Annotated in this window: 108 protein-coding genes, 2 tRNA genes and 4 other annotated features (2 of these 114 cut by a window edge); of the genes, 95 read left to right on the forward strand and 15 right to left on the reverse strand. The window is 40.3% G+C overall.

Going from position 1 to position 115,343, the window contains the following annotated elements; translation table 11 throughout:
• From ystJ to O2S85_RS07295, 6 genes are all read left to right on the forward strand, one after another.
• Positions 1-969: the 3' portion of an NADP-dependent malic enzyme gene (ystJ, locus tag O2S85_RS07270; RefSeq protein ID WP_269412003.1), read on the forward strand. Its footprint begins 267 nt before the window's first position; only the last 969 of its 1,236 coding nucleotides appear in the window; its start codon lies beyond the left edge, outside the window; it ends in the stop codon at positions 967-969.
• Between the two features lie 174 nt (positions 970-1,143).
• Complete coding sequence (gene accD / locus O2S85_RS07275; protein ID WP_269412004.1) at positions 1,144-2,004, forward strand: acetyl-CoA carboxylase, carboxyltransferase subunit beta; 861 nt, start codon at positions 1,144-1,146, stop codon at positions 2,002-2,004.
• On the forward strand, positions 2,001-2,963 hold the full coding sequence (gene accA / locus O2S85_RS07280; protein ID WP_269412005.1) for an acetyl-CoA carboxylase carboxyl transferase subunit alpha: 963 nt from the start codon (positions 2,001-2,003) through the stop codon (positions 2,961-2,963). Before accD ends, accA begins: the two co-directional genes overlap by 4 nt.
• A gap of 101 nt (positions 2,964-3,064) precedes the next feature.
• Positions 3,065-4,024, forward strand: a complete 960-nt coding sequence (pfkA, locus tag O2S85_RS07285; RefSeq protein ID WP_269412006.1) for a 6-phosphofructokinase — start codon at positions 3,065-3,067, stop codon at positions 4,022-4,024.
• A 44-nt stretch (positions 4,025-4,068) separates the two neighbouring features.
• The gene (gene pyk / locus O2S85_RS07290) at positions 4,069-5,829 is read left to right on the forward strand and encodes a pyruvate kinase (protein ID WP_269412007.1); all 1,761 of its coding nucleotides are present in this window, start codon (positions 4,069-4,071) and stop codon (positions 5,827-5,829) included.
• Positions 5,830-5,911: 82 nt separating this feature from the next.
• Entirely contained in the window at positions 5,912-6,301 is a 390-nt protein-coding gene (locus O2S85_RS07295; RefSeq protein WP_269412008.1) for an FxsA family protein, read from the forward strand.
• Here the strand turns inward: O2S85_RS07295 and ytvI are convergent, their stop codons facing one another.
• Positions 6,302-7,408, reverse strand: coding sequence for a sporulation integral membrane protein YtvI (ytvI, locus tag O2S85_RS07300; RefSeq protein ID WP_269412009.1), 1,107 nt, complete (start codon positions 7,406-7,408; stop codon positions 6,302-6,304).
• Between the two features lie 312 nt (positions 7,409-7,720).
• Between ytvI and citZ the strand changes: the two genes are divergently transcribed.
• From citZ to O2S85_RS07385, 17 genes are all read left to right on the forward strand, one after another.
• Positions 7,721-8,836, forward strand: coding sequence for a citrate synthase (gene citZ, locus O2S85_RS07305; RefSeq protein WP_269412010.1), 1,116 nt, complete (start codon positions 7,721-7,723; stop codon positions 8,834-8,836).
• Positions 8,837-8,956: 120 nt separating this feature from the next.
• The gene (gene icd, locus O2S85_RS07310; RefSeq protein WP_269412011.1) at positions 8,957-10,228 is read left to right on the forward strand and encodes an NADP-dependent isocitrate dehydrogenase; all 1,272 of its coding nucleotides are present in this window, start codon (positions 8,957-8,959) and stop codon (positions 10,226-10,228) included.
• Positions 10,229-10,578: 350 nt separating this feature from the next.
• Positions 10,579-11,517, forward strand: a complete 939-nt coding sequence (gene mdh, locus O2S85_RS07315) for a malate dehydrogenase (protein ID WP_269412012.1) — start codon at positions 10,579-10,581, stop codon at positions 11,515-11,517.
• 160 nt (positions 11,518-11,677) lie between these two features.
• Positions 11,678-14,317, forward strand: a complete 2,640-nt coding sequence (polA, locus tag O2S85_RS07320) for a DNA polymerase I (protein ID WP_269412013.1) — start codon at positions 11,678-11,680, stop codon at positions 14,315-14,317.
• Positions 14,318-14,343: 26 nt separating this feature from the next.
• Complete coding sequence (gene mutM, locus O2S85_RS07325) at positions 14,344-15,171, forward strand: DNA-formamidopyrimidine glycosylase (RefSeq protein ID WP_269412014.1); 828 nt, start codon at positions 14,344-14,346, stop codon at positions 15,169-15,171.
• A gap of 25 nt (positions 15,172-15,196) precedes the next feature.
• Entirely contained in the window at positions 15,197-15,796 is a 600-nt protein-coding gene (gene coaE, locus O2S85_RS07330; RefSeq protein ID WP_269412015.1) for a dephospho-CoA kinase, read from the forward strand.
• A 124-nt stretch (positions 15,797-15,920) separates the two neighbouring features.
• On the forward strand, positions 15,921-16,952 hold the full coding sequence (locus O2S85_RS07335) for a glyceraldehyde-3-phosphate dehydrogenase (protein ID WP_269412016.1): 1,032 nt from the start codon (positions 15,921-15,923) through the stop codon (positions 16,950-16,952).
• Between the two features lie 164 nt (positions 16,953-17,116).
• The gene (locus O2S85_RS07340) at positions 17,117-17,497 is read left to right on the forward strand and encodes a cytosolic protein (protein ID WP_269412017.1); all 381 of its coding nucleotides are present in this window, start codon (positions 17,117-17,119) and stop codon (positions 17,495-17,497) included.
• Positions 17,498-17,534: 37 nt separating this feature from the next.
• Positions 17,535-17,996: a transcriptional regulator NrdR gene (gene nrdR, locus O2S85_RS07345; protein WP_269412018.1), complete on the forward strand. Its 462-nt coding sequence runs from the start codon at positions 17,535-17,537 to the stop codon at positions 17,994-17,996.
• A 56-nt stretch (positions 17,997-18,052) separates the two neighbouring features.
• Positions 18,053-19,402 (forward strand): replication initiation and membrane attachment family protein, encoded by a 1,350-nt coding sequence (locus O2S85_RS07350; protein WP_269412019.1) that lies wholly within the window; start codon positions 18,053-18,055, stop codon positions 19,400-19,402.
• 5 nt (positions 19,403-19,407) lie between these two features.
• Positions 19,408-20,340, forward strand: coding sequence for a primosomal protein DnaI (gene dnaI / locus O2S85_RS07355; protein WP_269412020.1), 933 nt, complete (start codon positions 19,408-19,410; stop codon positions 20,338-20,340).
• A 139-nt stretch (positions 20,341-20,479) separates the two neighbouring features.
• Complete coding sequence (ytxC, locus tag O2S85_RS07360) at positions 20,480-21,328, forward strand: putative sporulation protein YtxC (protein ID WP_269412021.1); 849 nt, start codon at positions 20,480-20,482, stop codon at positions 21,326-21,328.
• Between the two features lie 60 nt (positions 21,329-21,388).
• Positions 21,389-21,607, forward strand: a binding site (T-box leader).
• A 74-nt stretch (positions 21,608-21,681) separates the two neighbouring features.
• Positions 21,682-23,616, forward strand: a complete 1,935-nt coding sequence (gene thrS / locus O2S85_RS07365) for a threonine--tRNA ligase (protein WP_269412022.1) — start codon at positions 21,682-21,684, stop codon at positions 23,614-23,616.
• 100 nt (positions 23,617-23,716) lie between these two features.
• Positions 23,717-23,846, forward strand: a sequence feature (ribosomal protein L20 leader region).
• A 96-nt stretch (positions 23,847-23,942) separates the two neighbouring features.
• A complete protein-coding gene (gene infC / locus O2S85_RS07370; RefSeq protein ID WP_269412509.1) occupies positions 23,943-24,449 on the forward strand; it encodes a translation initiation factor IF-3 in 507 nt (168 codons plus the stop codon).
• A gap of 18 nt (positions 24,450-24,467) precedes the next feature.
• A complete protein-coding gene (rpmI, locus tag O2S85_RS07375; RefSeq protein WP_269412023.1) occupies positions 24,468-24,665 on the forward strand; it encodes a 50S ribosomal protein L35 in 198 nt (65 codons plus the stop codon).
• A 56-nt stretch (positions 24,666-24,721) separates the two neighbouring features.
• Positions 24,722-25,078, forward strand: coding sequence for a 50S ribosomal protein L20 (gene rplT / locus O2S85_RS07380; protein WP_269412024.1), 357 nt, complete (start codon positions 24,722-24,724; stop codon positions 25,076-25,078).
• A gap of 209 nt (positions 25,079-25,287) precedes the next feature.
• Positions 25,288-25,860, forward strand: a complete 573-nt coding sequence (locus O2S85_RS07385) for a TVP38/TMEM64 family protein (RefSeq protein WP_269412025.1) — start codon at positions 25,288-25,290, stop codon at positions 25,858-25,860.
• Between the two features lie 31 nt (positions 25,861-25,891).
• Here O2S85_RS07385 and O2S85_RS07390 read toward each other — a convergent pair whose 3' ends face one another.
• Entirely contained in the window at positions 25,892-26,284 is a 393-nt protein-coding gene (locus tag O2S85_RS07390; protein WP_269412510.1) for a sigma-w pathway protein ysdB, read from the reverse strand.
• A 170-nt stretch (positions 26,285-26,454) separates the two neighbouring features.
• Between O2S85_RS07390 and O2S85_RS07395 the strand changes: the two genes are divergently transcribed.
• Both O2S85_RS07395 and O2S85_RS07400 read left to right on the forward strand, forming a co-directional pair.
• Positions 26,455-26,940 (forward strand): dUTP diphosphatase, encoded by a 486-nt coding sequence (locus O2S85_RS07395; protein WP_269412026.1) that lies wholly within the window; start codon positions 26,455-26,457, stop codon positions 26,938-26,940.
• A 68-nt stretch (positions 26,941-27,008) separates the two neighbouring features.
• The gene (locus tag O2S85_RS07400; RefSeq protein ID WP_269412027.1) at positions 27,009-28,094 is read left to right on the forward strand and encodes a M42 family metallopeptidase; all 1,086 of its coding nucleotides are present in this window, start codon (positions 27,009-27,011) and stop codon (positions 28,092-28,094) included.
• A gap of 240 nt (positions 28,095-28,334) precedes the next feature.
• Here the strand turns inward: O2S85_RS07400 and O2S85_RS07405 are convergent, their stop codons facing one another.
• From O2S85_RS07405 to sspI, 5 genes are all read right to left on the reverse strand, one after another.
• On the reverse strand, positions 28,335-29,006 hold the full coding sequence (locus O2S85_RS07405; RefSeq protein WP_269412028.1) for an ABC transporter ATP-binding protein: 672 nt from the start codon (positions 29,004-29,006) through the stop codon (positions 28,335-28,337).
• Positions 28,993-30,120 carry an ABC transporter permease gene (locus O2S85_RS07410; RefSeq protein WP_269412029.1) on the reverse strand — a complete coding sequence of 376 codons (1,128 nt, stop codon included), beginning with the start codon at positions 30,118-30,120 and terminating at the stop codon, positions 28,993-28,995. The genes O2S85_RS07405 and O2S85_RS07410 overlap by 14 nt, the downstream gene beginning before the upstream one ends.
• Entirely contained in the window at positions 30,117-31,340 is a 1,224-nt protein-coding gene (locus tag O2S85_RS07415) for an ABC transporter permease (protein ID WP_269412030.1), read from the reverse strand. Before O2S85_RS07415 ends, O2S85_RS07410 begins: the two co-directional genes overlap by 4 nt.
• Positions 31,341-31,593: 253 nt before the next feature.
• A complete protein-coding gene (locus tag O2S85_RS07420; RefSeq protein ID WP_269412031.1) occupies positions 31,594-33,204 on the reverse strand; it encodes a flagellar basal body-associated FliL family protein in 1,611 nt (536 codons plus the stop codon).
• A gap of 452 nt (positions 33,205-33,656) precedes the next feature.
• Positions 33,657-33,884 carry a small acid-soluble spore protein SspI gene (gene sspI, locus O2S85_RS07425; RefSeq protein ID WP_269412032.1) on the reverse strand — a complete coding sequence of 76 codons (228 nt, stop codon included), beginning with the start codon at positions 33,882-33,884 and terminating at the stop codon, positions 33,657-33,659.
• A 94-nt stretch (positions 33,885-33,978) separates the two neighbouring features.
• On the opposite strand from sspI, the gene O2S85_RS07430 reads away from it, so the two are divergent.
• From O2S85_RS07430 to uvrC, 14 genes are all read left to right on the forward strand, one after another.
• Positions 33,979-34,716, forward strand: a complete 738-nt coding sequence (locus O2S85_RS07430; RefSeq protein WP_269412033.1) for a TrmH family RNA methyltransferase — start codon at positions 33,979-33,981, stop codon at positions 34,714-34,716.
• Between the two features lie 393 nt (positions 34,717-35,109).
• On the forward strand, positions 35,110-36,144 hold the full coding sequence (pheS, locus tag O2S85_RS07435; RefSeq protein ID WP_269412034.1) for a phenylalanine--tRNA ligase subunit alpha: 1,035 nt from the start codon (positions 35,110-35,112) through the stop codon (positions 36,142-36,144).
• A gap of 13 nt (positions 36,145-36,157) precedes the next feature.
• Positions 36,158-38,596, forward strand: a complete 2,439-nt coding sequence (gene pheT, locus O2S85_RS07440) for a phenylalanine--tRNA ligase subunit beta (protein WP_269412035.1) — start codon at positions 36,158-36,160, stop codon at positions 38,594-38,596.
• A gap of 172 nt (positions 38,597-38,768) precedes the next feature.
• Complete coding sequence (gene zapA / locus O2S85_RS07445; RefSeq protein ID WP_269412036.1) at positions 38,769-39,032, forward strand: cell division protein ZapA; 264 nt, start codon at positions 38,769-38,771, stop codon at positions 39,030-39,032.
• Positions 39,033-39,034: 2 nt separating this feature from the next.
• Positions 39,035-39,604, forward strand: a complete 570-nt coding sequence (locus O2S85_RS07450) for a CvpA family protein (RefSeq protein WP_269412037.1) — start codon at positions 39,035-39,037, stop codon at positions 39,602-39,604.
• A gap of 173 nt (positions 39,605-39,777) precedes the next feature.
• Entirely contained in the window at positions 39,778-41,496 is a 1,719-nt protein-coding gene (gene polX / locus O2S85_RS07455) for a DNA polymerase/3'-5' exonuclease PolX (protein ID WP_269412038.1), read from the forward strand.
• Positions 41,497-41,572: 76 nt separating this feature from the next.
• Positions 41,573-43,921 carry an endonuclease MutS2 gene (locus O2S85_RS07460; protein ID WP_269412039.1) on the forward strand — a complete coding sequence of 783 codons (2,349 nt, stop codon included), beginning with the start codon at positions 41,573-41,575 and terminating at the stop codon, positions 43,919-43,921.
• Positions 43,922-44,233: 312 nt separating this feature from the next.
• Positions 44,234-45,928 carry a long-chain-fatty-acid--CoA ligase gene (locus O2S85_RS07465; RefSeq protein WP_269412040.1) on the forward strand — a complete coding sequence of 565 codons (1,695 nt, stop codon included), beginning with the start codon at positions 44,234-44,236 and terminating at the stop codon, positions 45,926-45,928.
• Between the two features lie 122 nt (positions 45,929-46,050).
• Positions 46,051-46,635: a fatty acid metabolism transcriptional regulator FadR gene (gene fadR / locus O2S85_RS07470; RefSeq protein WP_269412041.1), complete on the forward strand. Its 585-nt coding sequence runs from the start codon at positions 46,051-46,053 to the stop codon at positions 46,633-46,635.
• 76 nt (positions 46,636-46,711) lie between these two features.
• Positions 46,712-47,485: an enoyl-CoA hydratase gene (locus O2S85_RS07475; RefSeq protein WP_269412042.1), complete on the forward strand. Its 774-nt coding sequence runs from the start codon at positions 46,712-46,714 to the stop codon at positions 47,483-47,485.
• A gap of 17 nt (positions 47,486-47,502) precedes the next feature.
• Entirely contained in the window at positions 47,503-48,276 is a 774-nt protein-coding gene (locus tag O2S85_RS07480) for an electron transfer flavoprotein subunit beta/FixA family protein (protein WP_269412043.1), read from the forward strand.
• Positions 48,277-48,306: 30 nt separating this feature from the next.
• On the forward strand, positions 48,307-49,287 hold the full coding sequence (locus O2S85_RS07485; RefSeq protein WP_269412044.1) for an electron transfer flavoprotein subunit alpha/FixB family protein: 981 nt from the start codon (positions 48,307-48,309) through the stop codon (positions 49,285-49,287).
• A gap of 255 nt (positions 49,288-49,542) precedes the next feature.
• Positions 49,543-49,857, forward strand: coding sequence for a thioredoxin (gene trxA, locus O2S85_RS07490; protein ID WP_269412045.1), 315 nt, complete (start codon positions 49,543-49,545; stop codon positions 49,855-49,857).
• A gap of 136 nt (positions 49,858-49,993) precedes the next feature.
• Positions 49,994-51,778, forward strand: a complete 1,785-nt coding sequence (uvrC, locus tag O2S85_RS07495; protein ID WP_269412511.1) for an excinuclease ABC subunit UvrC — start codon at positions 49,994-49,996, stop codon at positions 51,776-51,778.
• A gap of 80 nt (positions 51,779-51,858) precedes the next feature.
• Here the strand turns inward: uvrC and O2S85_RS07500 are convergent, their stop codons facing one another.
• Complete coding sequence (locus O2S85_RS07500; RefSeq protein ID WP_269412046.1) at positions 51,859-52,299, reverse strand: DUF2507 domain-containing protein; 441 nt, start codon at positions 52,297-52,299, stop codon at positions 51,859-51,861.
• 514 nt (positions 52,300-52,813) lie between these two features.
• Between O2S85_RS07500 and O2S85_RS07505 the strand changes: the two genes are divergently transcribed.
• Genes O2S85_RS07505 through sdhB form a run of 3 tightly spaced genes read left to right on the forward strand, consistent with a single transcriptional unit; the run spans position 52,814 to position 55,997 of the window.
• Positions 52,814-53,434 (forward strand): succinate dehydrogenase cytochrome b558 subunit, encoded by a 621-nt coding sequence (locus O2S85_RS07505; RefSeq protein ID WP_269412512.1) that lies wholly within the window; start codon positions 52,814-52,816, stop codon positions 53,432-53,434.
• Between the two features lie 33 nt (positions 53,435-53,467).
• Entirely contained in the window at positions 53,468-55,219 is a 1,752-nt protein-coding gene (sdhA, locus tag O2S85_RS07510) for a succinate dehydrogenase flavoprotein subunit (RefSeq protein WP_269412047.1), read from the forward strand.
• 16 nt (positions 55,220-55,235) lie between these two features.
• Entirely contained in the window at positions 55,236-55,997 is a 762-nt protein-coding gene (gene sdhB, locus O2S85_RS07515) for a succinate dehydrogenase iron-sulfur subunit (protein WP_269412048.1), read from the forward strand.
• Between the two features lie 247 nt (positions 55,998-56,244).
• On the opposite strand, the gene O2S85_RS07520 is transcribed toward sdhB, so the two are convergent.
• Positions 56,245-56,469, reverse strand: a complete 225-nt coding sequence (locus O2S85_RS07520) for a helix-turn-helix domain-containing protein (RefSeq protein ID WP_269412049.1) — start codon at positions 56,467-56,469, stop codon at positions 56,245-56,247.
• Between the two features lie 626 nt (positions 56,470-57,095).
• Here O2S85_RS07520 and racE point away from each other — a divergent pair.
• From racE to yihA, 12 genes are all read left to right on the forward strand, one after another.
• The gene (gene racE, locus O2S85_RS07525; RefSeq protein WP_269412513.1) at positions 57,096-57,908 is read left to right on the forward strand and encodes a glutamate racemase; all 813 of its coding nucleotides are present in this window, start codon (positions 57,096-57,098) and stop codon (positions 57,906-57,908) included.
• A gap of 98 nt (positions 57,909-58,006) precedes the next feature.
• Entirely contained in the window at positions 58,007-59,104 is a 1,098-nt protein-coding gene (locus tag O2S85_RS07530; RefSeq protein WP_269412050.1) for a GerMN domain-containing protein, read from the forward strand.
• A gap of 204 nt (positions 59,105-59,308) precedes the next feature.
• Positions 59,309-60,055, forward strand: coding sequence for a ribonuclease PH (rph, locus tag O2S85_RS07535; RefSeq protein ID WP_269412051.1), 747 nt, complete (start codon positions 59,309-59,311; stop codon positions 60,053-60,055).
• 23 nt (positions 60,056-60,078) lie between these two features.
• Positions 60,079-60,687 (forward strand): XTP/dITP diphosphatase, encoded by a 609-nt coding sequence (locus tag O2S85_RS07540; protein ID WP_269412052.1) that lies wholly within the window; start codon positions 60,079-60,081, stop codon positions 60,685-60,687.
• 70 nt (positions 60,688-60,757) lie between these two features.
• Positions 60,758-61,273, forward strand: a complete 516-nt coding sequence (locus O2S85_RS07545) for a metallophosphoesterase (protein ID WP_269412053.1) — start codon at positions 60,758-60,760, stop codon at positions 61,271-61,273.
• Positions 61,274-61,511: 238 nt separating this feature from the next.
• Positions 61,512-61,585, forward strand: a tRNA-Gly gene (locus O2S85_RS07550).
• A gap of 18 nt (positions 61,586-61,603) precedes the next feature.
• Positions 61,604-61,677: transfer RNA gene (locus tag O2S85_RS07555), tRNA-Arg, on the forward strand.
• Positions 61,678-61,827: 150 nt separating this feature from the next.
• Positions 61,828-62,805, forward strand: coding sequence for a tetratricopeptide repeat protein (locus O2S85_RS07560; protein ID WP_269412054.1), 978 nt, complete (start codon positions 61,828-61,830; stop codon positions 62,803-62,805).
• A 140-nt stretch (positions 62,806-62,945) separates the two neighbouring features.
• Entirely contained in the window at positions 62,946-64,238 is a 1,293-nt protein-coding gene (gene tig, locus O2S85_RS07565; RefSeq protein WP_269412055.1) for a trigger factor, read from the forward strand.
• Positions 64,239-64,617: 379 nt separating this feature from the next.
• Positions 64,618-65,895 carry an ATP-dependent protease ATP-binding subunit ClpX gene (gene clpX / locus O2S85_RS07570; RefSeq protein WP_269412056.1) on the forward strand — a complete coding sequence of 426 codons (1,278 nt, stop codon included), beginning with the start codon at positions 64,618-64,620 and terminating at the stop codon, positions 65,893-65,895.
• 413 nt (positions 65,896-66,308) lie between these two features.
• Entirely contained in the window at positions 66,309-68,645 is a 2,337-nt protein-coding gene (gene lon, locus O2S85_RS07575) for an endopeptidase La (protein WP_269412514.1), read from the forward strand.
• Positions 68,626-69,207, forward strand: a complete 582-nt coding sequence (gene yihA, locus O2S85_RS07580; RefSeq protein ID WP_269412057.1) for a ribosome biogenesis GTP-binding protein YihA/YsxC — start codon at positions 68,626-68,628, stop codon at positions 69,205-69,207. Before lon ends, yihA begins: the two co-directional genes overlap by 20 nt.
• Positions 69,208-69,234: 27 nt before the next feature.
• On the opposite strand, the gene O2S85_RS07585 is transcribed toward yihA, so the two are convergent.
• Positions 69,235-69,723, reverse strand: a complete 489-nt coding sequence (locus tag O2S85_RS07585; protein WP_269412058.1) for a LiaI-LiaF-like domain-containing protein — start codon at positions 69,721-69,723, stop codon at positions 69,235-69,237.
• Between the two features lie 241 nt (positions 69,724-69,964).
• On the opposite strand from O2S85_RS07585, the gene hemA reads away from it, so the two are divergent.
• The 8 genes from hemA (at position 69,965) to O2S85_RS07625 (ending at position 79,165) form a co-directional block, all read left to right on the forward strand.
• Positions 69,965-71,329: a glutamyl-tRNA reductase gene (gene hemA / locus O2S85_RS07590; RefSeq protein ID WP_269412059.1), complete on the forward strand. Its 1,365-nt coding sequence runs from the start codon at positions 69,965-69,967 to the stop codon at positions 71,327-71,329.
• 18 nt (positions 71,330-71,347) lie between these two features.
• Positions 71,348-72,169: a cytochrome C assembly family protein gene (locus tag O2S85_RS07595; RefSeq protein WP_269412060.1), complete on the forward strand. Its 822-nt coding sequence runs from the start codon at positions 71,348-71,350 to the stop codon at positions 72,167-72,169.
• 15 nt (positions 72,170-72,184) lie between these two features.
• A complete protein-coding gene (gene hemC, locus O2S85_RS07600; RefSeq protein WP_269412061.1) occupies positions 72,185-73,114 on the forward strand; it encodes a hydroxymethylbilane synthase in 930 nt (309 codons plus the stop codon).
• Positions 73,114-73,902 (forward strand): uroporphyrinogen-III synthase, encoded by a 789-nt coding sequence (locus O2S85_RS07605; protein ID WP_269412062.1) that lies wholly within the window; start codon positions 73,114-73,116, stop codon positions 73,900-73,902. The genes hemC and O2S85_RS07605 overlap by 1 nt, the downstream gene beginning before the upstream one ends.
• Positions 73,903-74,108: 206 nt before the next feature.
• Positions 74,109-75,089: a porphobilinogen synthase gene (gene hemB, locus O2S85_RS07610; RefSeq protein ID WP_269412063.1), complete on the forward strand. Its 981-nt coding sequence runs from the start codon at positions 74,109-74,111 to the stop codon at positions 75,087-75,089.
• A 79-nt stretch (positions 75,090-75,168) separates the two neighbouring features.
• Positions 75,169-76,458: a glutamate-1-semialdehyde 2,1-aminomutase gene (gene hemL / locus O2S85_RS07615; RefSeq protein ID WP_269412064.1), complete on the forward strand. Its 1,290-nt coding sequence runs from the start codon at positions 75,169-75,171 to the stop codon at positions 76,456-76,458.
• Between the two features lie 161 nt (positions 76,459-76,619).
• Positions 76,620-78,074 carry a LysM peptidoglycan-binding domain-containing protein gene (locus O2S85_RS07620; RefSeq protein WP_269412065.1) on the forward strand — a complete coding sequence of 485 codons (1,455 nt, stop codon included), beginning with the start codon at positions 76,620-76,622 and terminating at the stop codon, positions 78,072-78,074.
• Between the two features lie 86 nt (positions 78,075-78,160).
• On the forward strand, positions 78,161-79,165 hold the full coding sequence (locus O2S85_RS07625; RefSeq protein WP_269412066.1) for a phosphotransferase: 1,005 nt from the start codon (positions 78,161-78,163) through the stop codon (positions 79,163-79,165).
• Here O2S85_RS07625 and O2S85_RS07630 read toward each other — a convergent pair.
• Entirely contained in the window at positions 79,162-79,350 is a 189-nt protein-coding gene (locus tag O2S85_RS07630) for a YszA family small membrane protein (protein WP_269412067.1), read from the reverse strand. The genes O2S85_RS07625 and O2S85_RS07630 overlap by 4 nt on opposite strands.
• A 175-nt stretch (positions 79,351-79,525) precedes the next feature.
• Positions 79,526-79,761 (forward strand) — a binding site (T-box leader).
• A gap of 44 nt (positions 79,762-79,805) precedes the next feature.
• Between O2S85_RS07630 and O2S85_RS07635 the strand changes: the two genes are divergently transcribed.
• Complete coding sequence (locus O2S85_RS07635; RefSeq protein ID WP_269412068.1) at positions 79,806-82,457, forward strand: valine--tRNA ligase; 2,652 nt, start codon at positions 79,806-79,808, stop codon at positions 82,455-82,457.
• A gap of 41 nt (positions 82,458-82,498) precedes the next feature.
• On the opposite strand, the gene O2S85_RS07640 is transcribed toward O2S85_RS07635, so the two are convergent.
• Positions 82,499-83,359, reverse strand: a complete 861-nt coding sequence (locus O2S85_RS07640; protein ID WP_269412069.1) for an ATP-grasp domain-containing protein — start codon at positions 83,357-83,359, stop codon at positions 82,499-82,501.
• Positions 83,360-83,377: 18 nt separating this feature from the next.
• A complete protein-coding gene (locus O2S85_RS07645; RefSeq protein WP_369419967.1) occupies positions 83,378-84,268 on the reverse strand; it encodes an ATP-grasp domain-containing protein in 891 nt (296 codons plus the stop codon).
• A gap of 100 nt (positions 84,269-84,368) precedes the next feature.
• Between O2S85_RS07645 and O2S85_RS07650 the strand changes: the two genes are divergently transcribed.
• From O2S85_RS07650 to yajC, 27 genes are all read left to right on the forward strand, one after another.
• Positions 84,369-85,649: a bifunctional folylpolyglutamate synthase/dihydrofolate synthase gene (locus O2S85_RS07650; protein WP_269412070.1), complete on the forward strand. Its 1,281-nt coding sequence runs from the start codon at positions 84,369-84,371 to the stop codon at positions 85,647-85,649.
• A gap of 166 nt (positions 85,650-85,815) precedes the next feature.
• On the forward strand, positions 85,816-86,736 hold the full coding sequence (locus tag O2S85_RS07655) for an SPOR domain-containing protein (RefSeq protein WP_269412071.1): 921 nt from the start codon (positions 85,816-85,818) through the stop codon (positions 86,734-86,736).
• A 202-nt stretch (positions 86,737-86,938) separates the two neighbouring features.
• Positions 86,939-87,634 (forward strand): RadC family protein, encoded by a 696-nt coding sequence (radC, locus tag O2S85_RS07660; protein ID WP_269412072.1) that lies wholly within the window; start codon positions 86,939-86,941, stop codon positions 87,632-87,634.
• A gap of 448 nt (positions 87,635-88,082) precedes the next feature.
• Entirely contained in the window at positions 88,083-89,123 is a 1,041-nt protein-coding gene (locus O2S85_RS07665; RefSeq protein WP_269412073.1) for a rod shape-determining protein, read from the forward strand.
• A 12-nt stretch (positions 89,124-89,135) separates the two neighbouring features.
• Positions 89,136-90,017, forward strand: coding sequence for a rod shape-determining protein MreC (gene mreC, locus O2S85_RS07670; protein ID WP_269412074.1), 882 nt, complete (start codon positions 89,136-89,138; stop codon positions 90,015-90,017).
• Positions 90,017-90,544 carry a rod shape-determining protein MreD gene (gene mreD, locus O2S85_RS07675; RefSeq protein ID WP_269412075.1) on the forward strand — a complete coding sequence of 176 codons (528 nt, stop codon included), beginning with the start codon at positions 90,017-90,019 and terminating at the stop codon, positions 90,542-90,544. The genes mreC and mreD overlap by 1 nt, the downstream gene beginning before the upstream one ends.
• Positions 90,545-90,574: 30 nt before the next feature.
• Positions 90,575-91,279 carry a septum site-determining protein MinC gene (gene minC, locus O2S85_RS07680; RefSeq protein ID WP_269412076.1) on the forward strand — a complete coding sequence of 235 codons (705 nt, stop codon included), beginning with the start codon at positions 90,575-90,577 and terminating at the stop codon, positions 91,277-91,279.
• Positions 91,272-92,069 carry a septum site-determining protein MinD gene (gene minD / locus O2S85_RS07685; protein WP_269412077.1) on the forward strand — a complete coding sequence of 266 codons (798 nt, stop codon included), beginning with the start codon at positions 91,272-91,274 and terminating at the stop codon, positions 92,067-92,069. Before minC ends, minD begins: the two co-directional genes overlap by 8 nt.
• Before the next feature lie 375 nt (positions 92,070-92,444).
• A complete protein-coding gene (locus tag O2S85_RS07690) occupies positions 92,445-93,236 on the forward strand; it encodes a M23 family metallopeptidase (RefSeq protein WP_269412078.1) in 792 nt (263 codons plus the stop codon).
• Positions 93,223-94,086 carry a M50 family metallopeptidase gene (locus tag O2S85_RS07695; RefSeq protein ID WP_269412079.1) on the forward strand — a complete coding sequence of 288 codons (864 nt, stop codon included), beginning with the start codon at positions 93,223-93,225 and terminating at the stop codon, positions 94,084-94,086. Before O2S85_RS07690 ends, O2S85_RS07695 begins: the two co-directional genes overlap by 14 nt.
• A gap of 108 nt (positions 94,087-94,194) precedes the next feature.
• Positions 94,195-94,297 (forward strand) — a sequence feature (ribosomal protein L21 leader region).
• An 11-nt stretch (positions 94,298-94,308) separates the two neighbouring features.
• On the forward strand, positions 94,309-94,617 hold the full coding sequence (gene rplU, locus O2S85_RS07700) for a 50S ribosomal protein L21 (protein WP_269412080.1): 309 nt from the start codon (positions 94,309-94,311) through the stop codon (positions 94,615-94,617).
• A 9-nt stretch (positions 94,618-94,626) separates the two neighbouring features.
• Complete coding sequence (locus O2S85_RS07705) at positions 94,627-94,956, forward strand: ribosomal-processing cysteine protease Prp (RefSeq protein ID WP_269412081.1); 330 nt, start codon at positions 94,627-94,629, stop codon at positions 94,954-94,956.
• Positions 94,957-94,970: 14 nt separating this feature from the next.
• On the forward strand, positions 94,971-95,261 hold the full coding sequence (gene rpmA / locus O2S85_RS07710; RefSeq protein ID WP_269412082.1) for a 50S ribosomal protein L27: 291 nt from the start codon (positions 94,971-94,973) through the stop codon (positions 95,259-95,261).
• 353 nt (positions 95,262-95,614) lie between these two features.
• A complete protein-coding gene (locus O2S85_RS07715; protein ID WP_269412083.1) occupies positions 95,615-96,136 on the forward strand; it encodes a Spo0B domain-containing protein in 522 nt (173 codons plus the stop codon).
• A 10-nt stretch (positions 96,137-96,146) separates the two neighbouring features.
• Positions 96,147-97,430, forward strand: a complete 1,284-nt coding sequence (obgE, locus tag O2S85_RS07720; protein WP_269412084.1) for a GTPase ObgE — start codon at positions 96,147-96,149, stop codon at positions 97,428-97,430.
• A 39-nt stretch (positions 97,431-97,469) separates the two neighbouring features.
• Entirely contained in the window at positions 97,470-98,324 is an 855-nt protein-coding gene (gene pheA, locus O2S85_RS07725) for a prephenate dehydratase (protein WP_269412085.1), read from the forward strand.
• A gap of 149 nt (positions 98,325-98,473) precedes the next feature.
• The gene (gene safA / locus O2S85_RS07730) at positions 98,474-99,505 is read left to right on the forward strand and encodes a SafA/ExsA family spore coat assembly protein (RefSeq protein ID WP_269412086.1); all 1,032 of its coding nucleotides are present in this window, start codon (positions 98,474-98,476) and stop codon (positions 99,503-99,505) included.
• Positions 99,498-100,457 (forward strand): phosphotransferase, encoded by a 960-nt coding sequence (locus O2S85_RS07735; protein WP_269412087.1) that lies wholly within the window; start codon positions 99,498-99,500, stop codon positions 100,455-100,457. Before safA ends, O2S85_RS07735 begins: the two co-directional genes overlap by 8 nt.
• Positions 100,458-100,520: 63 nt before the next feature.
• Entirely contained in the window at positions 100,521-101,270 is a 750-nt protein-coding gene (gene nadE / locus O2S85_RS07740) for an NAD(+) synthase (protein WP_269412088.1), read from the forward strand.
• A 64-nt stretch (positions 101,271-101,334) separates the two neighbouring features.
• Positions 101,335-101,877, forward strand: a complete 543-nt coding sequence (locus O2S85_RS07745; protein ID WP_269412089.1) for a YhcN/YlaJ family sporulation lipoprotein — start codon at positions 101,335-101,337, stop codon at positions 101,875-101,877.
• Positions 101,878-102,115: 238 nt separating this feature from the next.
• Positions 102,116-102,847, forward strand: coding sequence for a YebC/PmpR family DNA-binding transcriptional regulator (locus tag O2S85_RS07750; RefSeq protein WP_269412090.1), 732 nt, complete (start codon positions 102,116-102,118; stop codon positions 102,845-102,847).
• A 142-nt stretch (positions 102,848-102,989) separates the two neighbouring features.
• Positions 102,990-103,607, forward strand: a complete 618-nt coding sequence (gene ruvA / locus O2S85_RS07755) for a Holliday junction branch migration protein RuvA (RefSeq protein WP_269412091.1) — start codon at positions 102,990-102,992, stop codon at positions 103,605-103,607.
• A gap of 12 nt (positions 103,608-103,619) precedes the next feature.
• Entirely contained in the window at positions 103,620-104,624 is a 1,005-nt protein-coding gene (ruvB, locus tag O2S85_RS07760) for a Holliday junction branch migration DNA helicase RuvB (protein ID WP_269412092.1), read from the forward strand.
• A gap of 2 nt (positions 104,625-104,626) precedes the next feature.
• Positions 104,627-104,818, forward strand: coding sequence for a DUF2905 domain-containing protein (locus tag O2S85_RS07765; RefSeq protein WP_269412093.1), 192 nt, complete (start codon positions 104,627-104,629; stop codon positions 104,816-104,818).
• 23 nt (positions 104,819-104,841) lie between these two features.
• Complete coding sequence (gene queA / locus O2S85_RS07770) at positions 104,842-105,867, forward strand: tRNA preQ1(34) S-adenosylmethionine ribosyltransferase-isomerase QueA (protein ID WP_269412094.1); 1,026 nt, start codon at positions 104,842-104,844, stop codon at positions 105,865-105,867.
• 23 nt (positions 105,868-105,890) lie between these two features.
• Positions 105,891-107,030 (forward strand): tRNA guanosine(34) transglycosylase Tgt, encoded by a 1,140-nt coding sequence (gene tgt, locus O2S85_RS07775; RefSeq protein WP_269412095.1) that lies wholly within the window; start codon positions 105,891-105,893, stop codon positions 107,028-107,030.
• 18 nt (positions 107,031-107,048) lie between these two features.
• A complete protein-coding gene (yajC, locus tag O2S85_RS07780; protein ID WP_269412096.1) occupies positions 107,049-107,309 on the forward strand; it encodes a preprotein translocase subunit YajC in 261 nt (86 codons plus the stop codon).
• A 135-nt stretch (positions 107,310-107,444) separates the two neighbouring features.
• Here yajC and O2S85_RS07785 read toward each other — a convergent pair whose 3' ends face one another.
• Entirely contained in the window at positions 107,445-107,825 is a 381-nt protein-coding gene (locus O2S85_RS07785) for a TIGR04086 family membrane protein (RefSeq protein ID WP_269412097.1), read from the reverse strand.
• A gap of 129 nt (positions 107,826-107,954) precedes the next feature.
• Positions 107,955-109,499 carry a stage V sporulation protein B gene (gene spoVB / locus O2S85_RS07790; RefSeq protein WP_269412098.1) on the reverse strand — a complete coding sequence of 515 codons (1,545 nt, stop codon included), beginning with the start codon at positions 109,497-109,499 and terminating at the stop codon, positions 107,955-107,957.
• Positions 109,500-109,704: 205 nt separating this feature from the next.
• Here spoVB and O2S85_RS07795 point away from each other — a divergent pair, with 205 nt between their 5' ends.
• The 5 genes from O2S85_RS07795 to O2S85_RS07815 form a co-directional block, all read left to right on the forward strand.
• Positions 109,705-110,004, forward strand: a complete 300-nt coding sequence (locus O2S85_RS07795; RefSeq protein ID WP_269412099.1) for a post-transcriptional regulator — start codon at positions 109,705-109,707, stop codon at positions 110,002-110,004.
• A 55-nt stretch (positions 110,005-110,059) separates the two neighbouring features.
• A complete protein-coding gene (secDF, locus tag O2S85_RS07800) occupies positions 110,060-112,333 on the forward strand; it encodes a protein translocase subunit SecDF (protein WP_269412100.1) in 2,274 nt (757 codons plus the stop codon).
• Between the two features lie 97 nt (positions 112,334-112,430).
• On the forward strand, positions 112,431-112,781 hold the full coding sequence (locus O2S85_RS07805; protein ID WP_269412101.1) for a LapA family protein: 351 nt from the start codon (positions 112,431-112,433) through the stop codon (positions 112,779-112,781).
• A 73-nt stretch (positions 112,782-112,854) separates the two neighbouring features.
• Positions 112,855-115,182: a single-stranded-DNA-specific exonuclease RecJ gene (gene recJ / locus O2S85_RS07810; protein ID WP_269412102.1), complete on the forward strand. Its 2,328-nt coding sequence runs from the start codon at positions 112,855-112,857 to the stop codon at positions 115,180-115,182.
• Positions 115,172-115,343: the beginning of an adenine phosphoribosyltransferase gene (locus O2S85_RS07815; RefSeq protein WP_269412103.1), read on the forward strand. The gene runs 341 nt beyond the window's last position; the window shows 172 of its 513 coding nt (coding positions 1-172); its start codon is at positions 115,172-115,174; the stop codon falls past the right edge of the window. Before recJ ends, O2S85_RS07815 begins: the two co-directional genes overlap by 11 nt.

The following is a 115,343-nucleotide window of genomic DNA, read 5'->3' on the forward strand; positions in this document are numbered from 1 at the left end:
GAAGGTAAATCTGTGCTTTTTAAAACGTTTGCAGGGGTTGATTCATTCCCTGTCTGCTTGAATTCGGACAACATCGATGATATTGTTCAAGCTGTAAAAATGATGGAACCAACATTTGGTGGAGTAAATCTTGAGGATATTGCCGCTCCAAATTGCTTTATTATTGAAGAAAAACTAAAAAAAGAAACCAGTATTCCAATTTTTCACGATGATCAGCATGGTACAGCAATTGTAACGGTTGCCGGACTGATCAATGCGCTGAAATTGGTCGGAAAGTCATTTTCGGAAATACGGGTAGTCGCAAATGGTGCGGGAGCTGCGGGCATTGCAATTATAAAACTGCTGCATCATTTTGGTGTTCGTGAAATGATTATGTGTGATTCCAGCGGTGCCATTTATGAAGGCAGACCAAACGGAATGAACGAGGTTAAGGAACAAGTGGCCAAAATGACAAATAAGGATAAGAAGGAAGGAAACCTGGAAGACGTCCTTGAAGGTGCTGATGTGTTTATTGGTGTATCTGTTGCTGGACTATTAACCAAAGAAATGGTTCAAAAGATGAATGACGATCCAATTATTTTCGCAATGGCCAATCCTAACCCGGAAATTATGCCAGAGGATGCAAAAGAAGCCGGCGCTAAAGTAATTGGAACCGGACGATCTGATTACCCAAACCAGGTAAACAATGTCTTGGCGTTCCCGGGGATTTTCCGTGGTGCACTGGATGTACGGGCTACGCGGATCAATGAAAAAATGAAAGTTGCCGCCGCAGAAGCAATTGCGTCTTTGATTACAGAAGAGGAATTAAACACAGATTATGTAATTCCAGCACCATTTGATAGCCGTGTTGCACCAGCAGTTGCATCAAGTGTTGCGAAGGCAGCAATGGAATCTGGTGTTGCCAGAATTCAAGTGAACCCGGACGATGTGGAAGAAAAAACGAAAAAATTGACCGAAATAGATCATTGATGGTAAACGAGAAATTTCCCCATGCCATAAGCAGGCATTGTAATCATCAAGGTTTTATACCAAATTATTCCTGTTCATACAAAGGAAGTAACGCATTGATCAACCAACACATGATTCGTAAAATGCCTGCCTGGTATGTGGGAAAATTGCTGCCCCGGTAAAGGAGGAATAACCTTGCTTAAAGATTTTTTTGGCAAGCGAAAGAAGTATGCATCCATCCCAGGTGAAGAAGGGAAAATCGATGTACCTGAAGGTTTGATGAAAAAATGTGATGGATGTCATAAAATCTATTATCGTAAAGAAATGAAAAAAAATAATTATGTTTGCCCAAATTGTGGGTATCACCATCCCTTAAGCGCCTGGGAACGGATTGATAGTTTGTTTGATCAGGATACATTTGAGGAATGGGATAAACAGTTGATCTCAAGTAATCCGCTGGCATTTCCCAGCTATGAACAAAAACTGGAAAAAGACCGTAATAAGACGGGGCTTAATGAAGGTGTTGTAACCGGAAAAGGGTTGATAAATGGGCAAGCCACCGCTTTTGCAGTGATGGATTCGCGCTTTCGCATGGGAAGTTTAGGGTCTGTTATGGGAGAGAAGATTTCCAGGGCAATCGAAAATGCCAAAATGGAATCCATACCGTTTATCATTTTTACCGCTTCAGGTGGTGCCAGGATGCAGGAAGGTGTATTGAGCCTGATGCAAATGGCAAAAACATCTACGGCTATCAAACGGTTTAGCGACGCTGGAGGATTGATGATCTCCGTGATGACACATCCCACAACAGGCGGTGTTTCAGCGAGTTTTGCCTCTTTGGGTGATTATAACTTCGCCGAGCCTGGTGCGTTAATTGGTTTTGCTGGTCGGCGGATTATCGAACAGACGATCCGTGAGAAACTTCCCGCGGATTTTCAAACAGCAGAATTTTTGCTAAAGCATGGTCAATTGGATGAGGTAATTCATCGTCATGATTTGAAAAACATAATTTCGACATTATTGGCAATGCATCAGAAGGGAGGCGTGAACAAGTGAAACAAGTGTTGGAGTTTGAAAAGCCGATTGTAAACTTAAAGGAGAAAATTGCTGAACTAAAAAATTTCACGAAAGATAGTGAGATTGATTTATCTGAGGAAATCCAAACATTAGAACAGCGGTTGGCAACGTTGGAAGAAGATATTTACGCTAACTTGAAACCTTGGGATCGCGTACAAATGGCTCGTCATCAGGAACGTCCGACAACACTTGATTACGTTTTTGAGTTATTCACCGATTTTATTGAATTTCACGGTGACCGTTATTACGCTGATGATGCAGCAATAGTAGCCGGTATCGCCTACTATCGGGACAAACCAGTAACTATTATTGGTCACCAGCGTGGAAAAGATACAAAAGAAAACATCCGTCGAAACTTTGGCATGCCACATCCTGAAGGCTATCGAAAAGCATTAAGACATATGAAACAAGCTGAGAAATTTGACCGGCCGATTGTTTGTTTTATTGATACAAAAGGTGCTTACCCAGGTAAAGCTGCAGAAGAGCGCGGACAAAGTGAAGCAATTGCCAGAAACTTGATGGAAATGGCCGGTTTAACGGTTCCGATTGTTTGTATCGTTATTGGTGAGGGTGGAAGTGGTGGTGCCCTGGGAATAGGTGTTGGTGATCACATTCATATGCTGGAAAACTCGACGTATTCCGTTATATCCCCTGAAGGAGCCGCAGCATTGTTATGGAAAGATTCCAATCTTGCACAACGAGCGGCGGAAACAATGAAAATTACGTCTTATGATTTAAAGGAACTTGGGGTGATTGATGAGATTATTCCAGAACCCAGAGGCGGCGCACACCGTGACATTCAACAGCAGGCTGCAAACATTGATCACGTTTTACAACAATCGTTGACCGATTTGGCAAATTTGCCTGTTGATGAATTATTGGAAGAAAGATGGAAAAAATACGAACAAATTGGTGACTATACGGAGATTGAAAGTTGATATCCATCTTGGTTGATTGAAGTCAATCTCAAGGTCGCTTACGAAAACGATGTCGTACATATTTGTTTTGATATATTATTTGTACATCATGAGGTGGAAGCATGAAAAAAATAGGAGTTTTGACAAGCGGTGGGGATGCCCCCGGTATGAATGCTGCTATACGAGCGGTAGTAAGAAAAGCTATTTACCACGAAATCGATGTCTATGGCATAATGAACGGTTATCAGGGACTTATTAACGGAAATATAGAAAAAATGGAAATTGGCTCCGTTGGTGATATTATTCATCGCGGTGGTACTGTATTGCGTTCTGCCAGATGTGACGAATTTAAAACAGATGAAGGTCAGGAAAAGGGGATTGCCCAACTGAAAAAATTCGGTATCGAAGGGTTAATTGTCATTGGTGGTGATGGCAGTTTTCATGGTGCGCAAAGCTTGACAGATAAAGGTTATCCTTGTATCGGTATCCCGGGCACAATTGATAATGATATTGCTGGAACTGATTTTACAATTGGCTTTGATACTGCACTTAATACAATTATTGAGGCTATCGATAAAATACGTGATACCGCAACTTCACATGAACGTACGTATGTGATTGAAGTGATGGGCAGGAATGCCGGTGATTTGGCACTGTGGGCAGGACTTGCAGACGGTGCGGAAAGCATTCTTATCCCGGAGAAGTCTGATAGCTTCGAGGAAGTAGTAAATCGCCTGAAACGCGGACATGAGCGAGGGAAAAAACATAGTATTATCGTTTTGGCCGAGGGTGTGGGCAGCGGCTTTTCTTTTGGTGAACGAATTGAGAAAGCAACCAATCTCGAAACAAGGGTTACTGTATTGGGACATATTCAACGTGGTGGTTCACCAACCGCACAAGATCGGGTGCTGGCCAGCCGTCTTGGGGCACAGGCAGTGGACATACTGTTAGCCGGTAAGGTTGGTCGCATGGTTGGTATCGAGAATAACAAGCTAGTCGATCACGATTTGTATGATGTGATGTCACATGAGCATCATATTAATTCCGATATGTATAAGCTATCAAAGGAACTATCGATTTGAGTTTGCCTAATAAGCGCAACAATAGTGAAAGGAATGTGTATTAAATGAGAAAGACAAAAATAGTATGTACAATCGGACCTGCATCCGAATCGGTTGAAACATTGGAACAGCTGATTCAATCCGGGATGAATGTTGCCCGTTTGAATTTCTCGCATGGGGATTTTGCCGAACATGGCAACCGGATTAACAATATCAGACAAGCTGCTGAAAAGACCGGGAAAACAGTAGGAATTTTACTCGATACCAAAGGGCCGGAAATCAGAACAGGTGATTTTGAGAATGGTGAGGCTGAATTAACCACTGGTAGTACCGTGTATGTCTCGATGAATGAAATGGTTGGTACGGCTGAACGTTTCTCGATTACGTATCCCGGACTGATCAATGATGTTCATGAGGGATCCAAAATCCTGCTTGATGACGGCTTAATTGAACTGGAAGTAATGGAAATTGATAAAGCGCGTAACGAGTTAAAAACCAAAGCACTAAACACGGGCATCGTTAAAAATAAAAAGGGAGTTAATGTTCCCAATGTGAAAGTGAATTTGCCCGGCATTACAGAAAAAGACGCTAATGATATTGAATTCGGCATCCAACAAGGTATCGATTTTATTGCTGCATCTTTTGTTCGCCGGCCTTCCGATGTCTTTGAAATCAAAGAACTACTGGAAAAAAATAATGCAACACATATCCAGGTTATTCCAAAGATAGAAAATCAGGAAGGCGTCGATAATATTGATGAAATTCTTGAAGTTTGCGACGGAATTATGGTTGCCCGCGGAGATTTAGGCGTAGAGATCCCCGCCGAAGATGTTCCGCTTGTGCAAAAAAGATTAATCCACAAATGTAATACTGCAGGTAAACCAGTTATTACCGCAACACAAATGCTTGATTCAATGCAGCGTAACCCACGGCCAACAAGAGCTGAATCCTCTGATGTCGCTAATGCCATATTTGATGGAACTGATGCGATTATGTTATCGGGAGAAACAGCCGCCGGACAATATCCAGTGGAATCTGTGGCAACCATGAATAACATTGCTATAAAAACCGAAACGGCGTTGGATCATAAACAGATTTTAACCAATCGATCAAGAGCTGTTGATATGACGATTACTGATGCAATTAGTCAATCGGTTACCCATACGGCCATGAATTTATCGGTTAGTGCGATCATTACGTCAACAGAAAGTGGTCATACAGCACGAATGATTTCGAAATATCGTCCAAAAGCACCGATCATTGCGGTCACTGTCTCGGAATTAGTAAAGCGACAACTCTCACTTGTTTGGGGCGTTCATGCTATGATGGGTGAACACGCAACCTCAACAGATGAAATGCTTGATATCGCTATTGATCGTGCGCTAAACAGCAATTTATTGCAACGTGGAAGCAGGGTGATCATCACGGCGGGCGTACCAGTTGGTGAATCGGGTACAACGAATTTAATAAAAGTCCATGTCATTGGGGATGTAATTGCCAAAGGGCAGGGGATTGGCCGACGGAGTGCTTATGGTAAAGTAGTTGTGGCGAAAAATGCTGAAGAAGCAATTGCCAGAACACAGCAACAGGATATTGTTGTCACATATGGTACGGATCGTGATATGATGCCAGCGATCGAAAAAGCCGGCGGTATTGTAACGGAAGAAGGCGGATTAACATCACATGCGGCAGTGGTTGGTCTTAGTCTGGGCATTCCTGTAATTGTTGGGGTTAAAAATGTGATGGATATATTAACCGATGGAGAAGATATAACAATTGATTCATCCAAAGGAGATATATACAAAGGCCATGCCAATGTGTTGTGATCTGATATATTTGGAAGGAAAAAAGAAGGGATAGTCCCTTCTTTTTTCACTAAATATAGAGCTGAAGAGAGGGTGAATATTTTTGCGCTGGATATTACTTGCATTTTTAATCATCCCTGCCCTGGAAATAGGTGTGTTTGTCTGGGCTGGTGGAATTATTGGCCCTTGGTGGGTCGTTTTTCTTATTTTGTTAACAGGAGCTCTCGGTATCACGCTTGCCAAATACCAGGGCATGGAAGCCTGGCGCAAGGCCCTATTACAGATAAGCAATGGCTTTAAGCCGACGAACGAAATTATGGACGGGATCTGCATCGTTATTGGAGCAGTACTGTTATTTACCCCTGGTTTTATTACTGATACTGTCGGATTTTTGTTAGTTATACCTTGGACGAGAATTCCGTTTAGAAGCTGGATTTATCGAATTATAAAAAATAGAATGGGCAAAGGAACGATCATTTTCCGTAAATGGTAATTAGCCTTTAATAAAAATCCATAACTGTTTGACAACTCCCGCCTGTTGTAATGCACTAAATAAGACCACCAGAATAGGAGCAATGATAATACCGATAAGCCCCCACAGCTGAACACAAAGAAAAACTGCAATTAATAGTGGTAACGGATGTACCCCTATGGATGATGATAACAACTTCGGCTCGAGTATTTGACGACCGACAATGATAACCATATAAAGAATGGACAAACCAATTGTCATCGAATAGTCGGCTGTAAAGAACAGGTAAATGATCCATGGAATAAAAATGATGCCCGTCCCCACATAAGGCAGTAGATCCACAGCCGAGGCAATTAGGGCAATTGTCAGGGCATGATTTATATGAAGGATCATGAGACCAATGAACATAATTATACCTGTTATTGTAATGAGGATTATTTGTGCTTTCAGAAAGCCCGATAATGCTTTTTTTAAATGATTTCCAACATTTCGTGTAGAATCACTGGCTGAAGCAGGGACCCTTTTATGAAACATGTCGCTTAAAACTGGCCAGTCCTTCGTTATAAAAAAACTTGCCAGGATAATGAAAATGACAACCGCAAACGAACCAGGCAACCATTGTAAGGCAAGAGGTATCTTTAGCAGAACCTGTTTAAGGGCAAGAGTTCCTGTGGATGCTAAATGGTTTATCATCTCCTCAATATGCTGCTGAATTAGCTTTTGCTGTTCCGGGTCAAGTGTATGCAATAAAGATGCCAGCTTATGATAAATAGGAAGAATGTGGTTCTCCAGAAAGATTTCCATGTAGGACATAAACATACTGAAATGTGCTGGAACCACATCAGCCAAATAAACAGTTCCTTGAATTAATTCAGAAACAATCAAAATGATACCGCAGACAATCATTGTAAACAATAGTATTAATGCAACAAGTGTTGCCAGGGCTCGGGGAAACTTTAACCTCTTTTCCAGTAATCGAACGAAAGGATTTATGAGCAATGAAAGAATCACTGCCAGGATCAATGGGTATATGTAAACTAGGGTGTATTGCAAAATCAGGTATATCATAAGTCCAATAACAAATACTAGAATAAACCTTAATATGGGATATAACTGTAGCTTGTACACAAATTCACCTCATTAAACGGATAAATATGTCTGTACTTATTTATTTATGAAATCCAAGGGAAAAATAGACCCCGCTGACAAGGAAATTCGTAAATTAGTAAATGGCTATTTCCTCGTAGATTGATGTAATATGGACAATTTGTGAAAAATATTGTTGATTTTAATCGCTTTCGATTCACTTTACTTTAAGAATCCATTATAATTGTTCATGGGAATGACAAACTTATATGATTTTAACGGAATGTTGAGTAAACAGATATTCCATAGATTTAGTTGTCATAAGCAACAAATTAGAAAAGGAGAGGGTTTGTTATGACTAAAACAAAAGGGCTTGAAGGGGTTGTAGCAACTCAATCGTCAATTAGTTCAATTATTGATGATCAACTTACATATGTTGGTTACCGAATTGATGATCTTGCAGAAAATTCAAGTTTTGAAGAAGTCGTATATTTATTATGGAATTTAAAACTTCCAACAAAGCAAGAATTGGATGACTTTAAAGCGGATCTGGCGGACAACATGGAATTGCCGGATGGTGTTATTGACCATTTGCATTCCTATGATTTATCTACTGTGCATCCGATGGCAGCATTACGGACGGCCGTATCACTTTTAGGATTGTATGATGATGAAGCAGATGTAATGGATGAGGCAGCCAACAAACGCAAAGCAATGCGGCTACAGGCAAAAATAGCAACAGTTGTTACCGCATTTGCCAGAATCCGTAAAGGTAAAGAGCCGGTTAAACCAAAGAAAAATTTAAGCTTTGCAGCAAATTTCCTATACATGCTCAATGGTGAGGAAGCAAATGATATCGAAGTAGAAGCAATCAATAAAGCACTCGTTTTACATGCTGACCATGAATTGAATGCATCAACCTTTACTGCACGGGTTTGTGTGGCTACACTGTCTGATATTTATTCCGGTGTAACGGCGGCAATCAGTGCACTAAAAGGACCGCTTCACGGCGGGGCAAATGAGCGCGTAATGGCAATGCTTGAAGAAATTGGCGAAGAAGACAATGCTATTCCGTATATTAAACAAAAAATAGCCAATAAGGAAAAAATCATGGGTATGGGTCACCGTGTTTATCGTAATGGGGATCCTCGTGCGAAACATTTAAAGCACATGTCAAAAGAATTAACAAAGATTACTGGTCAATCAAAATGGTATAACATGTCTGTGAAAATCGAGGATTATATCAAAGAAGAAAAAGGATTGCCAGCAAACGTGGATTTCTATTCCGCATCGGTTTATCATAGCCTTGGAATCGACAATGATCTATTTACACCTATTTTTGCGACAAGCCGTGTTTCCGGATGGTTGGCCCACATTTTGGAACAATACGATAACAACCGTCTCATCCGTCCGCGTGCGGAATATGTGGGACCACAGACACAGGAATATGTGGCCATTGAAAATCGCTAAACATTTAATCAGTCAGAAGAGATCCTGACCTGATTAGGCGGCGATTTCTCCTGACTATTACAACACACCATAAATATGCTAAAATAGAAACTGTATGACAAGATAGAGGAGGACTATACGATGGCACAAGGAGAAAAAATCAGAGTAGAAAATGGGAAAATGAATGTTCCCGATTGTCCAATCATTCCATTTATCGAAGGAGATGGAACCGGGCCAGATATCTGGGCTGCTGCCAAAAGGGTTATTGAAGCAGCCGTTGACAAGGCATACAATGGCAGCAAATCTATCGAATGGAAAGAAGTATATGCCGGACAAAAATCATATGACAAGTTCGGTGAATGGTTGCCAGATGAAACCCTTAAAACGATTGATGAATATAAAATTGCCATTAAGGGCCCGCTCACAACGCCTATCGGTGGCGGTATTCGTTCGTTAAACGTGGCATTACGCCAACAGCTTGACCTGTTTACCTGTTTACGTCCCGTTCGCTATTTTGATGGTGTACCATCACCTGTTAAGCGTCCGGAAGATGTAGATATGGTGATATTCCGGGAAAACACAGAGGATATTTATGCCGGTATTGAATGGCAAAAAGGTACACCTGAAGTGAAAAAAGTAATTGATTTCTTGCAAAAAGAAATGGATGTACATAATATCCGCTTCCCGGAAACTTCAGGTATCGGTGTAAAACCTGTATCTGAAGAAGGCACCAAACGTCTTGTGCGGGCAAGTATTCAGTATGCACTAAACGAAGGACGCAAGAGCGTAACGCTTGTTCATAAAGGAAATATTATGAAGTTTACTGAAGGCGCGTTTAAAGCATGGGGATATGAAGTTGCCGAACAGGAATTTGGCGACAAGGTATTTACATGGGCAGAGTATGATCGAATTGTTGAAAAAGATGGTAAAGATGCAGCGAATAAAGCTCAGGATGAAGCAGTGGCTGCGGGTAAAATCATTGTCAAAGATGCCATTGCCGACATCTTCTTGCAACAAATTCTGACCCGTCCGAACGAATTTGATGTAGTTGCAACTATGAACCTAAACGGTGACTATGTTTCCGACGCCCTTGCAGCACAAGTTGGCGGAATTGGTATTGCACCAGGTGCAAACATTAACTATGATACAGGACATGCGATTTTTGAAGCAACTCATGGTACGGCACCAAAATATGCCGGACTTGATAAGGTTAATCCATCTTCAGTTATTCTTTCCGGCAGCTTAATGCTTGAACATCTGGAATGGAGAGAAGCGGCGGATTTAATCGCCAAAGCAATGGATAAAACCATCGCTTCCAAGGTCGTAACTTATGACTTTGCCCGCCTGATGGATGGCGCAACCGAAGTCAAATGCTCTGAATTTGCGGATGAACTAATTAAAAATATGGATTAAAATCCAAAGACGGAGATGCCCGGTTGCAGTTTAATCGGGTAATCCGTTGTTTGCTTCTAAATGGGCTACTTTTTAAAAAGATTGTTGCTTTTGAAAGAAGAACTTCTTTGGAAAACTCTGAGCGGCTCAAATACACGTAGACTCCTGCGGGACAAGTGGCCAGAGTGAGACTCCGCAGCGAGGTACTTAAGGAAGGCCGACTAAAAACGGCCTTTGCGGCCAACGTCGGCATACCCCTTGCCGGGGCAAGGAGGCTCACGGATCACCCGTGGAAAGCGAAGTGTATTTGGGCCGCGGTCTAAATTACAATATTCTATACGGAAAGTGCTACGTATAGGGAGGGGATACCTATGGCTATTAAACGTAACAAAATATCTATAATTGGTTCCGGTTTCACTGGTGCAACAACTGCATTAATGCTTGCCCAAAAAGAACTTGGTGATGTTGTGCTAGTTGATATTCCCAATATGGAAGATCCTACGAAGGGAAAAGCGCTTGACATGTTTGAGGCCAGTCCCGTTCAAGGATTTGATGCAAAAATCACTGGTACATCAAACTATGAAGATACCAAAGATTCTGATCTCGTTATTATTACTGCAGGTGTAGCGCGGAAACCTGGCATGAGCCGCGATGACCTGGTAAACACAAACGCAAAAATTATGAAAACTGTTTCAAAAGATGTAGCAAAATATTCACCAGATTGTTTGATTGTTGTCTTATCCAATCCGGTAGATGCAATGACTTATACCGCATTTAAAGAAACAGGCTTCCCAAAAGAACGTGTTATTGGGCAATCCGGAGTGCTGGATACGGCACGTTTTCGTTCCTTTGTCGCTGAAGAATTGAATCTGTCGGTTAAAGATATTACTGGTTTCGTCCTCGGTGGGCATGGTGATAACATGGTACCGTTAATCCGTTATTCCTATGCAGGTGGAATCCCATTAGAAAAATTAATTTCCAAAGATCGATTGGATGAAATTGTCGCACGCACCCGTACAGGCGGCGGCGAAATTGTTAACTTGTTGGGAAACGGCAGTGCCTATTATGCACCAGCTGCATCATTAACCGTAATGGCAGAAGCAATTCTCAAGAATCAACGCCGCGTCATTCCGGCAATTGCCTATCTTGAAGGGGAATATGGTTACACAGATATTTATTTTGGTGTACCAACGATCCTTGGGGCAAATGGAATTGAAAAAGTCATTGAACTGGATTTAACCGACGAAGAAAAAGCTGCGCTCGATAAATCGGCTGATTCAGTTAAAAATGTACTGGAAATTGTAAGGTAATACGAAAACAGAAGATAAAAACTTGTGGGCTGCCTTAAAATTTAGGTAGCCTTTTTGCATTAAAAAGCTATGTTAAACTGGTATAATAAAGTATAACTATAAGATGATACAAGATTAACCTATTTAATAGAGGCAGTAATCTGAATAAGGAGGTCTTTTGGTGGCAAACAAACTGGTTTTAATCGATGGAAACAGTATTATTTATCGGGCTTTTTTTGCCTTGCCACTGCTCAATAATGACAAGGGTGTATACACGAATGCAGTTTACGGTTTTACAACCATGCTATTAAAAATCTTGGATGAAGAAAAACCTACCCATATTCTTGTCGCATTTGATGCGGGCAAAACAACTTTCCGGCATGAAACGTATAAGGAGTATAAAGGTGGAAGACAAAAGACGCCACCGGAGTTGTCTGAACAGTTCCCGGTTTTAAAGGAATTGCTTGATGCGTTTCAAATTCCCCATTATCAGCTTGATCAATATGAGGCTGACGATATTATTGGGACATTATCAAAAAAAGGAAATGAAAAAGACTGGGAAGTAACGGTTATCTCCGGCGATAAAGACCTGTTACAGCTTGTTTCTGACCATATAACAGTGAATTTAACCAGAAAAGGAATTAGTGAGGTTGAATCCTATACCCCAAAATTTATGATGGAAAAAATGGAAATCAAGCCAGAACAAATAATTGATTTAAAAGCGTTGATGGGGGATAGCTCGGATAATATTCCAGGAGTTCCTGGTGTTGGGCAAAAAACTGCGACAAAATTAATCAAGCAATATCAGACGCTTGATGGTGTTTATGCTCATATGGATGAGATCAGCGGAAAAAAGCTGAAGGAAAATTTATCGAACCATAAAGTTGAGGCCTTTATGAGTAAAGACCTGGTAACGATTAATCGTGATTCACCAATTGAAGTAACGGTTGATGATATTACGTACCATGGTTATGAACAGGGTAAGGTAACCGCGATGTTTAAAGATCTTGGTTTTCAATCATTATTAAATAGAGTTTCCGGTGAATCAGGGGATGAAGAAGAAAAAGAAACATTAACGCCAATTGATTATACCATTGTTGATAAAATAAAAACCGAAATGTTTACAGGAGCAGAAGCAATGGTTGTCGAAATGCTTGGCGATAACTATCATCAGGAACCAATCGAGGGGATTGGAATTGTTAACGAACAACAAGCATATTTTGTCCCAGCCAAAGTGGCAATCGAATCAAAAGCCTTTAAAGAATGGGCGGAGGACCAATCAAAGAAAAAGTATGTATTCGATGCCAAGAAAACATTGGTTGCCTTGTTAAACCAAGGGATACACATGAAAGGTATTACATTCGATATGTTGCTGGCTTCTTATTTGTTAAACCCGGGGGAGAATCATCACGACATTCCCACGATTGGTCATCGAATGGGGCATACAACGAAGGTATTGTTTGATGAAGAAGTTTATGGCAAGGGAGCCAAGTTGAAACTTCCGGAAAGAGATGTACTTGCCGACCATGTTGTCCGAAAAACCAATCTATTGTTTCAAATGAAGGAAGATATGGAGGCGGAACTCAAAAATAACGAACAATTTTCCTTGCTACAAGAACTTGAGATGCCACTTGCACTGATTCTTGGACAAATGGAGCATACAGGGGTACGGGTGGACATTAAACGGCTGAAAGATATGGGAACTGAATTAAAACAGCGGTTGGATCAGATTGAACAGGAAGTCTATGAATTGGCGGGAGAAAAATTTAATTTAAACTCACCAAAACAACTGGGACCAATTTTGTTTGAAAAACTGGGACTGCCGGTCATCAAAAAAACAAAAACCGGTTATTCTACTGCTGCAGATGTCCTTGAGCAACTGCAGAACGAGCACGAAATCATCCCCAAACTTCTATTGTACCGACAGTTAGGGAAATTACAATCAACATACGTAGAAGGTTTGCTAAAGGTTATCGATAGGCATACCCATAAAATTCATACCAGATATAATCAGGCCTTAACCCAAACAGGACGGTTAAGTTCCGTCGATCCCAACTTGCAGAATATCCCAATCCGGTTGGAAGAAGGCAGAAAAATTCGCCAGGCATTTGTTCCCGCAAATAAAGGTTGGATTATGTTTGCTGCTGATTATTCACAAATTGAATTGCGGGTACTTGCCCATATTGCCAAAGATGACAAACTGATTGATGCTTTTAAGAACAATACGGATATCCATACACAGACAGCGATGGAAGTGTTCCATGTTGGCAGAGATGCGGTTACCGCAAACATGCGGCGTCATGCCAAGGCGGTCAATTTTGGTATTGTTTATGGAATTAGTGATTATGGTCTTTCCCAAAGTTTAGGAATCACCAGGAAAGAAGCAAAACAGTTTATTGATCGTTATTTCACAAGCTATCCAAACGTTAAAAACTATATGGAAGAAATTGTTCAGGAAGCAAAGCATAAAGGGTACGTCACCACGTTAATGAAACGCAGGCGATATTTACCTGACATTACAAGCAGAAATTTTAATAAACGAAGCTTTGCCGAACGAACGGCAATGAACACACCAATTCAGGGAAGCGCGGCAGATATCATTAAAAAGGCAATGATCGATCTGCACGAAAAGTTGCTTGATGAGGGTCTGAAAGCGCGTATGCTTCTGCAGGTTCATGACGAACTTATTCTTGAAGCACCAAAAGATGAAGTAGATAAACTAAAAGAAATTGTTCCGGATGTGATGGAACACACGGTTGAATTAGATGTACCGCTAAAAGTTGATTATGAATACGGAGAAAGCTGGTTTGATGCGAAGTAAGTTATAATTAAGGGAGAAAAAGAAATATGCCAGAATTACCAGAGGTCGAAACAGTAAAAAACACTTTAAAACGTTTGGTATTGGAAAAGACGATTGATCATGTTCGTGTTTTTTGGCCAAACATCATTAAATATCCTGATGATGTGGAAGCATTTAAACATATGGTTGAGGGACAAACGATTCATGATATTAAACGAAAAGGAAAATTTCTTTTATTTCAGCTTGATGACGTTGTTCTTGTATCCCATTTACGAATGGAAGGTAAGTATAGCGTTCACCCGGAAACGGATCCGGTAAAAAAACATACACATATCATCTTCACTTTTATGGACGGGGAAGAATTACGATACAATGATGTTCGTAAATTTGGCACCATGCATGTTTTTAAAAAAGGAACGGAATTTGCCCAAAAACCACTGAATCATTTAGGTCCTGATCCATTTGACGAGAAGTTTACAACAGCGTACTTATATGAGAAATTGAAAAAAACGGAGCGTGCGATTAAAGCTGTCTTGCTTGATCAAACCGTTGTTGCTGGTTTAGGCAATATCTATGTTGATGAAACACTGTTCAGAGCAGGAATTCATCCACTAAAAAAGGCCAGTAAATTAACCAAAAAAGAAACGAAATCCGTCCAACAAGCAGCTATAACAACATTAGAACAGGCAGTGGCTCAAGGTGGAACAACTATCCGTTCCTATCTTAATGGCCAGGGAGAAATGGGAATGTTTCAGCAGGAGCTGTTTGTCTATGGTCAGGAAGATCAGGCTTGCAAAAAATGTGGGAAACCGATTATAAAAATGAAAATTGGCGGAAGGGGCACTCACCTGTGTGTCTCTTGCCAAAAAAAATAGCGGCTTAAGAGAGGAGGGATGTCCTATGGCCTTGACAATTGGTCTCACTGGAAGTATAGCCAGTGGTAAAAGTACTGTGTCACTTATGTTTGATGATTACAATATCCCCGTTATCGATGCAGATAAATTGTCCCGCGAAGTCGTTGAACCGGGGGAAAAGGCGTATGCGCAAATCATTGAAACATTTGGCACGGATGTGTTACGAGATGATAAAACAATCGATCGAAAACATTTGGGTGCCATCGTTTTTGCAGATGAAACCAAACGTAAACAGTTAAATGATATAGTCCATCCAGCGGTCCGGAAAAAAATGCTGGACATGAGGGATTCTTTAATTGACGCGGGTGCATCGTGTGTTGTGTTGGATATTCCGTTATTATTTGAAGGAAATCTGGCCCATTTTGTAGACAAAACATTAGTAGTATTTGTTGACGAATCAGTTCAGTTGGAGCGCTTGATGAATCGGGATCATTATACTGAAGAAGAGGCATGTCAACGGATTCAGTCGCAAATTCCTGTGAAAGAAAAAGCTGCTATGGCAGACGCCGTGATTAATAATAATGGAACAAAATATCAATCTTATGAACAGCTGGAAAGAATTTTGCGAGCGTGGAATGTCTTTTAAAAAGTCCGTATCCTTAGATTCGGGCTTTTTTATTTTAAAATTAATATCACATTTGGCTTGTAATGTGTTATACTAATTATAACATTAACTTGATGAGTATAACACATTAGGAGGACTATGAAGAATGAGTAAAACCCGAATTGCGATTAATGGATTTGGTCGCATTGGACGAATGGTATTTCGCCAGGCGATGAAGGATGAACAATTACATGTGGTAGCGGTCAATGCAAATTATCCTCCAGAAACACTTGCCCATTTGATTAAGTATGATAGCGTTCATGGTATTTTTGACAAAGAGGTGAAGCCGCTGGCGGATGGACTTGAGGTAGACGGAAAGAAAGTATTGCTGGTCAATGCACGGGACCCGGAGAAACTTCCCTGGGATGAATTAATGATTGATATTGTTATCGAGGCCACGGGGAAATTTAATTCAAGGGTTGGGGCAGGGTTGCATCTAAGAGCTGGTGCAAAAAAAGTAGTCTTAACGGCACCAGGTAAGCAAGTTGATCGGACAATTGTGATGGGGGTTAATCATGAAATGTATGATCCTGATCATGATCATATTGTGTCTAATGCTTCCTGTACAACAAATTGTCTTGCACCTGTTGTAAAAGTGCTGGATGAACAATTTGGAATTAAAAATGGGCTAATGACAACCGTCCACGCGTTTACGAATGATCAGCATAATACTGATAATCCCCATAAAGATTTGCGAAGGGCCAGGGGGTGTACCCAGTCAATTATTCCAACATCAACGGGTGCGGCAAAGGCATTGGGGGAAGTATTACCGCATTTAAGTGGCAAACTTCATGGAATGGCGTTACGGGTACCAACACCTGATGTCTCACTTGTTGATCTGGTAGTTGATGTCTACCAGCCGGTTACAGCTGAGGAAGTAAACCGTAAATTCATGGAAGCCGCAGACCATGAATTGACAGGTATTATTCACTATAGTTGTGAACCGCTTGTTTCTGTTGATTATACAACAACGGATTATTCTGCAATTATTGATGGATTATCAACAATGGTAATGGAAGATAATAAAATCAAGGTATTGGCCTGGTATGATAATGAATGGGGCTATTCACACCGGGTAATCGATTTGACTAAATATGTCGGACAGTATATGCATCAGAAACAAATGAAAATTTCATAACTATTTGGGAGATAACCAACAGTGGGCAGATCATGGTAAAGAGTCTTGATCTGCCCACTTTAATTTTAAATGGACCGAGATAGTGAAAATCTAAAAAACATGTTAAAATAAAGGAAATAAAGCATAGAGAAACGCATGATTAATTTTTCCAGGTGGGGAGTACAGTGTCTGTTAAACATGTAATAGCGAAATATTTTAGCAAGCATGCGGAAACTAGTGAGGATCACTGGGATAGCGGATTACAAACACATTATTATAAAACAACCAAAGATAAAGGATTACAAGCTTTAGAAACGTTTTTTAATCAGTCAGATATCTATCAGGTAAATTCAATTTCCGAGCAACATGGAGAAATAAGTGTCAATGTGATAAAAGGACGGAAAGCATTTATCATAGCAACAATTATTATGGTAAGGCCCTATCGAACGGCGATTGATTTTACAGTAACTACAGAATCAATCCTGCCATCTGATTTTGCCTATAGTTCAAAGTTAATCCGGCGATTGTATCATGAGTTTGATAAAATATTTACATTGATTGATTAACCGGAATTACTTAACCTAAATGAACGGAGCGAAAAGAATGCGGTGTTCAAATTGTCAGAGTAAGAGTACAAAGGTGCTTGATTCCAGGCCAATAGAGGAAGGACATGCCATAAGAAGACGCAGGGAATGTGAACGATGCGGGTACAGATTTACCACATTTGAGCGGATTGAAGAGGTTCCTCTGATTGTAGTGAAAAAGGATGGGGCAAGACAGGAATTTAATCGTGATAAACTTGTACGTGGTCTCATAAAGGCATGTGAAAAACGACCTGTTCCACTAGGGAAAATTGAGGAAATTGCACTGGATGTTGAAAAAGATCTTCGTGACAGTGGGAGTTCAGAAATCCCTAGTGATCAAATTGGTGAAAAGGTAATGGATCGCTTATCAACAGTCGATGAAGTTGCTTATGTACGATTTGCTTCCGTTTATCGCCAGTTTAAAGATATTAGTGTGTTTTTAGACGAACTCAAAGACCTGATCAATACAGATAAACAGTGAAGTGAATCATGCATGATAGGTTAGGTTTAACGTTTTTGGGTAGGAGTGTGAGATGGATGGATGCTTTTGGCAAAATGCTGCCGATCGAAGGATATATCGTTGTACAAAAAGGGAGTTTGCCGGAGGGTTACGTAAAATCACTAACCCATTTGTATCAGCCGCTCATCGGATTAACGGCGGTGATGTTGTATCAAACGCTCCTGGATGAGATAGAGCTGCAACAAGATCAGCAGCCGCAGACCCATCATACATTAATGAATTATATGGATTTGCCGATGGACGAGATTTATCGGGCCAGGCTGAAGCTCGAGGGGATCGGCTTATTGAAAACCTTTAAACAACAAGCGCTTCAAAACGATTATTATACATATGTCCTCCTGGAACCTTTTGCGCCAAGTGACTTTTTTAAAGATGATATGTTAACACAGCTGCTATACCATCACTTGGGAGAAGATAAGTTTGCCGCATTGAAAGATCATTATTGTGTTCCTTCCCGGCAACCGGATGGTAAGGACATTACTGCCGGATTTCAGGAGGTTTTCCAAACATTTCAGCCACATCCAGACACATCGGATCCTGTTGAAACGCTATTGGAAAGGCAAGATCATTTGCCTGATTTTACTTGGATGAAACAAATGCTTGGTAAGCGAATGATTCCTGCAGATGAAGTATTAACAGCTGATAACCGAAAATTAATTTCACAAATGATGAAACTGTATGATTTGACAGAACATGAGATCGAAAAAGCTGTGATGTGGGCATTGACAGAGGAAAACAGGTTGGATACTGATGAGTTCAAACAGGCTTGCCACGATTTGTTTCAAGCTGTGCATCAGGAATCAGTTGTCAAATTAACGGATCGGCTGGCGTATCAGAAGCAGAAACAAAAAACAGCGGTGAATGCGAACCCGGTTACAAAAGAAGAGCAGCTGATTCATGAATTGGAATCCATCTCGCCAAAGCAATTGTTGGAGGATTTATCAAGTGGTAATCATGCATCAGGCCAGGATTTGAAAATCATTCGGGATATTATGACAACCCAGGGTCTGCCGTCACCGGTAATGAATGTACTGATCCACTATGTATTGCTACAATCAAATATGAAATTATCAAAGGCTTATATGGAGAAAATTGCCAGTCATTGGTCCCGTGCCAATTTACAAACGGCAAGAGAAGCAATGGAATTTGCCAAAAAGGAAAAAGCTAAATATCAAAAAGGATATGCAAACAACAAAAATCGACGGCCTGCTTCCAAAGAGGTTGTACCTGATTGGTTTAAACAGCGCAAGAATAAACAAACGAAAAACAATACGCAAACGGAACATACGGAAACCGAGGAAGAGAAAGAAGAGTTTGAAGCATTATTACGCGAATTCACAAGTAAAAATAGTCACTTGCAAGGATGATTTCTATGGAACCAATCAAATCTACATTAAAAAAATGGATGCAGGATAATAAAAATTTTCAAGAAAATTATACGGCGATGAAACAGGAAGTTCTTCATGATCCGGAAATCAGTCAGTTTCTCGCTTTAAATCCACAATTGACCCAGGCTGAAATTGATAAAAACCTGATGAAATTATATGAGTATAAAACACAATCAAAGCAGTGTGACAAATGTCATTCATTTGGTCAATGCATCAATATGATTCAAGGATATTCGCCAATCCTTAAAACGGACCAAAATGAAATTCATCTGACCTATGAAAAATGCCACAACCGGATTGCATATGAGAAGCAAAAAAAACAGGAAAAACTGATCAGAAGTTTGTATATGCCAAAAGATATCTTACATGCGAGCTTTGACAACGTGGATATCGATGATAAAAGAAGGAAGGTTTTTCGTGATTTAATGTTGTTTGTGAAGCAGGCTCAAACGGCCATTCCGGCTAAGGGACTTTACTTATCGGGACCATTTGGCATCGGTAAAACTTATTTGCTTGGCGCGATGGCTAATGAATTAAAAAAACTAAACATTTCCTCTATGCTTATTTATATGCCGGAGTTTGTCAGAGAAATGAAAGGTTCCATTAAAGATGATTCTATCAATGATAAGATAGATTATTTTAAACATGCGGATGTCCTCATGCTTGATGATATTGGGGCGGAAACACAATCAGCCTGGTTCCGGGATGAAATTTTGGGATCGATCCTGCAATACCGTATGATGGAACGCTTGCCGGTCTTCTTTACGTCGAATTACAGTCTGGAACAGTTGGAAGGTCAATTGGCATTTTCAAATCGCGGTGGGGTCGAACAGGTAAAAGCGGGCAGAATCATCGAACGAATCAAGCAAGTAAGTACAGAAGTCACGATGAGCGGAGAAAATCGGCGTGACCAATGAACATATTTATATAAAAGTGGAGTAGAAAGCTTTTCGTGCTAAGGGATTACTATTGTTACTAGTTTATTCGGATTACACATTTTTTCATGCCTTTGTCCATATAATGTAACAGTTTGGTCTTGGATGAGGGTGATGTTGTTTGCTGGAAGTTTATTTTAGTTCGGATAAGGAAGTAATCAGTTTTTGCGAGTATTTGTTTCATTATAACAAGCAAATTGAATTGCGTTGGAAAACTAATAAGAATTGGGGGAATCAATTACAACTGCAATATCAGGTTCCTGGCAATGAACCATTGGAAACGATTGCCAAAGCTATGGCGGATGTCTTTATTATTCATCGGTTGACGAATATGATCAAGCATATTATTGAAGATTATTATTATTATTCAAATACGGATGAAATGGCCCGGATTCTGGATTTGACGCATTGGATTTTTTCTGGTGAAGATGATGATAGCCAGCAGGTACGTAAGAATAAGGATCCAGAGCAGCTCTTGCAATCATTATTTATTGCCAATATAAAAAATACGACATCGATCCATTATGATTCTATTGTTCAGTTTCGTTTAAAAGCCTTTAAAGATCAATTGGTCCAATATGTGGGACTGGCAATCGACGAGTTTAAACGGGAAGAGGACCATCAGTCATTTGTCAACATGCTTCGTGAATATATAGCCAAAAAAGATACAACTTATGATGTAATTCATGTATTGCAGGGGACCCCTTTTTCCTTTTTTAAAGACAATGGAAAGCCGTTTTCCGCGATGGAGTTACGGACACTGATGCAAAAAGAGCCTCTCTATATTCTCGGGCTTGATGAGGATGAGTCGAATCTGGCGCCTCTGATTGCCATGGCGCCAAAAAAAATCAAAATTTATGGGGATCACCCATCGGAACCAAAAACGCTAACTGTAATTAATGTTTTCGAGGAAAAAGTGGAGTTTAAACCATATAAACAATTCCCGTTTACATTTTATCTAAAAAAGTGACATATAAAGACTTGATTTTTCTATCATGAACCGCTATAATACGACTTATATCATTCATATGAACAAGTTTTGATAAGGACAAGATCATTTGTTTATTGTATACCAAGAGATGGAAGTCATCGGCTGAAAGCTTCCATATACAACCAGATGATTACCGCCTTTGAGCTCTGTTATTGAACGTATCAAGTAGATAGCAGCGTTTAATCTGCGTTAACGATTTAAAGCCGTATTTTTTACGGGAAATAGGGTGGAACCACGTGACCAACGCTCGTCCCTTTGCTTACAGATGCAGAGGGGTGGGCGTTTTTTAGTTCTAAATAACAATAGATAAATTATGAAAAGGAGCGATCACCATGGCAGCGGACATTGCAATCATTTTTCCGGATGGAGCTGAAAAAGCGTTTCCGGCCGGGACAACCGGTGAAGATATCGCGGCTTCTATTTCTCCGGGATTAAAAAAACAAGCATTAGCAATTAAATTAGATGGTAAACTGTATGATTTAAAACGGGAATTACCTAAAGGTGGAGCCATTGAAATTATTACGTATAAAAGTAAAGAAGGCATCGAGGTTGAACGGCATTCGACTGCACATTTGATGGCTCAGGCGATTAAACGGTTATATAAACATGTTAACTTTGGTGTTGGACCGGTGATTGAAGAAGGTTTCTATTATGATATGGATATGGAGCATACCATTACCCCGGAAGATCTGCCAAGGATTGAAAAGGAAATGCGCAAGATTGTTGATGAGAACCTGGAAATAGAACGGATTGAAGTAACTCGTGACAAAGCAAAGGAAATGTTTCAGGATGACGAACTGAAACTTGAATTAATCGACGCTATTCCTGAGGATGAACAGGTGACAATCTACCGGCAAGGTGAATTCTATGATCTCTGCCGTGGTGTCCATGTGCCATCAACAAGCAAGATCAAGGCATTTAAATTGTTGAGTATCTCTGGTGCGTATTGGCGTGGTGACAGTAATAACAAACAGTTGCAGCGAATTTATGGTACAGCGTTTGAAAAGCAAAGCCAGGTCGACGAATACTTGCGGATTTTGGAGGAACGTAAGGAACGTGATCACCGGAAACTTGGTAAGGAACTGGGTATTTTCACCATCTCACAAAAAGTTGGCCAGGGGTTGCCGATGTGGCTGCCAAAAGGGGCAACGATTCGCCGGACAATCGAACGCTATATTGTTGACATTGAGGAACGGCTGGGCTATGACCACGTCTATACACCGGTACTAGGCAGCCTTGATTTATACAAAACCAGTGGACACTTGGATCATTACCAAGATGACATGTTTCCGGTAATGGAAATGGATAATGAGGATTTGGTGTTGCGACCAATGAACTGTCCGCACCATATGATGGTTTATAAAAATCAATTATACAGCTATCGTAATCTGCCGGTCCGGATTGCAGAACTCGGGATGATGCACCGTTATGAAATGTCCGGTGCGCTGGCGGGACTACAGCGGGTTCGGGCCATGACATTGAATGATGCACATATCTTTGCCCGACCGGATCAGTTGAAGAACGAATTTATCCGTGTCGTCGAACTTGTTCAGAAAGTATATGAAGATTTCGGAATAAAGGATTATTATTTCCGCTTATCATACCGCGATCCTGAAGATAAAGAGAAGTACATCGACAATGATGAAATGTGGGAAAAAGCTCAGTCGATGCTGAGAGAAACGATGGAAGAAATGGGTGTTAAGTATGTTGAGGCAATTGGTGAGGCTGCGTTTTATGGTCCCAAACTTGATGTACAAGTAAAAACAGCCATTGGAAAAGACGAAACATTGTCCACCGTTCAGATTGATTACCAATTGCCTGAACGTTTTGATCTGACATATATTGGTGAAGATGGCAAGGAACATCGTCCTGTTGTTATCCACCGTGGTGTTGTATCAACAATGGAACGCTTTGTTGCCTTCTTATTGGAAGAATATAAAGGCGCATTTCCAACATGGCTGGCACCAGTACAAGCCATGGTAATTCCGGTAGCACCGCAAGCCCATTTGGATTATGCCAAACGGGTAGAAGATAAACTTAGACTGGAAGGTGTACGCGTCGAAGTGGATGAGCGTGACGAAAAGATCGGCTATAAAATCCGTGGAGCGCAAACACAAAAAATACCTTTTGCATTAGTTGTCGGTGATAATGAAATGAATGACAATGCTGTTAATGTCCGTCGATATGGAGAAAAACAATCAGAAACCATGTCATTCGAAGCATTTAAACAATTAATTACAACGGAAATCGTCGAGAAAACATTGTGATACGAACAATCCCATGTTAATTTCAGGCTGTGGGGACAAATCCTGTATTTGACATATATACAGTTTGATGTTATTCTATATAAGCTGAATTTAATGATCGAAAGACAAGTAGGAGCACCCGCTTCTCACCTGTTCGACGCAAGTGATTGCTGTTGACTGGTTCCATATATTCCTGATAGACTATTTGGAGACGTGTGGGTGCATCTGTGTACCGACACGTTTTTTATGCGAAAATAACTTGTCAACGATTAAAGCGTTCAAAGGGGAACAATGGACTTTTGAACATCTTAAAAATATTTTGGAGGTGGCTGGCTATTAGCAAAGATATGAATGTCAATGAAAAAATTCGTGCCCGGGAAGTACGTTTAATTGATTCAAATGGTGATCAGCTTGGAGTGAAATCGCGCAATGAAGCACTGGATATTGCGGCAAAACGAAACCTTGATTTGGTATTGGTTGCTCCGAATGCAAAACCACCTGTTTGCCGAATTATGGACTTCGGTAAATATCGTTTTGAACAGCAAAAGAAAGAAAAAGAGGCACGCAAAAAGCAAAAAGTTATTAATGTAAAAGAAGTTCGCTTTACACCGGGAATTGGTGATCATGATTTTAATACTAAATTAAAAAATGCTCGTAAATTCCTTGAAAAAGGGGACAAAGTTAAAGCATCGGTTCGCTTTCGTGGTCGTGCGATTACCCACAAGGAGCTGGGTCAGGAAGTATTGAACCGTTTAGCTGAAGAAGTGAAAGATATTTCTACAGTGGAGTCCAAAGCAAAAATGGAAGGACGCAATATGTTTATTATGCTTGCTCCAACGAACGAGAAAAAATAATTGCAGGAGGAAATTACTATGCCTAAAATGAAAACTCATAAAGGGACACAAAAACGTTTCAAACGAACTGGTTCCGGGAAACTGAAACGTTCACATGCATATACGAGTCATATGTTTGCACACAAATCACAAAAACAAAAACGTAAATTACGTAAATCCGCACTTGTAGCATCTGGTGACTATAAGCGTATTAATCCAATGCTTCCATATAAATAAGTTGCAGATTGTATGAAACCAGGATATTAAGTCAATTGTATTAGGAGGGAATTATTATGCCACGTGTAAAAGGTGGAACAGTTACGCGCAGACGTCGTAAACGCGTATTGAAATTAGCTAAAGGTTATTATGGTTCGAAACGGACTTTATTTAAAACAGCAAAACAGCAAGTAATGAAATCGGGTCAGTATGCTTATCGTGACCGCAGACAAAAGAAACGGGAATTCCGTAAACTTTGGATTGCACGGATTAATGCCGCTGCACGGATGAACGATCTTTCTTACAACAAATTAATGCACGGTTTAAAAGTAGCCGGAATTGAAGTGAATCGGAAAATGTTATCAGATCTCGCAATTAATGACGAACAAGCATTTACCCAACTGGCTGACAAAGCAAAAGCAGCTTTAAAATAGGTTTTATAAAATGACTGTCCTTTGGATATTAAAGGGTGGTCATTTTTTATTTAATGAAATTCATTCTTCGCCCTTCCAAGTTAGGTGTTTACCAATCAATTATTTGTCTATTTACTTGTTATTGTCATAAAGGCTCGTCTATTGTCATATACATGTACTACTCGTTATGGAAAAAGATTGCCGAAATGACAACGCAGAGGAGGACATCTATGGAATTGTTTGGTAATTACCTCATGACGATCATCGAAATGGGAGGACTATTTGCACCATTATTATTTATCACGGTTCATTTATTACGGCCGTTATTCTTTCTTCCCGTTGTTTTTATCTGTGTTTCCGGTGGGATTATATTCGGAACTGTGGAGGGGACCTTTTATTCCCTTATCGGTATTACATTATCAAGTTTGGCTTTTTATGGTATTATACGTTTTATGCCCAAAAACCTTGATCGGCTGACAAATTTGCAACAAAAACTGATTGGCAAGCATGCTGATTTTACAACTTCACAAATCGCTATATTACGACTTGTACCATTTATTCATTTTCACCTCTTATCTCTTTGTTTGATTCAAATTACAGCAGGTTTTAAGGATTACGCTAGATCATCATTGCTATCAAATATACCACTTGCATTCGTCTATACGTCTGTTGGTCAATGGATATCAAACCTCTCTCCTTTCTATGTATCCATATGTTTAATTGCCTTATTACCCCTCATTTATTTATTAAGACGAAAGGAAATTGTGATTAAATGGCGGGATTTTTTCCAAGTGAGCACATAAATGATGCCCATCTATAAAAGGTGGGCATCATTTAGTCTGTGGGGCTGATAAGCAGTTGATTGATTGGGTGTTTCCACTCAATCTGGGCATAAGGATAGCGTATTAATAGTTCCTTTTCCAAAAAGTACAAGTCATCTCTTGTTAATCCACGTAGATCAAGGGGCTCTGGAACGGTGACTTGTATCGTAACCACTTCAAATGCCTGATCCGTGGTTCCCAAATATTTCTCCCCTTCGAACAGACAGCCTTTATACACGAATTGCAAGTTTTTTTTACTGTTTTGTTCATCATCCAGCAGGAAAAACTCTTTTTGTTGTTTGGCGATTTGTATTTTCCTTCGTGGATTCCGCAAATATTGCAATAGTGTATATATCAAAAAAACCAGCGCAATCAAGATCAGTACACGAAATAAAAACACTATCATCATTAACCGTCTCCCCAAAAGAGTGTGTTCAAAAGGAGGATAAAGGGGCATGTCATTTTTACCGGACTTTTTGAACATCCTCTAACGTATTATCCCCTAATACGGATGAGAATTCATTTGGGTTTCATTTTATTCGTGATACAATCAAGGTAATAAGGAGTGAAGCAAAAATGGACTGGAATAGATTATTTGTTATGCAGGAAAAATTGGACCAATATATTGAAAACAATCAGGGCATAACAGGCAAGGATTTATTTTCGGAAAAGGTACTCGCCCTTCTCGTAGAAATCGGCGAATTGGCCAATGAAACACGCTGTTTCAAGTTTTGGAGTAAAAAGCCTAAAAGTGATAAAGAGATTATTTTAGCTGAGTATGTTGACGGTTTGCATTTTATGATGTCGTTGGGGCTTGATAGTGGATATCAATATGAAACACAACCAATTGAACCGGTCATGAATACGGAAACCGAGCAATTTAACCTTGTGTTTGAAGCATGCGTATTGTTTAACCAAGATCCGTCTTTGGCCAATTATCACCATATGTTTGTCACTTATTTACAGCTTGGAAAGAAATTAGGTTTTGACGAAGAGGACATATATGATGCCTACATAGAGAAAAATGGGATTAACTATGAACGGCAGGATCATGGCTATTAATTATTTGGTAATCTTAAATTGATACCGTTATAATAAAGTTGGATTGATAAAGGAGGATATGGATACATATGGCAAATTTGGACGAAACATTAACCATGTTGAAGGATTTAACGGATGCCAGAGGAATTCCGGGCAACGAAAAAGAAGTAAGGGAAGTAATGAAAGACTATATTAAAGCATATGCCGATGAAATGTCTACGGATAATTTGGGAAGTCTCATCGCCAAAAAAACAGGTGATGAAAATGGACCAAAGATTATGGTTGCCGGTCATTTAGATGAGGTTGGCTTTATGGTTACCAGGATTGATGATGATGGGTTTGTTTATTTCCAAACTACTGGCGGCTGGTGGAGCCAGGTTATGCTTGCCCAGCGTGTGACAATTATGACCGCAAAAGGGGACGTAACCGGAATTATTGGGTCGAAACCACCGCATATTTTATCCGCTGAAGCGAAGAAAAAATCAATCGAAATAAAGGATATGTTCATCGACATTGGGGCTTGCAGTAAAGAAGAGGCAAGTGATTTTGGGGTTCGTCCCGGGGATGCAATTGTTCCTTATTTTGAATTCACCCCATTAAAAAATGAAAAAATGTTATTGGCCAAGGCTTGGGACAATCGCATTGGCTGTGCAATCGCTATTGAAGTGCTTAAACAGTTAAAAGATGTGAATCACCCGAATATCGTGTATGGCGTTGGTACGGTACAGGAAGAAGTGGGTTTGCGTGGAGCGAAAACAGCAACTCATACGATTAAACCAGATATCGGTTTTGCCGTGGATGTTGGTATCGCTGGTGATACGCCAGGAGTATCTGACAAAGATGCGGACAGCAAACTTGGTAAAGGACCGCAACTTGTCTTGTACGATGCATCCATGGTTTCACATAAAGGTGTTCGCGATCTGGTTGTTGATACCGCTGATGAGCAGCATATTCCTTATCAGTATACATCGATTGCACGTGGCGGAACGGACTCAGGTTCCATTCATTTGACGACAAATGGTGTCCCTGCTTTATCCATTACCATTGCCACTCGGTATATTCATTCCCATGCCGCAATTTTACATCGTGATGATTTTGAAAATGCCGTGAAGTTGATTGTAGAAGTTATTAAAAAGTTGGATCGCGATAAAGTAAAAGAGATTGTGTTTGGATAAATCAAAGGCGCTGGAGCAGAACGGGACTTTCTAGTTAAAGACTTCATACAGACGCAAATTTTATACTTTCTATTCCATAAAAAAACAACCGAAAAAGCGGCAACAGTGATAAACTGCTGCCGCTTTTTACGCTAAATACGTGTCCAGGAAGGCGGGGGATAAACAGCCCGTAAATTCCTGATTCTGTTCCTCTGGATCAGTAGGGGAGGAAAGGAAACTCCCACTGAATGAAGTTTCACTTTATAATTTTACAATGTCTTTACCGGCCTTTTGCAGGATTTGCTGGTAAAAGGGATCATGGCCAATACAGAAAACGCGGTCACACAAATCGATAATCTCATCCATATCATGCGACGTATACATGATGGTCATATTCTGACTTGTCGCCTGATTTTGTAAGTACATGCCAATTTCTTTACGTGACTTTAAATCAATCCCGGCAGTTGGTTCATCCAATAATAATAGCGATGGATCGTGGATTAGCGTAATTGCCAAATTCAGTTTGCGTTTCATACCACCTGATAATGATTTCACCGGTTCCTTCCATTTTTCTAAATTCATGTCCAGACAAAGCTTATGTAAAACTTCTTTATTTTTCTTTTTCCATGATAAATGTTCAAAGAAGACCATGTTTTCTTCTACACTGAATTCTTCCCATACAGCAATGTCCTGGGGAACAAATCCGATTTGTCGACGCACCTTTTTGCGATTTTGCCGATAATCCAGATCATGGAAGTTGATTGTGCCAGATGTAGGCTGGATAAGGGTAGCTAATATTTTCATTAAAGTCGACTTTCCTGCACCATTTTCCCCGACAAGTCCGATGATTTCGCCAGGTTTTATGGAAAAGCTGATATGATCCAGTATTCGCTTTTTCCCATAGTCCTTTACCAGTTGTTCAACGTGAAGCATAAAATTCCTCCTTTCTGCAATACCAGATAAATGCCAGAACTAAAATCACTAAAGATGACAGGTTCCAGTACTCGCCATCCAGAAACGGCTGAATCGGGTTGAGTTCTGTAATCCACGGCCAACGATTTATTATCCCATTAACAGGGATGATCGCTCCACTGCCAATCGCGAAAATTAGCGTTAGAGCAAATGCTGTCATATAATAATGGAATGATCGTTTAAACAGGTTTGAGAATAAAAAGATAGCCATATTCAAGAACAGTCTGAAACAAATCCAGCTCCAAATCGGTATTCGTTCACCAAGCATGAGCCAAAACGTAATGATGGTGATCCCATCAAAAATAAGGCATAGAGTGGTATAGATCATAAAATTCAAGATGAGATAATGTTTCAATGACCAGCGCATAAATGCAAACCGCAGCCTGATACTTGCATGTTTTTCATGAATAATCCAGTCAAACAACAAAAGCGTTGCCAGCAAGGTAAAACTCGCCCATATCCCCCATATGTTGATCAACTTGGTATCGTTATTTGGTGATGATGCTGTTTTACCAAAAGAAAAAGATGATGTTAACAGGTTTTCTTCCAACTGGATTTCATCTGCTTTTGTAACAATTTCGTCTCGTGTCCATTGCTTGGGTGAAGCATACTGGCCAGTGAGTTCCTGTACCGTATGAACCGCTTTTGATCTGCCGGTTTGCTGCTGGATATACGACAGAATCATTTCTTTTACCGGGGTATACGCAAAGGATAGATCTGATCGATAGCCCGTTAGCAATTGATTTCGATTGTCATGAAAAATGTCTTCTCCGTAACCATCATGAATAATAAAGATACTGTCAAGTTGATGCTTTTTCAATTGATGGCGGGCATTCTCTTTTTCAAGCTGGTAAACATGAACAAACGAGGTGGATGCGACCTGCTTTAACAATTCCTTCGCAGCTGGGGAATCGTCTTCAACTACAATACCAACAGGAATACTGCTTTTTGCTTTCATCGAATCAATTATTGTAACAATTCCAATGGTCGCCATTAGTGGTAGCAACAGCCATAATAAAAGTGTCAGCCAATGTTTTTTCCAATGCATACCCCGGGTTAATAAAATGGATTTCATGGATTCTTGCCCTCCTTCCATAACGACATTGCCACAAAAACAAACAATCCGGAAGCTGACATTAGAGCAAGTGGCAGGTAATCTGCATAAATCCGTTGGTTTAAAATGATTTCCTCCAGCCATTTGTATGCCTGATTAGCAAAACTATAAGGAAGGTATGCTTGAACCCCGTGTGGAAAGTATAATACTGGTATAATGGCACCGCTTATAAATAAGATGACAAATGTAAATAAAGACTGGACAAGCAATCGTAATTTTGCCGATCGGACTACTGTTTCTATTGTGGCCAACCCCTCTAAAAATGTAAAACTGTATAAGATAGTGATGATAGCTATTCGCCAGTAATCTTTTATATCCAGATTGATATGAATCATTCGTTGCAAGACCATCAGGGCAAGCAAGCTTAAAATCATCACAATGAATAGGGATGTCAGCATTTTGGCCATCAGCTGCTGCAATTGTGTTACCCCATATAAACGCATTCGCTGATTCATTCGCAGTGGTTCGTGGTCGGTTAAAAAAGAATAGAAAGCAATTAACCAAATGGTCATAATAATAAACCAGCTTGCAAGACCATAGTAATGAACCGGTGAACTTGTAGCATGATTGGTTATTGTTTTTTCCTCGATGATTTTATCTTTACCGATGGTGTAAAAGATAAAGCTTTTAAACTGGTCAAATAACATGTCGCTCCTTTGTTCGGTTGCGATCGGCAGTTGTTTGGCAAAGTAGTTAATGGTCAGTATATTTGCTTGTGCAGCACGAATGTGCCGGGAAACACTGTCTATTAACTCCTTAATGATATAGCTGTCCATTCGTTTTGCCGGATTCCCTGTGATTGGTAATGTAACTGCATTTCCATTATATAAATCACTGGTAAACCCTTTTGGGAAGGTTATGTATCCACTTAATTGATTTTGTTGTAGCCGGTTGTTAGCCTCGTGCTCTGATAGTTGATTGATAGATAGGTAACTGCCCAGCTGTGTGGACTGTTCAATTAGTCCGACCACCAATTGGGTTTCGTCTGATTGATCCAGATCGACTAATCCGATCTCTATTGGTTCCTGTTTATCATGAGTCATCAATGAGATTACAATTGTCTCGCTCAAACTGACAATAATAATAGGAAAAAGCAAAAGAAGAGGAAGTGATAGCCACTTCCTCCCAAACCTTTTGCAATTATGGTACATAAACAGGGTGATGTGTTTCAAGAATATCATGTTGTCACTTCCTTTAGGGGATGTTCAAAAGTTCCGGTAAAAATGACGTTCCCCTGCAAAAGGGGTATGCCGACGCCTGAGCGCAAGCCCGTTTTTAGTCGGCCTTCCTTTGAAGAAGTTCGTTGGCTTGCTTTTCCGCTCCTCATGTACCTTTTATGTACACTCCGGTGCTCAAAGCTACGCCGCCTAGAACTTCTCGGTCCTTTTTATCCTTTTTGAACACTCTCTTAAACACCGGCCGCGTTAATAAAGTCTACAAACCATTTAACCCGCCGCCAGCTCCTAAAATTCCCATTATCCATTTCTGATATTGTGGCGCTACATCGGTCTCGAAGTAATCCTCGATTTCATCGATCGACATACTGCCAATATCTTTTACATTTGAAGTATCTGGTGTCTTAACTTTTTTAATCGTTTTGGCATCTTTTGCTACAGTTAGGCTAAATGCATCCTGATTAATATCGGGCGCATCGACCGAGAAGTTGTTTTCCGAACTCATTTTATCATGATCATAAGATGCATTTCCTGACCAGTTCAGACTATAATTGTCATTGTAAGGATCAGTAACCGAGAATACACGTTCAAAGTCGCGTTTTTCATCTTTTAATGTTTCTTTTCCCTGGTAGGACAATTTAGTTTCGTCAGGAGCCACTAGTTTAATAGAATCATTAGCTTTATTGTCCTTCCATGATAAATCCCCGGTCAAGGTGATTGCTTCCTTGTCAGTGTCGTCACTGCCAGTGATCTTATAATCAAATTTTTGTTGGGTGTCACTTAATAAGTTTGTACCTTTAACAGATAATGTATTGGTATCATCTTTATTTTCACCAACACCAATACTAAAATCGCGTTTTACAATCAGGTCATTTTTTGCCCAAATGTCAGAAGTGAACCCATTTGGGATATGCGCTTCTTTTATTTCTTTGATACCTTTATCAATCTCTTTTCCAAACATGTTGTCAATTGCCTCGTCAAAATCGATGTTCTCGTCGAAATCCATGTCAAATGCCGATGGATCAATACCAAATGTTTGGATCTCCATCTGTTCTTTAAAGATTTTTTGCAACTTTTTATCACCTTGGACCTTTTCCAAAATGGATACAAGTAAATCTTTCGTTTCTTGCTCGGATAAGTGGAACGTCAATTTTTTGGTGTTGAAATTTTTTCCGTCCACTTTAATTGTTTCTTTCGTTGACTCAAATGCGTCTCCCGGAAGATCTTTATATATTTCGGTTAGATATTCTTTTTTCAGGTAATCGGCATCTTTTTCCGGCAGACCTTTTGCCATTTCAAAGAAAGCATCAAAGTCAATTGTTTCTCCTTCAGGAAATGTTGGATCTGCTTCATGTATGAGCTTACCAACGTCTTTGTCTTTTATTTGCAAGTTTTCATCCAGAAATGGCAGACCCACCATCAGTTGATCAGCATCAAGGTAAAAGTTTAAGTCTTTGATTTCCAGTCCGCCAACACTTGCCTTCATATCGGTGTAAAGCTGCTTTTTCTCCAAATCAGTTTGCGCTGTTAAGTTAAGTGTGGAGTTATTAATAATATCTGATGGATCCATCATTCCATAGCCACCACTTGGGTTATTATATTCACCCGACAATTCGAACGCTGTTTCTGTTGGATTTTCCTTTGTTTGTTTACTCCAATCCAATTCTGGCTCATACCGTTGTGATAGCTGGTCTTTCATAAAGTCGAAGGTGCCTTTTTCGGCTTTAAAGTATTGCGCCTTATCGGATCCGGTCAATAATGCATACGCCGTAATTCCGCCACCTATTAATAAGACGATGACGACAATAATGGCAATGAGCTTCTTGGAAATTCCTTTTTTTCCTGGATCCCCGTTTTGTGTTTCCTCCATTATACCATTTCTCCTCCCTGTCTCCATGCTTCTAAATTAATTGTATTGTTTAGAACGGAGCCTAATTAAAATAATACTACGGATAATTATATATCATTCATGGAAACAATGGTCAAATGGTTATAGTTATATAATCCAGCTGGTTAATCGTAAATTCCTGTTTTTGTTCTGATCCAAAGGCAGACTATTAGTTCTTTATATCTAATTTAGTAGGAAAAAATGTAAAATATAAAACTATTATTTGGAATATGTACAACTGCAGAAAAATTTATTAGGACTTTTTTATTATTTTTGTGAAATAAAAGAGGTGGAACCGACAAAAATCGCCATCAATGAACGTGGATGCCTGGGGGAAGATATAATAACACATTTTCTTAATCAAGATATAACATTCCGCGAAAGTTAAATGCTCTTTACGCGGAATGTTTCTCATATTCTTTTGACAAATCAACCTATGACATCGAATCGGTTGCTTCTTTCACACCTTGTTCCAGGCTGCTGACCATTTCCAATCTTTCTTCCTGATCTGATTGTTTCCAGATTAATTCGAACAGTACACCTAAGCCAGGTAGCATTTTTTCTTCACCGTTTTGAATAGCATCAACGATTGTATCTTTGAGTTGTTCCCGATCATTTGATGCAATATTAGTAAGAATGGCTTTTCGTAAATTTAAATCCAATCCAATCACCTCATTGTATAGTTTTGCGGTATAGTTTGACCAAAATAAACCGGAATATGTATGATAGACAGGAAACCGGATAAGGAGTAGGTACATGATCACGTCGATGCAAAACAATAAAGTAAAGCAATGGAATAAACTAAAGAAAAGGAAAGATCGAACAGGAACACATACTTTTTTGATTGAAGGATTTCATCTTATTGAAGAGGCTCATGCAAGTGACTGGGAAATTGTTGAACTTATTTTACAGGACGGTATTCCTGTACCTGATTTTCTTCAGGAGTATGCTTATTACACTGTTTCCCAAGCAGTTATCCAACAAATTTCCAGCACAAAAACCCCCCAGGGAATTGTTGCAGTCGTTCGGATGAAGGAATACAAATGGGGGACATTCGAAAAACTTCTTTTGGTTGATTCCCTGCAAGACCCGGGTAACCTTGGAACAATGATTCGTACCGCAGATGCAGCTGGATTTGATGCCGTTATTTTAGGGGATAATACGGTTGATGTCTATAATGAAAAGGTAATCCGCTCCACCCAGGGATCCATCTTCCATATTCCGATTTTTCAGGAGAACCTGGTCACTAAAATCCCATCCTTGAAAAGAGAAGGATTTGCCATTTGGGCATCTGCACTAACAAACGCATCCATTTATTCGGAGTTGTCACCGCAACCAAAAACAGCGTTAATCGTTGGTAATGAAGGTGCAGGTATTTCTGAAAATGTTCTTAACTTGGCTGATGATGTTGTGAAGATCCCAATTTACGGGAAGGCTGAATCACTAAATGCCAGTATTGCCGCGGGAATTTTAATGTATTATTTGCAAAGCTAACTATTGCAATTTGGACCTTTTTTGACTATAATAAAGGAAATTTGAATGAACAGCAGTGCGATGAAAGAGCTTGTTGACAATTAAAGAATCGGTCATAGGGAGGAAATGTCCTGGACTGTAAGCATTTCCGGCCGTTTATTTGTTAATATTTCACTCTGGAGCTGATACTTGGACCTTGGAAACCAGGAGTCGTTGGATTTCTGTGTTCATAAGTAAAGGTATGCCGGATTTTTCCGTTATCAAGTTTAAGCAGGTCACATATATATTTGTGTCAATAAGGGTGGTACCGCGAACCAAAGCCTCGTCCCTTTTCATGGGGGATGAGGCTTTTTGTATGGAAAAACAGAGTCTTTTTAAATGCTGATTTTACATATTCGAAAGGGAGGATTATGCATGAAGGAACAGTTGGAGGCGTTGCAGACCGAGGCACTGGAGCGTATTCGGGAAACGGATAGTCAAAAAGAGCTTCAGTCGATTCGGGTGGCTTATTTGGGAAAGAAAGGGTCTATTACCGGGATTTTAAAAGGAATGGGCAGCTTATCAAAGGAAGAACGTCCAGTGGTGGGAGAGATGGCCAATCGGGTACGGGAGGCAATTACCGAAGCCATTGAGCAAAAGAATGAAATCCTTGAGCAACAGGCACTGGAACAACAACTGGCGAGTCAAACAATTGATGTCACTTTGCCAGGTCGCCCAGTAAATATTGGCGGTCCACATTTGCTGACCAGCATCATTGAAGAAATTGAAGATTTGTTCATTGGAATGGGCTATGAAGTACGTGAAGGTCCAGAAGTTGAAACGGATTATTTTAATTTTGAGGCATTAAACTTGCCGAAAAATCACCCGGCACGCGATATGCAAGATACATTTTATATTACGAATGAACTATTAATGCGTACGCATACATCTCCGGTTCAGGCACGGACAATGCGCGCCTATCAAGGGAATACTGGTGTGAAAATGATTTGTCCAGGGAAGGTTTATCGCCGGGACAACGATGATGCCACCCATTCCCATCAATTTACGCAGATCGAAGGACTTTATGTGGACAAGGATGTTCGTATGAGTGACTTAAAGGGTACACTTGACAGGTTTGCCAAAAAAATGTTTGGAGCAGATCGAAAAATCCGTTTGCGCCCAAGTTTCTTTCCGTTCACTGAACCGTCAGTTGAAATGGATATTTCCTGTAAAGTTTGTCACGGAAAGGGATGTTCGGTATGTAAAGGGTCCGGCTGGATTGAAATCCTGGGTGCTGGTATGGTGCATCCGAACGTATTATCCATGGCTGGCTATGATCCAGATGTATATACCGGATTTGCTTTTGGAATGGGACCGGAGCGGATCGCCATGTTGAAATATGGTATTGGGGATATCCGTCAATTCTACACAAACGATAAGCGATTCTTAAAACAGTTTCATCAAGCATAGGAGGTAAGACAAGGTGTTAGTATCGTTAAATTGGTTGGAAAATTATATTGATATCAAACATATTTCACCAGAGGAACTCGCTGAAAAGATTACCAAAAGCGGTATCGAGGTAGATGGTATAGAATATGTTGCCGAGCCGTGTAAAAATGTTGTAGTTGGGTTTGTTAAGGAATGTGCGATACATCCCAATGCTGACAAATTAAATCTTTGTCAAGTGGATACAGGTGATAGTGAATTGCTGCAAATTATTTGCGGGGCACCCAATATTGCACAGGGGCAAAAAGTAGCTGTCGCAAAACCGGGTGCAGTCTTACCAGGTAACGTTAAAATTAAGAAGGTTAAATTGCGCGGCATTGAATCAAACGGAATGATTTGCTCACTTCAAGAATTGGGCATTCAGGAAAAATACGTGCCTAAAGACGTAGCAGATGGCATATTTGTTTTTCCTGATGATACCGAAATTGGCCAGGATGTCACTCCGCTTTTGAATCTTGATGATGCCATACTTGATTTGGATTTGACACCAAATCGGGCGGATTGTCTAAGTATGTTAGGTGTTGCTTACGAGGTGGCAGCGATCCTTCAACAGCCGCTCCAGCTGCCGGACGAAACGGTCAAACCAGCTGATGATAATGAGCATGCTTCAGCATATATTGATGTAAAGGTAGATGCCAAGGAATTAAATCCATATTATGGTGCATTCGTGGTAAAAGATGTTCAGATCAAACCGTCCCCTCTTTGGATGCGTAATTATTTAATCGCATCGGGAATTCGCCCGATTAACAACGTGGTTGACATCACAAACTATGTGCTGCTCGAATATGGACAACCATTGCACGCCTTTGACTATGATCGGCTGGGTACGAAGGAAATTGTCGTTCGTTGTGCCCATGAAAACGAAACGATCGTTACATTGGATGGTCAAAAGCGAACACTATCACCACACCATCTTGTCATCACGAATGGGACAGAACCAGTTGCACTTGCCGGTGTGATGGGTGGTGCCAATACAGATGTACAGGAAAATACAAGTACAATCGTTCTTGAAGCTGCATATTTTGATGCATCATCAGTAAGGACAACGGTTAAAGATACCGGCTTGCGTAGTGAAGCAAGCACACGATATGAAAAAAAGGGTGTGGATCCAAAACGGGTCTACCGTGCGGGTGTACGTGCTTGTCAGCTGTTGAAACAATATGCAAATGCAAAGGTTCTGCAACATCCGGTTATTGTGGATGAATTGGACTATACTGAAAAAGAAGTAGATATGCATACAGCTGAAATCAATAAACGTCTTGGTACAGAGATTACGGCTGATGAGATCGCTGGTATCCTGGAAAGGTTGCGTTTTTCATATGAACAAACAGAGGAGCATTTTCATGTGTGGGTTCCGTCCCGTCGAGCTGATGTTGCCATTTTTGAGGATATGCTGGAGGAAGTGGCACGTATTTATGGATATGATAATCTGCCATATACACTGCCAGAGGGAGCATCTCAAGCAGGTGGATTAACTGGTCAACAGCGATTGAAACGACAAATAAAAAGTTTTATGGAAAGTACCGGACTAACGGAAACAATCACCTATTCATTGACACGTGACGCGTATATTTCAAAATTAATCAGCCCGGAAATTGCCGATGTCAGCCCGGTGCCAGTCAAACTATCCATGCCGATGAGTGAAGAACATAAATATTTAAGGCTTAGTATTCTTCCTGAATTGTTACATGTTGCGTCGTATAATATAGCCCGAAATCAGCCCGATATTGCCTATTATGAATTGGGTTCCATTTTTATTTCCCATGAGGAAGGGTTAACGAAACAACCTGATGAACAGTTGCGTTTAGCAGGTGTATTGTCAGGCATTTGGGAACAACTAGAGTGGCAACAGGAGAAAAAGACTGTTGATTTTTATGTTGTCAAAGGAATCATCGAAGGATTGTTTGCTTATTTGGGTCTTCCTGTATCGTTCAAACAGGCAACTTTGCCGGATATGCACCCGGGTCGATGTGCCGAGCTTATTTACAAAGAACAGGTCATCGGATTTCTTGGTCAGGTTCATCCGGTACTAGAGCAGCAAATGGATTTAAATGAGACTTACGTTTTTGATGTGAACCTGGAAACTGTACTGGCAACCCATGCTCGTGTGCCAAACTACCAGCAAATTCCAAAATATCCATCCATCATCCGCGATATTGCCTTTGTCCTGGATGAACAGGTGCGTGCAGACAGTGTGAAAGATGTGATTGAACAAACCGGTGAGGAATTGGTTAAAGATATTCAGATTTTTGATGTATACACTGGTGAGCGTTTACCAGAAGGCAAGAAGTCCATCGCATACCGGTTGCTTTATCAGCATCCGGAGCGGACATTAACGGATGACGAAGTAGAAGCTTCCTACCAACAGATTATTGCTGCTGTTAACGAAAAATATGATGCATACGTAAGATCGTAAATAGTGCCCTGGTCCAGTGTGTATAGCTGGATTGGGGTATTTCTTTTTAAGCGGATGTTCAAAAAGCTTTACAGGTGTATAACCATTCCAGAAAAGAGAAATTATTTCAGTTCCCTAAACGCCATCTTCATGTTAAGATAAAGTGAATAATTTTTTCTGAGGGGGAAGCCGTGTGACCCAGAATGACAAAACACGAATAACGGTTGAAATACATAATAAATCATATACGATTGTTGGAACAGAACCTGAACATCATGTTCGGCTCGTCGCCAGTTTGGTGGATCAAAAAATGCGTGAAATTCAAGCTGCCAATAGAGACCTGGATACAGCAAAGTTAGCTGTTTTAACCGCAGTGAATTCAATGAATGAGTATTTGAAACTAAAAGAAGAATATGCGAAATTGCTAGGTTCAATGAATAAGAAAGAGGAAAAGTAGCAATGGTTAGCTTCATTTTAATTATTTTATTACTTTTTGGTTTCTTAATGGGACTAAGAAGAGGATTTATCTTACAGGTCTTCCATTTGGTTGGTTTTATTATTGCATTTATTGTTGCCGCACTGTATTACGATAATCTGGCAGCAAAGCTACCTTTTTGGATTCCTTATCCGGATTTGCCAAGTGATAGCTCATGGGCAGTTTTCTTACAGTCTGAGCCGATGGAAACGGCTTTCTATAATGCTATTTCCTTCGCGGTTATTTTCTTTGCTGTAAAAATTCTTTTGCAAATTATTGCATCCATGCTTGATTTTGTTGCAGAACTCCCTGTTTTTCATTCGATTAACCGGCTTTTTGGTGCAGTCCTTGGGTTTGTTGAAGTCTATTTGATATTATTTGTCATTTTATATATCCTGGCTCTGACACCATTGGGCAATGTTCAGTCATGGATCAATGATTCTTTCATTGCCAAGCTGATTATTGAGCATACCCCGGTATTATCGGGTCAGTTGAAAGACTTATGGTTTTCCCAACTCGAAGGCCTAATCGATCGGGTTCCAAGCAAAGGATAATACAGGATTTGAATGTAGTGTAAATCGGAAAACATGATTGCAATATAATCGTCCACTAACGACTGATTCCACATTATAGGAATATGCCTTGTATTTTGTGTACAATTGGTATGGGCCTTTCATGAATCAGTCTTTTTATTTACAGAAGATATGATGATAAGCAGGTGAGCAGCATGACGATAAACAAAAAAGATGTTTTACATGTACTAGAAAAAATAGCTATTTATCTGGAGCTAAAAGGTGAAAATCCCTTTAAAGTTTCCGCTTATCGTAAAGCAGCACAAGCGCTTGAACGTGATGATCGTTCATTGGCAGAAATAGATGATTTTACAAAAATAAAAGGAATTGGCAAAGGTACAGGCACAGTAATACATGAATATCTCAACCACGGGGAATCAGAAACATTAAAACAGTTAGAAAAAGAGGTGCCTGCCGGTTTGATTCCGTTGTTAAACCTGCCTGGACTAGGAGGCAAGAAACTGGCAAAATTGTATCAGGAGCTTGGGGTAACGGATGCCGTTTCGTTAAAGGCAGCCTGCGAAAGTGGTAAAGTTGAAATGCTTGAAGGTTTCGGAAAAAAATCGGTCGAAAAAATTATTAAAGCCTTAGCAGACGCTAATAAACGGCCGGAGCGTTTACCAATTGCCATCATGCTCCCGCTTGCAGAGAAAATCGAAGCGGACTTAAAGGAAATTCCAGAAATTGATACCTTTTCACGGGCAGGCAGTCTTAGACGAATGCGGGAAACTATCAAAGATCTTGATTTTATCATCGCTACAAGCAAGCCACTTAAGGTTCGGGATGCGTTGCTTGAATTAGATAATATCAAAGAGGTCATTGCCAGCGGCCAAACAAAGGTATCGGTAACCCTTGATGATGTTTATGATATTAACGTCGATTTTCGAATTGTAGAACCAAAGGAATTCGCTTCTACATTGCATCATTTTACCGGATCGAAGGAACATAATGTTGCAATGCGGCAACTGGCAAAGGCAAAAGGTGAAAAAATCAATGAATACGGCATTGAACATGATAAAACGGGTGAAATCCTTACTTTTAAAAATGAGGAAAATTTCTTCCGCCATTTTGGATTGCCTTTTATCCCGCCTGAGTTAAGGGAAAATACAGGAGAAATAGAGAATTATAATGAAAATATCGAATTGGTAAACTTAGCGGATATACGCGGTGATTTGCATATGCATACGACATGGAGTGATGGTGCACAATCAATTGAAGAAATGGTAAACCAGGCCCGCCAGAAAGGGTATGAATATATTGCCATTACCGATCACTCCAAATTTTTGCGGGTTGCCAATGGTTTAAATGAAAAAAGATTGCGCCAACAGCGGGAAGAAATTGCCCGATTAAATAATAAGTATCCCGATATCCATATTTTTGCCGGTGTAGAAATGGATATTTTACCCGATGGTTCACTTGATTTTACAAATGATTTTTTACAGGAAATGGATTTTGTTATTGCGGCGATTCATTCCAGTTTCCGTCAGTCAAAGGAAATGATTATGAAACGGTTATATGCAGCCCTCGATTGTCCGTATGTTTCGCTCATCGCCCATCCGACAGGCAGACTAATTGGCAAAAGAGAGGGCTATCAAGTAGATTTGGATCAGTTAATCGAACGAGCCAAAGAAACAGAGACTGCCTTGGAAATCAATGCGAACCCAAATCGGCTTGATTTAGCGGCGGAATGGGTGCGAAAGGCACAGGATGCCGGCGTGCCCATTGCCATTGATACGGATGCTCATAGTTTTCATATGCTTGAACATATGTGTTATGGAGTTGGAACGGCGAGAAAGGGTTGGCTGCAAAAAGACACGATTATCAATACGTGGACAAAAACACGATTACAGGATTATATGAACCGGAATAAATAATGTGGACAGATCTATATGTAACTGGGCAGGTTCTTACGGTGAAGCAAAACGCTCACTTGGAAAAGGAGAAGAATGTATGAACGAACGAATTTTGCATGTATTAGAATACAATAAGATTCTGGATCAATTGCAGAATCAGGCTGCAACATCCTTGGGTAAGGAGCTGGCGAGTTCTTTGCGACCTGTTACCGAAATGGACGAGGTACAAACATTGCAGCAGGAAACAGATGAAGCATTGCAAGTCGAACGGTTAAATTTAAAGATCCCACTAGGTGGTATATCAGACATCAGGGGCAGTGTAAAGCGCAGTGTCATCGGTGGAATGTTGAATACAGGGGAATGCCTTGATGTAGCCGATACAATCTACGGCGGCCGGCAAGTCAAAGATTTTATTGGAAAATTGGAAGAGGAACCACCAATCTTAACCGCACTTACCGAACAAATCACCCCATTACGGGAATTGGAGCGGCACATTAAGAGCTGCATTGATGATCACGGCTATGTGATGGACAGCGCATCAGAAAAATTGCGTGGACTCCGTTCATCGATCCGTACGTATGAATCACGCGTCCGCGACAAATTAGATCATTATACAAAAACAAAAAGCAATATGTTGTCAGATACCTTGATTACCATTCGAAATGATCGGTACGTATTGCCCGTCAAACAAGAATATCGTGGCTCGATCGGCGGGATCGTTCATGACCAATCCGCATCTGGTCAAACGTTATTTATCGAGCCAAGGGCAGTGGTTGATTTAAACAATGAATTACAGGGGACGAGGGCAAAAGAAAAGCAGGAAATTGAACGGATTTTACGGGAAATAAGTGGGCAAATTGCTAGTGCCGAATCATTTTTGTTAGAAAACATCGCTGTATTGGCCAAGATCGATTTTATGTTTGCGCGTGCAAAATTAGGAAAACAAATGAAAGCAGCGATGCCGAAAATCAATGATCAAGGTATCATTAAAATGAAACAAGCGCGTCATCCGTTAATTCCCGCGGATGATGTGGTCACCAATGATGTAGAAATTGGTGAGACTTATACTTCTATCGTTATTACCGGGCCAAATACTGGCGGGAAAACAGTTACATTGAAAATGGTGGGACTATGTACATTAATGGCCCAATCCGGGTTGCAGATCCCTGCACTTGACGGTTGTGAATTGGCTGTTTTTAAACACGTTTTTGCTGATATTGGTGATGAACAATCGATCGAACAAAACTTGAGTACATTTTCCTCGCACATGACCAATATCGTATCAATTATGGAACAAGTTGATGATAAGACGCTGGTTCTTTTTGATGAACTCGGGGCAGGCACTGATCCACAGGAAGGTGCTGCACTGGCGATGGCTATTCTGGATGAAGTCATTTCCCGTAATGCCAGGGTAATTGCTACAACTCATTACCCGGAATTAAAGGCATACGGCTATAACAGGAATAGTGTTATTAATGCGTCTGTTGAATTTAATGTGGAAACATTGCAGCCGACATATCGATTGTTAATTGGTGTTCCCGGACGAAGTAATGCATTTGAAATTTCAAAACGACTGGGTCTGAATGACGCCATTATAGACCATGCCAAAGAGCTTGTCGGGGTCGATTCGAAAAGCGTGGAGAATATGATTGCATCATTGGAACAATCACAACTCCAGGCGGAAAAAGACTATGAACAAGCCCATCAGATATTGCTGCAAACAGAGAAACTCCATAATGATTTAAAAAAACAGTGGCGACAATTTGAACAAAAGCGCGAATCACTATATAAAAAAGCAGAAACGAAGGCAGAAAAGGCTGTACAAAAGGCAAAAGAGGAAGCAGAATTAATCATCGGCGAAATCCGCTCGATGAAAAACGATGCTGACATAAAAGAGCATGAATGGATAGAAGCGAAAAAAATGCTCGAGGATGCAAAACCTAATCTTTCGTCTAAAAAAATGGAAAATCAAACACATCAAGAATCCAAAGATACAAAAAATGAATTGCATCCCGGTGACGATATTAAGTTACTGACTGTGAATCAACCTGGAACTGTACTGGAAAAAGCGGGTAATGATGAATATCTTGTGCAGGTTGGCATCATGAAGGTAAAGGTGAAACGTGATGACTTACAACGCCTTTCCAACCAAAAGCAAGCGCCAGAAAGGCCATTGGCGACGGTAAAGGGCTCAGGCTATCATGTAAAACCGGAGCTTGATTTACGCGGTGAACGATATGAAGATGCACTGTCCCAGCTGGAGAAATATATAGACGATGTGTTGCTGGCCGGCTATAACAAGGTATCCATTATTCATGGAAAGGGTACTGGTGCGTTACGATCAGGGGTAAAAGAATTTGTTAAAAAACATCCAAGAATCAAAAACAGTCGTCCTGGTGGATCTGGGGAAGGGGGAAGCGGCGTCACGATTATTGAATTCAACTGAAATTAAATATTTGTGCGAGGGAGAATGAAAGGTGGAAACATTAGCCAAAGTATTAATTGTCGTTGCAATTGTTTTTGTGATTATAGGGATTGTTTATCTGATTTAGAAAAATAACTTCTCCGATTTTAATCAAATATATTTCAAAAAATATAAATAAGTCGTATAATAGAAATAAGTGCGGGTTTCTACATGATATGGCTCTTCTGCGTTGCCCACAGGACGTGGGTGACTATAGCAGAAGATTCCCTTATCCTGAAACATTATTTTTACCGGACTTTTTGAACATCTACTATTACGCAAGGAGGAGATTAAATGGGGAAAGAAAGACGTTGGTATAAGCATTATCCTGACGATATTCCGACAACCATTACCTATGATGACAAGCCTTTACATGCTTTTTTGCTGGAAGGAGCCAAGCGTTACAAGAAAAAGAAAGCGCTTCACTTCATGGGTAAAGAATTGTCCTTTCAAGAACTGTATGACCAAGCAAAGAAAATGGCCTGCTACATGCAGGGATTGGGAATTGAGAAAGGAGACCGTGTAGCAATTATGCTGCCAAACTCTCCCCAATCGGTTATCAGTTATTATGGTGCATTAATGGCAGGCGCAACGGTTGTACAGACAAACCCATTATATAAGGAGCGTGAATTGGAATATCAGTTATATGACTCCGGAGCCAAGCTGATTGTTTGTCTGGATATATTACTGCCAACCGTTATGAATGTACAGCATGCAACACAGCTTCAACATACGATCGTAACGGGAATAAAGGATTATTTACCATTTCCAAAAAATACGGCATACCCTTTTATCCAGAAAAAACAATATAACATGGTTGTAAAACCAGAGCAATCGGAAAATACACATGTTTGGGAATTGATTATGGAACATACTTCTGAAAATTACCAGGAAGTGACTGTTGATCCAAAAGAAGATTTGGCGTTAATCCAATATACAGGTGGGACAACCGGTTTTCCAAAAGGTGTCATGCTGACTCATTATAATCTGGTTGCAAATGTGCAAATGTGTCAAACCTGGTTGTACAAGGCAGAACAAGGGAAAGAAGTTATTCTGGGTATTTTACCGTTTTTTCATGTTTATGGGATGACAGCCGTGATGAATATGTCCATTATGTTCGGTTCGAAAATGGTATTGCTGCCAAAATTTGATCCGGAAGAGGTTCTAAAAACGATCCAGAAACAAAAAACAACGTTATTCCCTGGGGCACCTACCATTTATATCGGTCTATTAAATCATCCAAAATTAAATAAATATGATCTATCCTCAATCAAAGCGTGTATCAGCGGTTCAGCACCGCTTCCAACGGATGTTCAGAAACAATTTGAAGACGTTACAGCTGGTAAGTTAGTGGAGGGATACGGTTTAACCGAATCATCTCCTGTTACCCACGCGAATTTAGTCTGGGGTCAACGTGTGAATGGGAGTATCGGTATTCCATGGCCTGACACCGATGCCAAAATCGTGGATGACGAAATGAATGAAGTGAAAGTTGGTGAAACAGGAGAATTGGTTGTCAAAGGTCCACAAGTGATGAAAGGCTATTGGAATAAACCGGATGAAACAAACCAAGTTCTAAAAGATGGCTGGCTGTTAACGGGTGATGTCGGTTATATGGATGAACAAGGTTACTTTTATATCGTTGATCGGAAGAAAGACATGATTATTGCCGGCGGATATAACATTTATCCGCGTGAAGTGGAAGAAGTGCTTTATGAACACGAGGGGGTTCAAGAAGCTGTTGTTGCCGGGATTCCCGATGCCTATCGTGGCGAAACGGTTAAGGCATATATTGTCTTGAAGGATGGTTATCAACTGACTGAAAAGGAATTAAATCATCATTGCCGCAAACACTTGGCTGCTTATAAGGTACCACGAATTTATGAGTTCCGTGATGAATTGCCAAAGACAGCCGTCGGTAAAATCCTCAGACGAAAATTGGTTGATGAAGAAAAGGAGAAGGTACAGAAGGACAGCAAAACAGTTTAAATGCACGAACAGATTGGCAGGCTGGGAGATGGACAAGGTGATGATTGACAGAATCCGGGGAACAAGCTAAAATTATAAATGAATGACCATTCATTCATTTGTGATCTGCTAAGGAGATAGACATGGAAAAAAATAAACCGAAATACAAACAAATCATTGACGCAGCTGTTGCCGTCATTGCAGAAAATGGCTATTATGCATCGCAAGTATCTAAAATTGCCAAAAAGGCCGGTGTTGCTGACGGTACAATCTACCTATATTTTAAAAATAAAGAAGATATTCTTGTTTCCCTCTTTGAGGAAAAAATGGGGCAGTTTATCGAACAAATCGCTATAGCTATTAATAAGAAACAAACTGCCAGTGAAAAATTGTTAACATTAATCGAAATGCACTTTCATCAATTGGCAAAAGATCATCATCTGGCAATTGTCACCCAATTAGAATTGCGTCAGTCGAACAAGGATCTGCGCTTAAAGATTAATAACGTATTAAAGCCGTATTTGGAGGTTATTGATCAACTTATTTCCGAGGGTATCGATGAAAGAATTTTTCGTTCTGACATGAATCTTCCACTTGTCAGGCAAATGATATTTGGCACAATGGATGAAATTGTTACCAACTGGGTGATGAATGAGCAGAAATATGATTTGGTGGCTCAAGCACCCCAAGTTCACGGATTATTGATCCATGGATTAATGGATGAATAACAAAGCGCTTTCACTTTTGGCTAGTTACTCCAATCATTTTCTGTTATGATACTTGTAAAAGGGGGAGTATAAAAAATTGGGAGCTTTAACGTATGAAGTAACAAATCATGTTGCTATATTAACCATTCAAAGCCCACCTGCAAATGCTTTATCTGTTTCAGTGTTGGATGAACTATCAGAAAAATTGGATGAAATTGAAAAAGATAAAACGATTAAGGTGGTTGTTTTAACAGGAAAGGGGAAATTTTTCTCTGCCGGTGCTAATGTAAAAGAGTTTTCTTCCTTTCAACAGATATCTGAGTATCAATCGTTTTCCGAAAAAGGACAGCATTTATTTGAACGGATCGAGCATTTTGGGATTCCATTCATTGCAGCAATCCATGGAGCCGCTGTAGGCGGGGGTTTAGAACTCGCTATGGCCTGTCACATGCGAATTGCGGCTGAAAATGCAAAGCTGGGATTGCCGGAGTTAACACTAGGTATCATCCCCGGATTTGCAGGAACCCAGCGCTTGCCGCGTTATGTTGGCACAGCCAAGGCCTATGAAATGATTCTGAGTTCTGAGCCGATCAGTGGCAAAGAAGCTCTGTCATTTGGTCTTGTTAACCGTGTTGTGGACGAAAATGCTGTTGTTACAGAATCTATCAAACTAGCGGAAAAAATAGCTTCTAAAGGCAAGCTGACGATCGACCGGATAATGAAATTAATTCCTTATTCCGTTACAGAAAGTTTTACAGATGGTATGAATGCTGAAGCTAAGGCTTTTAGTGAAGTTTTTGATTCAGAGGATGCAAAGGAAGGCGTTTCAGCTTTTTTAAAGAAACGTAAACCTAACTTTCAAGATAAATAGACGAAGGAGGATTTCTGATGAATATCTATGTATTACTAAAAAAGACTTTTGATACTGAAGAAAAAATAGCCATTTCCAATGGCCGCATTGAAGATGATGGGGTTGAATTCATTATAAACCCGTACGATGAATATGCAGTTGAAGAGGCTATTAATCAGCGGGATGCGCATGGTGGTGAAGTAACCGTTATCACGATCGGTGATGAAGAATCAGAGAAACAACTCCGTACGGCATTGGCAATGGGTGCTGATAAAGCTGTTCTGATTAATACAGAGGATGATTTGGAAGACGGGGATCAATTTACCACAGTTAAAATTTTGGAAGCGTTTTTCGAGGATAAGGAAGCCGATTTAATTTTGGCCGGTAATGTGGCCATCGATGAAGCAAGCGGTCAAGTTGGACCAAGGCTTGCAGAACGGTTGGGAATTTCTTTTGTCACCACAATTACCAGCCTGAAAATCGAGGACGATACTGCGTACATTGATAAAGATGTTGAAGGTGACGTGGAAAAAATTGAAACAAGTTTGCCTGTTCTTGTCACTTGCCAGCAAGGCCTAAATGACCCGAGGTATCCTTCCTTACCGGGAATTATGAAAGCAAAGAAAAAGCCACTGGAAGAACTGGAAATTGATGACCTTGATTTGGACGAAGATGAATTAGAACCAAAGACAAAAACAATTGAAATATTTTTACCCCCGGAAAAAGAGGCTGGCAGAGTATTAGAAGGCGAACTTGATGATCAGGTTCAGGAACTAGTATCGTTACTTAAAAATGAAGCAAAGGTACTGTAGGAACTTAACATAGAAGGGAGAATGCAAATCATGAGTGATAAATATTTGGTAATTGGTGAAACAAGAGATGGTTCATTGCGTAACGTTACTTTTGAAGCAATTGCAGCTGCAAAAAAAATCAACCCGGATGGAGAAATCGTTGGTGTTGTTTGTGGCGACAGTGATCTGGAAGCACAAGCAAATGAAATGATCTATTACGGTGCGGATCGGGCTGTGACAGTTAAACATGAAAAGTTAAAAACGTATACCCCTGAAGGTTTTGGTCAAGCATTGATGGCTATTATCGATGATGAATCTCCGAATGGAATTGTAATGGGGCATACGGCCATTGGCAAGGATTTAACTCCTAAGATTGCCAGTAAGCTGGAACTTGGCTTGATTTCCGATGCGACCGATATTGAAATAAATGGTGATCAGGTTGCGTTTATTCGGCCAATCTATTCCGGAAAGGCCTTTGAAAAGAAAGTGATAACCGATGATGTTACCTTTGTGACGATTCGCCCAAATAATATTGCTGCACTTGACCGGGATCAATCCCGCAGTGGCGAAGTGACAGCAAAAGATGTTGAGATTACTGACCTGCGTACAGTGGTTAAAGATGTGATCCAAAAAGCATCAGAAGGTGTTGATTTGTCCGAAGCAAAAGTAATTGTTTCCGGCGGACGCGGTGTGAAAAGTGCGGAAGGATTCAAACCATTACAAGAGCTTGCAGATTTGTTAGGTGGAGCGGTAGGTGCCTCGCGTGGCGCGTGTGATGCGGATTATTGTGATTACTCCTTGCAAATTGGGCAAACCGGTAAAGTGGTTACCCCTGATTTATATATTGCCTGTGGTATTTCCGGAGCCATTCAGCATTTAGCGGGAATGTCCAATTCAAAGGTAATTGTGGCCATTAATAAAGATCCGGAAGCAAACATTTTTAATGTAGCTGATTATGGTATTGTCGGCGATATATTTGAAGTTATTCCAAAACTGATTGAAGAAATCAAAAAGGTCAAAGTGCCTTCATAAAACAAAGGCGTAAGCGTCCGCTGGAAGCTGGAGCCGGACGGGGACTTTCCTGGTATAAGCTGAATAAAAACCATGAATTTTATCCCTTTTTACTGATTTTAAGACAATGTGCGTTGATTGGGGAGTCTGGGCGATGATGTTCAGACTCCTCGAGCATTAAAACCTGTATAATGCAGGAACCGATAAGCAAACTATTAGCTACCGGATCATAACGATGGTATACTCTAACCAGAAGTAAGATAAGGAGGGAAATGAATGGCAATTGTACATGTAACCGATCAGAATTTCACAAAAGAAACCTCAGAAGGCTTGGTTTTGGCTGATTTTTGGGCACCGTGGTGTGGACCTTGTAAAATGATTGCACCGGTTCTGGAAGAGATTGATGGTGAAATGAGTGATAAAGTTCAAATCGTAAAGCTGGATGTAGACGAAAATCAGGAAACAGCCGGTAAATATGGTGTTATGAGTATTCCAACGTTACTCCTGTTCAAGGATGGGAATGTAGTTGACCAGGTAATTGGTTTTCAACCGAAAGAAGCATTGGTTGAATTAATTGATAAACATGCTTAATCGATGGAAAAGTATGATATAAGGTGCAAAATATCCCTTGTTACTGCTGTGACAGGGGATGTCTTGCGTTTAAAGAGCCCTTACGCTATAGACGGGACGAAACAGGCGATGTTTTACGATGCAAGGGGAGGATATGATGAACCAAACCATTAAAGATAAATTAGCTGTTCTCCCTGCCTTGCCAGGTTGTTATTTAATGAAAGATAAACATCAAACAGTAATTTATGTTGGTAAATCCAAGAAATTAAAAAACCGAGTAAAGTCTTATTTTACCGGTGCGAATGATAAGAAAACGCAACGATTGGTGCAGGAAATCGATAACTTTGAGTATATTGTCACCTCATCAGAAATCGAAGCACTTATTTTGGAAATGAATCTAATAAAAAAATACGATCCAAAATACAATGTTATGTTGAAAGACGACAAGACATACCCATATTTAAAAATAACCAATGAGCGACATCCGCGCCTGCTGATTACCAGAAAAATAAAAAAGGATAAAGGTAAATATTTTGGACCATATCCAAACGTGTTGGCAGCAAGAGAAACCAAAAAGCTGCTGGATCGTTTGTATCCGTTACGAAAATGCAATAATCCACCTGGACGTTTTTGCCTTTATTATCATATGGGTCAATGTTTGGCGTGTGCGGAAACACCTCCATCGGAAGAAGAATATAAAGAAATTGTCCAGCATATCACCACATTTTTAAATGGTGGGCACAAAGAAATCAAGGCAGATCTAAAAAACAAGATGATAGCTGCCAGTGAAGCATTGAATTTTGAACGGGCAAAAGAATTGCGTGATCAAATTCACCATATAGAAGCGGTCATGGAGCAACAGAAAATGACAATGAATGATCGGACAAATCGTGATGTTTTTGGATATAGCTATGATAAAGGTTGGATGTGTATCCAGGTCTTCTTTGTTAGACAGGGGAAACTAATTGAACGGGATGTAGCCATGTTCCCGTTTTTCGATGAACCCGAGGAAACATTTTTAAGCTATATTGGCAGATTTTATTTGCATCAACATCACCTGAAACCAAAGCAAGTGCTTGTTCCAATCGGTACGGATACTGAGATTCTAAGGGAATTACTGGAAGTAGATGTTCATGTACCACTGAGGGGAAAAAAGAAGGAATTAGTAGAATTGGCGAAAAAGAATGCCTCCATTTCCCTGAAAGAAAAATTTACAATCATAGAACAAGATGAAGCACGTACTATTAAAGCGGTAGAGCAGTTGGGTGACGTGTTACAAATTGAAGTGCCCCACCGGATTGAGGCGTTTGATAATTCTAATATTCAGGGTACGGATCCTGTTTCGGCTATGGTTGTTTTTATTGATGGGCGGGCAAATAAGAAAGAATATCGTAAATATAAAATCAAGCATGTTGAAGGGCCTGATGATTATGAAACAATGCGTGAAGTAATTCGTCGTCGCTATACACGGGTGTTGAAGGATCAATTGCCGCTACCCGATTTAATTATCGTGGATGGCGGTAAGGGACAAATGAATGTGGCGCTTGATGTGCTCGAAAATGAACTAGGCCTGGATATCCCATTATGCGGACTGGTGAAGGATGATAAGCATAAAACAAGTGAGTTGCTTTATGGGACACCACCGTCTGTTGTACCGTTGTCACGTAAATCACAGGAATTTTACCTGGTACAGCGGATTCAGGATGAGGTACATCGGTTTGCGATTTCTTTTCACCGGCAATTACGTGGTAAAAACCTGGTACAATCAGAGCTTGATAAAATACCAGGGGTTGGTGAGAAGCGACGTCGCCTGTTGCTGACCCATTTTAAATCAGTCGGTGAATTGAGGAAGGCTTCAATAGAGGATATTACCAAACTGGGCATTCCCGAGAATATTGCTGAACAAGTACTTGATCATTTAAATAACAATAATGACGGATAAGGAAAACAAATTTTATTGTCATTTAAGTTCATTCAAACAAAAGAGGGAACTGTACTTGAAACAGTTCCCTTAAAAATTGGTTACTTGGTAGTATAAACAACTGAAAACTCAACCTGATAAATTTTATGATGAATTTCTTCCACACATTCACAGGGAACCCCTTTTACCAGTTGAAGAGCCTCAGCAAGAAAGCCTGCTTCAATGCGGAATTCTACCGGGAAGGGCCCTTGTATTCGATTCACAACTGAGTCTGCCATTAAATGAAAAATGAGTTCTCTCCTTTTTTCTTTTACCAGTTCCAATCGTCCCCAGCCAAGTTTATCAAATGCTTGATAAATATCATCAATCGAGCTTAATTCCAGTTTTCTTGCCAAATTTTTCCCCAAAAAATAAAATAGTGTATCTGATTCTGATCCTAACAATTCCGGTAACGCCATGTATCGCAAAACATCGTACCCAGCGCCGGATGTTTGGAGTTCATCCAGCTTGGATAACGAGAATAATTCTGGTTCCTTTCCCATTTGTGTCATCCTCTCTACCTAACAAGACAATCTGCTATCAATATGTATACGATGTTTAAACAACCACAGGCTACAACCTCATCCATAACCTGTAGCATGACAAGCTATATTTATTATCCATTTTATGCATGAGTTGTGCAAGTATCCCGTTGAATTTTTTACAAAGGATGTTCAAAAAGGTCGGATGGAAGGGGTCGGATTGAAAAAATTTCTTGTCTGTTTTCTTGACGCTAATTGTAGTTAGAAGTACAATGAATGTGTCATAAATTGTACAATTTTGGCGGTGATGGGATAACCAGGGGTAAAAAAACAGTTTCACCGTCCATCTAAGAGTGTGTTCAAAAAGGAAGATAAAAGGGTCAGGGTCTGCTAACTCTCTCAGGCGTCCTTTTGCAACGCCGATATAGCATGTCCTGAATGCATCGTTGTTCGAGGCGCCATTTTCACCGGACTTTATGAACATCCTCTATGCGTACAACCAATATTACATAACATTTATTAAGGGGGGTAATACATAGTGGAACATCGCGAATTTGGGTATCGCAGGCTACACTCGCTGTTAGGGGTCATACCAGTTGGTCTCTTTCTGATCGTACACTTGGTGGTAAATTACTTTGCTGTGTATGGGGAGGAAAGCTTTAATAAAGCATCTGAATTCATGGAAAGTTTGCCATTTTTAATTGTGTTGGAATTTGTGCTTATTTATCTGCCAATCTTGTTTCACGCGATATTAGGGGTTTATATTGTTTTTGTATCCAAGAACAATTATACGAAATATGGCTATTTCCGTAATTGGATGTACTTTTTGCAGCGAGTGACCGGGATTATCACATTTATTTATATCGTTTGGCATGTGTGGGAAACTCGGATTCAAATCTGGCTTGGCAATGCATCATTGGATTTCAGTTTGATGGAAAATATTCTGTCAAATCCGGTTATGTTCTGGGTGTACATTATCGGTCTGATTTCAACTACGTTTCATTTTGCTAATGGTTTATGGAGTTTCTTGGTATCCTGGGGCTTTACGCAATCACCAAGGTCACAAAAAATTGCTACATATGTAACATTAATTATATTTTTAGTGATCAGCTACATTGGTGTTCGTTCTTTATTAACATTTGCCTATGGAATCTAAGAGGATTAATGACTAGGAGAGTGAGTGTTTATTATGAGTAATCGTAAAGTTATTGTTGTCGGCGGTGGTCTTGCCGGCTTAATGGCAACAATTAAAGCAGCTGAGGCGGGTGTGAATGTAGACCTGTTTTCGATTGTGCCTGTAAAACGTTCTCACTCTGTATGTGCCCAAGGCGGTATTAACGGTGCGGTGAATACAAAAGGTGAGGGTGACTCACCTTGGAAACACTTTGATGATACGGTATACGGTGGTGACTTTTTGGCTAATCAGCCGCCTGTAAAAGCGATGTGTGAAGCAGCGCCTGGCATCATTGATTTGATGGATCGTATGGGCGTCATGTTTAACCGTACACCAGAGGGTTTGCTTGATTTCCGGCGATTTGGTGGTACGGATGTCCACCGTACAGCATATGCCGGGGCAACTACAGGACAGCAACTGCTATATGCACTTGATGAACAAGTCAGACGCTTTGAAGTCGAAGGTTTGGTTACAAAATTTGAAGGCTGGGAATTTGTGGGTGCTATTATTGATGAAGCCGGTGTTGGTAAAGGGATTGTTGCCCAAGACATCAAAACACATGAAATTAAGTCATTCCCTTCTGATGCAACAATTTTCTCGACTGGCGGGCCAGGAATTATCTTCGGGAAATCAACAAATTCCATGATCAATACTGGGTCGGCAGCCAGTGCGCTTTACCAACAAGGTGTGAAGTATGCTAACGGTGAATTTATTCAAATTCACCCAACCGCAATCCCGGGTGATGACAAGCTTCGTCTGATGAGTGAATCAGCACGTGGTGAAGGTGGTCGTGTTTGGACGTATAAAGATGGAGAACCATGGTACTTCCTGGAGGAAAAATATCCAGCCTACGGAAATCTGGTTACTCGTGATATTGCGACCCGTGAAATTTTTGATGTGTGTGTCAATCAAAAACTTGGTATCAATGGTGAAAATATGGTTTACCTTGATCTATCTCATAAAGATGCAAAAGAATTGGATGTCAAATTAGGTGGAATCATTGAAATTTATGAGAAATTTGTTGGCGATGATCCGCGAAAAGTACCAATGAAGGTTTTCCCGGCGGTTCATTACTCCATGGGCGGTATGTGGGTTGATTATGATCAAATGACCAATATCCCGGGAATATTTGCCTGCGGTGAGTGCGATTATACACAGCATGGCGGCAACCGTTTAGGTGCAAACTCTTTATTATCAGCGATCTATGGCGGTTCTGTGGCAGGTCCAAATGCAATTAAATATATTGATGGTCTGGATAAGCATGTTTCTGATCTTTCTTCCAAGCTGTTTGAGGATCGGGAAAAAGAGGAACAGGAAAAATTTGAAGCCATGATGAAGATGGATGGTAATGAAAATGCCTACAGTCTCCATAAGGAATTAGGCGAAATCATGACGGATAATGTAACTGTTGTGCGCCATAATGACAAATTGATGAAGACATATGAAAAACTTCAGGAATTCCAGGAACGCTGGGAAAACATTAATGTTAATGACACATCACGCTGGAGTAATCAAGGTATTATGTTTACCCGTCAATTGAAAAACATGCTGCATTTGGCTCGTGTTATTACATTGGGTGCATATTACCGTAATGAAAGCCGGGGAGCGCATTACAAGCCAGATTATCCGGATCGTAATGATGAAGAATGGTTAAAAACAACAATTGCCAGGTTTAACAAAGAAGAAAATGCCCCGGAAATATCATATGAAGAAGTTGATACTTCCTTAATAAAGCCAAGGTTGCGTGACTACACGAAAAAACACTAAGGAGAGAGGGATAGACATGGCTGAGCAAAAGACTGTTACGTTTATTATCAAGCGTCAAGACAGCCCGGATTCTGCTCCTTATGAGGAAACGTTCCAAATTCCTTATAAATCAAATATGAATGTGATCTCCGGGTTGATGGAAATAAGACAAAACCCAGTGAATGCAAAAGGAGAAAAAACAGCCCCCGTACAATGGGACATGAACTGTTTGGAGGAAGTGTGCGGTGCGTGCTCTATGGTGATTAATGGTACTGCCCGTCAAGCTTGTGCGGCGTTAGTTGATAAATTGGAACAGCCAATTCGTCTGGAACCAATGAGCACGTTCCCAGTTGTACGTGACTTGATTGTTGATAGGGAGCAGATGTTTGATGCCTTGAAGCGAATCAAAGCCTGGATTCCAATTGATGGCACCTATGATTTGGGACCTGGACCACGTATGCCGGAGAAAAAACGGCAATGGGCATATGAACTATCAAAATGTATGACTTGCGGGGTATGTGTAGAGGCATGTCCAAATGTAAATGATAAATCAAATTTCATCGGACCGTTTGCGCTATCATTGCCACGGTTGTATAACGCACATCCAACAGGGGAAATGAATAAAAGTGAACGGCTGGAAGCTCTCATGGAAGATGGTGGAATTTCTGGATGCAGTAATGCGCAAAACTGTGTTCAGGTGTGTCCAAAAGGAATTCCGTTAACTACCTCCATTGCTGCAATGAACCGGGATACAAACATTCAGGCATTTAAGAATTTCTTTGGCAGTGATCGTATTTAATGCGGATTTTTATTATATGATGATGGTCTCTATCGGCGCACGATAGAGACCATTTCTTTTTGATTTTTGGGTCCACCAAAATCTATGGTTGAAATTAATGAATAAAAATGGTAATGATAAACTAGTTAGCGGAGGAAAAACACGGAGACTCCTGTGGGAATGCGCAGTGTGAAGACCCCGCAGAAAAAGTGAGATGTTAAGGAAGGCCGACTAAAAACCGGCCTTCATAGATGAAAGCCGGTTTTTGTTAGAGCTTTAATTCCCCCATGCGAAGGAGCTCTACTACTGCCTGCGATCGCCCCTTGACCCCTAATTTTTGCATAGCATTGGAAATATGGTTACGGACAGTCTTCTCAGATATAAACAATTCCTGGGCAATTTCTTTTGTTGTTTTGTCTTGTACTAAGAGTTCGAATACTTCTTTTTCTCGTTTTGTTAATAATTGCTTCGGTTTATAGTCGTTGTCCTTCAAATCTTAACCCCTCCTTACTGTCATAGAGCTGCAGATTGAAGGGAATTATTTAGTCACTATAGCTTATGAATGCAAAGGCAATCGGTGAGCACAATTTATAGAAGCGTCATCATATTTATTTTCTATGTGTACTGAAAATAAACGCAAATTAATGAACGCTGCTTTTAGCGAAGAGGAAAAAAACAAATTTGCCGCGTCGTTGACAGGTAAAATACATTTAAGTGAGTGTTCAAAAACGAGGATGAAAAGGACTGAGCAGTTCAAGGCGGCGTAGCTTTGAGCACCGGACTTTTTGAACAACCTCTTTAAATGAGGTGGTTTTTGTTAAGTTCATAAAACTGGTTTATGATAAAATAGAAAAGCAGCTTGGCTTTTAGTGTCACAACTGTTTTGGTCGACTTAATGAAAAAAATAAAATGTCAAACGGATATGTGACATCAACGACTGGTGTGTTGTTCGCATACATGTATTATTGAAGGGGAGAAATATTATTAGTGAAGTAATTGAAAAACGGCAGGAATAGAAAATGTTATCCGGAATGGCAGGAAAGCATGAACTATTCGTTTTGCTTTAGACACAAATGAAGAACAATCATGATAAATAACAGCAAAGAAGAGGCGATTTTTTTGGAGGATGCAATTGGCGTTATCGATTCAGGGGTTGGTGGTTTAACCGTCGCTCATGAGTTAATCAGACAACTGCCGAAAGAACGATTGATTTATCTTGGTGATACATTGCGTTGCCCCTATGGTCCAAGATCTAAAGAAGAGGTAAGGAAATTCACTTGGGAAATGGTAGAATACCTGTTGGAAAAGAAGATTAAAATGCTTGTTATTGCTTGTAATACTGCCACAGCATTTACGTTAACTGAATTGCAGGAACAATTGTCAATACCGGTGATAGGGGTTATTCAGCCTGGTGCTCGAGCGGCAATCAATTTTACGTCAAACGGCTATGTCGGGGTAATTGGCACAGAGGGAACTGTTCGCAGTCAAGCTTATCCACAAGCCTTAAGGGACATCCGTTCAGATATCCACGTTCATGTACAAAGCTGTCCCACGTTTGTCCCAATGGTAGAGCAAGGAATATTAAGTGGAGAAACAGCGAAACAGGTTGTTGAGGATGCCCTGAAACCGATGAAGGAAAATAACCATATTGATACATTAATTCTTGGATGTACTCACTATCCGCTAATTAAAGACACCATCCAGGAAGTGATGGGTGATCGTGTTACAGTTATTTCGTCCAGTGAAGAGACTGCCCGTGAGACAAGTGCGATTTTATCGTTTCATAAGAAATTATATACAGGAGACCGTATTCCGGTGCATCAATTTTATGCGACTGGCGAATTAGGAACGTTTCGTAAAATCGCGGAGGATGTTTTTAAGACTGATGCCGATTTTCAAAAAGTATCGATTGAAAAGGCGGTCATTTGTTAACGTCAGGATAAGCAAAGCCTGATTTTTTTCTGCATGTTGGTCTAATTTTACGATAGGCTCGTATATATAATAGTACAACCATCGTGGGAGGGAATCATATGCAGAAGCGTGGTATATTACTTATGACTGGGATTATGAGTATGTCCATCATATTGTCAGGCTGTTTTAAGGGGGAGCAATCAATAAATGAGGAAATGGATCCACCAAAGGGACAAGGTGCCGAACAAGTAGATAATCTTGATAACCATTCAGCCAAAGATGAAGCAACTGACAAAAAGGCTGAAAAGGGAAAAAAAGAAGAAGCGACGGATCAAACGGTGAAGCGGCAATTATATTTACTTGATGCCAATGGAATGGTAGCTCCACAAACGGTCGAACTGCCTAAGGCCGATTCGATGGAAGTAGCAACGCAAGCATTAGAATACTTGGTAAAAGATGGGCCGGTTGCAAATGTGCTTCCAAATGGTTTTCAAGCCGTACTTCCATCAGGTACAGAAATTAAGGGACTGGATCTAAAGGATGACGGTACTTTGGTTGTTGATGTTTCCAAGGAATTTGAAAACTATCAAGCAGATGATGAATTGAAAATACTGGAGGCTATGACATATACGGTAACGCAGTTTGATGGTGTCGATAAAATGAAACTGGAGATAAATGGCTATCCGCAAACTGAAATGCCCGTAAACGGTACACCAATTGGGGATGGCTACTCCAGGACAAATGGCATTAATCTGACACAGACAGATACTGTTGACTTAATTGATAGTAAGGCGGTAACGATGTATTATCCAACAGAATATAACAATACCAAATATTTTGTTCCTGTTACACAACATGTAGCAGCTGATAAAAGTGAAGATGTATTTGGGGCCATTGTACAGGCATTGGTTAATGGACCGGGGTATAAAGTTAACGCCAAGCAGGTGTTTAATTCTGATACGACTTTAGCCGCAAAACCGTCATTGCATGATGGTGTGCTGGACATAAAGTTTAATCAGGATATTTTAGAGAATAAAGATAAGACAACAATCTCGGATGATGTAATTGAAACTTTAGTGCGGACATTAACCGAACAAAAAGGTGTTAAAGCAGTTAATGTAAAGGTAGAGGATGTTGATAAGCTTTTCAATGAAAATGGTGAACCATACACGGAGCCGGTAACTGAAGACATGGTAACTAAAACAAAAGAGCTTTAAAATGAAGCGGCTGGTAATACAGCCCTTCTTTTTATTGCTTAGGAAATTATAAATATTAAATACCCGTGTTGCACGGGCACAGCACATACGCCGCTAACCGGGCGCTTACGCCTTTGTGCTTTGGTTAAGAAAATCCAATGTATGAACGTGTTGCCATTGCGAAAAATATGTTACGATTGTAGTTGTTATAAGGAGGAGTTAATAGTGAGAAATGATCAACGTACATCAACCAGTTTACGACCAATTACTTTCATACCCAATTTTGTTAAACATCCTGAAGGCTCTGTATTGATTCAGATCGGAGATACAAAAGTGATTTGTAATGCAAGCATTGAAGATAGAGTTCCTCCTTTTATGCGCGGTCAGGGCAAAGGATGGATTACAGCTGAATATGCGATGCTGCCACGGGCAACAGAGCAGCGAAACATTCGTGAATCCTCCAAGGGAAAAGTAAGTGGCCGAACTATGGAAATTCAGCGACTGATTGGCAGGGCGTTACGGGCGGTTGTTGATTTGAACAAAATCGGCGAACGAACAGTTTGGGTAGATTGTGATGTTATTCAGGCTGACGGTGGAACCCGGACAGCATCGATTACCGGCGCTTTTGTCGCGGTTGTTCAAGCATTCGGGAAACTTCTGGATAAAAAAGTATTAACCAAAATGCCGGTCACTGACTTTTTGGCAGCCATTTCTGTAGGGGTAATGCCAGACGGAACTGAAATTTTGGATTTGAATTATGAAGAAGATTCCAAGGCACATGTAGATATGAATATTATCATGACAGGTTCCGGTGAATTTGTAGAAATCCAAGGTACAGGGGAAGAGGCAACCTTTACCGCAAACCAGCTACAAACTATGCTCGGGCTTGCAAACGAAGGCATCACTTCCATTATTGAAAAACAACGCGCAACACTTGGTACACTAGCCGAACGAATCGGAGAATCCAGATAAAACGACCATAATGGAGGCGGAAAATGAAACAGCTTATCATTGCAACCAAAAACCCGGGTAAAGCGACAGAATTCAGGGATTTTTTTCATAGGTATCAAATTCAGGCTGTGTCTTTATTGGATTTACCGGAAAGTATTCCAGATATTGAAGAAACAGGAACTACCTTTGAAGAAAATGCTGCCATAAAGGCCGAAGCGATTGCCAAACGAATGCAAATACCTGTGCTAGCTGATGATTCCGGCTTAATGATCGATGCTTTGGATGGCAGGCCAGGGGTTTTTTCCGCGCGTTATGCCGGTGAACCAAAAAATGATGAGAATAATCTGGTTAAAGTAATGAACGAACTGAAGGGTGTACCTCCTGAACATCGTCAAGCCCACTTTGTATGCGTGCTTGCGATTGCCATGCCGGATCATGAGACTACCTTTTATAAAGGAGTCTGCACAGGCAGTATCGCAATGGCACCTAAGGGGAAAAATGGTTTTGGGTATGACCCTGTTTTTATCCCAACTGGTTATTCACAAACAATGGCTGAGCTTGATCCATCAGAAAAAAACGCCATCAGTCACCGAAAAAAAGCGATAATCAAATTGGAAAACGATATTCCAGCTTTGACCAGGAAACTCGAATGATATTTTTGGATTCATATCCGGACTTCTGGTAAGATTAAATCGTGTCAAACGTTTAAGGAGAGGGTCTGAATTGCCAAATATTTTAGTTGTTAGTGATAGCCATGGTTTAACAAATGAATTAACGCAAATTAGGGAACGGCATCATGCAGACTTCATGATTCATTGCGGAGATTCGGAATTGGAAATGGATGCACCTGAACTTGAGGGATATGTTAAAGTTGCCGGAAATTGCGATAGTGACTCCAGATTTCCGAATGAACAGTTGATTGATGCAGACGGTGTCAATGTATTTGTTACACATGGACATCTTTATCAAGTAAAAATGAGCTTAATGAATATAGCGTATCGGGCGCAGGAGAGTAATGCCCAGATCGTCTGTTTCGGTCATACACATATTGCTGGTGCGGAGAAATCCGGAGATCAGTTATTTATAAACCCTGGCAGTATTCGAATGCCAAGAAAGATATCCGAATGTACGTATGCAATTATTAGTTGGACAGCAAAAGATAATGTCTATGTTAATTTTTATAACATTGATGGAGAAATGGTAAAGGAACTTACATATCATACATCTTTAATTAACTAGCACGGCTTAATTAACCATACCATCAAAATTATACATTTTTAACAGGTTAAAAACCGAAAATCGGACAATAAGAATGGTGATTTAGTCGGGTTTTACTACTAGCAAAGGAACTTTAGGGTTTATCTATAGAAGAACAATGGATAAGCCTTAAAATTCCTGGCAAAACCATTGACAAATGTACAATAGATGCCTATAATAGATCTTGTCTGTTAAAAAAGTTCTGCTAATCGATTGTGATGCGGGTGTAGTTTAGTGGTAAAACCTCAGCCTTCCAAGCTGATGATGAGGGTTCGATTCCCTTCACCCGCTCCATACATAAGTTTGATGAATGTCCCAGTAGCTCAGCTGGATAGAGCAACAGCCTTCTAAGCTGTGGGTCGCAGGTTCGAATCCTGCCTGGGACGCTTTTTTAGCAAGAAACCTATATATGCAATAGGTTTCTTTTTTTTACATAGTAATCGTGTTATGATGAAATGAAAGGGTTTTATTGCATACACAATGGGGTATATATTTTGCAATGGTTTATCGCAGTAAAGGATGGAAGGAGTTAAGATATGTGCGATAACAACAATGTCGTGCTTTTTCCTAAGTGGAAAACAGAACTTGAGGAGGAAAGCCTGGCAGCTCTTAGAGCAAAACGTTATGAAGAAGCATTGGAAAAATTGAATAAACTGATAAACTATCAAGTAGCGAATCATGAGATTTTGATTGGCAAGCTTATTTGTTTAATGGAATTGGGATATCTTGATGATGCACAGGATTTGTGTGAAGACTTAATCGCGCATAAAGGAGAACATTATTATCAATATTTACATATTTATTTAACCTTATTATTTCAAACCAGCCAATATGAGGAATTAATGGAACAAATTGAAGCGGAATGCCAAACGGATAATATTCCTCCTCTATATGAAGACCAATTCAAGCAGTTATATGATATGAGCGAAAAAATGAACCACCAGCAAAAAGAACTGAAATTGGATAAATACATAAAAGTATTGCTAAAAGCAGTTGAAGAAAGTGATTACGAAAAACAATGGCTGTTCCTAAAAAAAATCAGAAGTGAAAAAATAAAACCTAAATTAGCTTTGCTGACTCCATTGTTAATCAGCGAGCAGATCCACCCGGTTATCAAAACAAGCCTTTTTCAACTGTTACAGGAAATGGATGTTTCTGAACCAGTTACCATACATAAATTGAACCACAACTTGACAGTGGTACCGAATTCAGTTGTTAAATATGATGAACATAGTATTGTAAAACAAACAAAACTTCAGATCGGAGGTTTGGAGCAGGAAAACCCAACATTATATATGCTGGTGGAAAAATTACTACTCCAGTATAGCTATGTACGCTATCCTGTGATGCCGCCTGATGAGGATGTAACAATAATTGCCAGAGCGTTAATGGCAATTGGTAAAGAACGGTTAAATTTGCCGATAAAAGACCATTCGGATCAGTTTATGGTACAAGAATATAAAGAACAAATAGAACGATGTGAGAAACTATATTTGTTCGTTATTGATGAATAACCTTAGGAATTGCTTGAAAGGGTCACTAATTATGTTATAATAAAATGGTTGTAAATTTAGGTTCATCTTATATCTTTGTACAAACAGAAATGTCTTGAACAAATAATTAATGGAATGAATAGATTTTGGAGGGAAGTAGCATGACAGCAAATTGGGAAAAACAAGAAGGTAATGAAGGGGTTTTGACATTTAGCGTTAGTGCGGACGAGTTTGATAAAGCACTGGATCAAGCTTTTAAAAAAGTTGTTAAAAAGGTGCAAATTCCTGGATTTCGTAAGGGGAAGGTTCCACGCAAGATATTTGATAAACGTTTTGGTGTCGAATCTCTGTACCAGGATGCGGTTGATATCGTGCTTCCAAACGCATATATGAATGCTGTTGAAGAAACCGGAATTGAGCCAGTTGAACAACCAGCAGTTGATATTGAAGAAATTGAACAAGGTAAGGATCTTGTGTTCACTGCAAAAGTAACGGTAAAACCTGAGGTAACGTTAGGAGAATACAAGGGTCTTGAAGTGGAAGAACAGGATACAACTGTAACTGATGAGGATGTTGATCATGAAATCGAACATCAACGACAACATCATGCAGAACTGATCGTTAAAGAAGAAGGAACAATTGAAGAGGGCGATACAGTAGTGATTGACTTTGAAGGGTTCATTGACGGTGAACCATTCGAAGGTGGTAAAGGCGATAATTTTTCATTGGAAATTGGATCTGGCCAATTTATTCCTGGATTTGAGGAAGAGTTGATTGGAAAGGGTTCTGATGAGGAAACGGAAATCAATGTAACCTTCCCGGAAGATTATCATGCAGAGGAATTAGCAGGTAAAGAAGCAACGTTTAAAGTCAAAATTCATGAAATAAAGACAAAAGAGTTGCCTGAACTTGATGATGAATTTGCTAAAGATGTTGATGAAGAAGTAGAAACACTTGACGAATTAAAACAAAAAACACGTGAAAATTTAGAAGCGCAAGCAAAGCAAAATGCTGAGAATCAAAAGCAGGAATCACTAATCAGTCAAGCTACAGACAATGCACAGGTTGATATACCATCTGCTATGATTGATACCGAGCTTGATCGGATGGTTAAGGAATTTGAACAGCGTCTGCAAATGCAAGGCATGACATTGGAAATGTACCAGCAGTTCTCTGGTCAGGATGAACAAGCATTACGTGAACAACTTAAAGACGATGCAGAACAACGTGTCAAAAGTAATCTTGTTTTAGAAGCCATTTTCAATCAGGAAGGTTTGGAAGTTACTGATGAAGATGCGGAGAATGAACTGGAGAATATGGCGTCCATGTACGGTGCTAGTACCGAACAGTTGGTACAAGCGCTTGGTGGAAGCACGGAAGTATTAAAAGAGGATCTGAAGATGAAAAAAGCGGTTGACTTTTTAGTTGATAATAGTACCACGATAACTAAATAATTCATGAAAATGGTTTAAGTACAACCGAAGATGGTTAATAATAGGAAACAAGGCGCGAATAATTCGCGCCTTGTTCCTTTACGCATTAATGGGCAGTAATAACCCGCCTCCAAGCGTGAATAAACCAGAAAATCAGATTTATTTGCGACTTTTTATCCGCATGTTAACATACACTAACAATAGTTATGATTTGACTTTTATATTTATTTCTCCATAATAAAAAAATATAGATATGAAATCTTAAACGATAATGGTACAGGTACTGAAGATGTATCGTTTTGTTTTCCATGCTTCATCTGATATGATGGCTATGAAAGTGAGTACGTAAGCGGATGAATGATGGAAATAAAGTTAAGTGAATTCTAGGGGTGAAATGTAAATGTTTAAATTTAATGAAGAAAAAGGACAATTAAAATGTTCGTTTTGTGGAAAGAGTCAGGATCAAGTACGAAAACTGGTTGCTGGACCTGGTGTTTATATATGTGATGAATGTATTGATCTTTGTACGGAAATAGTGGAAGAGGAACTTGGTACAGAAGAAGAAACAGAATTCAAAGAAGTGCCGAAACCGAAAGAAATATGTGAAATTCTTGATGACTATGTGATTGGTCAAGATAAAGCAAAAAAGAATTTGTCTGTGGCTGTTTACAATCATTACAAGCGGATTAATGCACCCAAAAATTCGGATGATGTGGAACTGTCCAAAAGTAATATTGCGATGATTGGCCCGACAGGAAGTGGTAAAACACTGCTTGCCCAAACGCTGGCCAGAATTTTGAATGTCCCATTTGCGATTGCCGATGCCACATCATTGACGGAAGCTGGTTATGTTGGGGAAGACGTTGAAAATATTTTGCTAAAGTTAATCCAGGCTGCGGACTATGATGTAGAAAAAGCAGAAAAGGGAATTATTTACATTGACGAGATCGATAAGGTGGCCCGTAAATCAGAGAATCCTTCTATTACCCGTGACGTTTCCGGTGAAGGTGTTCAGCAAGCATTATTGAAAATACTTGAAGGTACTGTGGCAAGTGTTCCTCCACAAGGTGGCCGGAAACATCCGCATCAGGAGTTTATCCAAATCGATACAACGAACGTATTATTTATTTGCGGTGGGGCATTTGATGGGATCGATCAAATCATCAAACGTCGCCTCGGCAAGAAAGTAATCGGGTTTGGTTCCAATGACAAACAAGAGGATCTGGAAGTTGGACAATTACTGTCTAAAGTACTGCCGGAGGATTTGTTACGCTATGGTTTGATTCCGGAATTTATTGGTCGTTTGCCAGTGATCGGTGCACTGGAACCATTGGATGAGGATGCACTTGTGGAGATTTTAACAAAACCGAAGAACGCATTGGTGAAGCAATATGAAAAACTTTTCCGAATGGATGACGTGCAACTGGAATTTGAAGATGAAGCACTTGTAGAAATTGCCAAGAGTGCAATTGAACGCAAAACAGGTGCCCGTGGATTGCGTTCAATTATTGAAGGAATTATGCTTGATGTGATGTTTGAACTGCCATCACGCGAAGATATTGAAAAGTGTGTGATTACAAAAGAAACAGTCTCACAAGAAAATGGCAACCCGAAACTGGTCTTCTATGATGGAACGGTGACGCAAGGTAATGAAAAGCTTCCTAGAGAAAGTGCCTGATTGGAGGCCGATGTTGGCTCCAGACGAGGTCTACGCTGGCACAGGAATGGAGCCTGAATTTCTACTCTGTCTTATTTCGTGAGTAAGGTGAAAGCAGTGCTACTGGCGTAGAAGCTGAACGGTCGCGTTAATCAAGAATCAGAATGAAAAGAATAAGTGTAAGACTAGCCTGAAGCTTATTGCTCCTTTATGATGACCATAATTGCTGGGAGTTTCAATGCTTTTTGGCTAGTCTTTTTTCACTTTTATTACAGGGAAGTAAGACAATACCTACCGTTGCATGATAACCAGGCTGAAGGTCATACTAGGGACAGTTATTTCACCTGGACATTTACAAATGGACGGGTTTTCTATAAAATTTAGGAATATAAAGGAAGACATAGAAGAGATATTGAATTATGGAGGTACATATGATGACAAATGATTCTAAACAACTTCCCCTCCTCCCATTACGTGGATTACTTGTTTTTCCAACGATGGTGCTGCACCTTGATGTTGGCCGGGATAAATCTGTAGCAGCATTAGAAAAGGCGATGATGGATGACCAGACCATTTTTCTTGCTGCTCAAAAAAAAGTAAGTATCGATGAGCCAAAGCCTGCCGATATTTATCGAGTAGGAACAGTGGCAAAGGTAAACCAGATGTTAAAGCTGCCTAATGGGACGATTCGTGTGCTTGTCGAAGGGTTATACCGTGGTGAAATCGTTCGTTTTATTGAGGAAAAAGATGATTTCTTTGTGGAAATAAACCGACTTGAAGAGGAAAGCAACGATACGAATGAAGAAGAGGCGTTAATGAGAACGCTGCTAGATCAGTTTGAACAGTACACAAAAGTTTCCCGAAAAATAACCAAGGAGACGTTTGCAACGGTGGCGGATATCGATGAACCAGGACGTCTTGCTGATATTATCACATCACATCTTTCATTAAAATTAAAAGATAAACAAGCTTTGCTGGAAACAGAAAATGTAAAAAGCCGACTGCAACATTTACTGAAATTAATTTCCAACGAGAAAAAAGTACTTGATTTGGAAAAGAAAATAGGCCAACGTGTAAAAACTTCGATGGAAAAAACGCAAAAGGAATATTACTTAAGAGAACAGTTAAAGGCAATTCAGAATGAACTTGGAGATAGTGACGGGAAAACCGGCGAAGTAAGTCAGCTACAGGACAAAATTGAAAAATCCGATATGCCTGACCGCATGAAAGAGGTCGCCTGGAAAGAATTAGGCAGATACGAACAAGTCCCACAAAGTTCTGCGGAAAGTTCTGTCATCCGTAATTATCTGGAATGGCTGCTTGCCTTGCCATGGACAACTAAAACAGAGGATACCATTGATATTAATAAAGCACAGTATGTTTTGGAGCGGGATCATTATGGTCTTGAAAAAGTGAAAGAACGAATATTGGAGTATCTGGCAGTACAGAAATTGACCGAATCAATCAAAGGTCCAATTTTATGTCTCGTAGGACCGCCGGGGGTTGGAAAAACATCGTTGGCAAAATCAATTGCCGCTTCCGTTAACCGAAATTTTGTCCGCATCTCGCTGGGAGGTATTCGTGACGAAGCGGAGATAAGGGGACATCGCCGGACATATATTGGCGCAATGCCAGGGAGAATTATTCAAGGTATGAAAAAAGCAGGAACAATTAACCCTGTATTTCTTCTGGATGAAATCGATAAAATGTCCAATGATTTTCGGGGAGATCCATCTTCGGCAATGCTGGAGGTCCTTGATCCGGAACAAAACAGTAATTTCAGTGATCATTTTATTGAGGAGACGTATGATTTATCGAATGTATTATTTATCGCTACTGCCAATTACATCAATAATATTCCTGCACCTTTATTGGATCGAATGGAACTTATTACGATAGCTGGTTATACAGAAATAGAGAAACTGCATATTGCCAAAAGACATTTACTGCCTAAACAATTAAAAGAAAATGGATTAAAAAAGGGCAATTTACAGGTGCGGGATGATGCCTTGCTGGAACTCATTCGCAGATATACCCGTGAGGCCGGTGTAAGGGGATTGGAACGGCAAATTGCTACACTTTGCAGGAGGGCTGCCAAGCAAATTATTACTGAGGATAAAAAGCGGGTAGTTGTAACTAAGAAGAGATTAGAGGATATGCTGGGTAAACCAATTTTCCGTTACGGACAAATGGAAGCAGAAGATCAGGTTGGTGCTGCAACGGGTCTTGCATACACAACAGCAGGCGGCGATACATTATCGATTGAGGTATCCTATTATCCAGGAAAGGGTAAATTGACGCTTACTGGAAAACTGGGTGATGTGATGCAGGAGTCAGCACAAGCAGCCTTCAGTTATATTCGTTCTCGAGCGGAAGAACTGGGGATTGAACCTGACTTTTATGAAAAGTATGACATTCATGTTCATGTCCCGGAAGGAGCTACACCAAAAGATGGTCCATCGGCCGGTATTACCATGGCAACAGCATTGGTTTCCGCGCTGTCGGGCAGGGCCGTTAAAAAAGAAGTAGCAATGACTGGAGAAATCACATTACGTGGTCGTGTATTGCCAATTGGCGGCCTTAAGGAGAAATCATTGAGTGCGCATCGGGCTGGAATCACCACCATTATTATCCCGGAAGATAATAAAAAAGATATAGAAGATATTCCGGAAAGTGTTCGTGATGGTTTAACATTTATCCCTGTTGGACACTTGGATCAGGTGTTAGAGTATGCGCTTGTGGAGGAGAATCATGAAAGTAACAAACGCTGAGATCGTTATAAGTGCTGTTAGCAAAAAACAATATCCGGGTGACCAGCTTCCGGAAATAGCTCTGGCTGGTCGCTCAAATGTGGGAAAGTCATCATTTATTAATAAATTGATTAACCGCAAGAATTTAGCCAGAACCTCATCAAAACCGGGAAAAACTCAGACGTTGAATTTTTATAAAATTAATGATTTGTTTTATTTTGTAGATGTACCTGGGTATGGTTATGCCAAGGTTTCCAAGAAGGAGCGGGAAAAGTGGGGCCGGATGATGGAAGAATATTTTCAAAATCGCAAGACGTTAAAGGCGGTAATACTGGTTACTGATATTCGCCATGAACCAACAAGAGATGACGTGCAAATGTACGACTTTGTCAAATACTTTGAACTGCCAGTTATCGTGATTGCAACCAAGCTGGATAAGATCCCTAAAGGAAAAAGGCAAGCATATTTAAAACGAGCCCGGGAAACATTGCAGCTGGAAGCAGAGGATGCTCTCCTGCCATTTTCCGCGGAAACCGGGGAAGGGAAGGACGAGGCCTGGGCATTGTTGAAAACCTACTTATGATTATTGAAAACCTGCTAAAATAGCAGGTTATTTTTTTCGCATCAGTAGATAGATACCGGTAATAATGATAACAATAGGCCAAAATCGTTCCAGGTAATCCATGACAGTGTAAACCCAGTCAAACCAAATTGGCAGCTGTATGGAAAAGATGAATATAATCGAAATGCCAACAAATAATATGCCAAGCCAAAATCCTTTTTTCGTCCGCAGTGAACGGACAATAAATGCAATACCGATGATAAGTGGATAAACAGCCCAATGATCAATCCAAAAATCATAATGATTCAGTCCGTGCCAATGGATTCCTAATCCCAAAAGTAAAGTTCCTGTGAATAAATGCTGATATTCTTTGGCGCTATAGCTGTAAATAAGTAGTGCAAGCCCGATAATAATGATGAGTGTTGTCCATGAATAAAAGTTGGTAATAATCGGCACCTGTAGTTCACGCAGGAGGAAGTATGCGCCAATCCCGATTAACAAATAACCGGCAAAGGACTTTTGTTTGGTTTTGCTCATGCTTTTCACTTCCTTGATAGATTGATTTCTTGCTTCTCGTGTATCATTATGATAAATTACAAACGAATTGAATTCCTATAGAGGATGTTAAAAATTCGGTTTGAACATCACTTATACGTTTCATCCTAACATATTGTTTCATTTCCTGTTCACATTTTAAGAAAATAAGGGATGTTTTTTGTGTTATAATAAAGGTTAGGTTAAAAATTATGTGTTTACAGCTTTATGGGGGTAGAATGACGTGCATATTTTAAAAGTTGGCTTACATTATAAATCAGCCCCAGTTGAAATTAGGGAAAAACTAACATTTCAGGAGCAAAATATAGCCCAGGCAATGCAAACGCTCAAGGAACAAAAAAGTATTCTTGAGAATGTAATTGTCTCCACATGTAATCGTACGGAGATTTATGCAGTGGTAGATCAGGTGCACACCGGACGATATTATATCAAACAGTTTATGGCTGATTGGTTTCAGGTTGATAAGGAGGAATTTGCCACATATTTACGGATTGCAGAAGGAGACGACGCAATTGAACACCTTTTTAAGGTAGCATCTGGTCTTGATTCGATGATTCTGGGAGAAACACAAATCCTCGGACAAGTGAAACAGGCGTTTCAAACTGCTCAAGAAGTAAAAACAACCGGAACCATTTTTAACGAATTATTTAAACAGGCGATCACCTTTGCCAAACGTTCACATAAAGAAACTGCTATTGGCGAACAAGCTGTTTCGGTCAGCTATACTGCAGTCGAATTGGCAAAAAAAATCTTTGGTGATTTGCAGCATAAACATGTTGTTATCTTAGGCGCAGGTAAAATGGGCGAGTTAACAGCCAAAAACCTTCATGGTTCAGGTGCAACGCAAATAACCGTTGTTAACCGGACCCTTGAAAAGGCGGAGCAATTGGCAAAGCAATTTCAGGCTGAAGCGGAACAATCCGCCAATTTACTTGACGTGATGCAACATGCTGATATTTTAATCAGTTCAACCGGCTCTGATTCTTTTGTGCTGACAAAGGAAGATCTGGAGCCGATTCAAAAGAAACGAAAAGGTAGTCCGCTCTTTTTGGTCGATATTGCAGTTCCAAGGGATATGGACCCGGCAATTAGTGAATTGGATAGCGTGTTTTTATATGATATTGACGATTTGCAGCATATTGTGGATGAAAATTTGGCATCACGTAAACAGGCTGCTCAAGCAATTGAAATGTCATTGGAAAGTGAAATTGTTTCGTTTAATGAATGGCTGCAAACATTGGGGGTTGTCCCGGTTATCACAGCATTAAGGAAGAAGGCATTATCCATTCAGGCGGAAACAATGAAAAGTATTGAACGCAAGATGCCTGATTTAACTGCCCGAGAGAAAAAGGTATTAAATAAACATACAAAAAGCATTATCAATCAATTATTGAAAGAACCTGTGACGCAGGCAAAAGAATTGGCAGCTAGTGACGATGCGGCTGATTCATTAGCATTGTTTATGAATATCTTTGGTATTGAAGGTGAAGTGCAAGCTGAACTTGAGCAGCAGGCAAGAGAGAATAAACAAACCAACCAAATAAATCATGTATCCTTTCCAAAACTAACAAATGTAAATATTCGCTAGAGTGAAAGGACCTTTTGCATGACAGAATCAAAATGGCTTTACGAAATCATTCTTCTCATTTACGGTCTTAGTTTATTTGGGTATTTTATTGATTTTATCCAACATAACCGGAGGGTAAATAAGATTGCCTTCTGGTTACTTAGTATGGTTTGGGTTACACAAACCGTCTTTTTGCTAATTGAAGTTTTATTTAAGGCTACATTTCCGGTGTTCACGATCCAGGACAGTCTTTTCTTTTATTCTTGGGTGCTGATTACTTTTTCATTGGTGATTGACCGGTTTTTTCCCATACATTTTATCGTATTTTTTACCAATGTATTCGGCTTTTTTATTCTCTTATTGTATATATCAACGAAAGCCCAGGTAGCCATGCCGCAGCGTGGGGTTGAATTGGTGAATGAACTATTGGTTACACATATTGCATTGGCAATTATCTCATACGGTTTTTTTACAATTTCCTTTTTATTATCGATGATGTATCTTATACAATATCAGTTGTTAAAGCGGAAGAAAGGCATTAAATGGATGTGGCGCTTTGGCGATCTCAAACTACTGGATTTTTATTCCTTTATGGCGATTACGATCGGTGTGCCATTATTGGTCATAGCCATTATTTTGGGATTGGTATGGGCGAAGGTTGCCAATGCAGAATTTTATTGGTTTGACTTAAAAACCATTGGTTCATTGCTTGTTCTGGCAGCATATATTCTTTCATTGTTTTTGCGATTGATTAAAGGCTATCAGGGAAAAGTCATCTCCATTTATAATGCTGCGGCTTTTTTAATCCTATTGATTAATTTCTTTCTATCAAGCGTATTATCAAATTTTCATTTTGGATAGCTGGAGGGAACCATATTGCGTAAAATTGTAGTGGGAACTAGAAGGAGTAATTTGGCATTGACCCAAACTGAATGGGTAATCAACCAATTAAAACAGTTGGGTGTGCAAAACGAATTTGAAATTAAAAAAATTGTCACCAAGGGCGATCGTATTCTTGATGTTACGTTGTCCAAAGTAGGTGGAAAAGGCCTGTTTGTCAAAGAAATCGAACAAGCCATGTATGATAAGGAAATTGACTTCGCGGTTCACAGCATGAAGGATATGCCAGCGAAACTGCCAGAAAAATTGATGATCGGCTCGATACCTGTCCGTGAAGACCATCGTGATGCATATATTGCCAAGAATCATTTGGCGCTGGCTGATTTACCAACCGGGGCAATTGTCGGAACAAGCAGTTTGCGTCGAGCTGCACAAGTGTTGGCCAATCGACCGGACATTACTATTAAATCGATCCGGGGAAATGTTGAAACACGGCTCCGTAAGCTGGAAGAAGAAGACTATGATGCTATTATATTGGCTACGGCGGGAATGAAGCGGATGGGCTGGAGCGAAGACCTGATCACTGAATATTTGGAGCCGGATATGTGTGTACCAGCTGTAGGACAGGGTGCACTTGCTATTGAGTGCCGGGAAGATGATCAAGAGGTTAGGGAAATTTTGGAACAATTAAATGATGCATACACATGCAAAACAGTTACAGCAGAACGAACTTTTTTACATCTGCTCGAAGGTGGCTGTCAAATTCCGATTGCGGGTTATGCCTATTTGCAAGGATCGGAAATTGTCTTAACAGCATTGGTAGCTACATCTGATGGCAAAACGGTTTTAAAAGAAGTAATTCGTGGTACTGATCCTGTTGCAGTAGGAAAGCAAGCGGCAGATAACTTAATCCAGCGTGGTGCCAAGGAAATTGTCGACGATGTGAAAGAGGAGCTCGACAACTAATGGGGTTTTCATTAAATGGAACCCGAATCCTGATAACCAGGGAAAAGAAGCAGGCACAGAAATTGGTCGATATTGTTAATCAACATAATGGAGAACCTGTTGTGGCACCACTTTTATCCATTTCTTGTAAACATGAGGCGGGACACAGAGCAATTTTACAGCAGTTAAATAAGTATCAATGGATTTTATTTACGAGCGCAAATGGTGTTCACGCTTTCTTTCAAATTTTACAAGAAAATAATATGCAAAAAAAGGCTCTATTTGCGAATAAGTTGGCTGTTGTTGGGCATAAAACCGCGGCTGTATTGAAGGAATATGGCTATATTGCTGATTTCATTCCCACTACCTACAATGCCGAGGTGATGGCGGAAGAGTTTTTGGCGGGGTATAATTCCGTTGCACGAATATTACTAGTAAGAGGAAATCGTTCACGTCCAACACTGCCTGAGCAATTGACTAAACATCACGTACCATATGATACGATTGAAGTTTATGAAACATTAATTAACTATAGTATCGGGGATTGGTTAAATCAGCTCATTCGCGAACGAGGTTTTGATGTTATAACTTTTACCAGTCCCTCAACTGTGCAGGCATTTATAGAAATGACAAAGGACACGGAAGAGTTATTGAACCATATCCCGGTTGCCTGCATTGGAACAACCACCGAAAAGAAAGCCAAGGAGGCTGGCTTTACCAATACGATCATACCAGATGTTTTTACAATTGACCGTATGATCGAAAAAATAAGCGATTATATTTTAAATGAGTGTTCAAAAGGAGGATAAAAGAACCGAGAAGTTTAAGGCGGCGTAGTTTCGAGCACGGGCTTGCACGAATGTGCTGACTTCTGCGTTGCCCGAATGGGCGGTTTTAGCAGAAGATCCCCTGAGCAGTTAGATACATGAGCAGCGGAGAAACAAGCCAACGAAGAAATTCGCAGGTATTTTTACCGGACTTTTTGAACACCCTCTTTGAGAAAGGATAATGCACTGTGGCAGAAACATTAAACTTTAAACGCCATCGCCGCTTACGTTCATCGCAAGTGATGCGTGACCTGGTAAGAGAAAATCAAGTAACAACAAACGATTTAATTTATCCGTTATTCGTTGTTGAAGGGAAACAAGTAAAAAATGAAGTACCCTCCATGCCTGGCGTTTTTCAAATTTCACTGGATTATTTGGATGAGGAAATACAGGAATTGCAATCATTAGGTATTAAAGCTGTCATCCTTTTTGGTGTCCCGGACGAGAAAGACGAGCAGGGGACAGGGGCATTTGTTGATCATGGTATCGTTCAACAGGCAATACGTCAGATCAAGCACAATACCTCGGACATACTGGTTATTGCCGACACCTGTTTATGTGAATTCACTTCACATGGTCATTGCGGAGTTGTCCATGGGGGAGATGTTGCCAATGATGAATCACTGGAGCTGCTGGCGAAAACAGCTGTATCTCAGGCAAAAGCTGGTGCCGATATTATCGCCCCGTCCAATATGATGGATGGTTTTGTGGCAGCAATCCGAAAAGCACTGGATGGGGAAGGTTTTGAAAATATACCAATTATGTCATATGCCGTTAAATATGCTTCAGCGTTTTATGGCCCATTTCGTGATGCAGCAGACAGTACTCCGCAATTTGGGGATCGAAAAACATATCAAATGGATCCAGCAAACCGCTTGGAAGCATTACGGGAAGCAGAATCTGATATGGAAGAGGGTGCGGATTTTCTGATTGTAAAACCAACCATGTCCTACCTTGATATTGTTCGTGATGTTAAAAACAAATATAATGCACCGATAGTAGGGTATAATGTCAGTGGAGAATATGCTATGGTCAAAGCCGCAGCACAAAATGGCTGGATTAACGAACGGGAATTGGTCATGGAAATATTGACGTCCATGAAGCGTGCAGGTGCCGAATTAATCATTACGTATTTTTCTAAGGATGTAGCAAAGTGGCTAAACGAATAAAACGAAAGGCTACAGGCACCAGCGGGTTTTCTGTACGCTTTAGTTAAAAATAAGATAATTATTAAACGGGGTGATGGACATGAAAAGCTTTGAAAAATCCATAGATGCATACAAAGATGCAGTTGATTTGATGCCGGGCGGGGTTAATTCGCCAGTTCGTGCTTTTAAATCAGTCGAAATGTCGCCTATTTTTATGGATCATGGAAAAGGTTCAAAAATGACCGATATCGATGGCAATGAATATATTGATTATGTTTTAAGCTGGGGACCACTCATTTTGGGCCATGCTGATGACCGGGTTGTGAGAAAATTACAGGAAGTGACCGCAAAAGGAACCAGCTTCGGGACAAATACGTTGATAGAAAACAAACTGGCCCAGCTGGTGAAAGAACGCGTTCCTTCTATCGAAACAGTAAGAATGGTGAATTCCGGTACAGAAGCGACCATGAGCGCCTTAAGACTTGCCAGGGGTTATACTGGCAGGAATAAAATCCTAAAGTTTGAAGGGTGTTATCATGGCCATAGTGATTCGTTGTTAATCAAGGCCGGTTCCGGTGTTGCGACATTGGGTTTGCCTGATTCCCCCGGGGTACCTGAATCAATTGCAAAAAACACCATTACCGTCCCATATAATGATATGGAAAGTGTCCGGCTGGCTTTTTCCAACTATGGTGATGAACTAGCTGCTGTCATTGTGGAACCTGTTGCCGGAAATATGGGGGTTGTCCCACCACAAGAAAACTTTTTACAGGAACTGCGCAAGATAACTGAAGATAATGGAACCCTGCTCATCTTTGACGAAGTGATGACAGGATTTAGGGTAGGCTATCATTGTGCGCAAGGCTATTTCGGTGTTACACCGGATTTAACCTGTTTAGGCAAAGTAATTGGTGGCGGCCTGCCTGTAGGGGCATTCGGCGGGAGAAAGGAAATTATGGAAAAGATTGCACCGACTGGTTCTATCTATCATGCTGGTACATTGTCTGGAAATCCATTGGCTATGACCGCTGGCTATGAAACATTAAGGGCCATGAATGAAGATGCATATGAACAACTTAATCAAAAAATTGATCGTTTAGTTGAAGGCTATCAACAGGCAGCAATCGATTTTTCTATTCCATTGCATATTAACCGGGCAGGATCCATGGTTGGTTTCTTCTTCACGAATGAGCCAGTTATCAATTTTGATACTGCTAAACTATCCAATTTGGATTACTTTGCGCAATACTATCGGAACATGATTGAAGAGGGAGTCTTCCTGCCACCATCCCAATTTGAAGGTGTATTTCTGTCAACAGCCCATACCGATGAAGATATTGAAAAAACTATTCAAGCAGTACGGGCGTCTTTTTCAAAAATTAATAAATAACAAACAGAGCTACTCGTTAACGGGTAGCTCTATTTTATTGACTATAAAAATGCTTTCGTCTTTTTCTATGTCTGTTTTGGCATATCCCTATTTCTATTTTCATATAGTGAAGTAAGGCAGGGCTGAGAGTAGGATGTATTTGCTTGAAGGGAGGAAGTGGTTTGTCTAATGATCAACCTGTTTTTAATTTTGAACTGAATGAGTCGCTATATTTTGAAAAGGGACAGGAAGTTGGGGAAATACGGGGCATAGCGTTGGATCCGGAAATTTCGATTCAACCCTTTAATGAGTATATATCCATTAGAGGCGTTATTGAGCTTCGCGGTGAATATGTAAGGGCAGATGAAGATGAGCAGGATGATACAGTCCAATTTGCTGATGATTATCACGCAAGGCGGTATGTGGAGCAGGTAGTGGATACGGAAGAGGGCGGTACTGAATTTTCTCATCGATTTCCTGTAGAGATTTCTGTACCAACGTATCGTGTTGGGGATTTGGAAGATGTTATGGTAAGTATTGACTCGTTTGACTACGAACTGCCTAATAAGAATCAGATTTCATTTACATCAACCATTGCAATTCATGGTATTAGTGAGCAAGTCGATAGTCCAAGGAATAATGCGGCAGATGAATATCCATTTGCCGATGGTCATACATTCAACTTTGAAATGAATGATCCCCAGGAATTCGACATGCCCGCTAAACCGGAATCTTTTGCATCCCAAGATACGCCAGCTTCCAGTGATACAGGTATATCTGATACTACAAGGCCGGCAGATAACGGGGAATCAGGTTCCTCCGATGAAGTGAGTTCACCAGACCGTTGGAAACATAAAAAATCACAAAGCTTTGCAGAGTTTTTCAAGCAGGAGCCTGAACCAGAACCGGATCCTGACCCTGACCCTTCTCCATCGGCATCAGCTAGCAGTTTTAGTCAGGAATCGGGTAATGATGCTATGGCCGAATCGCCGTATGCTTCTGAGTCACTGTATGTATCAGAGTCACCTTATTCAGTGGAATCATCTTTTTCTTCTGCTTCTTCTAATAGCAGTGAAAGTAGTCGGGAAAGTCCATCTGGCGCTCCGAATGTTGTTGATCAAACATGGGAGGCAGATACTTTCGAATTTGTTGAGAGTTCATCGAGCTTTGCAAGTGTTGACGAAAGTGATCGGGAAACCCGGCCAAACTCCAAAAAAATTGATAGTTCTAATGCGGTGACTGAAACTGATGAAAATATTGTCGGTTCATTGGAATCATCCATTAAAGCCGGTGAAAGCAGTCGGGAAAGCCAATCTGATTTAACGAGTGGTACCGGCCCAAATGTGAGAGAAGAAAATGTCATTGATAAGCAACATTCCGAGCGACCGCAGATTAACGAAAACGCAGAGGAGAAAGAAGACCAAACAGCAGACCTCAAATACTTATCTGACATGTTTCGTGATGAAGAAGAACGTTTCTCCAAGATGCGTGTTTGTATTGTTCAGGAGAAGGACACGTTGGAAACAATCGCAGACCGTTACAAAATTTCCACATTGCAATTAATGAAAAAGAATAATCTGGAGGATGATACGCTTACTCAAGGCCAGCTTCTGTATATTCCGATCAAAAAACAGTAGAATGTTACAGTCATTTGTAACTTAATTACCCCTTGCAAATTCTTTCATTGCCAAGGGGTACTGATTTTTAAAGGTGGGGCGATCATATGGAGAATTTCCTGAGGGTATTGGATTCGTATCCTGTTCATTCCATTTCAACAGAACAAATTACTGATCATGTCATGCGTATTACCGATGGCAAGCAGGTGTATGCTTTAAAAAAAAGCAGGTTGAATCGTAAAACTATAACGAGTTGGCAAAATGTATTTCATCTTGCACAACAGCATAATCTTGCAGCCATCCTGCCAGTATATATGACAAAACAAAGAGATTTATTGTGTCAGGTCGATGGGCATTTTTATTATCTGACCCCATGGATAGAAACTAGAGAACTTGAAAAAAAACAGCAAATCGAGCGGATGTATCAGACAATTGGTGTAATTCATGCCAAGACAAACCAGTCAATGTCATTGGATGTCAAACAAATCACTGATAGTTTTCGGAACTATAAAAAAACGCTTGTTACAAATAGATCGTTTTTATTAGAATGTGTGGAAGTTTTCGAGAAAAACCATTATATGTCACCTGTTGAATTATTGGTCTGCAGCCAGTATCGTGATCTGGATTTCATTTTACGTGAATTGGAGGAACGGGTTGAGCTTTTTATTGATGAATTAAGCAATCAATCGGAGTGGTACTATTGCTTGTGTCATGGAAAACTCGATTTTACGCATTATCTTTTTGCAGATCGAACATATTTAATAAATTGGGAACATGCAAACTATGATAATGCTACCCGTGATCTGGCTACCTTGTATCATAATATTGTTAACGATTATGATGACCCGACAGATGATTACATCGATTTTTTTACCGCCTACATGAAGAAAAATAGTTTGTCTAAGGCTGAATTGTATTTGCTTTCGATTTATTTATTGGACCCTTCTCAGTACATAAACCTGTTGACGCAACACCGAAAGAATCCTTCAGAAGTTTCTCAGGTTGATATGATACAACGGTTGCAAAGAAATTATCGTAAGTTATCTTTCGCTGTGCAATGGATGGAATTCACGGATTCATTGGCAAAATCAACTGATGAAACTGATGACTAAAACCATTCTAAATAAAACGCAATAAATATCCCGATAAGTGCACCCAATAATAAAACGTCAAATGTAGTTGGAAAAAATAAGGTACGTATTAATTGGAATATCAGAAGGGGGAGGGTACACCTTTCGCAGACGACCAAACATCTCCTTGCCCATGGTGGCAGCCGGTAACGGTAGTATCGACCCATAAACATTCACCTCTTTTACAGTTTCAAATCAATCTGTGACCAAAAAGCACTTTTTGAATATATTCTGATATAATATATGTATAATACAGGTTAAATCGTGCAATAAGTATATTAATATTGCTTTTTTGGCTTTTTATCGTTAAAATTATGGTATTCATACTGTGTATCCTAATATCAAAATGCGATGACAGGGAGGAGTACAGGTTAATCACCTCAAGAGAGGGAAATGAACTGCTGAGAATTTCCCAGGAACGATTATCTGGAAGGTCGCCCTTGATGCAACTTTTTGAACAAAAGTGATTTCGCTTAGTAAGAAAGTCGGTTGCTGACCGTTAACAAGCTTGAGTGTGCAAGTTTATTTACTTGTGAACAAAGGTGGTACCACGGAGGTAAATCCTTTTCGTCCTTTATGGGAGAAAGGGTTTTTTTTATTTTTTTAAAGGAGGAGTGGGCTTGTGAGTGAAAAAAAGAGGAAATCATTACCATCAAAATACAACCCGCAAGAAAGCGAAAAAGGCCGTTATCAGTTTTGGCTGAACGGTAAATTTTTTGAAGCAACTGAAGATGAAACCAAGGAGCCATTTACAATTGTCATTCCGCCACCGAACGTAACCGGGAAATTGCATTTGGGTCACGCCTGGGATACAACTATGCAGGATACAATCGCCCGGATGAAACGAATGCAGGGATATGACGTGTTGTGGTTACCAGGTATGGACCATGCCGGAATTGCTACACAGGCAAAAGTGGAGGCCAAGCTCCGCGCACAAGGAAAGAATCGATATGACCTGGGAAGAGAAAAATTCCTGGAAACGGTATGGGAATGGAAAGAAGAGTACGCAGACTTTATTCGCCAACAATGGGAAAAGCTTGGTCTTGGACTGGATTATTCCCGTGAACGATTTACAATGGATGACGGCTTGTCTGATGCCGTTCGTGAGGTATTCGTTACCCTTTACGAAAAAGGGTTAATCTACCGCGGGGAATATATTATTAACTGGGATCCGCAAACCAAAACTGCGCTATCCGATATTGAAGTGGTCTATCAAGAAGTACAAGGGCATTTCTACCATATGCGCTATCCACTAAAAGATAGTGATGAATATATTGAGATTGCCACGACAAGGCCGGAAACGATGCTGGGTGATACCGCTATTGCCGTTCATCCGGATGACGACCGTTACAAACATTTAGTTGGAAGAAAGGCCATTTTACCGATTGTTGGCCGGGAAATCGAAATCGTTGCCGATGATTATGTAGATATGGATTTCGGTTCAGGTGCGGTGAAGATCACACCTGCACACGACCCAAATGACTTTGAGGTCGGGAATCGTCACCATCTAAAACGTATCCTAGTGATGAATGAAGATGGAACAATGAACGAAAATGCTGGAAAATATGTGGGTCTGGATCGATTTGACTGTCGAAAACAAATTGTCAAGGATCTACAGGAGTCGGGTGTTTTATTTAAATTAGAAGACCATACCCATCAAGTTGGTCATTCCGAGCGCAGTGGTGCAGTTGTTGAACCATACTTATCAACGCAATGGTTTGTTAACATGCAGCCATTGGCAGATGCTGCAGTTTCCTTACAGCAAAGCGAGGATACGAAAGTTCATTTTGTTCCGGAACGTTTTGAACGGACCTATTTGCATTGGATGGAGAATATTCGTGATTGGTGTATTTCCCGTCAGTTATGGTGGGGGCATCGAATTCCGGCATGGTATCATAAAGAAACCGGTGAAATCTATGTTGGCAAAGAAGCACCCGAAGATGAAGAAAATTGGGAGCAGGATGAAGATGTATTGGATACCTGGTTTTCATCTGCGTTATGGCCGTTTTCGACAATGGGCTGGCCCGATGAAGATGCGCCCGACTTTAAGCGGTATTTCCCAACCGATGTACTTGTTACCGGGTATGATATTATCTTTTTCTGGGTAGCCCGAATGATTTTTCAGGCAAAACAGTTCACCGGGAAACGTCCGTTTAAAGATGTATTAATTCACGGACTGATTCGTGACGCGGAAGGTCGCAAAATGAGTAAATCCCTTGGTAATGGTGTCGATCCAATGGATGTAATCGATAAGTATGGTGCAGACTCCTTACGCTATTTTCTGCTTACGGGTTCATCCCCAGGACAGGATTTACGCTTTTATTGGAGTAAGGTTGAATCGACATGGAATTTCGCAAATAAAGTGTGGAATGCATCGCGTTTTTCATTAATGAACATGGAGAACTTTATCTATGATGATATTGATTTGTCTGGTGAGCTGTCACTTGCGGATAAATGGATCTTGACCAGATTAAATGAAACGATCGACCAGGTAACGAAAAATACAAATAAATACGAATTTGGTGAAGCAGGTCGCTATCTGTATAATTTTATTTGGGATGAACTTTGTGATTGGTATATTGAAATGGCAAAAATACCGTTATATGGTGACGATGAGACTAAAAAACAGACGACAAGATCGGTGCTTGCCTATGTCCTTGATCAGACGATGCGGATGTTGCACCCTTACATGCCGTTTATTACCGAAGAAATTTGGCAAGCACTACCACACCAAGGTGACTCAATTACTGTAGCTAAATGGCCAGAAGCAAAATCCGAATTACATGATGAGCAAGCATCCAGCGAGATGAAACGTCTGGTGGCAATTATCAAGGCAGTAAGGAATATTCGGGCTGAGGTAAATACGCCTATGTCCAAGCAAATTCGCTTGCTGATTGAGACGGAAAATGAGTCCGTACAGACCGAACTGGAAGAAGAACGCGAATATCTCGAACGCTTTTGTAATCCAAGTGAATTAAAAATTGCTACTGCGATTGCTGCCCCTGACAAAGCAATGTCTGCTGTCGTTACCGGTGCGGAGTTGTTTTTACCTTTGGAAGGGTTAATTGATTTCGATAAGGAAATAAAACGGTTGGAAAATGAACTTGAAAAATGGAATAAAGAAGTCGAACGTGTGCAGAAAAAATTAGCCAATGAAAACTTTGTCAATAAAGCACCACAAAAAATTGTAGATGAAGAAAAACAAAAAGAACAGGATTATTTGGATAAACAGGCTAAGGTAAAAGCGCGGTTATTGGAGTTAAAAGAACAATAAAATTGTAAAATAAAAGCAGGAATGTGCTGAAATTCCTGCTTTTATTTTATAGAAAGCTTCTGTTTGATATGGTCGCAATAGATGTTAAGAATGTTAATATCACTCACTGCACTCAGGGTTCGCGATCCAACAACATCTTCAATTTCGTTAAATAATAAATTTCCATCCTTACTAAGCAGGAAGTCAATACCGACCATATCAAAGTCAAAATGTTGAATGATGCGGTGAATCATTGCCGATTCCTGTTTGTTCAGCGAATACCAGACCGCTGATCCGCCAAGTTTATAATTTGCGCGGAAATCATTGTTGCTTTCCCTTAGAACCGCACCAACAATATCCTTGCCAACGACAAATACGCGAATATCCTTGCCAAGCCTAACATTACAGGCTTGGATAATAATTGAACTGGAAACGAATCCTTTGTGGTATTCCCATGCCGGTTGATTGTCGATATAATAGACTTGTTGACCGCTCCGTCCGCCTACTTCTTTCATGATAACAGGAAACGAAATCGGCGGTTTAACGGGTATACTTTGAGGTTCGAGAAAAACTGTATCAACCATGGGAATCCCAAGCATACTCAGACATTGATGGGTTAGTGCTTTATTATTACACATGGCTGAAATTTGTGATGCATTAAAAACTGTTACCCCCAGGGATTCCAATTGCCGGCTTAACACATAATCAATCGTTCGACTAACCGCGTAGTCAGGCAGTTGCACCGGTTCATTTTTTAAAAGGATGGTACGTTTTTGCTGCATAATACCAATTGTTAAATCTTCCCGATAAACGAGCTGGAGTGACATGTCCGCAAACTGCGCTTCTTTGATAAACCAATCAATATATGCTTGATTTTTGATCGCATCAGCTTTTTTATATAACAGCCATCCATTGAATTTCATGGGGCATAAACTCCTTACCTAGCGAAATTGCTCGCGAATGTGCTGGATAATAAAATCGGCAACATTAATGTTTGTACAATCGTACATATTGCGAATGTGGGCATTTGAGTTGATTTCACAAATAATTGGTGTCTTATCCGGTTCGAATAATAAATCCACGCCGGCAAAATCTGCACCGATCGCTTTGGCGGCAGCTACGGCAAGTTTCTTCTCCAGATTGGCTGGCTGATAGGCCTCCATCGTACCACCTGATGTTATATTGGCACGGAAATCGTTAGTGGCATGACGGGTCATCGCAGCGACTACCTTATCACCGACAACATGTAAACGCATATCGGTTCCACAGCTAGCAGCGATAAATTCTTGAAAAATAAACGGCCGGCCGGCTATATCCTTTATTTTGTTCTGTATTTCCTGTTCGTTATGTACAAGGTATACCTGTTCGCCAAAGGATCCATATGCTTCCTTGATAATCATTGGCAACCCCAACTGATTAATAATATCTGACAGGTTTTCAAATGGTTTTACTGGTGAACCGGGAAAAATTTTGGGCGCGACAATTGTTTTGGGAATCGGCAGTTGTTGATGTGCCAATACTTGATAGGTAGCGATTTTATCATCACTTATTTCAATTGCTTTTGCACGATTAAAGACACGGACACCCAGTAATTCCAGCTGCTTGGCTAAATAGATATCTTTATCAGTAAATATAACGAAATCAGGTAATGCTGTCTCACCAAGCAGACGCAGTTGTTGTCCACCCAAATAAGTAAACAGCTCATTATTTTGATAAATGTGCGTTTCAATCCCTTGTTTATTGGCTGCACGTTTCAACCATTGGGCAAAGTCAAGGAATTTATTTCCAGTTAAATGTCCGTTATAAATAATCCATCCAGTTAAGCACATCATTATGTTCCTTTCTAATGATTTATTTGGTATTTTTTAGATTAAATTATTGCTATAATAGGTATGTTATTTTTACAGTATTGATCGGAAAAGCGGTGTACATATGTTTGACAACTTCGAGCAGGTAACAAAGTTTTTTTCACAGCGAAAGCAATTTGGAATTAAGCCAGGACTTCATCGCATGCAACAATTATTACAATTACTTGGTAACCCGCAAAACAAACTGCGGGCAGTTCATGTTGCCGGAACTAACGGAAAAGGTTCCACCATTCATTTTCTAAAAGATGGACTGAAGGCTAGCGGTTATCGTGTAGGTGTGTTTACCTCGCCAAGTTTTTGCGGATTAACAGGTTACATCTGGATTGACGATTCCTCCATAACTGAAGCTGCCTTGATTCGATTATTAAACGACATGTATCCAGCCATTCGAATGCTGGATGAGCAGAATAATCATCCAACCGAATTTGAAATTATTACAGCACTGGCTTTTGTTTATTTTGTCAATCGGGTAGACATTGCGATCATTGAAACAGGTATGGGAGGCAGGGAAGATACAACGAACTGCTTTACCCCTATATTATCTATTATAACAAATGTAGCGCGGGATCACATGGCTTTTCTGGGTGACACCATACAAGAAATTGCTGCCCATAAAGCGGGAATTATTAAACAAAACAGGTCAGTAATTGTTGGTGTGCTGGAACCGGCAGCATTGGTGGTAGTTAAACATGAAGCACAGCGAAAACATGCCAGTATATATCAATTAACCAAGGACTTTTGGTTAACTGGAACCGAACAGACAGATCATTCATCTATGTCTTTTGTTTGGACAGATGGAACCGTAAATCGGCATGTTTCCTTGACAATGAAGGGTCAACATCAGCAACAAAATGCAGCACTTGCTATGATGGCTTTAACCTTATTAGAGCGCAATCAATACCAAATCGATTGGAAAAAAGCAATTCATGCAATTGGTCATACCCATGTTGCTGGACGATTTGAATTGGTCAGGCAGCACCCATCTGTCATTATCGATGGGGCCCATAATATTGCAGGTACGGCGTCGTTTATTCAAACAATGCTAAAACACTATCCGGACCAGGAACGACACTTGATATTCGCTGGTTTTAAAGATAAAGAATTAGTGAAAATGTTATATCGGTTAAAGCCTTATTTCGCATCGATCACCTTAACATCTTTTGACCATCCAAGGGCAATTGCGGCAGCTGCTTTATATGAACTAACGGATGACCGGACATTTGCTGTAAATGCAGACTGGCGTGATGTTGCAAAAAAATTAAATGAACAAACGGATGCTTGTTTCTTTTTCACCGGATCACTGCATTTTATTTTGGAGGTTCGCAAGTACTTTTTACAGGAATAGCAGTATTCGACTTGTTTAACGATCTTCTTGGGAATGATGACAAATTATGTTGAACGTTTTTTTACAAGACTGACAAAACTCGCCTTACTTTTTCATATAGCTGTGCTAGAGTTAGATAAAGTAAAACCTCAATTAGTAGAGGAACGCAGCAAAGTGAGGGGAGACCGTGAAAATACGAAAACCAGTCATTATTTGGATGAAACGCAAACAATCGAAAGTGGGACAAGCACAGCAAGATCGTCACCCGGCAATCCGTGATGAACAGGCATCTACAATAGATAACACCAAAAGTAATTCTGCTTCTGCATTTGATCGAAATCGACCCCATTCATTTCAAAATAAGCATGGAGCATCCAAGCTATTTGGAAAAGGTATGAAAAGTAAAATAAACCTTAAAACAATTGTGACTGCCATTATTTCAGCTGTTGTCATCGGATTATGTCTCGGTTTTATTATGCTAAATATGTTTGATGGAATTGGTCGTCAGGCAAGTGGTGAAATGGGTGACGATAATTTGGCTAATACGGGAAATGCAAATTCCTCAAAAGCAGCCGGATCCGGTGATACTTCTTCTTTTTCTTTGGAACCATTACATGCATTTGTATTACAGGCAGGTGTTTTTTCAGGTGAAGAAAATGCTAATAAATGGGCCGCAAAGTTTGAGAATGCAAACCATCCGGTGATGATATGGCCACGGGACGATCAATTTACGTTATTAGCCGGGATTGCAGATTCAGAGACAGAGGCAAAAACACTGGCTGACAGCTTTTCGAATGCTACGATTTATGTGAAGGAGTGGAGTACAGATGAGGTCAGTATAAATGTAACATCTGCTGAACAGAAGTGGTTGGAGTCATTTGTCAGTTTATGGGGTGATTCAGTAAACAGTCAAACAGAATTAGCTACTGATAAATGGAAAAAGTTAATTGATGACTTTCCCAAGCAGGCACCGGTCATTGGCTCGATGAAACAACCACTAACAGAATCATTTCAAATGGTTACAGATGAGAATAGTACTACCACGGGACAAAAATTTCTGTTGGAACAATGGTTGCAATATGAAAAAATCGGAAAATCCGGGAAATAAATTAATAAGAATCAAGCAAAAACAGGTATGTAAAAAATACCTGTTTTTGTATTTTCGGGGTATTGTAAGGCTTGATTTTGAAATTTTGGTCTAAGCAAAAATGACGTTTTAACTATTGATATATCCGACAAAATGGGATTTTACCAATTTGTTGGAACAGTCGGATTAGCGGTATGATAAAAATATAAATCTGCAAGGAGTGATGTTTGTGGCATCAACATCAATCATGATTAAAGATGTACCCAGGGAAGACCGGCCGCGAGAACGTTTATTGAAACTTGGGCCAGGACAATTATCAAATCAAGAACTATGTGCGATTTTACTCGGGAGTGGTACAAGGGAAGAATCAGTCATGGTATTGGCTCAGCGTTTAATCAGTCATTTTGAAGGATTGCATTTGTTAAAAGAGGCAACGATTGAGGAGTTGACAACGATTAAGGGAATCGGCCCCGCTAAAGGAGTACTGCTTCTGGCGGCGTTTGAATTGGGAAAACGGATGAATCAATATACACCGAATGACCGTTATGTCATTCGGACGCCAAAGGATGGGGCGGACTACATTATGGAAGAAATGCGCGGATTGAATCAGGAACATTTTGTGGTATTGTTCCTTAATACAAAGAATCAAATTATCCACCGGCAAACCATATTTATTGGTAGTCTTAATGCTTCCATTGTTCATCCCCGTGAGATATTTCGCGAGGCCGTAAAACGCTCTGCAGCGTCAATTATATGTGCCCATAATCATCCCTCCGGTGACCCGTCCCCATCACAGGAAGATATCCATGTCACCAGAAGATTGGTTGAGTCGGGCAAGATGATCGGGATTGAACTATTGGATCATCTGGTGATCGGGGATCGAAAGTTTGCATCATTAAAGGAAAAAGGTTACCTGTGAAAAATTTGGTTGTCTCCCAACATTATACTATCTATTTCAATATTTTTTTCGTATAATATTAAAAGGACGTTCAAAAAGTCCGGTAAAAATGACATGCCCCTGCAAAAGGGGTATGCCGACGCCTGAGCGCAAGCCCGTTTTTAGTCGGCCTTCATTTGAAGAACTCGTTGGCGTGCTTTTCCGCTCCTCATGTACCTTTTATGTACACTCCGGTGCTCAAAGCTACGCCGCTAGAACTTCTCGGTCCTTTTTGAACACGCATTTATAGACGGATAACAATATCAGCGCCATTTCAATCGTTCAATTGAAACCGGCGTTTATTAAAAAATGGTACTTTTTATACGAATTTAATGTTAAAATGGATAAGTTAGCGTAAATACGTATAGCGAGACATATGGTAACAAATATACATCAAATGTAAGGTACATCATTGGAAAGGGAGATTTCTTTGGGAAGATTTAGTTTGTCACAGGACTTGGGGATAGATTTGGGAACAGCGAATACCCTTGTTTTTGTTAATGGAAAAGGTGTTGTCTTGAGAGAACCATCTGTTGTGGCAAAAAATGTTACAACCGGGGATGTGGAGGCGGTTGGCAGTTCTGCACGGAATATGATTGGCAGAACGCCAGGCAATATTACCGTGATTCGGCCCATGAAAGATGGTGTGATCGCTGATTACGATACAACAGCGGTGATGATGAAATATTTTATTAAAAAGGCGATGCAAAAACGATCTGCATTTGCCAGGAAGCCCAACGTGATGATCTGTGTTCCATCCGGGATTACCATGGTAGAGGAACGCGCAGTTATTGATGCAACCAAACAAGCGGGAGCAAAAGATGCATTTCCGATTGCCGAACCTTTTGCGGCGGCCATTGGTGCTGGCCTGCCCGTTTGGGAACCTACTGGAAGTATGATTGTCGATATCGGTGGTGGTACAACAGAAGTAGCCGTTATCTCATTAGGGGGAATTGTAACAAGCCAGTCAGTTCGAACGGCTGGAGACAATTTGGATGATGCTATTACTCAGTATATTCGAAAAACATACAATTTAATGATTGGAGAACGTTCCGCTGAGTCGATAAAGCTTGACATAGGGAATGCAGGCGAGGTTAAAGACGACAAGGAATTGGATATACGTGGACGGGATATGTTGACAGGACTCCCGAAAACAGTTACTATAACCGCCAAAGAAATAGCTGGATCATTACAGGATACAGTAAAAGAAATTGTCGATGCAGTAAAAAATACATTGGAAAAAACCCCTCCTGAACTTGCCGCCGATATTATCGATCGGGGTATCGTTCTTACTGGTGGTGGATCGCTTTTACAAAATATTGATCAAGTAATAAGTGATGAGACGAAAATGCCTGTATTTGTTGCAGATGATGCATTGGATAGCGTCGCCATTGGTACAGGTAAATCCTTGGAATACATTCAGCACTTTCGCGAGTCCGGGAATGTATCCAATCGTCCTACCGTTGAGTAAGGTTGTGTTTTTATGCCATTTTTTAGAAAGAAACGGTTGTTTATCATTTTAATTGGGTTTATTATTCTTGTTGCATTAATTGGATTTTCACTTAAGGACAGAGGGAATTTATCTACTCCTGAACAGTTTGTTAAGGACACTGTAGGGTTTGCACAAAGTGTTATTCACACACCAATCAAGTTTTTCACAAATATCTTTACAAATATTAATGATGTTAAAGATACCTACAAGGAAAATCAACTATTAAAAGAAAAACTATCAGAGTATAAAAGTTTAGTTTACGAGGTTCAAGCGATGAAAGAGGAAAACAAGGAACTTCGGAAAACGCTGGATAAAACAGAATCCATCAGAGACTTCAACCCGATCCAAGCTACGGTTATGTCGCGTACACCGGAACGCTGGGTTGATCAGGTAACAATTAACAAAGGAAAACAGGATGGTGTGAAAAAAAATATGGCCGTCATTACGGCTGATGGTATGATTGGAAAAATACAAAGTGTATCCCCGTTTTCATCAACCGTCCAGCTTCTTACCGGTTTTGATCAGTTTAATCGAATATCGGCGACTATTTCTCGTGAGGGTAAGAAAGATATATTCGGTTTGATTGAGTCGTATGATAAGGAAAGCAACTCACTTTTATTTAAAATCATTGAGGAATCAGATAAAGATTTGGAAAAAGGAGAGGTTGTTGTTTCATCCGGGATGGGTGGTGTATTCCCAGAAGGACTGTTAATTGGGACGGTAAAGAAAGTCGTGCCTGATCAGTACGGTTTAACACACACTGCACTAATAAAACCGGCAGCAAATATGTATAAAATAAATCATGTCATTGTCGTTGATCGGGATCTGGCCGACAAAGATGAAGTGAAAAGTGGTAAGGAGGATAAAAAATAATGAAACGTTTATTTTTACCTCTGATTCTTTTCCTGACTGTAATCTTGGAAGGTGTGGCCCTGGAATTATTACCGGCTCGTCTAGTAACCGGCGAGCTGTTGATAATTCCGCATTGGGCCTTTGTTTTATTGGTATGCGTAGCAATTTTTTATGATAGAGAAAATACATATACATCCGTGCTTTATGCTGTTATTTTTGGATTAATGATTGATATTGTTTATACCGGAATTCTTGGCGTTTATATGTTTACATATGCATTGGTGATTTATGTTGTACATGGATTGAAGAAATTGTTGCACGCCAATTTTTATGTGACATTACTACTGGGATTTCTTGGCATCGTGTTATCGGATGTGATGATCTATATTGTTTATTCAGTGGTTGGAATAGCGGATATCGCGTTTACACATTATATCCTTTACCGGTTAATCCCGACTGCTCTTGCGAATGAACTCTTTTTACTCATTTTGTACCCATTGGTAAGAAGACGGCTAAACGTGTGGAGTAAGGAGCAATTACGCGGCTAGAATCGTTTTGTAAAGATGTAAAAGAAACGAATGTGGGGTGAACTTGGATTGAACGGGGTCAAACAATTAATAACAATAAAAGGTACAAAGGATGGTCTGACACTGTTTATTGATGATTCGTGCTCGTTTCATGATGTGCTCCGTGAACTAAATGAAAAATTCACGGAACAACCTATCAATCAAACTGAACCATGTGTGTCTGTCACAGTCAAATTGGGTAATCGCTATTTGAATTCGGAACAAACCAGCCAATTGCAAGAATTAATCAGTTCGGATGGTCATTTTTACGTTCAGGCATTTGAATCAGATGTCATCTCCAAAGAAGAGGCCTTGAAGTTAAAAGAGGAAAGTGAAATAAAGGCTTTAAACCGAATGATTCGTTCCGGACAAGTGATAGAAGTAACCGGTGACTTGCTATTAATTGGTGATGTGAATCCCGGAGGAAAGGTTGTTTCAACTGGCAACATTTACATTATTGGTAGTTTACGAGGTATTGCCCATGCAGGTGCATCCGGAGACAGAAGTGCTGTTATAGCCGCATCCTATATGAAACCAAGCCAACTGAGAATAGCAGATTATATCAGTCGTGCCCCGGATTATGAAACGGATGGGGTGTATATGGAATGTGGTTTGATTGATGAGCAAACGGACAAAATTGTCATTGACCGGCTACAAGTACTTTCACATAAACGAAAGGATTTGGACAGGTTTGAAAGGAGAATACGAAATGGGTGAGGCAATTGTCATTACTTCCGGTAAAGGCGGCGTTGGTAAAACAACCTCTACAGCGAATATTGGTACAGCCCTTGCGTTAATGGACAAGAAGGTTTGTTTGATTGACACAGACATTGGCTTACGTAATCTTGATGTTGTAATGGGACTTGAGAACCGGATTATCTTTGATATTGTTGATGTTATCGAAGGCCGCTGTAAGTTAAGACAAGCTTTGATAAAAGACAAACGTTTTGACTATTTAACGTTACTCCCTGCTTCACAGACAAGTGATAAAGCGGTCGGTACAACGGAAAACATGAAAGAAATTATTGCCGAATTAAAGCAGGAATATGATTATATCCTTATTGATTGTCCAGCGGGTATTGAGCAAGGTTTCCAGAATGCGGTTGCTGGAGCCGATAAAGCAATTGTTGTGACTACACCGGAAAAAGCTAGTGTCCGGGACGCTGATCGGATCATTGGACTTTTGGAAAAGGAAGATATCGAATCACCCAAATTGGTTATTAACCGAATTCGTAACCATATGATGAAAAATGGTGACATGCTTGATGTTGATGAAATCATTCAAATCCTGTCGATTGATTTGATCGGAATTGTAGTTGATGATGATGCGGTTATTAAAGCATCACATACGGGGGAACCAGTTGCCTTTCATCCTGGATCAAAACCATCTATCAGCTACCGTAATATTGCCAGAAGAATTCTTGGAGAAACTGTTCCATTACAATCACTGGAGGAGCAAAAAGGATTGCTTGGACGTATGAAAAAGTTTTTTGGAATACGGTCATAGTCTTTAATAAAGAAACTGTTAAAAGCAATGGAGAATAACGAACTTCTTCATTGCATTTTTGTCACGCATTAACGGGCTGTAAATACCCCCACCTCTATAAATGAGAGTAACCAAAAACTTAGAAGGTGGGGGATAAACAGCCCGTAAATTCCTGATTCTGTTCGGGCCTGCACGAGGCAGGTCACAAAGGCGTTGCAACAGGATGTTGCGAATTTAGCCTTTGTTCCTCTGGATCAGTGGGGGTGGAAAGGAAACCCCCACTGAATGAAGTTTCACTTTATATAGGATGTGCAAACTATTCTCATCGGCTCTTCGTATCATAACTTGTCCTTGTCTCACATACAATTGTAAAAAAGTCTGATGAGGATGAGGATTATGAGTAAAGGGGTTAAACAAGTTCGAAAATCTATTGAACAGCGGAAAAAGAAACAACGAACGTTAAACACCACAGAATTACAGCACAAAAAAGTAAATCCGGTTTTTCCACAAGAAGAGGAAAAACATGGATATTATCCTTCCTTGCCAAGTGATTTGGAACAAACCCAAAAGACAAGCCGGGGCAAGCTAGTATCAGGAGTAGTGCTGAAAGGAATTCTGTCCGTTATATTGTTTTTCGGTGCAGCACTATTATATCAATCTGGTAATGGTTATTTACAGAAACCGGCAGCATGGACAGCCGCCGCTTTAACGAAGGAATTTCCCTTTGCCCGGGCTAATCAATGGTATCAAGAAACATTCGGTGAGCCTTTAGCATTGACGCCTAAGGATAAAACAGCAGAGAACACGGAACAAACAGCAGATGCGGGAGTATTAGCTCTTCCCGTTAATGGAACCGTCGAGGAATCATTCCAGGCAAACGGGTCCGGAATCAAGATTGCTACAACAGATTCGGCAGATGTTTCTGCATTGCGAGAAGGGGTTGTTGTTTTTGCGGGAAATGATCGAAAGACTGATAAAACTGTAGTTGTCCAGCATACAGATGGAAGTTTGTCAACGTATGGTTATTTGAAGTCAATTGATGTCCATTTATATCAATATGTCACAGATCATGAACGCCTGGGGAAATTTGTGCCGGATGAAGCAAATAAAGCCGTATTTTTTGCAATTGAAAAGGACAATCAATATGTTGATCCGGTACAGGTAATTAAAGTTGATGACACTCCGTAATTATGTACCGGCCATTCATATTCATCCAATTCTCCTGGTGTTTATTGCCATATCTTTTTTTACTGGAACATTTGTTGAGTTATTTATTATTTTAGCCATTGTTTTGATCCATGAATTAGGACATTATACAATGGCCACCCTTTTTAAATGGCGAATCCGCAGTATCATGTTATGGATTTTTGGCGGGGTCATGGACACAGATGAACACGGAAACCGCCCATTACGTGAGGAGATGCTTGTTACTATTGCGGGTCCCTTTCAACATATATTGATCTATGGTATTATCTGGCTCATTGCAGTGAATGAATTATTACCATCATCCATCATTTTGTTAATGGTTCACTACAATACACTGATTCTTTTGTTCAATCTAATTCCAATTTGGCCGCTTGACGGTGGTAAGTTTCTGTTTCTGTTATTATCTTCTTTTTTGGCTTATCGGACAGCCTATAATCGAACATTGCTTATTTCTTTGATTTTTTGCTCGATCTTCTTATTATTGCAATTGTTTGTTTTTCCATTTACATTGAGTTCGGTTTTGCTTATTCTGTTTTTGCTGAAGGAAAACAGGATGGATTGGAAACAACGGTATTATGTTTTCATGCGCTTTTTAATCAAAAGGTATCAGGGGGAAACTCCCATAAAAGGAATACGATCCATTGTTGTATCGTGTGAAAATAGTTTAATGGATGTATTTTCCCGGTTCCATAGGGAAAGGGAACATGCTATTTATATTAAATTTCCGGGTGACAATCGAAAAACGATGGCTGAAAAAGATTGTTTGCAGCATTTCTTTTATGAGAAACAGTTTGATAAATCAATTGGTGAAATAGCTCGTTATTTGGATTAATGTAAAGTAACAGTTCGTTTATACGCAATAAGTAGATGATTAGCTGTGTTAGCCACTTGACAAAGAGTGTTTGAACATGCTAATATCGATACGTTATTTATCGTAGCACCAATGCTACAACCGCACAGAACAGGTGAAACTAAAGCGTATGCTGAATGCTAGTTTAAACTCAATTTTTTGGGTACCTGCGATGGCGAGTCTGAGTCTTAAGGAGGTGCAGAAATGTACGCAATTATTGAAACTGGTGGAAAACAAATCAAGGTTACAGAAGGCCAGGAAATTTACGTGGAAAAGGTTGCTGCCGAGACAAATGAATCGGTAACCTTTGATAAAGTGCTTTTCGTGGGTGGTGACGATGTGAAAGTCGGTGCTCCATATGTTGATGGTGCTAGTGTAACTGCAAAGGTGGAAAAGCAAGGACGGGAAAAGAAAATTACCGTGTTCAAATATAAGCCGAAGAAAAATTACCACCGTAAACAAGGTCATCGTCAACCATACACAAAACTTGTTGTCGAAAAAATAAATGCATAGGGTTAAGATATGATTGATATAACTATATTCAGGTCAAATAACCAAATGACGGCATTTGAAATTTCCGGACATGCTGATAGTGGCCCCTATGGTTATGATTTGGTTTGTGCAGGAGTATCAGCAGTTTCCTTTGGTGCTATAAACGCTGTATTGGAAATATGCAGGATTGATCTTGATATTATGCAAGGTGATGAGGGTGGTTACCTTCATGTTGTACTTCCAGACGATCTGGAGCCTGAGGTAATGGAAAAGGTACAGCTCCTGTTTGAGGGAATGATCGTTTCATTAAAAACGATCGCTAACGATTATAGTCAATTTATCAGGATACAGGACAAATAGGGAGGTGTAATCATATGCTACGTCTAAATTTACAGTTCTTCTCACAGAAAAAAGGTGTTGGTAGTACAAAGAACGGTCGTGACTCTGAGTCAAAGCGTCTTGGTGCAAAACGCGCTGATGGTCAATTTGTAACGGGTGGGTCTATTCTTTTCCGCCAACGTGGAACAAAGATTTATCCAGGTGAAAATGTAGGTCGCGGTGGAGATGACACACTTTTTGCCAAGGCTGATGGTGTTGTTAAATTCGAACGCTTTGGCCGTGATCGTAAAAAAGTTAGTGTTTACCCTGTAGCACAGGAAGCTTAATCTAAGAACCCGAATAAAAAAGGATGTTCAAAAAAGGGGAGAATCAGAGTATAACTGATTCTCCCCTTTTTTGATAAAAACTCCGACCTTATTATTTGGGGTCATCATCAAAATCCATGGTTGAAATTAATGAATAAAAATGGTAATGATAAACTAGCCAGCGAAGGAAAAACACGGAAAGCGTAGTGTTTTTCCGTAGCGATCGCCAATATCAAAATTACATCTAATCCGTCAACCATAGATTTTGGTTAAGAGCCATTATTTGGTCAGAGTATTTAATATCAGGACAATCCGAGGTATGCACTTAATCAATATTTCTGCTATAATTTTGATATTACTGGGGAGGGGAAAACTTGAATGAACGAGAAATGGTCGAATTATTAAGATTGTACAGACATGATCTGATGAATGATTTGCAAATTGTACAAGGATATGCATCAATGGAAAAAATGGATAAGGTTAAACAAAAGTTAGCTTCATTGATGAATTATTTTAACGAGGAAAGAAAATTAATGCGTTTGGATATGCCCAAGTTCACCCTTTGGCTGATTTGTTTTAACTCTGTACATACAAATATCCGGTTGTCTTATCATATAAACATGAATCCCATTAACCTGCAAGCAATCGATCAAACGCTGGTAGAAGAATGTCAGTCCGTTGTTGAAATGGTCAAACGTCTTGGTAATGACATGGAAATGTATAAGGGCATTCTTGATTTAAATTGTACGGACACTACTTTAAAAGTAACCTTTTCCCTGGAAGGAAATTTCACAGAAGACACTTCCATTGATGAAGAGAGATTTCCGGATTATTGGGAATTCAGTAAAACGAAAGACGCAGTGAACTGTACTATATCACTTCCGATAACGAAATGAGGTATGATCAATGTTTGTAGATCAGGTTAACGTATACATAAAGGCTGGTGACGGAGGTAACGGGCTGGTTGCTTATCGACGGGAAAAATATGTGCCAAAGGGCGGTCCTGCTGGTGGTGACGGCGGTAATGGTGGTGATGTCGTATTTGAGGTGGATGAAGGATTAAATACGCTTATGGATTTTCGCTACAATCGGCATTTCAAAGCAAAACGAGGCGAAAATGGCATGAGCAAAAACCAGCACGGCAAAAATGCGAATCCGTTGATTGTGCCTGTACCACCCGGAACAACTGTAACTGACATTGATACAAATGAAATTATTGCGGATCTTACCCACCATAAGCAGCAAGCAATCATTGCGCACGGTGGACGTGGAGGCAGAGGGAATTCCCGATTTGCCACACCCAGGAATACAGCACCTGAATTTGCTGAAAATGGCGAACCGGGACAAGAGCGCAATATCAAGGTCGAATTAAAATTAATTGCCGACGTTGGCCTCGTTGGATTTCCAAGTGTCGGCAAGTCAACTTTTATTTCGGTTGCAAGTGCAGCAAAGCCAAAAATTGCCGCGTATCATTTTACAACATTATCCCCCAATTTGGGTGTAGTAGATACGGACGACCATCGCAGCTTTGTGATGGCCGATTTACCTGGACTAATAGAGGGAGCACATGCGGGGGTAGGTTTGGGACATCAGTTCTTGCGTCACATCGAACGGACAAGAGTTATTGTGCACATCATTGATATGGCAAGTACAGAGGGACGAGACCCGTATGAGGATTACCAAAAAATCAACCTGGAATTAAAGGAATACGATGAGAAATTAATGGATCGTCCACAAATCATTGCCGCCAACAAAATGGACATGCCGTATGCCGAAGAAAATTTACAACACTTTAAGGAAAAATTGACGGATGATTTTCCTGTCTATCCAATTTCTGCATTAACGAAAGAAGGACTACGGGAAATTTTGTTTGCAATTGCCGATGCACTCGATAAAGTGCCGAAAAAAATGATGCCGGAAATAAGCGAAACGGAAGAGGAAGTCGTTTACCGGTATCAACGCCCACAGGCAGCATTTCATATTACCCGGGATGATGATGGTGCGTTTGTTCTTTCTGGAGATAAAATTGAAAAGCTGTTTAAAATGACCGATTTTAATCGGGATGAGGCGGTTCAACGGTTTTCCCGCCAGTTAAGGGGAATGGGTGTAGATGATGCACTCAGAAAGCGGGGAGCTAAAGATGGGGACACAGTTCGATTGCTGGATTATGAATTTGAATTTATCGAGTAATTCATGCGCTCCAAGATTAAAGACAAGGGGTAGATTTGATTGACATTAAGGATAGGATATTTGGGACCGAAAGGAACGTTTACAAAATTGGCAGTTGACCTTATATTTGATGGAGAAACGACAAAGGGTTTTGAAACAATTCCTGATTGTATTGATGCTGTGGACCGGAATGAAATTGATGTTGGAGTTGTCCCGCTGGAAAATACGATTGAGGGAACGGTATCACTGACGGTGGATTATTTGGTGCATCAGGTACGGCTTCCAATTGTTGCCGAAATAGTCGTTCCCATTCAACAACATTTACTTGTTCGACCGGAATTCGCTGGTGAGGTAACGGAATTAACCGAAATCTATTCGCATAGTCATGCAATTGCGCAATGTCATCAGTATATTCATAAATACATACCACAAGCGGTCATTCATTTTACATCGTCAACAGGAAAGGCAGCTGAATTAGTAAGCACGAGTAATAAAAGAATAGCTGCAATTGGCAATCGGCTGGCTGCAAAAGAATTTGGGTTATCGATTTATCAGAAAAATATTCACGATTATGCAAATAACCAAACTCGGTTTGCAGTGTTGACGAAGGATAACTGTAAACTTTCCATCCCTCAGGAAATAGAGACAGAGAAGACCAGTCTGTTAATTACATTGCCAAGCGATTATGCGGGGGCACTGCATCAAGTGTTGTCTGCTTTTGCATGGCGGAAGATGAATCTTTCAAAAATAGAGTCAAGGCCGATGAAAACAGGATTAGGTAATTATTTTTTTATTGTGGATGTGAACCAGCCCTATGATCATGTATTATTTCCGGGGGTTAAAGCTGAATTGGAAGCACTGGGATGTCATGTAACCATATTGGGTACGTACCCTGTATACCAGATGGAACTTTAGAAATGCAACATATTAATTCGTGCCAGTCAGTGGGGATGAAGCCTCACTGACTGTATTAAATTTTTCTCAACATTTCAAGTCCAAATGCATATGTTGTTAAAGAGTGATTAGCCCAATTGTAAATAGAATTGAAGGGAGTTTGATTAAACTTGAAAATCCATGTTGTTCAAAAGGGCGATACATTGTGGGAACTTGCCAAAAAATATGGTGTTGATTTTAATGAACTGAAACAGCTTAACCCACAATTATCAAGTCCCGATATGATCATGCCGGGGATGAAAATAAAAATACCAGGTTCAACCAAAGCGGTACAAAAAGAAGGTATGAAAGAAACGCACCAACCGGCTGCTCACCCATATAAAGAGATGCAGCAGCCAAAACCGATCCCAGTTATTAAAGAAGAACAGAAGGAAAAACCGAAACACGTCCAGCCACATATGCCAATGCAGCCACAGATGCCACCACAACCGCAACCGATCCAGCCACATATGAATGTAGTACCACAACAGTCTGTAGCACCGCAACAATCTGTCGAGCAAATTCAACCGATTATCCAAATGCCGATCATGGAACAGGAGTTAAAAAATTATACGTCTGTTAATATTCCGGAAATGCAACATCATCATCATGAAAAACCAAAGAAACATCATAAAAAACCTCAGCATCAGCCAATGCCAATGCCACAGCCGATGCCAATGCCAATACCGCAGCCAGTGGCCATGGTACCAATGTGTTGTCATGTAGTAAATCCATGTGGTCCGCCACCGATGCCATGTGACTTTTTTCCAGTAATGGGTGCATTTGATGCAGGGCAGATGCAACCAATGCAACCAATGCATCACTATCACGGCCATGGAAAAATGATGGAATCATCCAGTATGGAAATGCCAATAAAACCGACACTATCTGCCGGTGAAAAGGATTGCGGCTGTAAAGAAAAAACACCATTTCCGCAATTTTCTCATGAGCACCCGATGCATCAACCGTTTTACAGCATGCAGTCACCAGATGATTGGCAAGCTTATCCAGAATGGCGGGAACAACAACCTGTACCAACCTATCCACCCCAGTGGTCAATGACACCAGAATATCAACCATTTCCAACACCACCGGGTTATCCAGATTTTTCAGCAGATGACCGGACAGTTGAAGATGATGAGGATGAATCTTCAGGTGAATAAGTATAATCAAGGAGACGAGATGCGAATTGATCGTCTCTCTTCTTTTTTATATCATAAAGGGCAATTGGATTGTATTAAAATAACACCGATTAAAGCACATGTCTTTCACATATCAACCCCCCAAAAAAACCACTATATCTTAAAGAAACATCCTAAACTAAAAGTGCTGCAACAACAATGGGATTTTTTTGATGCGATCGATTCACCGGTCGTTGTCCCATTCACACGATTCCCCAATGGCCAAAAATTCATTAAACATGACAATTCCCTTTGGACGATTGCGCCATTTGTCCGGGGAGAGAAATTGCATTATTCGATCGAACGTGATCGGCAAGAAAGTGTTGCCACGCTAAGGCGTTTTCATCAGGATGCGATGTCAGTCAATATTAGACATCCACTTGAACGCACACTGTTTTATGTCCGATGGTCTCACAGACTGGCACGATTTAAAAAAACAGAAAGGTGTTTTATGGAAAATGGTTACTCGACACTATTTCGGGATATTGTAAAAACAACCGAACTGCAATTATCGTTTATCAGTCACTTTGATTGGCGGAAATTAGAGCAAAGTACCGCAAAAAGGCCGGAGTGGATTCATGGAGATGTGGCAGGACATAATTTTATTCGTGGGTCAGGGGTACGGATGATTGATTTTGATTTACTTGCTTGTTCCCCTGCGCTTTACGATTATATTCAACTGGGTCAGCGGTTTTTACCTTATTTGGAATGGGATTTGGATAAATTGCTTGTATATGAAATGGTGGGGGAGAAAGAATTAAAATTGTGGATTCATGCAATGCTCGTGCCAACCGATGTTTTACGAGAATGGCTGCATTATTTGGGTAGCAATGCAGGTGAGTCGATGAAAGATTACTTACGAAGGATGGAAAACGACTGGCTAAAACGGCGATATTTTTTGAAAACCGCTAAATTAATGCTAAAATCAACGTAATCAATGTTTGTGAAAATAAACCAGATTTTCCACAACTCATCACAGTAAGAGGAGCGATATATCGTGAAAGAACTAGTCGAAAATATGGTACAATGGTTACAGCAACAGGTCAAGGAAGCGGGCGTGAAAGGATTGCTTGTCGGGGTGAGCGGCGGACTCGATTCTGCAGTTGTAGCTCATTTGATTAAGCGGGCTGCACCCGATCACTCACTAGGGGTAATTATGCCTTGTAAAAGTAATCCCACTGATATCAAACATGCAAATGACGTCGTAGCAAGCAGCAATATCAATGACATCACAGTCGATTTGACAGCCACACATGATACCCTTTTTACCACTATTTCGCAACAGGTAACCGAAAAACAGGAATGGCAGGAAGCAAATGAGCGACTTGCGGATGCCAATTTGCGAGCGCGCTTGCGAATGAGTACGTTATATACATTGGCAACCAACTATAACTATTTGGTGGTCGGAACCGATAACGCTGCAGAGTGGTATACAGGCTATTTCACAAAATATGGTGACGGAGGCGTTGATATCCTGCCAATGGTGGAATTAACCAAACAAAAAGTAAGAGAGGTAGCGGAATTTGTTGGAGTTCCGGACCATATTATCCATAAAAAGCCGAGTGCTGATTTGTGGGAAGGTCAAACCGATGAAGCGGAAATGGGTACCAGTTATGACGTAATTGATGCCTATTTACAAGGCAGGAAAATTCCTGAAAAGGATAAAGCGTTGATTGAAAAACTGCACAAACGGACAGAACATAAGCGAAACGGAGCAAAACATTTTCATATTGGTTATCCACTATGAAGGGATAATTTAACTGTGTTAAAAAACACCTCTTTCAACCAAGCTAATTGGTAAGGAGGTGTTTATGATGAAACAAAGCGTAATCGGCATTACCGGTTTAAGCTTACTGCTGTTATTCGGTTGTTCGAATACAAATACAGATAACAATGGTACTGCGCAAAATGATAATCCAAAAACACAATCCATCAATTATGAAACAAATCACGAACGCAATGACCGCTTGGGGATAAATGATCAATCAATCGGCGATCGTGGCGGATATCCGCAAAATGATCAAAGTGGCACAAATGCTTCAAATGGTCACAAAGGTAAATACTCCGATAACTATGTGAATGAAAAGTCAGATCAAATTTATCAGCGATTAATCAATTACAGGGAAATAAAGCAAGCACAAGTAGCCATCGCGGATGACAAAGTGATTGTTGCTTTAATGCTTAATGATTATAACGACCAAAATGTCCGTGACTTAGTGGTTAATGAAGTTAAAAAGGTTGAACCAGATAAAGAAGTCGTGATTTATACAGATGACATCCATTGGAATCGAGTACAAAATATGAAAGCTCGCGGGTCAACCGATGGACATGCAAATGGACCATATAATGATTAACCTTTGCTATTGTGGCAAAGGTTTTTTTCGCAACAAAGTATTAAGGGCCTTACGCGCCAAACTGGCTGATGAATGAAATGCCACTTTATCACGCATTAACCGGCAGTAATACCCTCACTCCGGGACTTCAGCTTAACCTGTGGGGGTAAACTGCCAGTAGATTCCTGATTTGAAGCTTTATTATTTACATGTTTTTTGGTATAGTGAAAAAGGAAATTTCTAGAGAGGAGAATGTCCGATGGCTGGTCATTCTAAGTGGAAAAATATACAACGACGAAAAAATGCGCAAGATGCCAAAAAGGGAAAAATATTTATGCGCCATGCGAAGGATATTTATATGGCGGCCAAAGCAGGCGGTGGCGATCCGACAACCAATGCAAACCTGCGCTTAACGATAGATAAAGCAAAAGCGGATAATATGCCAAACGATAATATCGATCGGGCAATTAAGAAGGCTACTGGTACACTGGATGGAGCAAATTTTGAAGAGCTCACATATGAGGGTTACGGTCCAGGCGGTGTGGCGGTTATTGTCAATGTTTTAACAGATAATAAAAATCGTACGGCTGCGGAGGTTCGCCATGCTTTTAAAAAGAACGGCGGCAATTTAGGGGAAAATGGCAGTGTCTCATTTATGTTTGACCGTCAAGGATATATTGTGATTGAAAATGAAGATGGTTCCGTTGATGAGGATGCAATAACACTTGATGCCATTGAGGCAGGTGCTGATGATATCGTCACCCAAGACGGCGCATATGAAATATATACATCACCGGATAATTTTTCAGCTGTTAGTGAACAGTTACGTGAGAGTGGTTACGAACTTGCCGAGGCTGAAGTTACGATGATTCCACAAACATATAACAAATTATCACCAGAAGATGAAGAAAAAATGCTGCAATTAATTGATCTGCTCGAGGATAACGAGGACGTGCAGGATATCCACCATAATATGGAGGAGTCAGAATAACGAGTTGTTGGTTCTGGCATGAAAAAAGCACCAATTCTAATATAATTGGTGCTTTTTTCATGTGACCCACTGTTCAATTCAGTATTAAAAAATAGTATAGATGTGATATGATTAGGGAAGAAATGCAAAGGAGCAGATCTATATGATTGCATACATTAGAGGTATGGTTACATTTATTCATGATAATTCTGTTATAATAGATGTTCAGGGTGTTGGATATGAGATAATATGTGCGAACCCGTTTGCATTTCAGTCATTGTTGGATAAGGAAGCATTTATCTATACATATCATTATGTTCGCGAGGATACACAAGTATTATACGGTTTTAAACGACAGGATGAAAAACTGTTATTTACCAAATTGCTTCAGGTGTCCGGTATTGGACCCAAAGGAGCGCTTGCAATCCTGGGGTCTGTAAATACGGCTGATTTTGTTGCAGCGGTAGAGCGGGAAGATGATAAATTTTTGACAAGCTTTCCCGGTATCGGAAAGAAAACAGCCAGACAGGTCATATTGGATTTGAAAGGTAAATTAACCAATATGCTGTCATTGGATACGCAGCCTCAAGACAAGGCTAATATGGCAGAGGAAAACAACAAAGAATTTGACAAAGGGTTGACGGATGCCCAGGAGGCATTAAAATCACTTGGTTATTCTGAACGTGAAATTAAAGCTATTTTACCGCAACTACAACAAGATAACGCTGTAAGTACTGACGAAATCATTCGTAAGGCACTGGGACTACTTGTTAAAAGTTAGGGGAGATGAAGCATGGAGGAGCGCATGGTTACAGGAGAATTACAGGCAGACGATGCGACTGACGAACTCAGTCTTCGCCCCACTACATTAAATCAATATATTGGGCAGCGGAAAGTAAAAGATAATTTGCGGATTTTTATTCAAGCGGCAAAAATGCGTGAGGAGCCACTTGACCATGTATTATTATATGGACCACCAGGATTGGGGAAAACAACGCTTGCTGCAATCATTGCGAATGAAATGGGTGTTCAGTTCCGTTCGACTTCCGGCCCTGCTGTTGAACGGTCGGGAGATCTTGCCGCTATTCTTTCGTCGCTTGAACCCGGTGACGTTTTATTTATTGACGAAGTACATCGACTGCCACGGTCGGTTGAAGAAATATTATATCCGGCAATGGAAGACTTTTTCCTGGATATTGTGATTGGTAACGGTCCAAGTGCCAGGTCGGTTCGTATTGATTTACCACCTTTTACATTGGTTGGGGCTACAACGAGAGCAGGTTTGCTTTCTGCCCCATTGCGGGATCGCTTTGGAGTTCTCAGCCGGTTGGAGTATTATGAAACGGAGGATCTATGCTCAATCGTAGAACGAACGGCGGAAATTTTTCAAACGTCGATCACCAAAGAGGCAGCCAATGAGGTAGCTGGACGGTCACGGGGAACCCCCCGAATAGCCAATCGATTATTGAAACGAATTCGTGATATTTCACAGGTTAAGGGTGAAAAAGAAATTAGCCTTAAAACAACCGATATCGCACTGGATATGCTGCAGGTTGATGATGTTGGACTGGATCATATCGATCATAAGTTATTAAAAGGGATTATTGAGGGATTTAAAGGCGGTCCGGTTGGCCTGGATACAATCGCTGCAACCATTGGTGAAGAATCACAGACGATTGAAGATGTTTATGAGCCATATTTATTGCAAATTGGCTTTATCCAGCGGACTCCGAGGGGAAGGATAGTCACCCCCAAAGCATATCAGCATTTTGGCTTAAAAGGAAACGATAGCGAATGAGTATGGGGAAACTATTCATTATTCTGGGGATTGTGTTCATTCTAATTGGGACACTTTGGACCTTTGTCGGCAAACTCCCGGGAGATATTAGTTTTAAAAAGGGGAATTTCTCCTTCCATTTTCCAATTATGACATCAATTGTCGTTAGTGTTATTTTATCGTTAATCCTGTATCTATTAGGACGATTTCGTTAGGACATAGCAAGGAGATTTTGAACATGGATATAGAAGATTTTGATTTTGATTTACCGGAAGAATTAATTGCACAAACTCCATTGAAAGACCGGTCCGCATCAAGGCTATTGGTATTAAATCGGGAAGCTAAAACAATGGAACATAAACATTTTACGGATATTAAACAATATTTGCATCAAGGGGATTGCCTTGTGTTAAATGATACACGGGTAATGCCTGCCAGACTTTATGGTATCAAAGAAGATACAGGGGCAAAAGTCGAAATTCTGCTTTTGCATCAACAGGAACAAGATAACTGGGAAGTACTAGCTAAACCTGCCAAAAAAATTAAACAGGGGACAAAGCTTGTTTTTGGGGATGGAAAATTGACAGCGACATGTTTGGACATTCTCGACCATGGTGGGCGAATCATGCAATTTGACTATGATGGTATTTTTTATGAAGTGTTGGATGAACTTGGTGAGATGCCGTTGCCGCCGTATATTAAACAACAGCTTCCAGAAAAGGAACGCTACCAGACGGTTTACGCCAAAGAAGAAGGATCAGCGGCGGCGCCAACAGCGGGATTGCATTTTACCACGGAATTGCTGGATGAGATACGGCAGATGGGGGTAACCATTGCCTTTATTACCTTGCACGTTGGTCTGGGAACATTTCGCCCCGTTAGTGTTGATAAAATTGATGAGCATAAAATGCATTCAGAGTTTTATCATATGTCAAAAGAAACCGCAAAAACCTTAACAGATGTCAAAAACCATGGCGGTCGCATTATATCTGTGGGTACGACATCAACGCGTACACTGGAAACGATTGTCCGCGACCACGGTGGGTTTGTGGAGGCAAGCGGGTGGACTGATATTTTTATTTATCCGCCATACGAATTTAAGGCTATTGATGGGTTGATCACCAACTTCCATTTGCCAAAATCAACCCTGATCATGATGGTTAGTGCCTTGGCTGATCGCAAGACGATTTTAGCTGCATATCACGAAGCCGTTGAAAAGCGCTATCGATTCTTTAGTTTCGGTGACGCCATGTTCATTATTTAAGTATACTGCGAAGGACGAATAACATGACTGCAATAACATATGAATTAATTAAGACGTGTAAACAATCAGGTGCCAGACTTGGAAAAGTGCATACACCACACGGTTCATTTGATACACCAATATTTATGCCAGTAGGTACCCTCGCGACGGTTAAGACGATGAGCCCGGAAGAATTAACCGGAATGAATGCCAGGATCATTCTTTCCAACACGTACCATTTATGGCTTAGACCGGGGGAGGATATCATTCAGGAAGCAGGTGGACTGCACAGATTTATGAACTGGGATAAACCGATCCTGACAGATTCCGGCGGTTTCCAGGTTTTTAGTTTAAGTGATATACGCGATATTAAAGAGGAAGGTGTGCATTTTCGTAATCATCTAAATGGAGAGAAACTATTTTTATCTCCGGAAAAATCAATCGACATCCAGAATAAGCTAGGGTCAGATATTATGATGGCATTTGATGAGTGCCCGCCGTATCCTGCAACGTATGAATATATGAAAGCATCTGTTGAACGCACATCGCGTTGGGCAGAGCGTTGTTTGCATGCCCACCGTAATGTGGAAAATCAGGGACTATTCGGGATTGTTCAAGGTGGGGAATATAAGAATTTACGCAAACAAAGCGCAGCAGATTTGGCATCATTGGATTTTCCGGGGTATGCAATTGGGGGTCTTTCGGTAGGGGAACCGAAAGAGGTTATGAACGAGATGCTCGAATTTACCGCTCCACTTCTACCAACAAATAAACCAAGATACTTGATGGGAGTAGGATCACCGGATTCGCTCATCGATGGCGCCATCCGTGGTGTGGACATGTTTGATTGCGTATTACCAACGAGAATTGCCAGGAATGGGACATGCATGACATCTAACGGGCGACTTGTTGTAAGAAATGCCAAATATGCCCGTGATTTTGGGCCAATTGATGAAAATTGCGATTGTCATGTGTGTCAAAATTATTCGCGAAGTTATATCCGACATTTAATAAAATGTAATGAAACGTTCGGATTTCGACTTACTACTTACCATAATTTATATTTTCTGTTAGAATTAATGAAGAAAGTACGAGAAGCGATACGTGACGATCGACTTTTGGACTTTAAAGAAGCATTCTTTGAACAATATGGTTTCAACCAGCCGAATGCCAGAAATTTTTAAAGAAGGGAGGAATATATAATGGACATGCTTATTCAATTATCACCGATTATTTTAATGTTTATTATCTTCTATTTTTTACTTATTCGTCCACAGCAAAAGCGACAAAAGCAAGTACGACAAATGCAGTCGGACCTAAAAAAAGGAGATAATGTTGTAACAATTGGTGGATTTCATGGTACCATTCACCAAATTGATGAAAATCTCATTGTTATTCAAGCTGGTGATGGAACAAAATTGACATTTGACCGTTCAGCGATTCGCGAAACAAAGGCGGACTAATAAAGGAAAAGCAGCAGACTTCGTATGAATTTGCAAATCATAAAAGGTCTGTTGCTTATGCTGCAAAAAGTTATTTTACATAGAAAAAGAGGAACAGGCATTGCCTGTTCCTCTTTTGGGTTAAATGGTATGAGTTTAATTGCTTTCCTGCCCTGCTACATTTACTCCGATAACACCACCAAAAAGGGCTGCAACAATAAATCCCAGGTGGTGCAGGGTCTGTTCCAATGAAAATGTTTGCTGGAAACCTAAATATTGTACAAGAAAGATAAATAGGGTAAAACCCAACCCTGTTACTGTTCCGATAATCCAACCCTTTTTTTTGCTTTTTACGCCGGCGACAATACCACCGATGAATAATGCAATAAGTCCGATGATTAAGCTGGCCCAGGATAGTGTCGTTTCATTCATGCTGGTAAATCGGAGCAGAAGTCCCAAAACAAAACTCGTTAACAAAATAAGACCGAGGATAACGATCCAGCCATACAGTAATGCGGTAAGCTGTTTTCCTCTCATAAATTCTTCCCTCCCTTGATTGTCCACTTACTGTCATTTTATTCGCCTGGACAGAAAATAGACTGAAAAATTTCAAATGACTGGTCTGTACCCTGTGTTGCCCCAGATGCTTTTGACACTGTCCAGAGATTAAACCCACTTTTGAATAATCGGAAGCTGCTTCAATTCTTCTCTGGTAATAAACCTTAGGACAAACAACAGAACAATATATAAACAGCCGATAACGAACAACATCAAAAAGAAAATCAGGATATTTGGATCCATATGTTGATAGATTGCTTTGAAAAATTCCCCTATAAACCAAGTAGTTACAAGCAAAACAATCATTTTTATCACATCTTTAAAAGGGATTGCATAACGAATCGCCTTGTTAAGGGATACCAAATGCAGCAAGGTTACCAATACAACACTCGCTGACATGGCGATTGCTACTCCCATAATTCCGAAATTCGGATTGGATGCCAACAAAATCAGTACGGTAAATTTACAGGCTGCACCAATCAAACTGTTCCACATGGCTGGCCTGGCCAAATCAAGGGCCTGTAATGCAGATTGTAATGGTGCCTGGATGTAAAGCAGTAAATAAAAAGGGGCCATAAGTACTAAGAATTTGCTTGCATTTCCGGTTCCATACATATATGTTAATATAGGTACGGAAAAAAGTGTTAGTATAATGGTGGCAAGTGCCCCGGAAGCAAAGGAAATACGAATGGATTGGTGGATTCGGTAATGAATTAATCGGTCATGTCTTTTTGCGTCCGCCTCAGATATCGATGGAACAAGGGCAATCGATAAGGAATTGGTAATAAATGTTGGCAAAAATAGTAATGGCAAGGCGAATCCGGTTAGTTCACCATACTGCTTTGTTGCCAGACTGCTTGATATTCCCGCGATAGCCAAACTTTGTGCGACCAGGATTGGTTCCAAAAAATTGGAGAAAGAACCAATTAAACGACTGCCTGTACTAGGCAAGGCAATCGAAAATAATTCTTTTAGTGTATGTTTACTAGCCTTTAGATACGTGAAAAATCGATAGCGAATCTTGATCGTTTTTTTACGCTTGAAAATTTGGATCATCACGAGCAAAGATACAAATTCGCCGAGAATAACACTAAACATGGCGCCGGCTGCTGCGTATTCAATCCCATAAGGCAGCAGCAGTTTAATGAATAAAGCAACACTGGTGATCCTGACAACCTGTTCGATGACCAGGGCATAGCTTTGCGGTTTCATGTTTTGTTTCCCTTGGAAGTACCCTTTAAGCACTGCAGAGACAGCGGTGATTGGGATAATTGGACTGATTGCAATCAATGGATATAACGTTCGTTTATCGGTTAAGGAAGCGACAAATGGTGAAAAAGCAATCATACCTATGGTAAAAACAATACTGGATACCGCAGTTACGATTAACGATACGGTCAGGATTTTTTTAACCTTCACACGATCATTTTTGGCTTCTGCTTCGGCCACACGTTTGGAAATTGCAACAGGCAAGCCTAATTGGGTCAGGGTCATGACGAGAAAGAGGGTTGGCAGTGCCATCATATAAATGCCTACACCTTCCTCGCCCAGAAATCGTGCAAGTACCATGCGATTGATAAATCCGAGAAAACGGGTAATCATACCAGCCATAATTAATATTAATGTTCCTTGTAGAAATGATTGTTTGGTCATTTTGTACGGCCTGCCTTCTCAAAAAATAAATTTTCGTATACAATGATATATATGCTATGAAGTTGGCCAAGCATGACAAGATTTACATCTTGTGGTGAAACGGTGTAAGATATTATTTGTTATTGATGATTACATAGGGTCAGAAATTACCTTGCAGCTGATTTTTTCTTTCGACAGGTATATCCCGATAACAGGAGGGAACAGTGTGGAAAAGGTGCAACGTGTGGAACAATGGAAATCACACATCAAGCCTGCATTGGATAGCAAGACGAGTGAGTTAAGGCTAATGGGGTATATGCAGGCAACCAATGATGACATTTGGGATTGCTTGGTAAAAAAGGTTTGGAAAGGAAACCCAACCAAACGTTTATATGAGGTGACGAATGATATTTTTCACCTTGCATCAAATGTATATATGAGTTATTTAACACTTGAAGCGTATCAGGATGATGATTTAGCAGCATCCATTGCGGCATTAACGGGCGATGGGAATGAAACAGATTAATGCAGTTTATCAGGTTTAAAACGCGCTACCGATATAAAGGGAGGCAATCTAGTAGATGAAAAACAGAGGCAGAATCGTTGCCTTTTTTCTAATCATCCTCTTGTTCGCGGGATTGATTGGGACAACGATAACAGGAATTACCAAGAAAATAAATTTGGGACTGGATCTGCAGGGCGGCTTTGAGGTCTTGTATGATGTGCATCCGGTTAATGAACATCAAAAGGTAGATCGGCAATTACTTGAGGCTACTGTTCGTACACTGACTGAGCGGGTGGATCGTCTTGGTATTAGTGAAGCGAACATCGATATTGAGGAGCCAAATCGGATCCGGGTTCAGCTTGCCGGGGTTAAAGATCAAAATGAGGCAAGGGAGTTACTAGCTACATCAGCCCGTTTATCTTTCAGGGATGTAAATGACAAAGAACTACTAAATGGTGCTGATGTAAAAGAAGGCAGCGCCAAACAGGATTTTGACCCGGACACAAAACAGCCGATTGTCACATTGTCGTTAAAGAGTGCCGAAAAATTTGCGGATGTTACGAGTAAAATTAAGGATATGAATGATCCAGATACACCTTATGCCGATAATTTGCTTGTTATCTGGATGGATTATCAAAAAGGTGATTCATTTGCCGAGGAAAATCAAAAAGATGATCCGAAATACATTTCCGCTCCACAAGTATCACAAACACTAAATACAACCAATGTAATGATCAGTGGAAATTTTACGGTTGATTCCGCGCAGCGTTTGGCGGATGTAATTAATTCAGGATCACTACCGGTTAATTTAACGGAAAAATATTCTACATCCGTTGGTGCGCAATTTGGGCAGCAAGCACTAAATAACACAGTGTTTGCGGGAATAATTGGTATAGCTGCGGTCTTCTTATTCATGATCGTTGTTTACCGTTTTCCGGGTCTGATTGCATCCATTAATTTAAGTATCTATATTTATCTCATTTTATTATTCTTTGAGCTGTTGCATGGTACATTGACATTACCGGGGATTGCCGCACTAATCCTTGGCGTTGGAATGGCTGTTGATGCGAATGTAATCACGTTCGAACGCATAAAAGAAGAAATGCGGGATGGGAAATCATTACAATCCGCATTTAAAGCAGGGACAAGCAACTCATTGCCGTCCATTCTTGATGCCAACATCACAACAATCCTGGCAGCTGCTGTACTGTTTATTTTTGGGACAAGCTCGATAAAAGGGTTTGCGACCATGCTGATTCTCAGTATTCTGGTTAGTTTCCTTACCGCCGTTTATGGTTCAAGACTTTTGCTGCAACTTTGGATTAAATCAAAGTTCCTGAAAAATCGTCCAGGCTGGTTCGGCGTGAAGAAAAAAGATATTCGGGATATCCGGGATCGGACCGAGGTTGAGCCAACGCTGTTTCGCCGGGAAATCAATCCGGTTAAACACCGAAAAAAATTCTTTATTGCATCGACATTGATGGTCATACTCGGTGTTATCGCACTTGCTATTTTCAAGTTAAATCCGGGAATTGATTTTACCAGTGGTTCAAGAGTGCAGATTATGAGTGATCATTCGCTATCAGCGGATGAAATTGTCAAAGATCTGGATGAGCTGGACATTAAACCTAAGGAAAAACCGGTTATTTCCGGGGATAACAATAATGTTGCGGTTATCCGTTACGATACGGTTCTTAATAAAGACAAAATCGCCGACTTAAAAGATTATGCCAATGACAAGTATGGTGAAGATCCTAGTGTTAGTGTGGTATCGCCAATTGTCGGGCAGGAACTGGTTAAGAATGCATTAAAAGCACTCGCAGTTGCTTCGATCGGCATGATTATTTATGTGGCGTTCCGATTCGAATTTTTCTTTGCGATTACTGCCATTATTGCGTTGCTCCACGATGTATTTTTCATCCTGGCATTCTTCAGTTTTACCAGGCTTGAATTTGATGCGACAATTGTTGCGGCGGTTCTGACCATTATTGGATATTCCATAAATGATACGATTGTTACCTTTGACCGGATCAGAGAAAATATCCGAAATAAAAAGCGGGTCAAATCGTTTGGAGAACTTGCCAAAATTGTCAACCGAAGTTTAGTACAAACAATGACGCGTAGTATCAACACGTCACTTACGACATTGATTGCTGTGTTGGCGTTCTTGTTTTTAGGTGCTGAATCGATTAGAGGATTTGGAATTGCCCTGGCAGTTGGACTGATTATAGGTACGTATTCGTCCTTGTTCCTGGCCTCCCAACTCTGGTTGGTATGGCGCGGTAAAATGCTGAAGAAAAAACCAGTTGTGTTTGCAAAGAAAAAACGTACAGAGGGACCGCAGGTTTAATATCAAAAATAACGATCCAAACCCTTGTTACATTTTGGTAACAAGGGTTTGTTTGCTAATAAATCAGGGTAATAAACATGACATAAGGAGGAGCATTATGCGTGGACAAACTTATGTAATTTTGGCAATTGTTGTTGTGATCATTGTAGCTATATTTGCGGTGACCAATGTTGATACGGTTGAGGTAAATTATCTGTTTTGGTCAGGCTCGGCACCGCTTATTCTGGTTATATTATTTTCCGTTTTGATGGGGGGCATTATTACTGCCGCTGTTGGGGCGATCCGATTATTTCGATTGCAGCGGGAAGCCCGGTCACTAAAAGCAGAGAATCGGGAAATGAAGCAATTATTGCAGAAACATGGATTGGCTGATAAGTTGCGTCATCAGTATGATAAACAACAGTCAGCGAACAGCAATAAAGATAACCCAAATAATTCAACGCGCTGACAAGAGGTTTACACTTTTCTGATTGCCACTCCTGACATGATTTGTGTATAATAGGCTAGTCAGGGGTGAAAGTATGCTATCAAGTAGTAAAAAGTGGAAGTTTACGACAACAGAGGAATCGTCACAATTAGAAGACGATAGGTTAACAGTATCACCGATAATAAGAGATCTTTTAATACAACGCGGAATAACAACTACCGATCAAGCGGTTGATTTCTTATCTCCCAGCCTGGCAAAATTACACAATCCTAGCTATCTGGCATCAATTGAAAGGGCTTGTGCCCGTGTACATACAGCGATTGAACAACAAGAACCAATCCTTGTCTATGGGGATTATGATGCGGATGGTGTCAGCTCGACCGCCGTATTATTATTAGCTTTACAAACACTTGGTGCGAACTGCGATTATTATATTCCCAACCGGTTCACGGAAGGATATGGACCGAATGAAGCAGCCTTTCAAAAGGCATACACAAATGGCTTTCGTTTGATCATAACGGTCGATAATGGAATAGCGGCCGTTCATGAAGCGGATGTTGCAAAAGAGCTGGGGATAGACTTAATTATCACGGACCATCACGAACCACAGGAAACACTACCGGATGCGTTTGCCATCGTTCATCCAAAGTGTTCACCTGATTATGTTTTTTCAGAGCTTGCCGGGGTTGGTGTTGCTTTTAAATTTGCTGAACAGCTATTAGGTTATTTTCCCGAACAATTATTGGATCTTGTGGCAATTGGAACCGTTGCCGACTTGGTTCCGTTGATTGACGAAAATCGCATATTGACATTCCACGGTTTGCAAAAGCTAACAAAAACAAAGCGACCTGGATTAAAAGCACTAAAAAAGATTTGTAACATAGAAGGAATCGTAACCGAAGATGATATTGGCTTTTTAATTGGACCACGCCTTAATGCTGTTGGACGCATGCAAGATGCCGGCTTAGCAGTTCAGTTATTGCTCTATGATGATTTGAATGAGGCAGCAGAGTTGGCAGAAATGGTAGAAGCGTTAAACAAACAACGAAAGAAAGTTGTTGCCGAAATTGTCAAGGAAGCAGAGGATATGATTTCCCCAAAATCCCGTGAAGGTGTGATTGTTGTTGCCAAAGAGGGCTGGAATGAAGGTGTCTTGGGGATAGTAGCCTCCAGATTGGTGCAAAAATATGACCGTCCGGCAATCGTGTTGGCAATAAACCCGGAACAAGAATCGGCAAAAGGCTCTGCACGAAGTATACCTGCCTTTGATCTTTTCCGAAATTGCATGAGGTACCGGGAACTATTTACACATTTTGGCGGTCATTCCCAAGCAGCTGGTATGACGTTGCCAATGATGAATGTCACTAAATTAACCGATGGATTGAATGAATGCATCCAACGGGAATTAACTGAAGATGATTTTAAGCAGGAAATCGTAGTGAACAAAACAGTAAATATAGCCGAAGTTAATGAGTCTCTGATAACAGAAATCAGCCAACTCGCGCCGTTTGGTATGGCTAATCCAAAACCTGTTTTTCATATAAAACATATACCGACAGACATTCGCCAGCTGGGAAATAATCAAGCACATTTAAAATTGCAGTTTCGGGATGCTACCGGACAACTGGATGGAATTGGGTTTGGTCTGGGGGGATTATTCCCGAAAATCTCATCGCAAACTGCTGTATCGCTCGTTGGCGAGTTAGGAATTAATGAATGGAATGGCATCCGAAAACCACAAATGGTAATCCAGGATTTACGAATTGATGAATGGCAGCTGTTTGATCATCGCGGAAAAAAAGATGTTTCTATTTTACAATACGATCCTGATCCGAATACTGATTTAGTGGTATGTGAAGCAAAGTCCGAACGCATTCCGGAACAAATCAAGACAATCAGCTACGAAACGGACCTTTCAATTGTATCTCAGGTAAAATCTTTATATCTATTCGATCTTCCACCAAGTTTAGAACAGCTTGAGGAATTAATTAAGCGAACGCAACCCTCACGTATACATGCCTGTTTCTATGTGGAAAATAGTAAGTATATGCAAGTATTTCCGTCTAGAGATGATTTCAAATGGTTTTATAAACAAATCCTTATTCATAAGTCGATTGATTTGCATCAACAGCTGGAGATGTTGATGCAGGCAAGAGGATGGACGAAGGATCGCATTATTTTTATGTCAAAGGTGTTTTTTGAGTTGGGATTTGTTAAAATAGAGAATGGAGTTATTCGGGTAAATACAAGCCCTGTTAAACGTGATTTACAAGATTCAAAAGTTTTTCAGGAGCGATTAAGACAAGCTGATATTGAAAAGACCTTATACTATTCCAATTATCCAACATTAAAAAAGTGGTTTTCATTATGGATGAATGATACCGAAGCGAGCAGGAAGGAAGAAGTAACCCATGGATTATAAAAACTATATTAAAATAGTGGAAGACTGGCCAAAGGCTGGCGTTCAATTTAAAGATATTACCCCATTGATGGCTAATGGTGACGCATTTAAAGCTGCTACGGATGAGATTGTGAACTTTGCAAAAGAAAAGGCTATCGATCTTGTAGTTGGTCCGGAAGCAA

Source organism: Lentibacillus daqui (assembly GCF_027186265.1).
GTDB classification, from domain to species: Bacteria; Bacillota; Bacilli; order Bacillales; family Amphibacillaceae; genus Lentibacillus_C; species Lentibacillus_C daqui.

Excerpts from the sequence above, each read along its gene's own strand:
- pfkA (WP_269412006.1), top strand. The coding sequence starts at position 3,065 with ATGAAAAAAATAGGAGTTTTGACAAGCGGTGGGGATGCCCCCGGTATG.
- pyk (WP_269412007.1), top strand. The coding sequence starts at position 4,069 with ATGAGAAAGACAAAAATAGTATGTACAATCGGACCTGCATCCGAATCG.
- citZ (WP_269412010.1), top strand. The coding sequence starts at position 7,721 with ATGACTAAAACAAAAGGGCTTGAAGGGGTTGTAGCAACTCAATCGTCA.
- icd (WP_269412011.1), top strand. The coding sequence starts at position 8,957 with ATGGCACAAGGAGAAAAAATCAGAGTAGAAAATGGGAAAATGAATGTT.
- mdh (WP_269412012.1), top strand. The coding sequence starts at position 10,579 with ATGGCTATTAAACGTAACAAAATATCTATAATTGGTTCCGGTTTCACT.
- mutM (WP_269412014.1), top strand. The coding sequence starts at position 14,344 with ATGCCAGAATTACCAGAGGTCGAAACAGTAAAAAACACTTTAAAACGT.
- coaE (WP_269412015.1), top strand. The coding sequence starts at position 15,197 with ATGGCCTTGACAATTGGTCTCACTGGAAGTATAGCCAGTGGTAAAAGT.
- O2S85_RS07335 (WP_269412016.1), top strand. The coding sequence starts at position 15,921 with ATGAGTAAAACCCGAATTGCGATTAATGGATTTGGTCGCATTGGACGA.
- nrdR (WP_269412018.1), top strand. The coding sequence starts at position 17,535 with ATGCGGTGTTCAAATTGTCAGAGTAAGAGTACAAAGGTGCTTGATTCC.
- O2S85_RS07350 (WP_269412019.1), top strand. The coding sequence starts at position 18,053 with ATGGATGCTTTTGGCAAAATGCTGCCGATCGAAGGATATATCGTTGTA.
- dnaI (WP_269412020.1), top strand. The coding sequence starts at position 19,408 with ATGGAACCAATCAAATCTACATTAAAAAAATGGATGCAGGATAATAAA.
- thrS (WP_269412022.1), top strand. The coding sequence starts at position 21,682 with ATGGCAGCGGACATTGCAATCATTTTTCCGGATGGAGCTGAAAAAGCG.
- infC (WP_269412509.1), top strand. The coding sequence starts at position 23,943 with ATGAATGTCAATGAAAAAATTCGTGCCCGGGAAGTACGTTTAATTGAT.
- rpmI (WP_269412023.1), top strand. The coding sequence starts at position 24,468 with ATGCCTAAAATGAAAACTCATAAAGGGACACAAAAACGTTTCAAACGA.
- rplT (WP_269412024.1), top strand. The coding sequence starts at position 24,722 with ATGCCACGTGTAAAAGGTGGAACAGTTACGCGCAGACGTCGTAAACGC.
- O2S85_RS07385 (WP_269412025.1), top strand. The coding sequence starts at position 25,288 with ATGGAATTGTTTGGTAATTACCTCATGACGATCATCGAAATGGGAGGA.
- O2S85_RS07390 (WP_269412510.1), bottom strand. The coding sequence starts at position 26,284 with ATGATAGTGTTTTTATTTCGTGTACTGATCTTGATTGCGCTGGTTTTT.
- O2S85_RS07395 (WP_269412026.1), top strand. The coding sequence starts at position 26,455 with ATGGACTGGAATAGATTATTTGTTATGCAGGAAAAATTGGACCAATAT.
- O2S85_RS07400 (WP_269412027.1), top strand. The coding sequence starts at position 27,009 with ATGGCAAATTTGGACGAAACATTAACCATGTTGAAGGATTTAACGGAT.
- O2S85_RS07405 (WP_269412028.1), bottom strand. The coding sequence starts at position 29,006 with ATGCTTCACGTTGAACAACTGGTAAAGGACTATGGGAAAAAGCGAATA.
- O2S85_RS07410 (WP_269412029.1), bottom strand. The coding sequence starts at position 30,120 with ATGAAATCCATTTTATTAACCCGGGGTATGCATTGGAAAAAACATTGG.
- O2S85_RS07415 (WP_269412030.1), bottom strand. The coding sequence starts at position 31,340 with ATGATATTCTTGAAACACATCACCCTGTTTATGTACCATAATTGCAAA.
- O2S85_RS07420 (WP_269412031.1), bottom strand. The coding sequence starts at position 33,204 with ATGGAGGAAACACAAAACGGGGATCCAGGAAAAAAAGGAATTTCCAAG.
- O2S85_RS07430 (WP_269412033.1), top strand. The coding sequence starts at position 33,979 with ATGATCACGTCGATGCAAAACAATAAAGTAAAGCAATGGAATAAACTA.
- pheS (WP_269412034.1), top strand. The coding sequence starts at position 35,110 with ATGAAGGAACAGTTGGAGGCGTTGCAGACCGAGGCACTGGAGCGTATT.
- O2S85_RS07450 (WP_269412037.1), top strand. The coding sequence starts at position 39,035 with ATGGTTAGCTTCATTTTAATTATTTTATTACTTTTTGGTTTCTTAATG.
- polX (WP_269412038.1), top strand. The coding sequence starts at position 39,778 with ATGACGATAAACAAAAAAGATGTTTTACATGTACTAGAAAAAATAGCT.
- O2S85_RS07460 (WP_269412039.1), top strand. The coding sequence starts at position 41,573 with ATGAACGAACGAATTTTGCATGTATTAGAATACAATAAGATTCTGGAT.
- O2S85_RS07465 (WP_269412040.1), top strand. The coding sequence starts at position 44,234 with ATGGGGAAAGAAAGACGTTGGTATAAGCATTATCCTGACGATATTCCG.
- fadR (WP_269412041.1), top strand. The coding sequence starts at position 46,051 with ATGGAAAAAAATAAACCGAAATACAAACAAATCATTGACGCAGCTGTT.
- O2S85_RS07480 (WP_269412043.1), top strand. The coding sequence starts at position 47,503 with ATGAATATCTATGTATTACTAAAAAAGACTTTTGATACTGAAGAAAAA.
- O2S85_RS07485 (WP_269412044.1), top strand. The coding sequence starts at position 48,307 with ATGAGTGATAAATATTTGGTAATTGGTGAAACAAGAGATGGTTCATTG.
- trxA (WP_269412045.1), top strand. The coding sequence starts at position 49,543 with ATGGCAATTGTACATGTAACCGATCAGAATTTCACAAAAGAAACCTCA.
- uvrC (WP_269412511.1), top strand. The coding sequence starts at position 49,994 with ATGAACCAAACCATTAAAGATAAATTAGCTGTTCTCCCTGCCTTGCCA.
- O2S85_RS07500 (WP_269412046.1), bottom strand. The coding sequence starts at position 52,299 with ATGGGAAAGGAACCAGAATTATTCTCGTTATCCAAGCTGGATGAACTC.
- sdhA (WP_269412047.1), top strand. The coding sequence starts at position 53,468 with ATGAGTAATCGTAAAGTTATTGTTGTCGGCGGTGGTCTTGCCGGCTTA.
- sdhB (WP_269412048.1), top strand. The coding sequence starts at position 55,236 with ATGGCTGAGCAAAAGACTGTTACGTTTATTATCAAGCGTCAAGACAGC.
- O2S85_RS07530 (WP_269412050.1), top strand. The coding sequence starts at position 58,007 with ATGCAGAAGCGTGGTATATTACTTATGACTGGGATTATGAGTATGTCC.
- O2S85_RS07540 (WP_269412052.1), top strand. The coding sequence starts at position 60,079 with ATGAAACAGCTTATCATTGCAACCAAAAACCCGGGTAAAGCGACAGAA.
- O2S85_RS07560 (WP_269412054.1), top strand. The coding sequence starts at position 61,828 with ATGTGCGATAACAACAATGTCGTGCTTTTTCCTAAGTGGAAAACAGAA.
- tig (WP_269412055.1), top strand. The coding sequence starts at position 62,946 with ATGACAGCAAATTGGGAAAAACAAGAAGGTAATGAAGGGGTTTTGACA.
- clpX (WP_269412056.1), top strand. The coding sequence starts at position 64,618 with ATGTTTAAATTTAATGAAGAAAAAGGACAATTAAAATGTTCGTTTTGT.
- lon (WP_269412514.1), top strand. The coding sequence starts at position 66,309 with ATGACAAATGATTCTAAACAACTTCCCCTCCTCCCATTACGTGGATTA.
- yihA (WP_269412057.1), top strand. The coding sequence starts at position 68,626 with ATGAAAGTAACAAACGCTGAGATCGTTATAAGTGCTGTTAGCAAAAAA.
- O2S85_RS07585 (WP_269412058.1), bottom strand. The coding sequence starts at position 69,723 with ATGAGCAAAACCAAACAAAAGTCCTTTGCCGGTTATTTGTTAATCGGG.
- O2S85_RS07595 (WP_269412060.1), top strand. The coding sequence starts at position 71,348 with ATGACAGAATCAAAATGGCTTTACGAAATCATTCTTCTCATTTACGGT.
- O2S85_RS07605 (WP_269412062.1), top strand. The coding sequence starts at position 73,114 with ATGGGGTTTTCATTAAATGGAACCCGAATCCTGATAACCAGGGAAAAG.
- hemL (WP_269412064.1), top strand. The coding sequence starts at position 75,169 with ATGAAAAGCTTTGAAAAATCCATAGATGCATACAAAGATGCAGTTGAT.
- O2S85_RS07625 (WP_269412066.1), top strand. The coding sequence starts at position 78,161 with ATGGAGAATTTCCTGAGGGTATTGGATTCGTATCCTGTTCATTCCATT.
- O2S85_RS07630 (WP_269412067.1), bottom strand. The coding sequence starts at position 79,350 with ATGGGTCGATACTACCGTTACCGGCTGCCACCATGGGCAAGGAGATGT.
- O2S85_RS07640 (WP_269412069.1), bottom strand. The coding sequence starts at position 83,359 with ATGAAATTCAATGGATGGCTGTTATATAAAAAAGCTGATGCGATCAAA.
- O2S85_RS07645 (WP_369419967.1), bottom strand. The coding sequence starts at position 84,268 with ATGATGTGCTTAACTGGATGGATTATTTATAACGGACATTTAACTGGA.
- O2S85_RS07650 (WP_269412070.1), top strand. The coding sequence starts at position 84,369 with ATGTTTGACAACTTCGAGCAGGTAACAAAGTTTTTTTCACAGCGAAAG.
- radC (WP_269412072.1), top strand. The coding sequence starts at position 86,939 with ATGTTTGTGGCATCAACATCAATCATGATTAAAGATGTACCCAGGGAA.
- mreC (WP_269412074.1), top strand. The coding sequence starts at position 89,136 with ATGCCATTTTTTAGAAAGAAACGGTTGTTTATCATTTTAATTGGGTTT.
- mreD (WP_269412075.1), top strand. The coding sequence starts at position 90,017 with ATGAAACGTTTATTTTTACCTCTGATTCTTTTCCTGACTGTAATCTTG.
- minC (WP_269412076.1), top strand. The coding sequence starts at position 90,575 with ATGTGGGGTGAACTTGGATTGAACGGGGTCAAACAATTAATAACAATA.
- minD (WP_269412077.1), top strand. The coding sequence starts at position 91,272 with ATGGGTGAGGCAATTGTCATTACTTCCGGTAAAGGCGGCGTTGGTAAA.
- O2S85_RS07690 (WP_269412078.1), top strand. The coding sequence starts at position 92,445 with ATGAGTAAAGGGGTTAAACAAGTTCGAAAATCTATTGAACAGCGGAAA.
- O2S85_RS07695 (WP_269412079.1), top strand. The coding sequence starts at position 93,223 with ATGACACTCCGTAATTATGTACCGGCCATTCATATTCATCCAATTCTC.
- rplU (WP_269412080.1), top strand. The coding sequence starts at position 94,309 with ATGTACGCAATTATTGAAACTGGTGGAAAACAAATCAAGGTTACAGAA.
- O2S85_RS07705 (WP_269412081.1), top strand. The coding sequence starts at position 94,627 with ATGATTGATATAACTATATTCAGGTCAAATAACCAAATGACGGCATTT.
- rpmA (WP_269412082.1), top strand. The coding sequence starts at position 94,971 with ATGCTACGTCTAAATTTACAGTTCTTCTCACAGAAAAAAGGTGTTGGT.
- obgE (WP_269412084.1), top strand. The coding sequence starts at position 96,147 with ATGTTTGTAGATCAGGTTAACGTATACATAAAGGCTGGTGACGGAGGT.
- O2S85_RS07745 (WP_269412089.1), top strand. The coding sequence starts at position 101,335 with ATGATGAAACAAAGCGTAATCGGCATTACCGGTTTAAGCTTACTGCTG.
- O2S85_RS07750 (WP_269412090.1), top strand. The coding sequence starts at position 102,116 with ATGGCTGGTCATTCTAAGTGGAAAAATATACAACGACGAAAAAATGCG.
- ruvA (WP_269412091.1), top strand. The coding sequence starts at position 102,990 with ATGATTGCATACATTAGAGGTATGGTTACATTTATTCATGATAATTCT.
- ruvB (WP_269412092.1), top strand. The coding sequence starts at position 103,620 with ATGGAGGAGCGCATGGTTACAGGAGAATTACAGGCAGACGATGCGACT.
- O2S85_RS07765 (WP_269412093.1), top strand. The coding sequence starts at position 104,627 with ATGGGGAAACTATTCATTATTCTGGGGATTGTGTTCATTCTAATTGGG.
- queA (WP_269412094.1), top strand. The coding sequence starts at position 104,842 with ATGGATATAGAAGATTTTGATTTTGATTTACCGGAAGAATTAATTGCA.
- tgt (WP_269412095.1), top strand. The coding sequence starts at position 105,891 with ATGACTGCAATAACATATGAATTAATTAAGACGTGTAAACAATCAGGT.
- yajC (WP_269412096.1), top strand. The coding sequence starts at position 107,049 with ATGGACATGCTTATTCAATTATCACCGATTATTTTAATGTTTATTATC.
- O2S85_RS07785 (WP_269412097.1), bottom strand. The coding sequence starts at position 107,825 with ATGAGAGGAAAACAGCTTACCGCATTACTGTATGGCTGGATCGTTATC.
- spoVB (WP_269412098.1), bottom strand. The coding sequence starts at position 109,499 with ATGACCAAACAATCATTTCTACAAGGAACATTAATATTAATTATGGCT.
- secDF (WP_269412100.1), top strand. The coding sequence starts at position 110,060 with ATGAAAAACAGAGGCAGAATCGTTGCCTTTTTTCTAATCATCCTCTTG.
- O2S85_RS07805 (WP_269412101.1), top strand. The coding sequence starts at position 112,431 with ATGCGTGGACAAACTTATGTAATTTTGGCAATTGTTGTTGTGATCATT.
- recJ (WP_269412102.1), top strand. The coding sequence starts at position 112,855 with ATGCTATCAAGTAGTAAAAAGTGGAAGTTTACGACAACAGAGGAATCG.